The organism is Parabacteroides sp. B2-S-102, from assembly GCF_023656665.1.
Lineage (GTDB): Bacteria > Bacteroidota > Bacteroidia > Bacteroidales > Tannerellaceae > Parabacteroides > Parabacteroides distasonis.
On sequence record NZ_JAMOKM010000001.1, the window covers coordinates 576,484 to 677,963 of the forward strand.

The window sequence follows — 101,480 nt, forward strand, 5'->3', positions numbered from 1 at the left end:
TCGTGATGGGTATCTCGGTGACGGCTGTCGTGGCTTTCGCTAACGTGATCATTTCATTGATGCGTAATACGATTCCGAACCGTATCCGTATTATCGTGCAATTGGTGGTAGTTGCCGCTTTGGTGACAATCGTTAGTGAGGTGTTGAAAGCTTTTGCTTATGACGTAAACAAACAGCTTTCCGTATTTGTCGGTTTGATCATTACGAACTGTATCTTGATGGGACGTCTGGAAGCGTTCGCCTTGGGTAACGGCCCATGGGAATCGTTCTTGGATGGCATTGGTAACGGTCTGGGATATGCGATTATTCTTATTATCGTAGGTTTCTTCCGTGAATTGCTAGGATCTGGTACCTTATTGGGTTTCCAAGTGATTCCGCAGGCATTCTATGATCTGGGTTACGTGAACAATGGTTTGATGATCTTGCCTCCGATGGCGTTGATCGTGATCGCTGTTATTATTTGGGTTCATCGTGCTAAGAACAAGGAACTTCAAGAAAATTAATGTTAACGATTAAACGAATAATAGAATGGAACAATTATTAAGCACATTCGTCCGCTCGATCTTCGTTGACAACATGATCTTCGCATACTATTTGGGTATGTGCTCTTTCGTGGCTGTCTCAAAGAACGTGAAGACCGCTTTAGGATTAGGTATAGCAGTGACATTCGTACTTTTCTGTACGTTGCCGATTAACTATATGCTTGAGAATTATGTATTGAAAGAAGGTGCGTTAAGTTGGTTAGGCCCGGAATATGCGGAGGTGAACCTTAGCTTCTTGGCGTTTATTATCTTTATCGCCGTTATCGCTTCTTTCGTGCAGTTGGTCGAGATGGTAGTCGAGAAATTCTCTCCGTCTTTGTATGCTTCCCTTGGTATCTTTTTGCCGCTGATCGCTGTAAACTGCGCTATCTTGGGTGGTTCTCTGTTTATGCAACAAAAAGCGTTCCCTAATGTAGGTGTCGCCACTGTTTATGGTTTAGGATCTGGTATCGGTTGGTTGCTGGCTATCGTAGGTATGGCGGCTATCCGTGAGAAATTGTCATATTCAAATGTCCCCAATGCTTTGAAAGGTTTGGGTATTACTTTCATCATCACGGGTTTGATGGGTATGGCATTCATGTGTTTCTCTGGTCTGAAGATTTAAGTATTAACGCATTAAACAAAATATAAAGATGACTTTATTAATGTCGGGCGGACTTACGATTGGTGTCAGCGCAATAGTATTCTTATTGATCACGCTGATCTTGGTCGGTTTGCTTTTGTTCGCCAAAGCAAAATTGGTGCCTTCAGGGAATGTAAGCTTGAAGGTTAACGGAGAGAAAGATATAGAGACCCCGATTGGTGGAACTTTGCTAGGTGCGCTACAGAGCGGTGGCATCTTCTTGTCTTCCGCTTGTGGTGGTGGTGGTAAATGCGGTCAGTGCCGTGCTCAAGTTATTGATGGCGGTGGCGAGATCCTACCTACTGAGAAAGGTTTCTTCTCTCGTAAACAAGTGAAAGATCATTGGCGTTTGGCTTGTCAATGCAAGGTGAAAGAGGATATGGTCGTTCAGGTACCAGACGAGGTATTTGGCGTTAAGGAATGGGAATGCGAGGTTATCAGTAACAAGAACGTCGCTACATTTATCAAGGAGTTTATCGTTGCGTTGCCTAAAGGTGAGCACATGGACTTTATTCCGGGTTCTTACGCTCAGATCAAGATCCCTACATACTCAATGGATTATAACAAGGATATCGATAAGAGCTTGATCGGCCCCGAGTATCTGCCGGCTTGGGAGAAATTCGGTTTATTCGGTTTGAAGTGTAAGAACGACTCACCGTCTATCCGTGCCTATTCTATGGCTAACTATCCTGCTGAGGGTGACCGTATCATGTTGACCGTGCGTATCGCTACGCCGCCGTTCAAACCGAAACCACAAGTTGGTTTCATGGATGTGATGCCGGGTATCGCTTCTTCTTATATCTTTACGTTGAAACCGGGTGATAAGGTGACTATGAGTGGTCCTTATGGTGATTTCCACCCAATTTTCGATTCTAAGAGAGAGATGATGTGGATTGGTGGTGGTGCTGGTATGGCTCCGTTGCGTGCCCAAATCATGCACATGACGAAGACGTTGAAGACTACGGATCGTAAGATGTCTTACTTCTATGGCGCGCGTGCCTTGAACGAAGTGTTCTATTTGGAAGATTTCTTGGAAATAGAGAAAGAATTCCCAAACTTTACGTTCCACTTGGCGCTTGACCGTCCTGATCCTGCCGCTGATGCTGCGGGTGTTAAATATACGGCTGGATTCGTTCATCAAGTAATCCATGATACTTACTTGAAGGATCACGAGGCTCCGGAAGATATCGAATACTACATGTGTGGTCCGGGCCCGATGTCAAAGGCCGTGGAAAATATGCTGGATAACTTGGGTGTACCTCGTGAGATGTTGCACTTCGATGATTTCGGTGGATAAAATAGGATTTCTATATCTACAGATAGAAGGCGGGGGTTAAGATCCTCGCCTTTTTTATTTTGGCCCTGAAACTCCTCTTTACGAAGATATACTTCAAATGCTATAGGATATATACTGCATGTGTCATAGGATATATACTTCATTAACGAAATAAGTCGTACTTCTATGTCGGCACATTAAAAATGTAATTATTTTGAAATAATATGCAGCGTTTATCGTTTTATAAGCATCTAAGCTTATATAGTCATAAAAACAAGTTAGACATGAAGCCATTGATTTTATCTTTTTTTGCGGTTTTATTAGGATACTCATTCTTTTTCGATAAAGATGATGAAATAAAATTGCGTAATGTTGACCAGATATCGTTGGAATCTAATTCTACGATGCCTGAGAGGAGTGATTCTGTCACTTTGTATGCGAAAAGGCTCCCTAATACTCCGGAATATATTTTACGAATCGCAAAACCGGAGGATTATCTCTTTACGAAATAAAATTTTCGTGTTAAAATATTTGTTTATTTGACGAATATTGCTATGTTTGTGCCCATGTAACTTTTAATGCGTGGGATATGGATTTGAAATCTACTCAATATATAGAAAAAACAGGAAGTGTCGCAAAGGCATTCCTGTTTCTTTTTCTTCTCTTTCTATCAAGCATATATAATCTGTTTAAGTTTGCCAGCCTTGAAAATGAGGAGGTAGAAGTATCAGATATGGTGCTACCTTCTAAGACTTCCGGTGATGTCGAGTATATAGAACAAGATGACTTATCTGCAAGCTGTAAATTCCTGATCGATAGAACTACTCACTGGTTGGGCTGAGTAAGCCCTTATCTGATCCGTGCGAGTGCATAGAAGGATAAGGGGGACTTATTTTAGATAATTAAACGATTTTCTCCAATAGATTGTATTCCGGTATATCTTCGAGGAAAGCATACGTCTGTTTCTCATAGTCAATTTTGCAACAAAAATGACGGATGCCGTTGCTTACGGTTAAGTATTTTACGTGTAAGACCATGTTATAACGTACGATTTGATCGAATACAGCGCTTGTTATCTCGATATGTGGAGCTTTATATTCAATAATCATTAGAGGTGCTAGAAACCGATTGTATGCAACGGTATCGCATCGTTTGGATGTTCCGTTTAGTTTCACCGCTACTTCATTCGCTAAAAGTTCTTGAGGATAGTTTTTTTCCGTGACCAAATAGTTCACGAAATGTTGTCGTACCCATTCCTCTGGCGTTAATGCGACAAATTTTCGGCGTACAGGATCCCAAATAGAAGGCTTTCCTGCTTTCTCCGTAACTTTGACTGAGAATTTTGGTAGATTTAATGGGAGCATTTGCTATATTTGCTATTTATATTCTAACTAAAATGCACCTCAAAGGTAGTTATTTATGAGAACAAAACAAGAAATCGTAGAAAATTGGCTGCCTCGTTATACCGAGCGAAAGCTAGAAGACTTCACTAAGCACATATTACTCACTAACTTTACTAAATATGTCGAGATATTTGCGGATCATTTTAATGTCCCGATTTTGGGATTGAAAAGTTCGATGCCCAATGCCTCGGCAGAAGGGATTACCATTATCAATTTTGGGATGGGAAGTGCGAACGCTGCTACAATCATGGATTTATTATCAGCAGTCATGCCCAAAGCGGTGCTTTTCCTCGGTAAATGTGGAGGATTAAAAAGAGCGAATGTATTAGGGGATTATGTATTGCCAATAGCGGCGATCCGAGGTGAGGGAACGTCGAATGAGTATTTACCACCTGAGGTACCTTCATTGCCCGCTTTTTCAATGCTTCGTGCCATTTCTTCCGCCATACGTGATCATGGAAAAGATTATTGGACAGGTACGATTTACACGACAAATCGCAGGGTTTGGGAATACGATAATGCTTTCAAGGAATATCTTCGTAGTACGCATGCCACTGGTATCGATATGGAAACCGCAACCTTGCTTACTGCCGGTTTCGCTAACCAAATACCTACGGGTGCATTGTTGATGATATCGGATAAACCGATGGAAGAAGATGGTGTAAAAACAGAAGCGAGTGACCGGAAGGTAACTCAACAATTTGTAGGAGAACAGGTAATGTTGGGAGTTGAAGCTCTTCAACAGATTTTGGATGGTAAGAAAACCATCCGTCATATCCGTTTTAGTTGGTAATAGCGAAACCTCATAATTTATGGCAAAAAAAGAAATTACTTTCGAGGAGATTTGTAGGGATATAACAGCAAGGAAGTTTCAGCCTGTTTATGTGTTAATGGGCGAAGAGCCTTTCTTCATCGATCAAATAACAGATTTGTTATTAAAAAGCGTATTAGAGGAATCTGAGAGAGATTTCAATCAGATTATTCTATACGGCGCAGATACAGATGCTATTTCTATTATCAATGCGGCACGTCGTTTTCCGATGATGTCCGAATATCAATTGATCGTTGTTCGAGAGGCTCAATTAGTGAGAGATATAGAGTTGCTGAGCAGTTATGTGAAGAATCCTTTGTCATCAACTATTTTGGTCATAAATTACAAATATAAGACTTTAGATCGCCGTCGTGCGTTAGCGGCCGCAACCGATAAAAACGGTATTTTATATGAGTCAAAAAAGATCCCGGATTATAAAATGCCGAGTTTTATCACCTCTTTGATGCAACAGCGTTCTATCGGTATCGATCCAAAAGCCGCTCAAATGCTCTCAGATTTCCTTGGAAACGATTTAAACCGTCTCAATAAGGAATTAGATAAGCTGGCAATTATCTTGGCTGAAAAGGCCTCAAAACGCATCACACCGGAATTGATCGAGCAAAATATAGGGATTAGTAAAGAATACAATAACTTTGAGCTGATAAAGGCACTTGCCATGAAGGATATATTAAAGGCTAACCGGATCGCTCAGTATTTTGAGAAAAACCCTAAAAGTAATCCGATACAGATGACACTTCCTGTATTATTTAACTATTTTTCAAACTTGCTGATTTGTTATTATTCAAAGGATCGATCGGAATCAGGATTGATGACCGCACTTGGTTTACGGGGAACTTATCAAGTAAAGGACTATCTTTTGGGGATGAAAAATTATCCAGCGATGAAAGTTTTTAATTTGATCAGCGATATCCGAACGACTGACGCAAGATCTAAGGGAGTGGAAAACTCTTCAGCGACAGATGCAGATTTACTAAAAGAATTACTTTACAAAATTTTACATTAAACAGAAATCATAGACTTAGTGCAGGCAAAAGGGCCTTTTTTCCTAGAATGATGAAAAAGTCAAACTGGAAAAAGAGGCCTTTTTGTTTATTTATCAATTAATTACGCATATTTTATCTCTCTGAGATTTTAAAATTTATTCAATCACGTACTTCTTCCTCAAAAATTCCAAGAAATCCATACTTAAAGCTATAATCGGTATAGCCATAGATTGCCTTCATTATCCGTTAAAGGAAAAATAGACAAGTTGGCAGTAAAATAAATAGAGTAAAATTATATTGTATACAAATATAACCGAGGAATGGATGTTTACAATCATATATACAATAAAAGTATTTGAGTAGATTACAAATGTTGGTGGTTTTTGTAATCATTATATAGACGTTACAAATGTATCATGTTTACATTACTAATATAAATCATGGATTACTATATATTTCTTTATCCACGTAAGATTTGCTATAAATTATAAATAACCAGTTTTTTATATAGAAATATTGATTGTTTACATTAACTAAACATGTTTTTTCGTCTACAAACGTATAAAAACCCCCTAACTATACATTATATGTATTATTATATTTACATATAGATCAGATATATATGCTATTTTTCTAAAGTTTTTCTAAATACTCTATACCTCCTTCTTGAACACGGTTTACAGTTCTACCCATCACATATGTATCGGTGTGACACATATGTATCAATTTAGTTTTATAAAAATAAATTGCACAAATGGAAATATTGATTTATCTTTGTATCCAGTTTGCTTTATGGACATTTATCTTAGTAAACGGTCATAATGGCAGTATTCTAGTAAGAATTTAAGATATATATGAATATGAGAGATCGTATTTTAAAAATAATGGAACGTGAAGGACTTACCCCTTCTAAATTTGCCGAATCGATCGGTATACAGCGTTCGGCAATGTCACATATTATATCTGGGAGAAATAATCCGAGTTTGGATGTTCTGCTAAAAATACTGGAACGGTTCACTTATGTTGATTCTGACTGGCTATTGTTTGGCAAAGGCGAAATGATCCGAGAACATGTGTTAACTGAACCTAATTTGTTTACAAATATGCTTGAAAATCGTCCCAATGTACAAGTTGTTGCCGAAAATCGCAAGGAAATTGGGGTTGAGACACCTGTAAACATCCAGAAACAACCTGTTGTAGAGCAAGTTATATGCCAAGAAAAGCCTTCTAAAAATGTTAGTAAAATAATGATATTTTACTCCGACAATACGTTTGATACTTTCGTCCCTGAAAAAAACAAGAAAGACTAAGGTAAACTGTTCGGTATATACGTTATATTCATGTATCTTTGCGGATAAATTGAGTAATCGTGTATATGAAGAAGTACATCTTAGACATGAAGGTGACTGAAAACTGTCACCTTCATAAAAATTATTGCCTGCTAAAGTTAACCTCGGATGGGAATCTTCCAGAGATGCTTCCCGGACAATTTGTAGAGGTTCATGTAGAAAACTCTCCTACAACATTCTTACGTCGTCCGATTTCTGTCAACTATGTAGATAAGTCTAAAAATGAGTTGTGGTTATTGATTCAACTTGTTGGTGATGGCACGAGAAAAATGGCAGAATTCCGTCCCGGTGATATTGTAAACATAATGCTACCACTGGGTAATAGTTTTACAATTCCTTCCAAGGAACAGGAGAACAAAAGACTTTTGCTGATTGGTGGTGGTGTTGGAACCGCTCCGATGTTATATCTAGGAGCTTGTTTAAAAGAAGCCGGTTTTGAGCCTACTTTTCTACTTGGAGCTCGTTCTAAGGATGATGTATTGCAATTAGATGAATTCCAGAGATTTGGTAAGGTTTATATCACAACCGAAGATGGTTCGCTAGGCGAGAAAGGGTATGTGACTAACCATACGATCCTTAAAGAGGTCCGATTTGACCAGATTTATACTTGTGGTCCTAAACCAATGATGGTGGCGGTAGCGAAATACGCAGGTGCGGAAGCTATTTCTTGCGAGGTTTCTCTTGAGAACACGATGGCTTGTGGCATAGGTGCTTGTTTGTGCTGCGTAGAGAAAAACAAGGAAGGTCATAATGTGTGTGTATGTACAGAAGGTCCCGTATTTAATATTGAGAAATTGTCATGGCTGAATTAAATGTAAACATTGGGAATTTACCGTTGAAAAATCCGGTAATGACAGCATCCGGCACGTTCGGATATGGTATAGAATATGCTGATTTCATGGATATTTCACGTTTGGGGGGTATTTTCGTGAAAGGTACCACTATCCAACCTCGTGAAGGTAATGATTATCCAAGAATGGCGGAGAGTCCTTCCGGAATGTTGAATGCCGTGGGGCTTCAGAATAAAGGCGCCGATTATTTCGCTGAGCATATTTATCCGGAGATCAAGGACATCAATACGAATATGATCGTAAACGTGAGTGGGTCTTCGGTTGAAACGTATGTCGAGTGTGCGGAAAAGATCGCAGAGTTAGATAGGATTCCCGCTATCGAACTGAACATTTCTTGTCCGAACGTAAAGCAAGGTGGTATGGCTTTCGGCGTTACTACGTGTGGTGCAGGAGAGGTTGTTAAGGCTGTTCGTAGGGTTTATCCAAAGACACTTATTGTAAAACTTTCTCCTAATGTAACTGATATTACGGAGATCGCTAAAGCTGTTGAAGCGGAGGGTGCGGATTCTGTTTCGTTAATTAATACGATGCTTGGAATGGCCATCGACGCAGAGAAACGTAAACCTATATTATCTACAATAACTGGAGGTCTTTCCGGGCCTTGCGTAAAACCTGTAGCTCTACGTATGGTATGGCAAACGTATCATGCGGTAAAGATTCCAATTATAGGTTTGGGAGGTATTTCAAATTGGAAAGATGCCGTGGAGTTCATGTTAGCTGGGGCTAGTGCTATCCAGATCGGAACTTATAACTTTGTAGATCCAACTGTTTCTATCAAGGTTATTGATGGATTGAATGACTATTGTGACCGACATGGTTTTAAATCAGTAAAAGAGTTGATCGGAGCATTGGATATTCAGAGATAATCTAAGTTCATTTATAGACTTTATTTCCATTTTTTCAATAATAAAAAAGGATGTGTTCGCTTACGCAAAAAGAACACATCCTTTCTTTTTATTATGAAAAATTATTCGATCTCTAATACGGCCGGACAATGATCAGAATGTACGGCATCGTTTAATATATAAGCGGCTTTAACTTTCGGCTTCATATTGTCGCTAACCATACAATAATCAATACGCCATCCTTTATTTTTAGATCTGGAATTGAAGCGATAACTCCACCATGTATATTCTTGCTTATCCGGGTTCAAGAAGCGAAATGTATCCGTAAAACCTGCGGATAAGAAGCGAGTCATCCATTCCCGTTCTTCCGGAAGGAAACCACTGTTCTTTGCGTTCCTGATCGGATCATGAATATCTATCGGCTCGTGGCAAATGTTGTAATCGCCACAGAGAATTAAGTTCGGACGGGATTTCTGTAACTCAACGACATATTTCTGGAAATCTTCCAGCCATATCATCTTAAAATCCTGCCGTTCATCCCCACTAGTCCCGGAAGGATGATAGACACTTACGATCGATACATCCCCGAAATCAGCACGGAGGAAACGTCCCTCATTATCATACTTCTCGATTCCCATTCCATACTCGATATGATCCGGTTCCTGTTTCGTAAGAATGGCCACGCCACTATATCCCTTCTTTTGGGCACTAAACAAATAAGACTTATATCCTAAAGTCTCGAATGTTTCTGACGGGAACTGGTCTGGTTGCAACTTTGTCTCTTGGATACATAACACGTCCGGCTGTTCTTGAGCCAACCATTCGGGCAAGCCTTTACCTACGGCAGCCCTTAATCCATTTGTATTGTACGTTATTATTTTCAATTTTTCTAAGTTTAGAGGTGAATGACTTTTATTCTGTCTCAAAGATACAACTTTTGACGATTTTACATTGTTTTCATTCCATAATCGGTACATAGAAATTTTCTATATTTGTATAACTTAGAATGAATGACAGACTATGCTGGAACATTTGAACGATATTTTAGAGAATACTCAGATAACGGCCTCGACCGCCGCCGTACGATTAGCTATCAGCTTCGTGCTTGGCGCTATTATCGGTGTAGAAAGACAATTTCGCCGTAGGGACGCTGGTATGCGGACCTTTACCTTGATCTGTATGGGATCTGCCGCCGCCATGTTGATATCTATCTGGATACCACAAACCTATCCGAATTTCTTGAATGGAGATCCGGGGCGTATCGCCGCCCAAGTCCTTACAGGTATTGGTTTCTTGGGAGCAGGAGCTATTATTCAAAGTCATGGAAGCGTGCATGGACTCACTACGGCGGCTTGTATTTGGGTAATGGCTGTAGTCGGTTTGGCCGCTGGTGCCGGCATGTTCTTGGCCGCTTCTATCACTACGGCATTTACCTTGTTCGTATTGGTTTCTTTAGAAAGGCTGGAGCGACGTATGTATTTGGATGGTGTTAATAAAATACTTACGATAAATTGCTCAACCTCGACTCCCGATCTTAAAGGTATCCGGAAAATCTTGGAAAATAGGAGCATATTTATCGTAAGTCTTTCTTATGAGCATAATTACGACAAGAATACGTCGACAATTACCTATAAAGTCAATGTGAAATCCAAGTCCTCTTACAGTGAGTTATTCACTGAGATTCGAAAACTTGGTTATATTTCACAAATACGTCTTCTAGCTTGACAATGCCGTTTATTCAAGTTCACCCTTTAGCATATGCCCGGCGATACGAGCCGCTTCCTTAACGTATTTACCGCAAGGACGTTTGGCATAATACTGTTGCGTGCGTGCGGAAGGAGAGGGATTCGTCGATGTCTCTTCCGGAGGAAGAAGGCTACGGCAAATGATCGTCCCATGCTTCTCCTTGAATAAAGCCGCCATTTTTTGTACCATGCCATAGTTGCGGGCACGCGCCTCTTGATCTAGCGGATCAAATACCGGATACTTAAATCCGGCTAACATCGCCATTGCGTTTACGGTACCACAAACCTCACGCATGCGTCCGACACCTCCTCCAAAAGATACAGACATCTTTTTCGCCAGCTCTAAATCCAACTCGAAGACATCCGAATAAGCGAGGAATACAGATTGAGCGCAATTATATCCGGACTCGAAGTTGTGGACCGCTTGGTTCACACGCTCCTCTATATCAAAGGATTTCATAGTCAACACAAGCTCTGTCCGCCTTTACCGGGCCAATAATTCCTTTAGCGACCGCTACATGTTCCGGATGATTAGCGTACGTATTTACATCTTCCAAGGTAGGCAATTCAGTAGTTAAAATAATATCCCAAGTCTCCGCCGGATTACAATTAAAATCTACACGGATCATTTTCAATACGTCTATCTTATTGATTAAGGCTTCCAGTTTATCCTTAATTTCTTGCATTTTGGCTTGCTTCTCAGCCGGAGTTTGAAACTCCTTCAACTTAAACATTACAATATGTCTGATCATAATCGCTATACATTAATTATATATATTACATCTGTTCATCCAAATACGAATCCTTGTATCCAAGGAAATATAAGATACCATCGAGGCCAATCGTAGAGATAGATTGCTTGGCGGTCGCCTTTACCTTCGGTTTGGCATGGAAGGCGATACCTAGACCGGCGATACTAATCATCGGCAAGTCGTTCGCCCCGTCGCCAACCGCTACGGTCTGGCGAATATCCACGTTCTCCACTTGCGCGATCAGGCGTAATAATTCCGCTTTCCGCTTCCCATCTACGATATCGCCCACATGATTACCCGTTAGCTTGCCATTCTCGATCTCAAGCTCGTTGGCGTATACATAGTCGATATTATATTTTTGTTTAAGGAAATTACCGAAATAAGTGAAACCTCCGGAAAGGATAGCGATCTTGAAGCCCACCTTTTTCAAGATACGCATCAAACGGTCTACACCTTCTGTGATCGGTAGATTCTCGGCGATCTCCTGCATCACGGATACGTCCAACCCCTTTAATAAGGCACAACGCTGGCGGAAGCTCTCGCAGAAATCGATCTCTCCACGCATGGCTGCCTCTGTAATCGCTTTTACTTGATCGCCAACTCCGGCACGTATCGCCAACTCGTCGATAACCTCCGTCTCTATCAAGGTAGAGTCCATATCGAAACAAATCAGACGGCGCATACGGCGATACATGCTATCCTCTTGGAAAGAGATATCCATCTCAAGCTCCGTGGAAAGTTTCATGAACTCCGCTTTCATGCACTCCTTGTTTTTCGGGGTACCACGTACGGAAAACTCCACGCTCGCCTTGGGGGTACGGGCATTCTCGTCCAACGGGATACGTCCCGTGAGCCGCTTGATATCATCAATATTCATATCTTGCTCCGCTACGATCCGGGAAACACCCGCGATTTGCTTGGCTGTAAGCTTTCGGCTTAATATCGTGATGATATATCGGTTCTTGCCCTGCATACCTACCCATTTACTATATTCTTGCTCTGTAATGGGATTGAAACGGATATTGACGTCTAATTCGTAACTCTTGAACAGTAGTTCTTTCAATATATCGCCGGAATTTCCTTCCGTGCTTTGAAACAAGATACCCAATGATAAATGGTTATGGATATCCGCTTGACCGATATCGAGGATAACAGCGTTGTTCTTGGCTAGAATCTCCGTAAGAGCCGCCGTTACACCCGGACGATCCGCTCCATTGATATTTATCAGTATTATTTCGTCGTTTTGTGCCATATTTGTCATTCTATTAGGCAAAAGTACGTAAGAATTATCGAAAAAGAGTATAATATATTAAACATTTTTGCTTATATTTGTTTTATCGTATTAACGACAAAATGTTTAATGAGAACCTGGCAACCTTAAAAAGTCCTGACCGGCAGGCGAAATGTATGAGAATCCAATTTGAAATCAAGGAAAAGTTGCCCGACATTATTTCTGAAATACTTCATTCAGATAAGTGGCTGACTTTAGTGAGAGATGAGAATCATGGATTACGACGTGTGACGATTAAAGATCCCTACTTTGATTCAGAGGCATCCGTCGATATCTGGGAGCATGAGATTCATGTAACGACAGCTTGGTCTAACTACACCTATCGGATCTATCAAAAAGGTAATTCTGTTTGGTGCGAATACATTGGCGCTTATAGAGGATTGCTGGAGCAAAACCTTTTGCCTACAATGACTCCGAAAGAAAACATTCTGGATTCGGAGGTATTGAACAGCTCTTTGTTTGGTGACAGGAAAGAGACCTTGAGAAATTACAGCGTGGAAAACCTTAAGCTGAAGAATTTTAGGCGGGATAATTTCACCGCGGAATATCAACTGGCTTCTCCGCAAGACCATCCTAAGATCGTATATGATGAGTTTATTAAAGAAGGGGTTCCAATTCCCCCTCCTGAAGATTGAAAAGAAAAGTCTGGTAATTAATACCGGACTTTTCTTTTTGAGGATCATCGCATGATACCCGAATCCTCGTCGCTATTCCAAAGTTTCTTCTTGCCTTCCTTAAACTTGCGGCCGAAATCGAAGTTCCAAGAGAAGGTTAGCATCAACATCCGGGAGAAGTCGTTCGCATACATGTTCGTATGGCTGGGAGCGTAAGCGTTCCAGTTTTCCTCTACCCGTTTGTACTGGCTGGAGAAAGGCATCATCAGTCCGGCTCCAACGGCGAATTTACCTTGATTGTACCGGAACATAAACATGTGGATATTCTCGCCACCTTTTAATAACTCTCCGATAAACCGGTTGTAGCTGCTTTGTATCTGGAACATAGCCATGAACTTCTTGTACATAGCCATGACGGAAGCCCGGTAATACCAATTGGTATAGGTATGCGAATAACTATTTCCTTCGCTAATATAACGATTAACGCCACCTGTCACGGATAGGCTTACGATCCGCTTGATGATAGGGCCGACACGTAATGTCAAGTCACCGCTTAGTTTCTGCCATCCTTTTTGGTTATCGGTAATGCGAATGAACTTATTATTTTCTCGTATCACTTCCTCCATGATCCGGTCCGGGCTATTACTGTAATAAAAGTTTAAGTCTCCGGTGAATATTCCTTTTTTATATAGATAATTGGCTTGCATGTCATAACTCTTATAGGGTTTCAGATAAGGATTTCCCCGGCGTATCTGGAGCGTATCGATGTATTGCTCGATGGCGCTTAGCTCCGATAGGCTAGGTGAGACATTATTTACGCTACCGTTCACCCGGAAATACATATTATCCGTAAAGTTATATTGTAAGGATACCTTTGGGCGGAACGTATAATATTGATAATCTTCCTCACCTTCTTGCTTGAGCCATGAGCGGGAGACACCTATTCCGGCGGTATAATTCAACTTCTTGACACGTCCGCTGAATTCCGTATAGAGATACGTCTCCGACTGTTTCATCTTGGTTCGTCCTCCAACCGTTCCGCTGTAGGTGTTATCCGTCCACGATTGGGTGTGTTTCAATCCTCCTCCCAATCGACCGGCCTCGAATTGCCGTTCGTAGATTCCCTCGCCGATGATGGAATATTTGTCTCCGTCCACGTTCGACAAGATATCCGATAAGAGGATATCGTTTTTCCATTCTTGATACATTTGGTTTGCGTTCGTATGTATGTACGTACCTACCATATTAAGTATCAATGTCTGCTTATGTGGTAAGGAGCGTTGGTAATAAAGGTCGAGGGAAGGACGTTTGGTAGAGTTGCTATTTGGATTCCAAGCGTATGTCTTATCCTCGGGATTATTGTTGGTATACAGGTTCTTGCCGCCACCTTTATCCTCGTCTGATAAGAAATAGCGTAGCGTGGCATTGAAATAATAATGGTCGTTATCTACCAGATTATAATTAAGAGAGAGGTTATGAGCGGTCTCGGACATTCCTCTTGGCAGACCTTCCGAGGTACGTTCCATCGTCTCGCCACTCTCAAAGCGGAAGGTCTCGACTCCTTCCGTCCAGATATGATACGGATTCCGGTAACGGACGGCGTATTGCAATCCGAACTCTGATTTCTTATGATTGAACTTCGTCGATACCTGATCGTCTCCAAAAGAGGTGGTCGGTGAATTACTAAGATCCAGATTGACAGAACCGCCGCTAGTTTCCCTCCGGACAATGTAGTCGAGTACGACAGAGGCGTTACCGTAACGTAAGCCCGGATTATCATGATATTCTACCCGGATTACCTCCTGTGGCGATAAGCCCCGGATATCGGATAGCTCCACCTTGATACCGTTGATGCAGAATTGAATCGTCCCTTCATTCGGTAGCGATACGCTATTCCGGATCGGGTCTACTTCCAAACGAGGAAGCATCAAGGCGTTCAATAGATTGATGCCATTGCTGGAGGCCGCTTTTTGCTCGGAGGTAGGGAACGCGATCTTACGGTCCGCCGTATTACGGATAGCGGAAGCGTTGACCGTGACTTCATCTAAGGATATAGAGGAGGATGCCAATGAGATCGTACCGAGATCTATATTCTGGGAAAGTCCCAGCACGGAGACTACCGAGGTCTTGTAACCTATGGAGGAAACAGATACTTGATAATCTCCGGCCTTGACTTTCTCGATCCGGAAAAGTCCTTTACTATCCGTCGTCGTCCCTGTGATGAATGCGGAATCGGCTGTTTGAAGCGTGATATTCGCAAACTCAAGAGGAGACTTGTCGGATAGATCAATGACTTTCCCCCGGATCTGTAATTGTTGTGCCCGAATACCCCAAGAAAAGGATATAAGAAGGGCTGCCATAATGATTTGTTTCATTATAGTACGATTTAATGATTAAGAAATAATGTGTGTATGTGCTTGTTACTTAGTCCAAATCTCTTCTCCGTTCAGACGGATCTTCTGGATATTGTTGATACGGATATGCAACGTGAGATTTTTATCTTGCCCGGCGTCCCTCGCCCCGCTAACCAATAATAGAGAATCGTGGCGGCTGACTTCCGGCAAATACCGTTTCATTCCCTCGTAATAGAGTAACGACCGATCCTTTGCTTCCAGTATTTGCCCCCGGGGAAATTCGGAGGCGGTTCTCGTATCGACTTTTATGTTTTCCGCTTTCAACTCCGGATTATCTATCTGGATAATCTGAAACTTTTGCGTGAAACCTGTAAGGCATTTTTCCGACGTAAACTGGGCAACGCCGAAAGTGAGGGCTGGAACGATATATAATGTCGCTATCAAGGCGATAAACACGCGATTACTTTTTTTCATGATTGTCTTTATTTAATGGTAGATATATATAATGTATAGGCTTTCGTAAGCTCGTCGATACCTACATCTAGCAGGTGCATCTCCTTGAAGACGGCGGGAAGTACCTCTTCCACGAACTGGTTATGGCGCATCTCACGGATTTTTTGCTCGGCGTCGGAAGCGACGAAGTAGCCGATCCCACGCTTGTTGTAAATAATATCGTTGGCTTGCAGGCGCTCGAAGGAACGCATGACCGTATTTGGATTTACCTCCATCTCTACCGCCAGTTCCCGTACGGACGGGATACGGCTATCGGCTTTGTAATTACCACTCAATACCCGGTCGCAAATCCGCTCGGCTATCTGGATAAATATGGATTGATTCGTATTGTAGTTCATCTTAGTTCCTTTTCTTTAAGTTTTAGATAAGCGACGTATAAGACCACGAGGGTAGCGATGAGAAATGTGGGTGTAAAGGCAAAGCTTAGCCAATACATGGCGGTATAAAGCGGGGAAGACTCATAACAAAACCTATTCATACCCGGCTGGATATTCAAGATGTTTATGTATAGATAGACAATCCCTATGATAGAAGCGATTATCAATATATATCCACCACAAGCGATTCCTAAAGCATACTTCCGGAACGTGACATAAGAGAGGAACATCAAGGAACCGACAAACGCCAGCATGGTGAAATCTTGCAAGGTCATGATAATGTCCTTGAATGCTACAGGCTGTATATGAATGAGCATTGAGGCTATTCCCGTCCCAGTCCAGAACGTGACTTGGTATGTTAAGAATACCACGATGCCTTCGATCAAGATAGCGGCAAATTTCTCTTGGTTGCTCGCGGGAAGCGTTAAGAACAATCCTCTAGGGCGGTGTATCATTAAGTTTACGTAGCTACAGAAAGCGATAAAAGTTCCTAATGATCCCAATACATATAATGTAAAGGTACGGAATCTCGTAGCCCATAAAATGGAGGATAACAGGAAAAAGAAGAGGACTCCGAGGATGACCAACACCCCATAAGCTAATTTCTTCTTATTCTCTATCCAATCTTTGCGAAGTAAAAGATTGATGCGTTGTATACTGAAATCTGTTTTCATAACTATGTGCATTTTAGGAGTTCATGATTCTTTGGATCTCTTTGGGATAAGTTATCGCCGCGTTAAAGAGCAACTCTAAGGATACGGCCGTCTCTTCCTTGCCATCCCTTGCGGTGACGCCTATTGTCCCTTGCGGGGTAGGCTCGGAATAAAGAGCTTTCTCTTCCGGCAGGAGTGGTCCGAAATAAAGTTTCTCGCCGATCTCGTTCAATGTCTTATTCAATAGGATTTGCCTTTGGTCTAAGATCAATACCGTGTCGATCAAGCTTTCCAGATCCCTTACCTGATGCGTGGAGATAATAACCGTCTGATTGTCATCTATCAAAGAGGCTACCAGTCTGCGGAATGTCGCTTTCGAGGGAATGTCCAGCCCATTTGTAGGCTCATCCATTAGAAGCAGGGGCGTATGAGCGGCCAGCGCCAAGGTTATCGCCACCTTTTTCCGTTGCCCTTGAGACATTTTCGACAGGCGATCGGATAGATTGATCTCAAACGATTCTACGCAAGCCTTGCAGATATCGTCTCTAAATGTCGGATAAAAAGGCGCGTACATCTTTATATATTCTATGGCGGTGACCTCCGGCATGGAGATTTCCTCCGGCAATAAGAAGATCTGCTGCAAGAAACGAGCGTTTCTCTCGGAAGGAATTTCCTCCAATACGAGGCAAGAACCTTGATCCGGAAAGATCTGTCCGCTTAGAAGGTTTAGAAGCGTAGTCTTTCCTTCACCGTTCTTTCCCAATAAGCCACAGATGTGTCCCGATCCAACCTCAAGATTGATACGATCAAGTACCTCTTTTTTGCGGCTATAGCTGAATGAGAGTTCTTTTAATGTAATCATATGTTTTGCTGCTTTAGTGTATTAGTTTAATAGTACACTGCAAATGTAGTGGAAGTTTTTGAATAAACAAGAGGGAAGGGTATTTTTTTCCTTTTATTTTTCAAGATGGCAGTACAAGGTGATTAAAGGGAATCTCTTAATGCTATTAGCCTCTTTTCCAAGAAGGATTAGCGGTTTGTTCTTGAAGCATTACTAATTTTTCAATTGGTGCATGATCATCTAACAGCTGTTGGAAGATCATGCACCAGCTGTTAGATGATTATGCAACAGCCGTTGGATAATCTATACTTAAAGATGAAATCGCTAAGGATTCCCTGTTATCGGTCTAAAGGTAGGGGAGCGGGAAGCTAATGATTCTTGATGATTTTGCGGTTCTCTCGGGGAAAAAAAGGTACTCTACTTCTAAATTTATGTTGCAAAACAGTTAATTTTTTATTAATGTGTGCGCTAAAACATATAAAAAAGCTTGCTAATTTGCAGAAAATCGCTATATAATTTGGTAGAAAGAAGTATTTGGCTTTATATTTGCACCCGTTAAAGACAAGTAAGTGTCTCTTTAGCGAAAGAAACATGCTTGTTTACGATCCTGAAAATCAGGAGTCGGGAGTTTATCCCCCGGGAGATTCCCCCGATTAAGTTTAACGTAAAATTGAAAATATGAAGGTAAGAGCTTATGTTCTCATCGCATCGGTAGCGTTATTAGGAATGTCTGCCGGTTCGAAAAAGGCGAAACTTACCGAGGGTGTGAACCCCGGTGATCTAGCTCCGAGAATAGAGTTTTTGGGAAACGACGCTAAAGCCAGTTTCCACAACCAATTAGGACGTTATACATTGCTCAACTTTTGGGCGGCTTACGATGCGGAATCGCGGGCTCGTAACGTGCAATTGGCGAATGAGGTTAACAAGTTTGGTCCGGACAAAATCGCGATGTGTTCGATCTCTATGGATGAGAAAGAATCTATTTTTACCGAGACGGTAAAGATTGACAAGTTGGATCTGTCAACGCAATTTCACGAAGGACTGGGTAAAGAGTCAGAGTTGTACAAGAAGTATGATTTAAGAAAAGGTTTCAAGAACTTCTTGATTAACGACGAAGGAGTGATAATCGCCGCCAACGTCACCCCGGAAAAACTGACCGAGATTCTGAAAGCAATTTAATCAGTATTATTTAGCAAAGAGGGCTGTTCCACTTCAAGATGGGACAGCCTTTTTTTTATCGATTCACGAGTTTTCGTTTCGAGAAGATGAAATATCATGTATAGTCTGAGAAGGAAATGTACGCTTTCTTTTTAAGTCCGTGTTTATTATTAACTCTTTTTGATTTATTAACCCTAATGGATAGGGTGATTGAGAAGGTCCTCTGTCTTTACTGTAAATGAACAACTAACATCCTATAAATAATGAGATCTATACTTTTCTTTATTTGTTTGATCTTTACCTTTGGGGGACAGGCGCAAGAGGAAGAAAAATCCCATATGTGGAAAGTAGAACTCTCCGGTGCCTTGAATAATAATTCAGCATGGGAGGTAGAGCCATCTGTTACTTATCTACCGATTCCTTATGTGGGAATTACTATGGGGTTGCTTTTCTGTAATACGATTGAGAAAGATAGTTATACGGGGTTTTCAAGAGATAATCAGTGGTTCTGGGATTCAGATGAGAGTAATCCGGGCTGTCATTTCTTTGCGTTACGTCCGGCCATCCAGTTAGTAACTCCCGCTTTTAAATTCGGGAAAGACAAGGATACGGGACTCTCTTTGGTCGTTTCACCCGGATTAACCATTCCTTTGCCTGTCAATCAAGAGTTTAATATAAGCTATGTTCCAAACACTCCCGGGGTATGGATACCTCAAAAATTCGATCATATAAAGAACAAGGGAGGTAAATCGTTATTTTATCATATTAAAAGTATGTTGAGCCTCGATATAGACCAGCAGTATATATTCTCTTTGGGGTATATATTCTCGAATTTTGATTTATATAGTGGAGGGCGAAACTTCGTTGTAGAGGGGAAAAGGCTTAGTATGCCTCGGATTCGTTTTATGCATTCGTTCTTTCTAAGTATCGGATACCGCTTTTAAATCGTTTCATACATTGTCTTTCTCGTTTAGCCCAAAAAGGGAGAGCTGTTTTAAGGCTCTCCCTTTTGCATAAGCTTATATATAATAATGTATAGGATTTATCGAATGGCTTCCACTTCTTCCGTACGCAAAGGGATCTTCTTTCCTAATAGACGAGCGCCGTTCTCGGTAATCAGATAGTCTTCCTCGTTACGTATGCCACTGAAATCCTTATATGTAAACAACTTCTCGTAATTGATGAATTCGGTGAACTTGTTCTGGCCTCTCCATAAATCCATTAATTCAGGGATGAAGTATACACCCGGCTCGATGGTCAAGACAAAACCCGGTTCCAGCTTACGTCCCAAGCGCAATGACTTACGTCCGAATTCCGTACTCTTCGGCTGTCCGTCATAACCAACGTATACCTCTCCCAGATTCTCCATATCATGTACATCCAATCCCATCATATGGCCTAAGCCACAAGGCATAAACATGGCGTGAGCACCGGCTTTTACGGCCTCCATCGGATCTCCTTTCACGAAACCAAGGTCCTTTAAACCCTCCATGATCACTTTACAAGACAACTCATATACATCCACGAAAGGAATACCCGGGCGTAAAGCTGCTACGGCAGCTTCATGGGCGGCTACTTGAATATCATAGATGTCTTTTTGACGGGTCGTGAATTTTGAGTCGGCCGGGATGGTGGACGACATATCTCCGGCATATCCCATTTCAGTCTCGGCACCGGCGTCCAATAATAGCATATCACCGCTCTTAATCATATGACTATGATCATGGTTGTGCAAGGTCTGCCCATTGATCGTGGCGATGATAGGGAAGGAGAGCTGGTAATTGTTGGCGAAAGCTACTTCCGCAACGGCAGCCGCTACATCCGACTCCCGGATTCCCGGACGTACGGTACGCATGGCAGTCAGGTGCATATCGGCGGTTACGATACAGGCTTTCTCGATCTCGGCGATTTCTTCCTCGCTCTTATAATTCCGTTGGTTTACGACACCCATGATGAAAGGTACGGAAGGTTTCTCCGCGCCGGGTACGATACCCAACCATTGGAATAACTTGATCTGGTGTTCCGCACGATACGTCGGCAGATAATGGATTGGCTGGCCTTTTTGCTGGGCATTCTTCAAGTAAGTCTCGATCTCCTTGAAAGGACGGACTTCCTTGATACCTGCGGCCTCGCTCTTCTCTTTTAGGGTGGGCTGCGTACCCATCCATACAATCGCGTCTATAGTCAACTCATCGCCAAAGATGATCTCCTTATCGTTATCGATATCGATGATAGCGGATAACCCGGCGTATGGCAATCCGAAGAAATACAAGAAGGTAGAGTCTTGACGGAAGTGATACGTATTATCGGCGTAGTTCATCCCACTCTCGTCGTTTCCAAGGAATAGCAACAAACCGGAACCTATGGTTTGTTTCAGCTTAGCCCGGCGGGCCATATAAGTTTCTTTACTGAACATAAGGATTATTTTTTGTTAGTGTACCAAAGATAGTAATTAATGTAATATACTAGGCCGACATTCGAAATTATTTCTTACATTAGCCCATGTAAAATGTAACCTCTGGTACCTTATGAAGATTCAAAGAATTCAAGAGCTTACCGATGCCTCCATCGTCTGTGGCTCAGAGAAACGGGAGAACGATGTGCAGTGCGCTTTTGCCAGCGATCTGATGAGTGACGTGCTTACGCTGGATTGTGGCGATGTGCTGTTGGTGACAGGACTTTGTAATTTGCAAACGATCCGTACCGCGGAGATGGCGGAAGTTTCTTATATACTTTTCGTGCGGGGGAAGAAAGTAACCCCGGATATGCTGGAGCTGGCTCGTGAGAACAATATGGTTCTTCTGGAGACAGATCATTCTATGTATCATACGGTCGGAGAGCTTTATAGCGCGGGGCTCCTTCCTATATATTAAGAAAGGAGGTCGTGAGATATGCTATTTAAGTTTGAGTTGGAGGGCGGTAATTTCTCGAAGGCGGGTTATGCGTCTAGCCAGATAAAGAAGGTCTTGAAGCAATTGGCTATCGATCCCCGGATCATTAAGCGGGTGGTCGTGGCGCTTTATGAGGCGGAGGTGAATATCGTGGCTCACGCTTGGAGAGGAACGGTTGTCGCTGAATTGGACGCTGATAAAATATCTTTGGAACTGAAGGATGAAGGGCCCGGAATCCCGGATATATCGCTAGCTATGCGTGAAGGGTATTCGACGGCATCCGAGGCCGTGCGTGAGATGGGATTTGGTGCCGGAATGGGACTTCCAAATATGAAGAAGAACGTAGATGAATTAACGATCGAGAGCCAAGTAGACGTAGGTACCACGGTACGTATGGTCACATGGTTTAATAAAGAAGGAGCGTAGACCATGGAGGAAGCTAATTTTTATCATGCCTTGAAGATTGACAATGACCGCTGTATAGGCTGTACGCATTGCATGAAAGAGTGCCCTACGGGAGCGATCCGTATCCGGGATGGTAAGGCTTTGATCCATAAGGATTGGTGCGTGGATTGCGGCGAGTGCTTGAAATCGTGCCCGACAGAGGCTATCTATGTGGAGCAGGATGACTTCCAGCGTATATTTGATTATAAATGCAGGGTAGCGTTGATGCCCACGGTATTTATCGGGCAGTTCTCAAAGTACACGACCGAGAAGGAAATTATCAGCGCCGTTATGGAACTGGGCTTTACCCATGTTTTCCAAGTAGAGTTTACCGCCGATATGATCCATAAGGAAATGGTACGGCAGATGGAAAACGCCGAGGAAAAACCGGTGATCAGTTCTTTTTGCCCCGCCATTGTCCGGTTGATACAAGTCCGTTTCCCTGCGCTGGTGGAGAATATTTTATTGGTGAAAGCGCCGGTAAACGCCTCGGCCACTTACTATCATAAGATATTGGAAGGGCAAGGTATTCCCTCGGAAGAGATCGGTATCTTTTATGTTACGCCTTGCGCGGCGAAAATCGCGGCGTTGAAGGGAGCGGAAGGTTATTCATCTACGATCAAAGGCGTGATAAATATGGATACCCTATATAATAAGGTATACCATATTCTTAAGAATCGCCCGAGAGGATATGAGCCGGAATGTGAGCTTCCTCCGCCATTAACGAAAAAAGAGATGCGATGGAGCCAGACAGGAGGGGAGGCCAAACATTTCTCCGGTCGTTGCCTCGCGATCGATGAGATCCATAATGTGATCGATTTCTTGGAACGAATGGAAACGACCAGCGAGGTACGTAACGTAGACTTTCTGGAACTGAGGGCTTGCGACCGTAGCTGTGCCGGAGGTGTATTAGCCGTAGCGAACCGTTTCCTCACGGCCGAGCGTATCATGAAGCGATCCATGAACCGGGATAAAGTACCGATGATATACGCCGCCGATAATTTCGAGGCTTTATCCTATTTGAGGCAGCATATTACGATCCGTCCGGTGCAACCGAATCCCAAACGGTTGTACGATGGAACGATCGATGAGATGCTGAAGAAAATGGAGCAAGTGCGGAAATTGATGTGCTACCTACCGGGAATCGATTGTGGCGCTTGCGGCAGCCCGAACTGTCAAAGCTTGGCCGAGGATATCGTACGCCACGAGGCTCAATTCAGTGATTGCGTATTTATGCAACGTAATATGGAGAAGCACGGTAAACTAGATCAAGAGCATGCCTTCCGTATCGTTGAGAAGACATGGGGGAAAGATCGTTTAAATAAGGATTGTTATAAGAAAGGAGCTAAATATGAAGGTTTGTGATTTAGTGAAGATGTTGAATCTTACTGTATTTTGTGGAGAAGAGGGCCTTGATACAGAGATAACCGGGGGCTATACGAGCGATTTACTAAGTGATGTCATGGGACATATCGAGGAGGGTATGCTATGGATTACCATGCAAACGCATCAGAATATACTGGCCGTGGCTACTTTAAAAGACGCCTCCGCGGTATTGATCGTGAACGGAACCTCTCCAGATGATGAGACCTTACAAAAAGGTAGGGAAGAGGCTGTCCCTCTTTTAGGAACTACACGCTCCGCGTTCGAGGCTTCCGGTATGATTTACCGCTTATTACAGAATGAGAATGGATGAAACAGTATTTAGCTGATTTACATATCCATACTTGCCTGTCGCCATGCGGCAGTCTGGAAATGAGTCCATCGGAGATCGTGCGTCGTTCCTTAGCGAAAGGTTTGGATGCTATTGCCATTACGGACCATAATACGACCTTACAATGCCCGGAGATTCAATCCCTTGGCGAGAGATTCGGACTAAGGGTCTTTGCGGGCGTAGAAGTTACGACCCGTGAGGAAGCGCATTGTCTGGTTTATTTCCCGACCGATGAATCCCGTAAGCGATTCCAACGATATTTAGAAGAGCATCTCCCTCCAATTCCAAATGATCCGGAACGTTTTGGCGATCAAGTTTGGGTAAATGCGGAGAATGAGATTCTAGGAGAAGTACCCTATCTTTTGCTCTCCGCCTTGGATCAAAGCGTAAACCAAATAGCCGCTCAAGCACGTAAGGTGGATGCTCTATTTGTAGCCGCCCATGTAGAACGTCCGTCATTCAGCTTGATCAGTCAATTAGGTTTTATAGACCCCTGCTTATCTTTAGATGCTATTGAATATAATAATCAGCAAAGATACAGTAAGTTATTGTCTATTCACGGGTATTTGAAAGAGCAGACTCAATACTCAGCCTCGGATGCTCATTACCCCGAACAAATAGGTACTCAGCCCTCCATTTGGCAAACGGAGGAATTAACCTTCGATGGCTTACGAAAGGCTTTTGATCAAAAAGACAATCACTTAATTTTCGCCTCTCATGGATAATCTCTCGTTTCATATCACGGATATAACCGCTAATAGTATCAGAGCAAAAGCTTCTGATATAGAGATAGATATACAGATAAAGGACACATCCATATGTATTCGTATCGCGGATAATGGCTGTGGTATGGATCCGGAAACAGTCTCTCTGATCCGTAATCCGTTTTATACGACTCGCACGACACGAAAAGTGGGTCTAGGCTTACCTTTCTTGATACAAAATGCGGAGCAAACAGGCGGGAATGTGGAAATATCTTCCATACAGGGAAAAGGTACGGTAGTTGTTGCTTGTTTTGTCTCATCTCATATTGATTGTCCGCCTTGGGGAGATTTGGCGGGTACAATGGCTATGCTTATAGGCAGTAATCCAGACATAAACATTCATTTCTCATATCATTCAGATCTGGTTTCATTTGATATCAGTACGCGAGAGCTTAAAGAAATCCTAGAGGACATGCCATTAAGTCATCCGAAAGTCATGCTTTATTTGAAGGAGTTAATAGCGAATCAAATAGTCGCGTCAAGCTGAATTAATCTTTTCATATAGGTGATCTGATCTTTTCACAGCTGTGATACGATCTTTTCACATCCATGAAACAAACGTTTCACAGCCGTGAAAAGATCTGTGTCTTTACTCAAAGCAGCTACAAGCTTTGCTTGAATGCACTAATTTATCCTTATCTTGCTATTAATTTTATAATTCCCATTATGTTTAATAGTATTATGAACGATCAAAAAATGACTACTCCGCGATACATGATACACAAATAAAAAACCGCCTAGTAACCTTATATTACTAGACGGTTCCATTTATTCTGAAAGAAGAAATTACTTATTCATCTCTGCTTCAATAGCATCGAATTTATCACCCATATTCAAGTTGTAGTAAATACCTCTTAAAGCGGTCATATATTCTCTTTCTTCTGGTTTCATTTGGTGAGCTTTCTCAAAGTAAGGAAGAGCTAGCTTAAAGAATTCCTTAGCTTTGCCTAATTCCTCTTGATATTGTTTTGCGTCGTTGATCATATTAGCCTCACCTTGCTTGTTTACACCTTGGTTGTAATATACACGACCTAAGTTAGAGAGAGATTCGATATAGTCAGGATTGATCGCCAATGCTTTCTTGAAATACTCTTCAGCTTTAGCGTAATCTTTCAAACCAGTCTCATAAACACGGCCCATTACATCGTAAAGCTGTGGATTGTTGGAATCCTTAGCGATAGCTGTGTTCAAATATTCAATAGCTTTCTCATTTCTATTAGAATAGATGTAATTGTTTATAAGGCTCATTAAGAAATACTGTTCCTCAGGGAATTTATTCAAACCTTCTTCCAAAGTCTTCTCTAAATTCACGGTATCTTTAGCTTGCTCATACTCATAGCATAAGTATTGATATACCTCGCTTGCTCTATAATCCGTATTTTTAGCACGCTCTAACGCTGCGATAGCTTTTTGAGAATCGCCAAGTTGGGTCGCTGCTACAGCGGCATAGAACTGAACTGTCATGAAGTTTGAATCTCTTTCAGCGACAGCCTCACCTTTAAACATCGGCATATCAGATATTTTCAGGTATTGCTCGAAGAAATCGTAAGCTTTGTTATAATCTTTCTGATCGAAATAGTAAGCACCACCATTGATGTAATATACGTGGTTTGCTCCTAGGATACCTTTGATATCTTTCGTGAACTTAGGTTTAACTTTTCCTTTTTCATTAGGAAGTTGATCTAACTCATATGCTTTCTCAAAGTATGGCAAAATACTACCCAATGCCTCGTACATAACAGGCTCGTCCGGTTGTTGGCCCAAGACTTGTTTAGTTCTTTCGTTGCTGAACTGTTGATCCTCGATAAAACCGGCAACATACCAAGTTTTAGCGTCATCCTTTGTTTCTGGATTTTCCAAAGCTCCTTTAATAAGAGTTCTAGCTTCCGAGAAATCAGGAGTCGAACCCTTAGCTATACTTTGAGCCTCATTTACAGCTTTTTTCTGTGCAAAAGAGACCGATGCTGCGACACATAGTGCCACTGTTAATAATACTCGTTTCATTGTGATAGTAATTTTGAGATTAATATTTCTATTTGTTTAAAATTATTCAGTTATTTCTTCGTTATCATTTTGTTCGTTATCCTCCTCTGATTCCGGTAGATCAACATCAGTACCTAGACTAGCTTGATTCTCACTGAACTCTCTTCCCTCATTCTCTTGTCTGGCTTCTTGTTCCGCTTTTTGCTCGGCTATCTCCTCTTCACTCTCAGACAATACTTTACATACAGAAGCGATTTCGTCGTTGCGCTTTTCTAGATTAATCAAACGAACACCTTGAGTAGCACGTCCTATTACGTTTAAATCGGCCACTTTCATACGGATAGCGATACCCGACTTATTGATAATCATTAAATCGTTCTCGTCCGTAACATTCTTGATGGCAACTAATTTACCGGTCTTCTCCGTGATATTAATGGTTTTTACGCCTTTACCGCCACGATTCGTTATACGATAATCCTCGATAGAGGAACGTTTTCCATATCCCTGCTCTGATACGACGAGTACGGTCTCTTTTTCCTTGTCCTTGATACAGATCATACCAACGACTTCATCGGTATTATCCTCGTCCAAAGTCATACCTTTCACTCCGGAAGCCGTACGGCCCATTACACGTACCGCGCTTTCATGGAAACGGATCGCCCGGCCGTTACGGTTCGCTATGATCACCTCGTTGTTACCATTCGTCATACATACTTGGATCAAGCCATCGTCTTCACGCAATGTAATAGCGTTCACACCGTTTTGACGAGGACGGGAATAGGCCTCCAACAAGGTCTTTTTGATCACACCTTTTTTCGTACAGAATAATAGGTAATGAGAATTAATGAATTCCGTATCGGTGGTTAATTTCTTAACACGTATAAAGGCTTGTACCTTATCATCCGGCTCGATATTCAGAAGATTCTGGATCGCACGCCCTTTAGCGTTCTTAGCTCCTTCCGGAATCTCGAATACCTTCAACCAATAACATTTACCTTTTGCCGTGAAGAATAATAAGGTCGCGTGCATGGATGCCGGATAGATATACTCAACGAAATCCTCGTCTCTAGTCTCGGAACCCTTCGCTCCTACACCACCACGGCCTTGGGCACGGAACTCGCTTAACGGGGTACGTTTGATATATCCCATATGAGATACGGTAATGATCATCTCATCATCCGCGTAGAAATCCTCCGGATTTAATTCCTCAGAGGCGTAAACGATATCCGTCTTACGTTCGTCGCCAAATTTATCCTTGATTTCTAATAATTCATCTTTGATAACCTTCATGCAAAGGTCCTCATTCTCCAGAATCTCATTCAAATAAGCGATCAACTTCTCGATCTCCTCATATTCCGCACGCAATTTATCTTGTTCCAGACCTGTCAACTGACGAAGTCTCATCTCGACAATCGCACGTGCTTGAAGCTCAGATAAAGAGAAACGTTCGATCAAACGCTCGATAGCCTCTTGCGGGCTCTTGGAAGACTTGATAATTGCGATTACCTCGTCTATATTATCGGAAGCGATGATCAAGCCTTCCAATATATGGGCTCTCTCTTCCGCTTTCCTCAATTCATATTTTGTACGCCGGATAACGACCTCATGACGGTGCTCAACAAACGCCTTGATTAAGTCTTTTAAGTTAAGCAACCTCGGACGGCCGTTCACCAAAGCGATATTATTAACGCTGAATGAGGATTGCAGAGCCGTAAGCTTATACAATTTATTTAGTACGACACTCGAGTTCGCGTCACGTTTCACGTCAACTACGATACGCATACCGCTACGGTCGGACTCGTCATTGACATTGGAAATGCCATCGATACGCTTCTCGTTTACCAGGTCAGCGATATACTTGATCAACTCAGCCTTATTTACCAAATAAGGAATCTCGGTAATAATAATCTTCTCATGATTATTCTCCACCTCAATCTCGGCTTTACCGCGAAGGATGATACGTCCCCTACCCGTCTCGAAAGCGTCTTTCACGCCTGCGTAGCCATAAATTGTAGCGCCTGTAGGGAAGTCCGGAGCCTTGATATATTGCATTAAGCCCTCTACCTCGATATCTCCCTTGGCATCGATATAAGCGATACAACCATCTAATACCTCGCTCAAGTTATGAGTTGGCATATTCGTAGCCATACCAACGGCGATACCCGATCCACCATTTACAAGTAAGTTAGGAACACGAGTCGGTAATACGGTCGGCTCCTTCAACGTATCATCGAAGTTAAGCTGGAAATCTACCGTGTCCTTATCGATATCCCGGAGCATTTCTTCGGCGAGTTTACTCAGTCGTGCCTCTGTATAACGCATAGCGGCAGGACTATCACCGTCCACTGAACCGAAGTTACCTTGTCCGTCTACTAACGGATAACGCATAGACCATGTCTGGGCCATACGAACCATGGCGAAATATACAGACGAGTCGCCATGTGGATGATATTTACCTAAAACTTCACCAACTATTCTCGCAGATTTTTTATAAGGTTTGTCGGATGTGTTACCCAGTTCATTCATTCCAAATAAAATACGGCGGTGAACCGGCTTAAAGCCATCCCTAACATCAGGAAGAGCACGTGAAACAATGACAGACATTGAATAATCAATGTATGCCGATTTCATTTCCTCTTCGATGTTAATCTTAATAATTCTGTCTTGATCAACCATTTAGTTTTATATTAATTACACTCAATATCTCACCTCTGAAAAATTGCACTAAGGTAAGGTTTTTCCGTATACTACGAAAGAATTTGTCTTGAAATTTTGAGCCTTCGGGCTTTTCAAGGCTTATTAAGGAATAATGGCACGAAATTTGATGATAGTTGGAATAGATTATGTAACTTTGCGTAATCAGTACATATATAATATAGTATGAAAAATTATTCGAAAAGATTGATTGACGTGATTGAGTATAGCCGTGAAGAAGCGGCTAGGCTCCAGAATAGCTATATCGGGCCGGAACATTTGATGCTAGGCATCATCCGGGAAGGCGAAGGCGAGGCAATGCGTGTCTTGCGAGAGCTACATACCGATCCGATGGATATTAAACGCAAGATTGAGCAAGAAATAAAGAACACATTCGATTCTGAGGATTCTGTCCAGCATGAGATCGCTATAAGTAAGACTACAGAACGTGTCTTGCGTATGAGTATGCTGGAATCTCGTTTATTCAAGGAAGATGAGACCGATACGGAACATCTTCTATTAGCGATATTGAAAGAGGAGTTTAATGTTGCTGCCAAGGTGTTGAACGATGCGGGTATTACTTATCGTTCCGCATATAATATATTAGTAAGCGGAACCGGTTTGAACAATATGGAGGAATTCGACGAGATCAGCGACGGATATACGGATGATGACGAAGATGACGAGGACGAAGGTTTCTCTTCTCGTCGTGAGGCATCTCGCCCCTCTTCCGGTACTGGAGCGGGAGCCGCTCAACCGAAATCCCCTAATGATACACCTGTTCTGGATAACTTCGGAACGGATATGACACGTGCCGCCGCAGAAAACCGTCTAGATCCGATTGTGGGACGTGAGAAGGAAATCGAGCGTTTGGCCCAGATATTAAGCCGTAGGAAGAAAAATAATCCGGTATTGATTGGTGAGCCGGGTGTGGGTAAGTCGGCTATCGTAGAGGGATTAGCTTTACGCATTATTCAGCGTAAGGTTTCCCGGGTGTTATTCGATAAGCGTGTGATTAGCTTGGATATGGCTTCTATTGTCGCCGGTACAAAATACCGCGGACAATTCGAGGAACGTATTAAGGCTATCTTGAATGAGTTATCGAAGAACCCGAATATCATCCTCTTTATCGATGAGATTCATACGATTGTTGGCGCTGGTTCCGCTTCCGGATCTATGGATGCGGCGAATATGCTGAAACCTGCGTTGGCTCGTGGTGAGATTCAATGCATTGGCGCTACTACTTTGGATGAATATCGTAAGAATATCGAGAAAGACGGTGCGTTGGAACGTCGTTTCCAGAAAGTGATCGTTGATCCGACTACGGCGGAAGAAACTTTGCAGATCTTGCGTAATATCAAACCTCGTTATGAGGAGCACCATAACGTGATCTATACTGAAGATGCTTTACAAGCGTGTGTAAAATTGACAGAAAGATATATCAGTGACCGTAATTTCCCAGATAAGGCGATCGATGCTTTAGACGAGGCCGGTTCCCGTGTACATATATCTAATATCATTGTTCCGAAAAGTATCGAAGAGCTTGAGGCAAAGATCGAGGATACGAAGAATGAGAAATTAGCGGCCGTGAAATCTCAGAACTTTGAGTTAGCCGCAAGTTTCCGCGATAAGGAGCGTCAGTATTTATTGCAACTGGAGGCTGCGAAAGCTAAATGGGAACAAGAGCTTCAAGAACATCGGGAGACCGTTGATGAAGAGAAGGTCGCTGAAGTTGTTGCCATGATGTCCGGTGTACCTGTTCAACGTATCGCTAAGGCAGAGAATGTCAAGCTTCTGGAAATGGCGGACGTATTGAAAAGTAAGGTGGTTGGGCAGGATGATGCTGTTCAAAAGATCGTAAAGGCAATTCAACGTAACCGTGTCGGCTTGAAAGATCCGAATAAGCCGATCGGAACTTTTATGTTCCTAGGACCGACGGGTGTAGGTAAGACTCACTTGGCCAAGAAGCTTGCTGAATATCTATTTGATTCGGCGGATTCTTTGGTACGTATCGATATGAGTGAATACTTGGAGAAATTCGCTGTTTCCCGTTTGATCGGAGCGCCTCCCGGATACGTTGGTTACGAGGAAGGTGGTCAGTTAACGGAGAAAGTACGTCGCAAGCCCTATTCGGTGGTCTTATTGGACGAAATCGAGAAAGCGCATCCGGATGTATTTAACTTGCTGTTGCAAGTCTTGGATGAAGGCCGTTTGACGGATAGTCTGGGTAGACGTATTGACTTCAAGAATACGATCTTGATCATGACTTCCAATATCGGTACCCGGCAATTGAAAGATTTTGGTCGTGGCGTTGGTTTCAATACCCAGATGGCCGGTGAGCCGGATAAGGATTTCTCCCGTAGCGTGATCCAGAAAGCGTTGAATAAAGCGTTTGCTCCAGAGTTCTTGAACCGTGTGGATGATATCATTATGTTCGATCAGCTTGATAAAGCCGCTATTCATAAGATTATCGATATTGAGTTACAGGGTCTGTATCAGCGTGTATCAAATCTGGGCTATGAGTTGTCGATCACAGACGAGGCAAAAGATTTCATTGCCACAAAAGGCTACGATGTCCAATTCGGTGCCCGTCCGTTGAAGCGTGCGATCCAGAAGTATCTGGAAGATGAGATGGCGGAGATGATTATCCGTGCTTCAGTAGGTGAAGGCGATACGATTATCGTAGACTTTGATAAGGAAGAGCAGAAAATCACGACTTCGATAAAAAAGAAAGATGCTGAATAAGTTTGTCTATGAATATAGAAGCCGGGCGTGAGTCCGGCTTTTTTTATGTTCGTCCATCTTATTCGTCTGTCATTTTGACACACAAAAAAAGCATGACCTAATTGAACAGATCATGCTCTTATTTCTTTTTTTACTTAAGTACGCAGGATGAGACTTGAACTCACACGCCGTAACCGGCACTACCCCCTCAAAGTAGCGTGTCTACCAATTCCACCACCTGCGCATTTTAGAAAGGGTGCCCAGAACAGGACTCGAACCTGCACGATCGCAAAACCACTCGCACCTGAAACGAACGCGTCTACCAATTCCGCCACCTGGGCAATCAATACGAGAAAGAGCGGAAGACGGGACTCGAACCCGCGACCCTAACCTTGGCAAGGTTATGCTCTACCAACTGAGCTACTTCCGCATATGCAACCGCTTTGTTCTCGATTGCGAGTGCAAAGGTAGTGATTTCATTGAAACCACCAAGCCTTTGCGCTACTTTTTTATTAGATTTTTTTGACCAATTCCCTAAATAGTTGTGTCATAACAGATGCTGCTTTATTAGCCGCTACGATAACATCGGCACCATCATTTACAAAGTCGTCAGCGAAGTGATAACCTTCGTTCGTGATGACAGACATACCGAATACACGCAAGCCCGCATGACGTGCCACGATTACTTCCGGTACCGTACTCATGCCGATCGCATCTCCCCCGACTTTTCCATAGAAAGCGTACTCGGAAGGAGTCTCGAAGGAAGGGCCTGTCAAACCTACATATACACCTTTCTTTAACGGGATAGATCGGGAGGCGGCTATTTCTTCCACATAGCGGATAAATTCACGATCATAAGCACGTGTCATATCCGGGAAACGAGTGCCGAAATCCTCATTGTTCGGACCGATCAATGGGTTCGGCATCATATTGATATGATCCCGGATGATCATCAAATCACCTACCTTGAACGTATTATTGATACCTCCGGCGGCGTTCGAGACCAAAAGGTTCTTGATCCCTAAGAGTTTCATCACACGTACGGGGAAAGTCACCTGTTGCATCGTGTAACCCTCATAGTAATGAAAACGGCCTTGCATAGCCAAGACTTGCTTATCCCCTAGTTTGCCACAAATAAAATTCCCCTTATGCCCGGTAGCGGTAGATTTCATAAAATGTGGGATCTCCGCATAAGGTATCACTATAGGATCTGTTATTTGATCGGCTAAAGAGCCTAAGCCACTACCAAGGATAATGGCGGTCTCCGGGTTACCTTCGATCCGGCTAGCTAAATAGGCGGCCGCTTCCCGATATTGTTCGGTTTTAATCATTTCCATATTTAATCAATTTAACGTTTCATCAAGTTATAAGCTATCTCTGTCGCTTTCTCCATAATCTCGTCCTCTCCCGGTACCTTCTTATTCTCCATCAATATTTTACCATCACAGATAACGGTATCCACGCAACTGCCGTTGGCGGCGTATACAAGATTTGAGACGAAATTGAAGTTCGGGGTAAAAGCGGGGGTGTTGAGATCTATCAAACATAGATCGGCTAAATACCCTTCCTTGATCTGCCCGGCTTTTAAACCGAACATAGCGGCTCCTTCCGCAGTAGCGGCTTGCAGCATCTCATTTGCGGTCAAGGCTTCGGGATCCTTTCGCCAAGCTTTTCCTAACAGGGAAGCCAGCTTCATCGCCTCGATCATATCCAAGTTATTGGAAGAGGAACAACCGTCCGTTCCCAATCCCACGGTAATACCCAATTGGCGCATTTCCTTAAACTTAAAATGAATACCGGAAGCCAGTTTCATGTTTGAGGCCGGGTTATGTACGACTTTCACCTCGTGATCGGCCAACATGCGAAGCTCGTCATCATCGATGTAAATTCCGTGAGCGATAATCAAACGTGGAGAAAGCACACCTAACTTATATAAATAACGTACAGGAGTGAGTCCGAATCTATCGAGAGAGTCTTTCACTTCCCCCTCTGTCTCTGCTAGATGCAGATGGATCGGGATTTGATGTTCCATAGCGAACCGATGCGCCCATTTCAGAAGCTCACCGGAAACGGTATAGATGGCGTGCGGCCCGATCGAGAAGCGAACCCGTTTGCTGTAGTTATCCACATCTTGGATCAGTCGTTCGTTATGGCGTTTGCATTTCTCCGCCTCTTCTTTATCAAAACCATCGAAGCAAACGCCAGCTATGATACCTCGCAATCCCATCTCCTCCGTCACATCGGCCGTGACACGAGGGCGTTGATACATGTCGAAGAAAGTGGTCGTGCCACTTTTTATCATTTCCAAGCACGCTAATTTCGCTCCCCAATATACATCCTCACGGGTCATTTTCGCCTCATTCGGCCAGATCTTTTGCTCAAGCCATGGCATAAGCGGCATATCATCGCCGAAGCCGCGGAACAAAGTCATGGCAGCATGTGTATGAGCGTTCACGAAACCGGGAATGACGGCTTTACGGCTACCATCCAGTATCTTATCGGCAGGAAAAGACAAGCCCTCTCCTATTTGCTTGATCTCTTTTCCTTCGATATAGATATCAATCGTCCTATCGTTAAACAGAACATTCTTTATTAATATACTCATCTTCTTCCTTCTTATTTATATAAACGGTAGAATTCCGCTACCGACTCGATTCCCTTGAAGAAGATATCCAACTCCTGACTCTCGTTGGGCGAATGGATCGCGTTTTGCTCCAAGCCGAATCCCATCAGTACGGTCTTGATACCTAATACCTGCTCGAATGTAGAGATAATAGGAATGCTACCTCCGCGACGAACCGCCAACGGTTTCTTCCCGAATGCGATGCCAACAGCCTTTTCTGCCGCTTGATAAGCTGGCAAGTCTATCGGACAAACATATCCTTGCCCGCCATGGCTGGGCGTAACTTTCACTTTAACATAAGGTGGGGTCACACGAGCTATATACTCCTCAAACATTTGGGAGATCTTGGCATGATCTTGGTGTGGAACCAAACGAGTGGAAACCTTGGCATAAGCCTTTGAAGGCAATACAGTTTTGCTTCCTTCCCCCGTATATCCGCCCCAAATACCACAGATATCGAAAGAAGGCCGACAACTATTACGTTCTAGCGTAGAATAGCCTTTCTCTCCGAAAAGAGCGTCTACCCCGATCGCTTTCTTATATTTTTCCTCGTCGAATGGGATTTGGGCGATCATCTCCCGTTCTGCGGGAGATACATCCTCCACGTCGTCATAAAAACCCGGGATCGTGATGCGTCCATCCACGTCGGTGATATCTGCCATCAATTTGCAAAGTACATTGATCGGATTCGCTACGGCTCCGCCAAAATGACCGGAATGCAAATCGCGGTTCGGTCCGGTTACTTCTATTTCCCAGTAAGCCAAACCACGTAAGCCTGTCGTGAGCGACGGTGTTTCAGCGCTGACCATGCTTGTATCGGAAACGAGGATTACATCCGCTTTCAATAATTCTTTATGTTCCCGGCAAAAATCTTCCAAGCTAGGAGAACCTATCTCCTCCTCTCCTTCGAAAATAAACTTCACGTTACACTGTAACAAACCTTCTTTAATCGCTGTCTCAAAACCTTTTACTTGAATCATACCCTGTCCCTTATCATCGTCTGCTCCACGGGCCCAAATGCGTCCGTCCCGGATCACCGGCTCGAAAGGTTCACTCTTCCACAGTTCTAGTGGTTCGGCAGGCATCACGTCGTAATGAGCGTAAACCAATACGGTCGGAGCATTGGGAGATACCATTTTCTCGGCGTATACGACAGGATTGCCTTTCGTAGGCATTACCTCGGCCTTATCCGCACCGGAAGACAACAGCACCTCAGTCCAACGCTGGGCACATGTCAACATGTCCGGCTTATTCTCATGCTTGGCGCTGATTGACGGAATGCGGATTAAAGAGAACAATTCTTCAAGAAAACGATCCTTATTGGATTCGATATAAGATTTTACTGACATAGCGTTTTATTTTATGTTTATAAATTGTAGCAAATATAACGAAACAGATGGGGATTGCAAGGAGTTTTATGGTATTTTAGCCGTGTTACTACAATAGGCGTGCAGTAACACGGCAAGGCGGGTTGCAGTATACGAAAGAGTTTCATCCCATGATCCATTTAGCTCGTTCACCTAATATACGGTACATGAACCAAGTAAACGCCCATGAGATTATGAAAATCAAAAGTGCCATTATGGGTACTTGCAAAGGTATCGGTAAATCAAACTTCCCGATCAAGATAAAGATCGGACCTACGACAAAATAATGTACGATATAGATTCCGAAACCATATTTGGATATTTTCGATAGTTTTTTAGCTATGAGAGTATTATGAATACGTACCTTTTGAAGAAGAATAAATACAGCTGCCGTCATTAAGACTACATTCGGACTACAGAAGGTGAAAAATAACTCCATATCCAATTCTGTTGCCTCGGGATTCGCTGCGGCCGAACTGAATCCACAATAGGTTATGGCATAACCAACCACAAACATGGCTGCGCAAATAGCGAAGGTTTTCCAAATATTCCAATTATTACCTTGTTTTAAGTAATGTCCTAATAGGAGATATCCGTTGAATCCTGCGAAATAATAAAACATGCCGAATTGATTCCACGTCGCTTCCCCGTATAAATATTTGCTGATATAGGCAGACATATAAGGCAAGAAAAGAGATACGAACCATATCCCTAAATAGACCCTCTCTTTGGAACGATCCGCCTTCTCGATCCATGCGGAGAAGAATGGCATATACAGATACAATCCGATGAGTAAATAAATGTACCACATATGGTTTTCCTTAAAACTGAAATTGAACGGGATCATGGCGATGTCTTTCAATGCGTCGGATAAGGATTGTGACTCATTTCCTTGCACATAGCAGAAAAACTCACCGATTATCTCTTTCGGCAAACCTAATAGCCCTGTAACCCAAGGGAATATATTGTATAATACAGACCATATCAAAAAAGGAAATAATACCCTATATATTCTCTTTTTATAGAAAACACCTAAAGATTGTTCCCGTATAGGCAATAGTAAAAGTCCCGTCATCATAACGAAAAGAGGAACAGAGGGCCGTAAAAGAGAGCCGTAAACAGCGGCCCAATGTTTATATTCCGGTAAACTTCCGAGTGTAGGTGAGATATAAAAAGGATCTATACAATGTACTCCAATAACCATCAGCATAGCTACGGTTCGTATTACATCGAGCCACACGATATGTGACTGTGTTGTTGCGTTGTTCATGGATTTATGTGTTAAATTTAAAAGATGGGTGACAAAGATAGAGCTTAGTATGAGAATTTTGTTTATCTTTATTGTTAATTTATTGTATCAAGTATTATGGTCAAACGAATTATCATTATTGGCGCTACCTCCGGTATCGGCTATGAGGTTGCTAAGATTTATTGGAAACGAGGATATCAACTGGGATTGGCTGGCCGTCGGGTTGATCGGTTGGAGGAGTTTCGTAAGCAAGATCCGGAGCATATCCGGATAAAGCAGTTGGACGTGACTGCCGAGGATGCCGCTGATCGTTTAGACGAATTAATCCGTGATTTGGGAGGAATGGACATCTTCCTGCTGAGTTCAGGGATCGGCAACCAGAATAAATACTTAGACACTTCCATTGAACAAGCTACGATACAGACGAATGTGACGGGTTTTACACGTATGGTACTAGCTGCTTATCGTTATTTTTCCAGTCAAGGTGGTGGGCATATATCTGTAATCAGCTCTATTGCCGGAACCAAAGGATTAGGGGTCGCTCCCTCCTACTCGGCTACCAAACGATACCAAAATATTTATATAGACGCTTTAGCCCAACTTTCCCGTATGGAGAAATGGCCTATTACATTTACGGATATCCGTCCGGGATTTGTCCGTACGGATTTATTGAAAGACGGCAGGAATTATCCTATGCTGATGTCTCCCCAATACGCCGCCCTGCGTATCGCCAACGCTATCGACCGGAAAAAGAGAAGGGCGATCATCGATTGGAGATACGCTATCCTTGTCTTTTTCTGGAGACTGATCCCAGAATGGCTTTGGGAACGGTTGCCGATACGGAATTAGGATCGGATATGTCAGAGGTTCATCTTTTATTGCTTCTACACTAGATTTTCTCTTGCGCCGGGAGCATGCTGAAGGACCGCGCCGACTATCTGGCAACTATCCAATTCATCACAATCGCCACATGTATTAAAGCCTTTTCCGGATACACATTTGCGTATTTCACAATAATCACTGCAATACGCAAATTTCACTCCGTCCGCACGACAACCCATACAGTTTATAGTTGCGGCTGTAATTTCGGGCGCATTGTTCATGGCGCTCCACTTCTGGGCGGTTTTTTCTCTTAGCACATCATCATTCTTAACTGTGGCTATGCGGGCATCGCAACTTTCGCAATCTAATCCGCAGCAGGCTGTCAATTGTTTCATTATTTAGTTGTCTGTTTATTTTCTTGTTTGTTTCTGTCCTTGCTTTTACTTTTCGGCAAACATAATAAAAATTCCTACCTTTACGCCCAATTACTAATTTTTTAATCTATACAGATGGGTTTATTTATTAAGAAGCCTTTAGCGGATTTGATGACCGAGGCGAATGATTCGGGCAGTAAATCGCTGAAGCGTATCCTTGGCCCGTGGAGTTTGATCGCCTTAGGTGTCGGTGTTATCATCGGCGCCGGACTGTTCTCCATTACGGGCGCGGTAGCCGCCGGGTATACGGGGCCTGCCATTACTTTATCTTTCGCTATCGCCGCCTTGGGCTGTTGTTTCGCCGGGTTATGTTATGCCGAGTTCGCATCCATGATCCCGGTGGCAGGTAGCGCATACACCTACTCGTACGCCACGATGGGTGAGTTGGTCGCTTGGATTATCGGTTGGGATTTGGTGCTCGAGTACTGCGTGGCCGCTACGACCGTTAGCATAAGTTGGAGTCGGTATTTGGTCGTTTTTCTGGAAGGATTCGGAGTACATTTACCGCAAGCCTTGACGGCTTGCCCTTGGGATGGCGGTATCGTGAATATCCCGGCTTTTTTGATCGTGGTGTTAATGAGTATTTTGTTGATACGAGGAACGGAAGGCAGTTCTATCTTCAATGGGATCATCGTATTCTTGAAAGTCTCCGTAGTCTTGGTGTTCGTAGTCTTGGGATGGAAATATATCCGTATGGAGAATTATACGCCTTATATCCCCACTAATACAGGGACTCTAGGCGAGTTCGGATTTTCCGGTATCCTACGAGGGGCGGCTATCGTATTCTTTGCTTTCCTCGGTTTCGACGCTGTAAGTACGGCAGCGCAGGAAACCAAGAACCCGAAACGGGATATGCCGATCGGGATCTTGATGTCATTAGTGGTTTGTACTATATTATATATGTTGTTCGCCCACGTGATGACCGGAGTCGTACATTACTCAGCGTTTGCCGGCCAGAATGGGATCGCTCCCGTGGCGATCGCTATCGATCATATGGGACAAATAGACGCTTCCGGTGTGATCCGTCCGGATTACCCTTGGATGAACCGTGCGATCGTAGTAGCTATTTTACTGGGATATTGCTCGGTTATCATGGTAACGTTATTAGGACAGAGCCGTGTATTCTTGAGTATGAGCCGGGATGGACTGCTTCCTCCCCTCTTTTCCCATATCCATGAGAAATTCCGCACGCCGGCACGAAGTAATTTCCTGTTTATGTTATTGGTCGGTACATTGGCCGCTTTCGTTCCGGCGAGCGTAGCGGGCGAGATGTGTAGTATCGGGACTTTGTTCGCTTTTACGCTAGTTTGCGCCGGGGTATTGATTGTCCGTAAGACAATGCCGGACGCTCCCCGGTCTTTCAAGACCCCGTTGGTTCCGTTCGTGCCTATCGCCGGTATCATAACTTGTCTGGTGATGATGCTTTTTCTCCCGGCTGATACATGGATTCGTTTGGTATTATGGATGTTAATCGGTCTGGATATATATGTCTGCTATGGAATCAAACATAGCAAACTGGAACATATGCAGAAACATCGCTCGGGACAGACCACATTGGATATGATCGGTATTACCCTATCCGTGCTTTGCGTGATTACGGGGCTTTGGCACCAGCAAACCGTGGGATGGGGCGAGAGCAAAGTCTTATTGATTATCTCATTCGTATTCGCTTTTACGCATCTAGCTTTCTATCTTTACAGACTCGGGAAGCAGTTTACGAGCCTTACCCGTTAGCGATTCAGCACGATTATGTCTCGATGGCTCATGCGACTAGTCCCGATGGTCAACGCCATTAGTGGTGAAGGCTTATGCGAGTAGTCGCGTTGACCTTCACCACTAATGGCGTACTATACCACTTCCTTTGATACGATTTATCGGATTCTAGCTCTTAAAAGTAAGCCTTTTATTCATCATAAAATTAACGGCTCCGTAAACGAAAAGTCCAAGGAACTGACCCAAATATTCATTTAGATCGATCACCTCCACCATTAAAAGCAAGAATATGAATTGAGTAGCGTAAGCGCAACCAAAAGCGATTAGGAATAAAGGAATCTCCTTCCAGAAATTACCTTTCCCGGAAGAAAATACCCAGTATTTACTCCAAAAGAAGTTATTCACCAAGGCAGCCACATATCCAGCCATGTTCGACCACAAATAATTACAATCCAGAATATCCATTAATATCCAGATTACCAATGCGGTGATCAAAGCGTTAGAAGAACCTACAATGGCGAAACGAAGAATACGAACAGATTCCTTCATGCTGTTAATTATACGTTTCGAATGACAAATATACGGGTTTATTTCTATATTTGTGCTGTACTTTTGATCAAGTATGTAACATTCTTAAAACAATTATGAGTATGATTAGACTAAATGTATTTATTCAAGTAAGTGAGGAGAATCGTCCCGCCGCATTGGAGACAGCGAAAGAATTGGTTGAAAAGTCTTTGAAAGACAATGGCTGTATTGCTTATGATATTTTCGAGAGCGCTACCCGTAGTGATGTATTGATGATTTGTGAGACGTGGAAAGACGCTGAATCCTTATCAGGTCACGAAAAAGCGGAGCATTTCGTAACGTTGGTTCCTAAATTGCAAGGATTAGGTGCGATGAAACTTGAGAAATTTACATTTTAAGGGTTTTATGTAGGATCTTATTATAAGCCTGAGCATGCTAAAAAATCATAGTTATGAATCCTTCAACTTATAACTATGAATGAAAGAAAACATAACTATGATTTTTTTAGTGTTATCGCTCGTTGATGGAGATATATTCCCGATCGTCCAAAACGTTCTTGTAAGCCGGACGGATGATGCGTTTTCCGTCAAAGTTCAACTCCTCGATACGGTGAGCGGTCCAACCCACGATTCGGGCCATGGCGAATAAAGGCGTATAGATTTCCTGTGGCAAACCGATCATCTCATAAACGAATCCGGAATAGAAGTCCACGTTCGAGGAAACCCGTTTCTTAGTTCCTTTATGCTTGGCGAAACATTCGATCGCTCTTTCCTCTAATAACTCAAGGAAGGCGAATTCCTCAGAGCGACCTTTCTCTTTTGCCAGATCACGAGCTAGTTCCTTTAATACAACCGCACGGGGATCGGAAATCGTATAGACCGCATGGCCGATACCATAAATCAAGCCTGTCTTGTTATAAGCCTCTTTGTTAAGCATCCGCATGAAATAAGTATCGATCTCGTCCACGTTCTTCCAATCCGCGATATTCTCTTTCAAATGATGGAACATATCTACTACCTGAATATTGGCACCTCCGTGCAACGGGCCTTTCAATGAGCCGATACCAGCTGCGATAGATGAGTACGTATCCGTTCCCGTAGAACTAGTGACGCGTACCGTGAACGTAGAGTTATTACCACCGCCATGTTCCGCTTGCAATACCAAGAGCAAATCCAACGTACGTGCGTCCAGATCCGTGAAATCACGTTTCAGCATGTGAAGGAAGTTTTCCGCGATCGATAAGTTCTCGTGCGGATGACGGATATGTAAAGAACGCCCCTGTGTGCTATGACGATAAATATTGTACGCATAAGCGATAATCGTCGGGAACTTAGAGATCAATTCAATAGATTGGCGCATTAAGTTATCTCGGGAAGTGTCGTCCGGGTTTGCGTCGAAGGTATACATCTCCAATACGCTACGAGCCAATATATTCATGATGTTCTGTCCTTCCAGATCCAGAATATTCATCTTGGTCTTTTGCTCCAAGGGCATATTATCGTTCAACAGTTCTTTAAAGGCTGATAATTCCTCTTTATCGGGGAGTTTACCAGAAAGTAATAAATAAGCCACTTCCTCAAAACCGAACCGTTTTTCCTTGATGAAATCACGCGCTAAATCCTCTACGTCGTAACCTCTATAGAATAACTTACCGGGGATCGCTTTAAGACCGCCCTCTGGCAAGCGTTCGTATCCTACTACATTACCGACTTGGGTCAATCCTACTAACACGCCGCTACCATCCTCGTTACGAAGGCCACGTTTCACATTATACATTGGGAAAAGTTCGTTGTCAATCTTGCAAGCCTCTCTGGCAGCCTCGGACAATTTGTAAATTAAATATTCTTTCTTCAACATGACTATACTAATTTAATTGTTTCGATAATAGAGATGATACGATCACCAAATTCTTTGGTGCCGAGAGATTTGCCGTTCGGCATAAAACGAGCCAAGTCATGAGTGGCCTCTCCAGCGGAGAAAGCTTGCTCCATAGCGGATGTAATCAGGTTAGCCGCATCACTCCATCCCATATATTCCAGCATCATCACGGATGATAATAATAAGGAAGAGGGGTTTACGAGATTCTTTCCTGCGATATTCGGAGCAGTTCCATGTGTTGCCTCGAAGATCGCATGACCACTGTTATAGTTGATATTAGCGCCGGGAGCAATGCCAATGCCACCTACCATCGCTGCTAATTGATCGGAGATATAATCGCCGTTCAGGTTCAAGGTAGCGATCACGGAATATTCTTCCGGAATTAATAGAGTGTTTTGCAAGAAAGCATCGGCTATGACATCCTTGATAATGATCTTACCGGCCTTTGAAGCTTCCACTAAGGCGGTATTGGCCGCTTCCTCGCCTTGCTCTTTCTTGATCTTCTCATATTGAGGCCATGTGAAAGTGAGATCCGCAAACTCCCGTTCCGCTAAAGCGTATCCCCATAGTTTGAAACCACCTTCCGTGAATTTCATGATGTTGCCTTTGTGTACCAAAGTCACGCTCGGTAACTGATGCAATATCGCGTATTCGATAGCGGCACGCACCAGACGCTCCGTGCCTTCCACGGAAACCGGCTTGATACCGAAAGAGGAAGTTTTCGGGAAACGTATTTTCTTCACTCCCATTTCCTCGGTGAGGAACTTCAATAACTTTTGTGCCTCCGGAGTCCCTTGTTGCCATTCGATTCCGGCATAGATATCTTCCGTATTCTCACGGAAGATATACATATTCACTTTCTGCGGCTCCTTTACCGGAGATACGACTCCTTTGAACCAACGTACCGGACGGAGACAAACATATAAATCCAACGTCTGACGGAGGGCCACATTTAATGAACGGATACCTCCACCAATTGGAGTCGTCAACGGTCCCTTAATACCGACGATGTATTCACGGAACGCTTCCATAGTCTCATCGGGAAGCCAGCTTCTGGTTTGCTTAAATGCCTTTTCGCCGGCCAAGACCTCTTTCCATTCGATGGTACGTGTTCCGTTGTAAGCTTGCTTAATGGCTGCGTTTACGATCTTCTGGCTAACGGGAGTGATTTCAGAACCCACGCCATCTCCTTCAATATAAGGGATCGTCACGTGATCCGGAACGAAAATATGATTACCTTTCTTTGTTATCTTACTCATGATATCAAGATTTTTTTGTTTGTCTTAGTGAGCTGTATTTAAAGCGGAACCCGCCTTGAACCATTTAATTTGTAAATCATTATACGTATGGTTCACCGGGAACGACTCTTGCGTGCCATCCGCATGAAGAAGAACGGCCGTCAACGGTTTGCCCGGCTGGAAATCTTTCAATCCGATGATCGAGATATGGTCATTCTCACGGATCTTGCTGTAATCCTCCTTATCGGCGAAAGTCAATGCTAACATTCCTTGTTTCTTCAAGTTTGTCTCGTGGATACGGGCAAAACTCTTGGCTAGGATCACTTTTACATTTAGGAAGCGAGGCTCCATGGCCGCATGTTCCCGGGAAGAGCCTTCACCGTAGTTTTCTTCCGCTACAACGATCGAGGAAATACCATTTGCCTTGTATTGTTTCGCTACAGCGGAGACCGCCTCGTATTCATTGTTCAGTTGGTTCAATACAGAGTTTGTCTTCCCGTTGAAAGCGTTAACGGCTCCCATCAACATATTATCCGATATATTTTCTAAATGCCCACGGAAACGTAACCATGGACCGGCCATCGAGATATGATCCGTCGTACATTTGCCTTCAGCCTTGATAAGAAGGGGCATATCCGTGAAATCCTCCCCGTTCCAAGGAGCGAAAGGCTTTAATGCCTGTAGGCGGTTGGATTCCGGATCGATGTTCACCACTAAGTTCTTACCCGTAGGTGCCAGATAGCCGTTATCCTTTACCTCGAAACCTTTCGGTGGGAAATCCGTGCCTTTCGGTTCTTTCAGTTTCACAACCTTACCATCCTCTGTCTTCAAGGTATCGGTCAAAGGATTGAAACATAGATCACCTGCGATGGTCAAGGCCAGTGTCAGTTCCGGAGAAGCGACAAAAGCATGTGTATTCGGATTACCGTCCGCACGTTTAGCGAAGTTACGATTGAATGATGTAACGATCGAATTCTTACGGGTATTATCATCCGTATGACGTTTCCATTGTCCGATACAAGGACCACAGGCATTCGCCATAATGGTTGCGCCAATCCGTTCAAAATCACCGATAATACCATCTCTTTCCGCCGTATAACGGATTTGCTCGGAACCCGGGTTGATGATCAAGGGTGCCGCTACCGGTATTTTATACTCATAAGCTTGGCGAGCAATGGATGCCGCACGGCTTAGATCTTGATAAGAAGAGTTGGTACAGGAACCGATTAATCCGACCTCCATCTTTCGGGGATAGCCATTCGCTTTTACTTTTGCGGCAAACTCCGAGATAGGCGTAGCTGCATCCGGCGTGAACGGACCGTTGATATGCGGCTCCAATTCGGAAAGGTTAATAACGATTACACGATCGTAAAACTTATCTGGCTCGGCACGAACGTCCATATCCGCTTCCAGATATTCACCAATAGCTTCGGCCCAGCTCGCTACCTCGTCACGTCCCGTGGCACGAAGATATTGAGCCATTGTATTATCGAATGGGAATAAAGAAGTAGTCGCTCCTACCTCGGCACCCATATTACAGATCGTAGCTTTTCCGGTCGCCGAGATGGAGGCGGTGCCCGGACCGAAATATTCGATGATAGCGTTCGTTCCACCTTTTACGGTTAAGATGCCCGCTAGCTTAAGAATCACGTCCTTCGGCGAGGCCCAACCATTCAAACTACCAGTTAACTTAACACCAATTAGTTTCGGCATCTTCAGTTCCCATTCCATTCCGGTCATGACATCCACGGCATCGGCTCCTCCTACTCCGATAGCGACCATTCCAAGTCCTCCGGCATTCGGGGTATGTGAATCAGTTCCTACCATCATACCGCCGGGAAACGCATAATTTTCCAATACCACTTGATGGATAATGCCTGCTCCGGGTTTCCAAAAACCGATTCCATATTTATCGGAGACCGATTTCAAGAAATCATAGACCTCGCTATTGCTTTTGGTAGCCGTATCGATATCCGTTTTGGCTCCCATATTCGCTTGGATCAAATGGTCGCAATGCACGGTAGCCGGTACTGCGGATTTTTCTTTTCCGGCGTTCATGAATTGTAAAAGCGCCATCTGAGCGGTGGCATCTTGCATAGCCACACGGTCGGGACGGAAATTCACATAATCCTCACCTCTTTTGAAAAGGCGAGTCGAGCTTTCATCGTATAGATGCGCATATAAGATTTTCTCGGCCAAGGTCATTGGGCGACCACCGATACGTTCGCGGGCTGTGTCCACTCTTCTGGGGAAATTCGCATAGAAATTTCTAAGCATGTCAATGTCGTACACCATATTCATATTCGTTTTTTATTGTAAGCCTTTTCGCAAATATATTTATCTATAACCAGCTAAAATGTAATAAATAAGACATCTGCCAATGAGTCTTTGTTTTTATTATCAACAAATATATAATATAATGAAATACAATTTGTTCGATAATTTCTATGAGGTTATAGAGGTTATTTATAATCTCCCGGATAACTTAGAAAAACGGGCTAATCGCACGTTTATTAATAAAACGTACCATTAGCCCGTTTTGTTCAAGCCTTGGAGCTGTTTTTTCTACTTATCGAGACTTTCTTTCCATCTTTGGGCATAACTATGCAAAATAGATGCGATACCCTTTCCGATCCGGACATAATCTTCCCGTTTAAGGTTGGCTAAAGATGCGCGGATAGACCACTCGGGAGCATCAAAACCTCCTCCGTTCAGTAAAACCAAGGAAGTTTCCTGTGCCAGACGGAAAACGACATCCAGAGGTTCGTAATTCTTTTTTAGATATTCCACGAAATCATCCCCATAGAATTTCTTAGCCCAGACAAGCATATCGATCTCGCTATAATATCCCGCACGCAAAGGGTCATCTAATAAGGTGAATCCGGTGCTTTCCCACAATGTGTGTAAACGCTCGTGGATCATATCCTGCATCCTTTTCTTATAGGTATTTTCCGCATCTAATAGAGCGAAAGACGCAAACAGAGACATTTGTGTTTGTTGTGGCAGGGAAAGACCGGCCGTATGATTCAAGGCTACTTGACGGCTATCGGCTACCATACGATCAATAAAGCGGATATCCTCGGGATGTAAGGATAGACTGCTATATCGTTTTTTTAGAAGCTCCTGTTTATCTCTTGGCAATTCACGGATCATCCGGTCGTAAATATTATCTTGATGTAAAGCGATTATCGCCAATCTCCATCCGGTTGCCCCGAAATATTTGGAGAAAGAATAGACACATAACGTATTCTTTGGTAATTCGGCCATCATCGAGCGAAAATGCGGAATAAATGTCGCATACACGTCATCCGTAATAATCATAAGGTTGGGATTGTCGTTCCGTACGATCTCAACGATCCTATTCATCAATGCTTTTGTCAATCCGTATGAAGGCGGGTTGCTCGGGTTTGTTATGAAAGCGGCTTTCACGCTAGGATCTTTTAGGACATCTAAATCCTTTTCTTGATATTGCCACGTGTGATAGCCGTCTTTTGTCATCTTCAAAGCTTTTATCTCTATGACATTAAAAAGATAACGGGCCTGTTCCGGAATCTCTATATAAGGAGTGAATACCGGAGCGAAAAGGACGATCTTGTCTCCCTTATTCAACAAGAAATTCTGCTGCAAGGAATCGAAGATGTAACACATGGCGGCAGTTCCGCCTTCGGCAGCGAAAAGGTCGAATACTCCCTCGGGGGGCCGGTTGTCACATAATTCTTGGTCTAAATAATCCCGCACGAGCATTTCCGTATATTTCAAGATACGATCGGGAACCGGATATTGATCACCAATGACACCTTCCGCCCATTCATATACAAGCTCATTCTCATCTACACCTTTTTCCGTGACCAGATATTCATAGGTACCCTTCAATAAAGTAGCGCCGGGAGATTGCGCATGTTTCTTTAGAAACTGTACGAAGCGAGACGCGATCCTTTTGCGGTTGGGAACCCCTGCGGCTCCGGCCATCTCATCTGCCAATTCGGTTTCCCGCTGGCATTCCTCCAAGGCGAACTGCCCTAATAGGAAGAATGCCTCCCGTGGAACCGTACTGATCCAGTTTGGATTTCCCCTTCCTGCGTTCAGCATGATGTGCGTACTTTTACGAGCGCTCTCATCCGCTAACTCTATCAAGATGTTCTTTAGCTCGAAAGGGCTAATCTCCGACATCTTTTTCTCATATTCTCTCGTGACATGTATTTTCTTCTTGTCCATACATTATATATATTACATGATTAGCACAATAACGACACCCCAGATGATTAATAAAGTATTACCCACCGCATAGGTAACGGTATAGCCTAAGGCTGGAGTCTCACTTCCTACGGCATCTTCCACCGCTCCTAATGCGGCGGTTGTCGTACGTGAACCTGCCGTGCAACCTAAAGTGATAGCCGGGTGGAACTTAAAAACGTAACGTCCCATCAGAATACCGATGATAAGCGGGATAGATGTCGCTAAAGCACCGATAATAAATAAACTTATACCGACTTCCTTCAATCCGGTCACGAAACTGGGACCCGCCGTGATACCGACTACGGCGATAAACATATTCAGTCCCAAATTATTTAATATCCAGACGGAAGGCTCTGGAATACGCCCGAAGGTCGGATGCTTGGAACGAAGCCATCCAAAGACGAGTCCGGCTATCAAAGCGCCGCCACTCGTACTCAGGCTGATCGGGACACCTCCGAAATGAATCGCGAGCGAACCTAAAATTCCCCCTAAGAAAATACCGATACCCACGAAAATCAAATCGGTCTGATTGGTTGGGCGATCGGGATATCCTAAAGTCGTAGCCGCTTTATTTACCTCTGATTTCATACCCACCAATTCCAACATATCACCGGAATCTATCACCGTAGCGGCCAAGACCGGGATATTGATACCCGCACGCCTTATGGACTTGACGCTAACACCGTGCATGAACGATTGATTGCGTAAATAGCAGATCTTTTTCCCCACGTATTCCTTATGGATCACTAGTACGGGTAACGTCTCTGCCGGAAAATCGAGCAATTCAATGTCATTGACCTCATCGCCAATCCAGTTCTCCTCTCCGATCACGAATTCCCGGCGACCGCTTAGGACAACCTCATTTCCGGTATGTAAAACCAAATCCGGTTTAACATCGGTTAGTACATTATTAATACGGACACGCTCCACGAACAAATGCCGTCCTAATTGGTCCAGATATTCCTCCAACTGCTTTACGCTTTTACCCTCCTTGAACCATTCATTACTAATCTTATAGGCCCGGAAAGTTACCGGACGGGCGGCAGGCATAAAGCCCGGTTGCTCGCTCTCGTCGTTATTTCCCATTTTAGCCTCTAGCTCTTTACAGGCTTTTTTCACGTAGTCGAGTCCTCCTAAAAGACGTGGCCCGATATCACTCACCAACCATGCGGATCCTGCCGTACCGAAAATATAAGTTACCGCATAGGCCACGGGCATTACATTTACCATAGCGCTTTTATCCGTATCGCTAATATTCATCTGTCCGATCGTATCTTCGGCAACTCCTAATACTGCCGACATCGTCTGGGAGCCCGCCAATAATCCTGCGGCCTCGCCTGCGTTATATCCCATAAGTTTCGCTAACAAAAAAGGAGCGATCAAACAAAATATACACATGACGGCGGCGAAAAGCATTTGAGGAAGACCTTCCTTTTTCAATCCCCGGAAGAACTGTGGCCCAACACTATATCCTACAGCGAAGAGGAACATCAAGAAAAAGACGGACTTTAACGGTCCGCTTATATCGATTTTTAATTGCCCGATCAATACACCGACCAATAATACGCTGGTAACCGTTCCCAGCGTGAACTTCTTTATCTTAAACTTGCCAATCCAGAAACCGAGAGCTAAGGTTATGAAAATAGCTAGCTCCGGATAATGTTGAAGTAAATTAGTTATCCATTCCATATCTATTTATTTGATGTTAAACAAAAAAGATGCTATTGAAACAGGGATTCTTTGAAAGATGTTGTTACTTTTCGGGATTATTTATATAAATTTGCGACCGCTTAGGTGATAGAGTTTGTCTACCGACAATTCTATAAAAGGGAATCCGGTTAGAATCCGGAACAGTGCCCGCTACTGTGAAGCTCTTGAAAAGGAAAGCGTTCTGCTATGCCACTGTCTTAAGAAAGATGGGAAGGTTGCTTTCCGAGCCAGTCAGGAAACCTGCCAAGCGAAGTAATGATTAATTCCTCCCGGGGTTAGGAGTAATTAAGAGGATAGAAATATCACCTATATCTAAAAGATGTTGGAGACGGAATAATACGTTGTCTCCGTGGGATTGATATGTAATCTAATTATTAATATATTCATATGATGAGGAAACACTTACTATCTTTCTTCCTGCTGGTCATCAGCCTAGTTTGTCGTGCGCACGATGGCGAGAATTTTGTAGCATCCGATTTATTCGCCTCTTTACAACCGGGCGATAAGGCCGCTTTATTGATGGTACATTTTGGAACAACCCATGATGATACCCGTGCCTTGACAATCGACGCGATCAATCAAAAAGCGAAAGAAGCTTTCAAAGATGTTGAGTTGCGTGAGGCATGGACTTCTCGCATTGTAATGCGCCGCTTAAAAGCTCGTGGCGTAGAGAAACTGAACCCGATCGAGGCCTTGGAAAAATTAAAGACTGATGGTTATACACATGTCTTAATCCAATCCACGAATATAATCGAAGGTATCGAGATGGAATCCTTACGTAAGGATGTTGCCACCATGAAATCTTCTTTCAAGGAGATTCGTATCGGTAATCCTTTATTGTATACACCGGAGGATTATGAGGCGGTAATCGCCGCTATCATAAAAAATGGGGCGAAAGAAGGCGCTACTTTATTGGTAGGCCATGGCACTTATACACCGGCGACGGCCCAATATGCTATGTTGGATTATATGTTGAAGGAGAAGGGATTCAAGGATTATTCCGTAGGAACCATCGAGGGCTATCCTACTTTTGATACGATGGTAGCCCAAGTAAAGGCCAATGGAACGAAGAAAGTCTTGTTGATACCATTTATGTTTGTTGCCGGAGACCATGCGAAAAACGATATCGCCGGTGATTGGAAAGAGGAATTGGAAAAGAAAGGCTACGAGGTAAGCGTATTTATGGAAGGTCTGGGACAGAATCCGGATATCCAGAAGATCTTCATCGAACATGCCCGTTTCATGGCTAAACATAAGATGATCGATATCGTTGATAAGAAGAAAGCTTATGCGGTAGAGAAGGACTAAAAAAGTTCACTACACAATGTTTTTTATTCCTTTCGGAAGAAAAAGTAATTCCTTCCGAAAGAAACTAAATTTTCATTCGAAGGAAAATGGAATTTCTTTCGAAAGGGATTTCACATGCATACAATAAACAGTTATAATGCTAAATATATGAAAAGAGTTTTGACAATCTTACCGTTGACAGCCTTATGTCTCAGTACGATGCAGGCACAACACAAGAATGAGTACACGAATTTCGCCGATACGACATTCAATATTCAAGAAGTTGTAGCGACCGCCGCACGCAAGCCACGTCCACAAATCACGAAGTTGGACGTACCTATGAAATATCTTCCTATTTCAATTAATAGCATTACGGCGAGTAGTTTGGAGTTGCGAGGTATCCGTAATATCCAAGATGCGGTACGCTTTATGCCGGGCGTGCGATTCCAGACATCTTATGGCGCATTTCAACAATTGTCGATCCGTGGTTTCGATCATTCTATCATGATGATAGACGGTATCCGCGATGAACGTTCGGCAATAAACAACTCTTATCCCGTACCCGATCTATCCTGTATCGAGTCTATTGAATTATTAAAGGGACCGGCTTCTGTACTTTACGGACATTCAGCCGTAGGTGGAACCTTGAATATCGTTCGTAAATCCCCGTCAGAGAAACAGAGCGTTAACGCCCGATTGGCCTATGGTAGTTACGAGAATAAAGAGGCGACGCTTGGCATGGGCGGTAAATTGGTCGGTCCGGTCAATTATTACGCCAATGTCAACTTTTCCGATCAAGAGGGCTGGCGTGATAATGGCAACCGTCGCTTTTCCGGTTATCTGGCATTGCAAGCTAAAATGACGGAACGTGACCTATTAGATGTTCGTGGAGGTTTTAACCGCGACTTCTATGGAACGGAGATTGGTCTTCCCGATTTAATGGCAAATGATGTATATAATGTGCAAACAGGACAGTTATATCTCCATAAAAATGATATGCTACCGGGACTTGACCGTGAGGCTCGCTACAATAACGAGTCCGACTTTATGAAGAATCACGCTTGGAACATATCAACGCAGTACACACATACTTTTTGGAACGGTGCGAAACTAACAGATCGCCTTTCTTACAATAACGACGATATCAACTATTTTGGGACGGAAGCCCTCGACTATCTCGAAAGTGATGATCCGATCTATGATCATTATTATATGAAAAATGGCCAGAAAAAATATATCTGTTTGGACAGTGTATATCTTTCTTTCCCGCTTCGCTTCTCCCATATAGCCAAGACGGTAGCCAATACGCTCGAGCTAAGCGGTAAATTCAGGACGGGTGAGATAAAGCATACGTATATGGGAGGTTACTCTTTCGTCGCCTTGAATCGTACCAGCTATTCGGGCTATAATTTAGGAGATGATGTTCAGGGTCCCGGCCTTTATTCGCATGTATCCGTTTATGATCCGCATAGCATGGGATATATGACCAGTAAATTCTCGAAAGCAACGGTTACGCATCATTATTCCAACAGCCTTTATCTTCAAGATATGGTTGAGTTCAACGAGCAATGGAAGGTATTAGCCGCTCTACGTTACGACTTTTTCCGTTATATGTCCGCCAGCGCTACAACTCCTACCGGACGACGTGAGTATGAGGAGCATTCAAGCTTCAATATGATAAAGAATAAGGCGTTGACCTATCGTTTCGGAGCGGTCTATCTGCCCCATCCGAATACATCCATTTATGCGTCTTTCGCCTCTTTCTTCAAGCCGATCCGTACGTTCTATCAAGATAACGTCATTTATGTAGGAGGTGATGGAAATCGTTTCGAGCCTGCTCGCAATGAGGAAGTATTTAAGCCGGAGAAAGGATACCAAGCCGAGGTGGGTCTTAAATATCAATTGAACAATATATTAAGCGCCAATGCCAGCTTGTTCTATATCCGGAAGATGAACAGTACGGCTACGTTGACCAACAACTATCAAGTGGAGGTAAACGGCGAGACTACCACGAAGAGCGTAATCGGACAGGTGGGTGTACAAGATTCCAAGGGTTTTGATTTTGATGTCACTCTTTCTCCGGTAAGCACCTTAGCGCTGACGATCGGTTATGGATTGAACGACTCCAAGATCCGGGAGATGAAAGAAATAAAGGATCCGGAATTGATCGAGGCTATCTATGGCAATAACCCGGATGAGACAAAGCAACAATTGAATAGCCAAGAAGGAAACTGGCAGAGCAACGTACCGAACCAGACTTTCTACGCATACGGCAGTTATACCATCCCTCGGGGTGTCTTGAAGAATCTGGAATTTCACTTGAGTAGCAGTTATACCGGTAAAGTATACCGTAATACATCTAACAACTCTTGGTTCGATCCGTATTGGGTAACCGATTTCGGTATGTCTTATTTGTTGAACAACAATATTCACCTTACATTCAACTTGAATAACTTGTTTGACAACAATTATTATAACCAAGCGCTCGGACAACAGATGGTGCCAAGCATGCCTCGTAATTTCCAAGTGGCTATCTCCTATACATTATAATATATAGAACATACGCTCATGAATCTATTGACAAAGATCATGCAATTTATACACAGGATACTGGGCACGGCGCTCAGTATCCTGTTCCTCGTTTGGTTCCTATCGGGATTGGTAATGATCTACCATACGTTCCCGCGAGCGGACCGGGCCGATAAACGGGCGAAGATGGATATTCTCTCTCCGGAGAATCTTCCTTCGTTAGACCAGATAGAGAAACGTTTACCGCAGAACGAGCGGATAAGCCATGTTACCTTAAACAGCTATTTGGGACAAACTGTTTTTCATCTCCGGACGGAGAAAGGGAGCTATGATATTCCTGCCGACTCGACGGAAAGATTACCCGTAATCGACTGGAATCATATCCAACGTGTGGCATCACTATGGAATACCTCTTCCATAGCGAAGGTAGATTCCTTGTACACCTTGGACCAATGGATTCCATTCGGTCGTTTAAAAGAGGAATTTCCGATCTATAAATTCCATTTCGCCGATCCGGAACGACATGAATTATACATATCCTCTAAATCCGGGGAGGTTTTGCAATATACGGATAAAAACAGTCGTTTCTGGGCTTGGCTCGGGGCGATCCCTCATTGGGTCTATTTCACTTCCTTGCGGCAAGACGCTGAATTATGGATAAAGGTAGTTGTCTGGTTATCCGGAATCGGGTGCGTTATGTGTATCGCCGGGATCTATTTAGGAATACGGGATTTCCGGTTAGCGAGGAGACGTCATTTGATTTCCCCTTATAAGAAGTTCTGGTATAAATGGCATCATATTCTTGGGGTGTTATTCGGTTTATTCGTCCTCACCTTCTGCTTTAGTGGTATGATGTCTTTGGCTCGTGTACAGGATTGGGGGTTGAAAGCCAAGCTCGATATAAACCCGGTTCAAGAACTGCGGAAGATGGCTCCTTCCCCACTCGATTATCCGTTGGATTACAGGGCGGTCATACAAGCCTATCCCGGCCAGATCCGTCAATTGGAATGGAGTAGTTTTGGTGATATACCCTTTTACATCGTACAAACAGACACGAAGGATATTGTCGTGAACGCAAATAAGAGTGACGGGATATCTTTATTGAACCTGCGACCGGAAGAAATCCGTTCCGTATTGTCTCAGATACATGGTATCGGGACCACGGCTGATATCAAACTGTTGGATGCTTATGATACGTATTATATCTCACGAAAAAGGAATTTAGAACTCCCGGTCTGGAAAGTATCTATTCAAGACGTGGATAATAGTTGTTATTACATTAATCCCCGTAATGGACAATACCGTTATGTAAATACGCCGTCTCGTTGGAACCATTGGATGTATCCGGCATTGCATAGCTTGAATCTGAAATTCTTGGTAGATCATCCGGTCTTATGGAATATCGTGATGTGGGGAACCATGTTGGGAGGCACGTTCGTTTCCTTATCCGGTGTATGGCTTGCGATAAAATATATCAGGCGAAAAGCGAGAAGAAAGAAGTAAAGCCTGTATATTTGTATTATATTTATTGAGAACATTGTATTATAAAATAGATTTGAATGAATAAAGGCAAGATTATAGTCGCCGGAATCGGCCCCGGTAGCGAGGCCGATATAACGCCTGCGGTTTTGGCCGCTATCCAAAGCTCGGATGTCATCATAGGATATAAATATTATTTCCGTTTTATCACCCACTTGCTTCGTGAGGGAACGGAATGTATAGATACAGGTATGAAACGTGAGCAAGCTCGTGCCGAGCAAGCTTTCGCTTATGCGAACGAGGGAAAGACGGTTTGTGTGATCAGTTCCGGTGACGCCGGCATTTATGGTATGACTCCTCTGATTTATGAGATGAAGAAAGAATCCGGAAGCGAGATCGAGATCGAGTCGTATCCGGGCATCAGCGCTTTCCAGAAAGCTGCGTCCTTGCTTGGCGCTCCTATCGGACATGATTTCTGTGTGATTTCCCTCTCTGACTTGATGACTCCTTGGGAACGGATCGAGAAACGGATTCGTGCGGCGGCCATGGCCGATTTTGTTACGGCGATCTATAATCCGAAAAGCGAGGGACGTTATTGGCAACTCTATCGCTTAAAAGAATTGTTTCTGCAAGAACGCAAGCCGGAGACTCCGGTCGGTTATGTACGTCAGGCCGGACGGGAGGAGCAAGAAGTATTCGTCACTACGCTCGCAGATCTGGACCCCGAGCAGATCGATATGTTTACGGTAGTCTTGATCGGAAACTCACAAACATATCTTTCCGGGAATCATATGATCACTCCCCGGGGATATTATGGCGAGATCAAACAAAAGAAAATGGATACGGGTATCGGACAGGACATCATGATCCGTAGTTTCCGTACGATCGAGAAGGAATTGAAAAACCAAAAGATCCCGTTGGATAAGAAATGGGCGTTACTCCATGCCATTCATACGACGGCCGATTTCGATATGGAAAATATCCTTTATGCCGACCCGGATGCAGTCTCTACATTATATAATAAGATCAGCGGCGGGGAAGTTCCTACGATCATCACCGATGTCACGATGGCTGCTTCCGGCATTCGTAAGGGAGCTCTGCAACGTCTGGGTGTCGAAGTGAAATGCTACCTTCAAGACGAGCGGGTCGCTGAGATGGCTTCGAGCAAAGGAATTACCCGTACCCAAGCCGGTATTCGTCGGGCCGTGGAAGAGCATCCGACCGCTCTGTTTGTCTTCGGGAACGCCCCGACCGCCCTTATGGAATTATGCGATTTAATACGTAAAGGTAAAGCCACTCCAGCTGGCATTATCGCGGCTCCGGTAGGTTTCGTACATGTGCAGGAATCCAAACATATGGTGAAACCTTTTATCGGTATACCGAAACTAATCGTGGAAGGTCGTAAAGGAGGTAGTAATTTAGCGGCTACGCTAGTGAATGCCATCCTTTGTTTTAATGACGCAGAACAATTAAAGCCGGGAAGAGACGTATGAACCGATTTTATGTCATAGGGCTGGATGATAATATGCGGCAATACTTTCCGCCGGAGATATTGGAGATAATCTCGTCCCACCGGGTGTTCTCCGGAGGCGTGCGGCATCATGAGATCGTACGTTCGCTCTTGCCCGAGAAAGCGGACTGGATCGATATAAAAGTCCCGTTGGACGAGGTCTTCGATCGCTATCGTTCGTACGACGGTCGGGAAAGTATCGTTGTATTCGCTTCCGGAGATCCTTTGTTTTTCGGATTCGCCGTTACGATTCAAAACCGATTGCCGGATACGCAAATCCGCCTGTACCCGTCATTTAATTCCTTGCAACTCTTGGCACAAAATCTATTGATGCCTTACCACGATATGCGGATCGTCTCCCTTACCGGACGGCCTTGGCACGAGTTCGATCGTGCCTTGATCGAAAGTGCGTCTAAGATAGGCGTGCTCACGGATCGGGAACATACGCCTACGACTATCGCTCGCCGGATGCTGGAATACGGCTATGATAATTATACCATGTTCGTGGGAGAACGGTTAGGAAATACCGAACGGCAGAGCATCCGCCAATTCAGTATACAAGCCGCGGCAATGAATAATTTCGTTCATCCGAATTGCTTGATCCTAAAGAAAGAGCGTGACGGGCATTCCCGTAAATTCGGCCTGCCGGATTCCGCGTTCGAGCATTTGAACGGACGGGAGAAGATGATAACCAAAATGCCGATCCGTTTGTTATCTTTAAGCATGCTGGATCTGAGAAACCGGGAACGTTTTTGGGATATCGGCTTTTGCACGGGTTCTGTCTCGATAGAGGCTAAATTGCTGTTCCCGCATTTGCATATCACGAGTTTTGAGATCCGGGAAGAGGGACGAAAGTTAATGACTGAGAATTGCTGTCGTTTTGGGACTCCGGGTATCGAGGCTATAATCGGAGATTTCTTATCGGTGGATTTATCAGCGTTGGAGGCTCCGGATGCAATCTTTATCGGCGGACATGGCGGGAAATTAGTGGAGATCCTTATGGTAGTTTCCAAAAAGATGAAAGAGAACGGTGTCATCGTCTTCAACTCCGTATCCGACGAAAGCAAAGCGCTTTTAGAGGAAGCGGTCCGCCAAACCGGTCTTCGGATATCCGCCCAAACCCGTATCACGATTGATGATTTTAATACGATTACCGTGAATGTTATTTATAAATTATGAATACAATATCAATTATTCCAATATCCGATAGCAGCCGGGTGCTTGCTGAGCGAATTCTTGCTTCTTATCCCGAGGCGAAGATCTTACCATTCGGCTCTTTCTCAAAAGAGGTTTTTCACGAATCCAGTAGTTTGGTATTTATTGGAGCGATGGGAATTTGCGTACGCAGTATCGCTCCCTTCGCGGAAGATAAACATACCGATCCGGCCGTGGTTTGTATAGATAGTACCGGCAAATACGTGATTCCTGTTTTATCCGGACATATCGGTGGAGCGAACGATCTTTCCAAAGAGTTAGCGAACCTATTAGGAGCCGAAGCGATTATTACGACACAAAGCGACAACGCAAACCTATGGGCGCTCGATACATTAGGGAAGAAATACGATTGGACCTTGATCGCCAAAGATAGCAATGCCGCCATCTCCACTTTTGTCAATGGAAAACCGACAGCGCTACTCCTTGATATACGAGATAAAGGAACGGATTATTTGGAGCGTACGGTCCCGTCTCATGTCTCTATCTTTTATTCCTTCGAGGCGATACCGCAGCAAGACTATGAGTTATTGATGATCGTCAGTCCCCAACAATACGATACATCCATCCCTACGATCACCTATATACCGAAAGTCCTCCACCTAGGAATGGGTTGCCGCAAGGATATGCAAGGCGATCCTACGGTCGTTTACGAACATATTAAAGATGTATTGTGTAATAAACGCCTATATCCGGAAGCTTTGGCGGATGTAAATACAATCGATTTGAAGAAATGCGAACCGGTGCTGACATTACTGGCTTATGGAGTTATGGAATGCCCTTTCCACACCTATACATCAGAGGATCTGAAAGATATCCCGGTACCCAATCCCTCGGAGAAGGTACTGGAGGTAACCGAATCCCCAAGTGTATCGGAAGCTTCCGCCATTTATGCGGCTCATGGCGGTCCGCTTTTGGTCGAGAAGCAAAAAGCGGATTTAGGGAAAGGAAATGAATATACCTTTGCCGTAGCGTTAGATCGGACGGCCTGCCGTGAGGGACATATCGAGATCGTAGGAGCCGGTCCCGGCGATCCGGACTTGATCTCTATCCGCGGGCGGCAAATGTTGGAGAAAGCTGATTTGATCCTGTATGCTGGAAGCCTCGTCCCGAAAGAACTTACCTTATGCGCAAAGGCAGGCGCTACGGTGCGAAGCTCGGCGGATATGAATCTGGAAGAACAGTTTGCGTTGATGAAAGAGTTTTATGATAAAGGATTGTTTGTCGTTCGTTTGCACACGGGCGATCCTTGCATTTATGGAGCTATTCAAGAGCAAATGAATTACTTTGATCAATACGGGATGGATTATCATATCACTCCGGGTATCTCCTCTTTCCAAGCCGCCGCCGCCGCTCTTTATTCTCAGTTCACGATTCCGGAGAAAGTACAAACGATCATCCTCACTCGTGGCGAAGGACGTACGCCCATGCCTGAGAAAGAGCAACTGCACAAACTGGCTCAAAGCCAAAGTACGATGTGTATTTTCTTAAGCGCCGGTGTCGTAGAGAAGGTCCAAGAGGAATTATCGCGACATTACGCTCCAACCACTCCGGTAGCCGCTTGCTATAAATTGACATGGAAAGACGAGCGGATCTACCGTGGGCAACTGAAAGATCTCGCGAAAATCGTAAAAGAGAATCATCTTACACTGACAACATTACTTGTCGTCGGGGATGCCATCGATAATCGCAAGGGTCTATCCCGCTTATATGCGGATGAATTCAAACATCTTTTCCGTAAGTAATGATACTGATCCTTGGAGGAACGACAGAAGGTCGTGTGGCTGTGCGGGTAGCGGACGAGGCAGCCGCTACCTATTACTATTCTACGAAAGGAACTTTGCAATCCATTGAATGCGCGCATGGAATCCGTTTGACCGGAGCCATGAATGCGGAGGAAATGGAGTGTTTTTGTCGTGACCACGCGATTAAGCTATTGATTGATGCGGCACACCCTTTCGCTCAAGTGTTACACCAAACGATCGAAAAAGTATCGAAATGTTTACAGATTCCGGTGATCCGTTACGAACGTCGGTATCCACCTCGTGATGAGGACTTGATTTGGTGCGATAGTTATGCAGACGCAATTCACCAAATGGAAAACAAAGGTATCCAACGGCTACTTGCCCTCAGTGGCGTGAACACCCTTGCCCCGCTCCGCCCTTATTGGCGATCGCATACCACTTGGTTCCGTATATTGGAGCGGGAGGAATCTTTGTCGTTGGCCGAAAAGCAGGGCTTCCCCCAAGAACGTCTGGTTTTCTATCGAGAAGGTGAGGATGAGTTAAAGTTGTTGGAGCAACTCCATCCGGATGCGATCTTGACAAAGGAAAGTGGTTTCTCCGGCTATTTTACGGATAAAGTGAACGCTGCCCGCCAATTCGGAATACCAGTATTTGTCGTGAAGCGTCCCGCATTACCGGAAACTTTCTACCGAGTGTATGGTGAAGACGGATTGCGTAAACAAATTGAACGCCTATTACCAGAATTCTTTCCCTTGAAAAGCGGATATACGACCGGAGCTTGTGCTACCGCCGCCGCAAAAGCTGCTTTATTGGCCTTATTATCACGGAAGGAACAAACAGAAAGCCAGATAACATTACCCTCGGGAGAACAGATAACGTTGCCGGTAGCCTATACCGAATGGGCCGGGTGTTCCTCCGCCACCTGTACCGTGATCAAGGAGTCTGGGGATGATCCGGACGTGACGAATCATAGCCGGATCCGGGTTACTGTTCAATTATCTCCCGATGCATCCGGTTGTGCCACGGTAATGGCACAAGAAGAACATTGTCAAGAAACAGAAAGCGACGATACGGGAAGAGTCATCTTCCAAGCAGGTGAAGGAGTCGGAACCGTGACCCTTCCGGGACTCGGCTTGAAAGTCGGTGGCCCGGCTATAAACGCCACGCCCCGTAAGATGATCCGGCAAGAGCTGATTCCACTCCTGCCCTCACCCGATTCCGTCGCTATTGTCACGGTCTCGGTTCCCGGTGGCGAGGAGTTGGCGAAACGTACCTTCAATCCGAAACTTGGAATTATCGGGGGAATCTCTATTATCGGGACATCCGGAATCGTGCGTCCTTTCTCATCGGACGCTTTTATCGCCTCGATACGGAAAGAAGCCAGTGTCGCCAAAGCGATAGGTTGCGAGACGTTGGTTATTAATTCCGGGGCGAAGAGTGAACGCTACCTTCGGAGCTTATACGCTTCTTTGCCTCCACAATCATTCGTCCATTACGGGAATTTTATCGGAGAGACGCTAAAGATCGCTGCCGATTTAGGTTTCAAGCAGGTTATCTTAGGCATCATGATCGGCAAGGCGGTGAAACTTGCGGAAGGTTTCCTGGATACACACAGCAAAAAAGTCGTCATGAACAAAGGCTTCCTTCAAGATGTAGCGAAAGAAGCGAAATGCGAGGAGGCGACCGTAGATGCAATCAATCGGATTACGTTGGCCCGTGAATTATGGGAGCTTCTTACGGAAAAAGATCAAAATCGTTTCTTCCCATTACTTTTACAAAAATGTAAATCGTATTGCGCTCCTATCCTTCCCGACGGCGAACTAACCTTGCTGTTAATATCCGAAGAGGGCAAGGTCTTATACCAATCTTAGCTTTAGAGACGCAGCACGCACGCTACGTCTCTACACCCCCCAGACTGTAATAGCATTTCTTTTTAGCTGTTTATTCTTTTTTATTAGGGATTCTTTAAGAATACATATTAGGAGGATTTCGTACTTTTGCCCTCTAAATATTGATTAAAATAATGTTTAGATATCTTTTAATTTATATGGCCTGCCTTCTATTCGCCTTTTCCGTAAAGGCGCAAGGTATTTCCAATGACACGATTCCGAAAGAAGTGCTGATGCTGGACGGTAAGCCTATGACCGAAAAGCAAATACAACGTTATCATAAACAATTACATAAAGACTCCATACGGGCCAACAAAAGGATCTGGTGGTCTATCCTTGGCGGACCGTCTTACACGCCGGAAGCCTCCTTTGGCGTAGGTGGCGCGGTTTTGGCTAGCTTTCGCTTAAACAAGAATGATACGATATCCCAACGATCGTTTATCCCTGCGGGATTTAACATCACCTTAAACGGGACGTTCGTTTTTGCCGGTGCTGGTACCTTATTCTTCAACGAGAATCGCTTCCGTATTTATATCAGTTACGGTTATCGGAACGAACCTTCGCATTATTTCGGGAAAGGCTATGAGACGATCGAGCAAATCGAGAAGAGCGACTCGACAACGAAATTCCATAAGAGTTCTTTCCAACTATATCCCCGTTTCGTATGGGAAGTTAGGCCTCATTTATATACGGGTCCTCTTTTTGATATTAATTTCAGCAAATCAGATGATATCAACCCGGTGATGGCCGAAGATCCTTATTTCAATAAGTTCAAACGAGATTATGTCAATATCGGTGTCGGCGGCTTGATTCAATACGATACACGAAATGATGTGGCGACCCCAAGTTCCGGTATGTTACTAAGCGCGATCGCCAAGGTGTACGGAAAGTATTTAGGCGGTGCATATAATTATGAGATGTTCGAACTGGAATACCGCCAATTCCAGCAAGTATTTCGTCCTCGTAGCACCTTGGCATGGATCGCCAAGACACAAATCGGTGTGGGGAACGTTCCTTTTACGGAGCTTCCTTCATTTGGTTCCCCTTTCGATCTTCGCGGATATTATTGGGGGAAGTACCGTGACAAGACCATGGCGTATGGGATTCTGGAGTATCGTCATATGTTCGGCAGCGTGGAGAAATATAAGAGCGGTAATTTCTGGGCGAAGTGTGGTTTTGTAGGTTGGGTTGGCACGGGTACGATCGGAAACGCTCCTATCGTAGACTGGAATAAGTGGAAATTCAACTACGGCGTAGGCCTACGTATCCAAATGCAACCCGGCAAGAACTTCCGCCTAGACGTAGGCAAAGACCCGAACCAAAAAGGAATGGCGGTTTATATGAATATGACGGAAGCCTTCTAAAACCAGAAGGCTCCCGTCTACGATCTATGGAAGTATAACCTTGCGTTAAAATTATCGTTTAAAAGCCGGAAATATCTTAATATCGATTTTTTTCACTAAGTTTGCGTCATCGAAGGGGTGCCATACTATATGGGCTGAGATCATACCCTTACTACTTGATGCGGGTAATGCCGCCGTAAGAAAAACGAATGTTAAATGGATAAAAATGAAACGTACCGTTATCCGGTAGCTTTAACGATCGCTGGCTCTGATAGTGGCGGTGGTGCCGGAATACAAGCGGATATTAAGACTTTTTCCTCGCTGGGTGTTTTTGGAGCCTCGGCGATAACGGCTATAACCGCTCAAAACACACAGGGGGTGCGAGGGATCCAAGCGATCTCTCCCGAGATTTTGAGAGGACAAATCGAAGCTATTCTTGAGGACTTCATCGTAGATGCCATAAAAATAGGGATGCTACATAACAAGGATGCCGTAAAGGTTGTATCTGAGACTTTACCTTCCTTCCGACGAACTTCTATCATTTTAGATCCGGTGATGATATCCACGAGCGGAAGTAAATTATTGGAGGATGACGCCATCCGAACCATCATGGATGAGTTGTTCCCTAAAGCGACACTGCTTACTCCGAATATTCCCGAGACGGAATATCTTTCCGGTATAAAAATCAATAACGAGGCGGATATCTTATGTGCCGCCCGGAAATTGCAGGAAAAAGGATGTAACGCTATATTGATCAAAGGGGGGCATATTCCCGGAGTAGAAACGGTGGATCGGTTATTTATCAATGAGAATAATCCGATTTGTCTGGCCTCGCCAACAGTGGAGACCTTCAATACCCATGGAACGGGCTGTACGCTATCGTCCGCCATCGCCGCTTATATGGCACTCGGCCATTCATTGGTGGAAGCCGTACGATTAGCCAAGGAATATATGAATAACGCGCTCGTTCACGGGGCAAATGTATGCATGGGAAAAGGGCACGGACCTGTAAACCACTTCTTCTCACCCTCTGCCCTTCATAAAATCCGATGGAATCATGAATAAGCTGGTCGTAATTACTACACCTTATTTTTTCGCGGATGAAGCTTCTTTGATCGAACTTCTATTCGCGGAAGGAATGTCTCGTTTACATCTACGTAAACCGGATTGTAAACGTGATGAATTGGAGGGCTTATTGGATAAGATCTCTCCGGCTTATTACGACAGGATCGTTCTTCATGATTGGTTTACCTTGGCAGAAGAAAGGGCTTTAGGAGGAATCCATTTGAACAAGAGGAACCCGGAAGCTCCACCTTTATATAAAGGTAGTATAAGTCGTTCTTGCCATAGTCTGGAAGAGATTATCGAGTATAAACCGGTATGCGACTATGTGTTCCTTAGCCCGATCTTTCAGAGTATATCCAAAGAAAGATATGGTAGCGGATTCTCCTTAGATGGATTGCGAAACGCAAAGGGCATCATCGATGATAAGGTGATCGCCTTGGGAGGAATCTGCTCACAAACAATAACGAAATTAAGAGATATCCCCTTCGGCGGTGTCGCCGTTCTCGGGGCCCTTTGGGGAAACGATCCCTCCCTTCTTGTTGCGGATCAACTCATAAAACAATTCAAACGATTACAAGTATGGCCTTAAATTATTATTTCGGATATGATGAGAATGGAAGAGTCGGTCGGAGAACAACCGGATTACGCCCTCCTTTTGGTGGGAGTAACCGCTTGATGTTTATAACGCATCGTACACCTAAATATACGGAATGCGACGAGGTACGCATGGCAATCCAAGGAGGATGTTCGTGGATACAATTGCGTATGAAAGACGGGATCTATGAGGATACCGTACGTAAATGTGCCACTATCTGCGCGGACGAATGTGAGCGAATCGTGGATTTCTGCGTAAACGATGATCTGGAGGCTGCCGTGACATGTGGCGCTACGGCTTGTCATCTGGGTAAGAATGATATGCCCTTGGATATCGCTTGGGAAGTACTGAGAGACAAGTTAGATTCCAATGCCATCTTCTATATCGGGGCTACGGCTAACACGTTCGAGGATATCCGGCTGGCCGTAGAACGAGGCGCCTCGTATATCGGACTAGGGCCGTATCGCTTTACGGGTACCAAGAAGAATTTGAGTCCCATCTTAGGTCTGGAAGGTTATCGTAAAATTATCGCTCAATGCAAGGAGGCTGGCATTGATATTCCTATCTTTGCGATAGGTGGTATTACGTTGGAAGACGTAGGCCCTTTGATGGAGACGGGTATAACCGGAATCGCTGTTTCGGGCGCGATTATCAATGCCCCCGATCCCGTGGAGGAAACCCGCCGGTTTATAGAGGAAATCAATAAGTACTAAACTAAATACATATGGCTACTAAAAAGAATATGCGTATTTCCTATCCGTCCTCGGAAAAGATTTATGTCCCGGGCGAGATCAATAAGATCAAGGTAGGTATGCGTAAGATTAAGTTGTTGGACACGGTAACCTTGGATGAGCATGGAGAGCGAACCTTCAAGAAGAACAATCCGGTAATCGTTTACGATACGAGCGGCCCGTATTCCGACCCCAAGATATCGATTGATATCGCTAAAGGACTTCCTCGTATACGTGAGGAGTGGTACGGTAAGCGTAAGGATATGGTTCAATTGCCGGAATTGACTTCCGCTTATGGTCGTGAGCGATTGGCGAACGCGAGTCTGGATTCTCTCCGTTTTCCCAAGCGACACTTGCCTTTCCGGGCTAAAGAGGGTAAGAATATCACCCAGATGTATTATGCGAAGAAGCGTATTATCACTCCGGAAATGGAGTACGTGGCGATTCGTGAGAACCAGCAAATCGAGGCTTTGGGACTGAAGTCTTATATCACGCCGGAGTTCGTCCGCAAGGAAATCGCCGCCGGTCGCGCGATCATCCCGGCGAATATCAATCACCCGGAAGCCGAGCCGATGATTATCGGTAAGAAGTTCTTGGTAAAGATCAATACCAATATCGGTAACTCCGCTCTTTCCTCCGGTATCGACGAGGAGATCGAGAAGGCGATATGGAGTTGTAAATGGGGCGGAGACACGTTGATGGATCTCTCTACCGGCGATAATATCCATGAGACGCGCGAGTGGATTATTCGTAACTGCCCGGTTCCGATGGGTACGGTTCCTATTTATCAAGCCTTGGAGAAGGTGAATGGTAAGGTAGAGGACCTTTCTTGGGAGATCTATCGGGATACGTTGATCGAGCAGGCGGAACAGGGCGTGGATTATTTCACGATCCACGCGGGTTTGTTGCGTAAACATGTGGAGCTGACGGCGACTCGCCTGACGGGGATTGTCTCCAGAGGCGGATCGATCATGGCCAAATGGATGCAGCTTCATGACGAGGAAAACTTCCTGTACACACATTTCGCCGAAATCTGCGAGATACTAAAGGCATATGACGTGGCGGTCTCTATCGGAGACGGGCTTCGTCCCGGTTCTATCTATGACGCGAACGACGCGGCACAATTCGCCGAGCTTCACACGATGGGAGAACTGACGAAAATAGCTTGGGAGCAGTTCGTACAAGTGATTATCGAAGGCCCGGGCCATGTTCCCATGAATAAGATTCATGAGAATATGAAGGAACAACAGTATGCCTGCCATGGAGCGCCGTTCTATACGCTGGGTCCGTTGACGACCGATATCGCTCCCGGATACGATCATATCACGTCGGCTATCGGTGGCGCGCAAATCGCTTGGCATGGGACGGCTATGATCTGCTATGTTACGCCGAAGGAACATTTGGGATTGCCGAATAAGGAAGACGTGCGTAATGGGGTGGTCGCTTATAAGATAGCGGCGCATGCCGCTGACTTGGCGAAAGGGCATCCCGGCGCTCAAGTACGTGATAACGCGTTGAGCAAGGCCCGTTTTGATTTCCGCTGGAAAGACCAGTTCAATTTGTCCTTGGACCCGGAAAGGGCTTTACAGTATTATAAGGAGAGTGCTGTTACGGATGGAGAGTACTGTACGATGTGCGGTCCTAATTTCTGCGCTATGCGGTTAAGTAAGGATTTGCAAGGTTGTAAATAAAATACTGTTTTGAGGGGATGAGACGGGGCATGCCCCGTCTCTACAATTGAGTGATTTGTTTTCCGCATTCGTAGCCTTCCTCATATAGTTCTTCCAGTTTCTTTGTGTCGCTTCCGGTACGGCCGACTTTAATCGGGCTTTGCGGACGGATGACGAAGGCTTTTCCTTCGGCCTCCAGTTGGTCTATGTAATCCAAGACCTCGTTGTACCGCCGGTATCGTAGTCGCAACTGTTCCCGGATCGCCGGGTATTTGTTATAAATAAAGCCGGGAAGGTAAAAATCTTTCTCTTCTTTCCGATAGCCTTTGTTACGGGTAAGGATGATGACGTTCTTGGAGAAGCCGTCGGCGATAGCCCGTCGGATAGGGATGGCATCGCATACGCCTCCGTCGACCATCGGTATCCCGTCTACATACGTAATTGGACAGAGGATCGGTAAGGTGCAAGATGCTTTACAGATATCCACCAAACGTTTCTTATCTTTCTTCTCCTCGAAATATTCCGCTTTACCCGTCAAGCAATTGCTCGTGACCATAACGAACCGATCCTTGGACTTGAAATAGGTATCGTAATCCAACGGATAATACAAATCCGGATAGACATAAAACAAGAAATTCAGATCGATATATCCCCTTCCCCGTAAGAAATGACGAAGACCTATGTAATTATATTTCTTCAATAGGTCGATATTGCTAAAACGAGAGCGTCCCCGCTGGCGGGAAGCATACGAGATTCCGTTACTCGCGCCCGCCGATACTCCGATCGTATAAGGAAACCAAATATCATGATCCATAAAATAATCCAATACTCCCACCGTAAATATGGCACGCATTCCGCCACCTTCCAACACCAAACCTGTCTGACTATCTATTTCCATATATATACCTCTGAATTAAAAAAGCCATTGCTGGGTTCCCACCAAGCAATGGCCACAAAAATATAATAAATCAGCGATAAATAATAGTTCCTTTTTAGAATTTACTTGGTCACTTCGTTCACTAAGGGACAGCCTTCCTCGAAATCCTTGATGTTCCGCAAGGTAGTATCGGCGATATTATGCAGAGCCTCTTTCGTGAAAAACGCCTGATGGGAAGTAACGATCACATTGTTGAACGAGAGCAGACGGGCCAAGACATCATCATCGATAATCTTATCCGATTTATCCTCGTAGAAATAGTCTCCCTCCTCCTCGTAGACATCCAATCCAGCGGCAGATACTTTCTTGGTCTTCAATCCCTCGATCAAGGCGTTGGTATGGATCAGTAACCCGCGTCCCGTATTGATAATCATTACGCCGTCTTTCATCTTGGCGATCGAATCGTCGTTGATCAGATAACGGGTCTGGTCGGTCAACGGGCAATGCAAGGAAATGATATCGGACTCTTTGTATAACTCGTCTAAAGAGACATAGGTGATCCCTTCCTCCTTGGCGAATTTCTCATCTGGATACAGGTCGTTTGCCAATACACGCATCCCCAATCCTTTTAAGATATGAATCAATATCTTGGCGATCTTTCCGGTACCGATAATACCGGCGGTCTTGCCATGCATATCAAATCCCATCAAGCCATTCAAGGAGAAGTTGCCATCTCTCGTACGCCAGTATGCCCGGTGTATCTTACGGTTTAACGATAACATCAAGGCCAACGTATATTCAGCGACCGCATAGGGTGAGTAGGCCGGTACGCGTACGACCGGTAATTTCCCTCTGGCGGCATTCAAATCCACATTATTAAAACCGGCGCAACGAAGCGCCAACAGTTTCACGCCATTGGCAACCAAAGCGTCTATTACGGCGGCATCAGCCGTGTCGTTCACGAAAATACATACAGCGTCTACCCCTTGGGTTAAGACGACATTATTGATATTCAAATGTCCTTTATAGTAACGAATATCGAACTCATACCGCTCATTGATCTTATCGAAAGAAGCGATGTCGTAGGGTTTAGCACCAAAAAGCGCGATCTTATATGCCATATAACTTTAGTTTTTTAATATAACTAAATTAAGCCCTTGATTGTTTATCGAAAAAGAAATCCATTCGTTTAATTATAGTACTTTTGTCCGCTGGGTAACAATATAGATGAGCATGAATCAATCCCATAAAAGATCTTTTATAGCAGTTCTTATTTTTATTGGCTTTCTCTTGTTTATGGCATTTTGGGGCATCGACCTGATCTTAGGGGCGTATGCGGGACATAAATTGAGTAAACTTGCCGAAAGGCATCATCTTGACATACGCTATGATAAGATCCGGTTGGTGGGGCTGAGTACCGTACGTATGGAGGGATTGACCGTTATCCCGATTGATGCTGATACGTTGATACATGCGGACAGGCTTCAAGCGAAACTGGAGCTTGGCAGATTATTGCTACTTACCCCTTCCATAGAGAGTGTACAAGCGGATAATTTGCATATTCATTTTATTAAGAAGGGAGAGAGAGCTAATTTTGATTTCCTTTATAAACCATCGAATCACCCAGGTGAGCTGGAGGAAACAGCTGTAGATGATAAGGAACGGGATTACGCACGCAAGGCTGAACGCTCCCTTAGTCTCCTTTTCAATTTATTGCCCGGAAATGCCTTGGTACATGATTTATGTGTTTCTTATAGTAATAAAGGAGATGAACTAATACTAGAGATACCCGAACTCAATCTTACTAACAATCAATTCTCTACGCATATAAATAGCACGGAGAACGGAGTTCGTAGCGAATGGATTTGCGAAGGCTCTCTCTCTGATAAGGAGCGACTCGTGAAAGCCCGTCTCTACGCCGACGAGCATACGAAGATTCCTCTTCCTTTTCTGGAATATCGTTGGGGGGCATCGGTACGTTTCGACACCTTGGCCTTCGAGCTTAAGGGACCTAAAATAGAAGAAGACATACAATCCTTACTCGGAAGCGCCTATGTGAGCGGGCTTACCATCCACCAAGAGCGTATATCTCCGGACACGGTCTTACTGGATAAAGGCTCTATACACTTCCGGACAAACATCGGTAAGAACTATATCGAATTAGATAGCGTCAGTGATATCCGGTTTAATCATCTGGATTTCCATCCTTATCTGAAGATCGTTAAAGATACCAGTTGGCAAATCACGGCCTCTGTGAATAAAAGGGATTTCCCTGCGGATCAACTGTTCTCCTCCCTGCCTAAAGGCTTATTCTACAATCTGGAAGGCCTGAGAACAGAAGGTACCCTCTCCTATCATTTCCGATTGGATTTGGATTTCGGACAGGTAGACAGCTTGATCTTGGAATCTACTTTGAAAGCGAAGGACTTCCAGATCCTTGCCTATGGGAATACGGATTTGCGGAAGATGAATGAGCCATTTGAATATACCGTCTATGAGCAAGGCGAGCCGGTACGCTCTTTCGAGATCGGTCCGGCGAATCCCTCTTTCCGCCCGTTCAACGCCGTATCCCGTTATCTTCCTTTAGTGATCATGCAGAGTGAGGATGCCGGCTTCTTTTATCACAACGGTTTTATTCCAAGCGCTATCCGGGAATCGTTGATACAGGATATCAAGGAACGACGTTTCGCCCGTGGCGGCAGTACGCTTAGCATGCAATTGGTGAAGAATGTATTCTTGAGCCGTAACAAGACGATCGCCCGCAAGCTGGAGGAAATGTTAATCGTATGGCTGATCGAGAGCGATCATCTGACCTCTAAAGAGCGGATGTTTGAGGTTTATCTGAACATCGCCGAATGGGGCCCCATGATTTATGGAGCCGCCGAGGCCTCACGTTATTATTTCGCGAAGGAACCTTCCCAGTTAAACCTTGCCGAGTGCATTTTTATGGCCAGCATTATCCCCAAGCCCAAACAGGTCCGCTATTGCTTCGACGGGTTGCGGTTGAAGCCGTATTATGAGGATTTTTACAGGGTAATACTGGATCGCTTGGTAGATCGCGGACTTATATCTTCGGAAGAGGCGGTAGGGGTAACGCCGGAGTCTGTCGAAATAACAGGTCCGGCTAAGGAATACCTGACGGCTACCCAAAGTCGATCTCCACGCTCGTCCCAACCCCTAGATCAGAAATAATATTCACCTTCGCCCCATAGGTGCTCAATATGCGTAGCGAGAGGCTTAGCCCGACACCATGCCCGGCGTATTCCCGGGTATTGCTCGCCCTGTAAAAGGGTTGGAAGATTCGTTTCAATTCCTCGGGAGGAATGCCGATACCTCGGTCGGATATGGTCAAGACACTGCCTCGAAGCCGCATCTCTACCGATTTATCGTCCGAATACTTACAGGCGTTGCTCAAGATATTCTTGATCGCTATCTTCAATAAATAGGGATTGGCACTGATCATATAAGAGAAATTATCCGGGGAGAACGAGATCCGGGCCGAGGAGAACTGCATCAAGAAGTCCGCTAGGAAGATCGTCTCCATCGCGCTTTTCTGGATCTCCTTATCCCCGTGCGACAGGAACAGCAGGTGTTTGATCAATTGTATGATACGGCTCGTCTCCGTGGCGATACGTCTTAATGCCGCTTGGTATTCCTCCGGGGAGCGCTCTTTCAGCAGGCTGATCTCGCATTCGCCTTGAATGGCTGTCAGTGGATTGTTCAACTCATGCGAGGCGTTGCTGATAAACGCTTTCTCACTTTGGTAAGCAGCGTCGATCCGGTCTACCATCCGGGTCGCGTATAGTCTGCCGACAAAATAGATCAATACCGAGCTAACCAATATCAATCCCAGCAACAGCCAGCCGATCCGATGCTGGATATCCATCCCATACTGATTCCCGGAAAGGACAATCACGATGAAATTCCCCTCGTTGTCGGGATAATACAAAGCCGCTCCCATTTGCGTATCGTGCTTGAAGTGAACGATATCCTCTTGGTATAGAGATCTCACCTGCGTGGCGTCCAGATAACGGGACAGCACTTGGCGGGTCTCCAAGCTATCGGCGTTCAGCAATATCTCGGTAGCGACGGGAAGGGTTTCCTCGTAACGCTGTTGGATACGGGCATAGCTCTCGTCGTCGGTCTCGTCCTTCTCCCAATGCTTCTGTGCCGTGGCATAGGCTTTTTCCGTCAGGTAAGAATAGTACAGGCGAGAGATATAGCTCGTGGAAACCCAATAGAAGACAAGCGTCACGACGGCTATCACGCCTATGGTAATGGCCGAGTAAAAGAGAGCGATCTTGTTTCCTGTCTTCATGCTTCCATCATATAGCCCACACCCACCACGGTATGGATTAGCTTAGGTTCGAAGTCCTTGTCTATCTTCGTGCGCAAATAATTCACGTAAACATCGACCACGTTCGTATTGGTATCGAAATCCTTGTCCCAGACATTCTTTAGCAAGTTCATCCGGCTCAAGGCCGTTCCTTGGTTCTGTATGAAATATTCCAAGAGCCTATATTCCTTTACGGTCAAATCGATGACCTGCCCATTCCGTATAGCCCGATGGCTTGGAGGATCTAAGACCAGATCCCCGCACCGAAGAGCCATATGGACGGATTCGTTTCCCGATCGACGTAATAACGCCTTTATGCGGGCCTCGAGCTCTTGGAAGCTGAAAGGTTTTACCAGATAATCATCCGCCCCGGCATCCAGCCCGCTAACGATATCCTCGGTGGTTCCCAAGGCGGTCAGCATGATCACGGGGGCATGGTAACCGAACCGTTGCCGGTACTGTTTGCAAAGTTGCAGGCCATTCATCTTCGGCATTATAATATCCAGAATCAGCAATTGGAAATCGTTCTTCTGTGTCAGTTCCCAACCAGCGGCACCGTCATAAGCGACATATACCTCATGTCCGAACTCCCGCAAGCCTCTTTCTATAAAAGAGGCGATGTTTACCTCGTCTTCTACTAATAATATCTTCGCCATTGTATCGTATGTATTAATAAGAATGTCCATCATTAATAATGCGTACTTAGGGTGATGCTAATCGTATCACAGAGGTGAAACGTTCTTTTCACGGTTGTGATACGATCGTTTCACCTCTGTGATATGATCTTTTCACAGCCGTGAAAAGATCAGTAAGTATAATCCTTTCGCATAATAACTCCAGTCGCCCTCCCTAATAGTTCCGGACTTTCTTGCTACAAATATAGCAATTACAACCTACGTTGCACTAATTTACCGTTCTTATCGTAAAGCATTCGTCGATAAAAAGCCTCCACCATCAGCGGAAAGACAAAGAGGGTGAAGAACGTGGCCCCTATTAATCCGCCAATGATCACGATCGCCAAGGGACGCTGGCTTTCCGATCCGATACCGTGGCTCAAGGCGGCCGGAAGCAGGCCGATAGCGGCCATGGAGGCGGTCATTAATACGGAACGTACCCTTGATTTCACGCTCATCTTGATCGAATCTTCCAGAGGATGCCTCTCCCGCAGGTTATTCTTGATGTCCGATATCATGATCACGCCATTCTGTATACAGATACCGAAGAGGGCGATAAAGCCGATACCCGCTGAGATCGAGAAGTTGAAATTCGTGATTAATAGGGCCAAGATACCTCCGACAGCGGCGTAAGGCACGTTCAATAAGACCAGTCCGGCATCCCGGGCGTTGCCGAAAAGGACGAATAGGATCACGAAGATGATCGCTATACTTACGGGGACGACTTGGGCCAAGCGTTTGGTAGCCCGTTGTTGGTTCTCGAAATCTCCGGTCCATTTCAAGGTATAGCCTTCGGGGAGCTTTACCTGCCTCTCCACTTTCCGCTGGGCTTCAGCCACGGCGCTACCCATGTCGCGGCCCCGGACCGAGAATTTCACGGCGCAGAAACGAGCGTGGTTATCCCGGTAGATAATCAACGGGCCGGTAATCGTATGGATATCCGCCAGCTCGCGGATAGGAATCATGGAACCATCCTTTGCCGGAACCAGTATCTTGCCTATCTCATTCTCGCTACGGCGGAAAGCAGATTCGTAGCGGACCATGATATTGAACTTACGCTCGTCCTCATAAAGCAGGGAGGCGCTCTTACCTCCTATCGCCATCTCGATAATGGATTGTACATCCTCCTTGGCCACGCCGTAGCGGGCTAAACGAGACTCGTTCAACTCGATCCGTAGCTCCGGCTGGCCGATATTCCGGATAACGCCCAGATCCTCGATACCGTCTACGGTCTCCAAGACCTTGAAAACCTCTACCGCCTTTTTCTCCGACTCGTATAGATCCTTACCGAAGACTTTCACGGCGATGGAACCTTTCACGCCGCTGGCCGCTTCCTCTACATTGTCCGAGATAGGCTGCGAGAAGTTAAAATCCACGCCCGGATAGATCGCCAGATCCTCTTGCATCTTCTCGATCAGGCCCGCTTTCGAGCGTTCGCTTTCCCACTCTTTCTCTGGATATATATCCACATGGAACTCGATGTTGTAGAAACCTGTCGCGTCCGTGCCATCGTTCGGTCGGCCGGTTTGCGATAAGACTTGACGAACCTCCGGATAAGCCGCCAACTTCCGGCGCATCTGGTTGGCCAACGTAACGGATTCATCCAAAGATATACTTTGCGGTAAGGTCGCACGGATATAAATAGAGCCCTCGTTCAGTTGCGGGAGAAACTCGCTGCCCAACAAGGTGAAGCACCAGATACCTACGGCGGCTACCAGCGTGGCGAACGTGATCGTCCGCTTCTTACGGGCGTGACACCAGTCGAAAATACCGATCGACTTCCGATTGATCCACGCAAGGAACGGATTATGTTTCTCACGCACCTCTTTCTTTAATAGCATGGAAGAGAGGACGGGTACCAATGTCAACGTAAAGATCAACGCTCCCAACAAGGCGAACCCCAAGGTATAAGCGAGCGGGCTGAACATCTTTCCTTCCACCTTCTGGAAAGAGAAGATCGGGACCAAGGCTGTGATGATAATCAGCTTAGAGAAGAAAACCGCTTTCGCACGGTCCTTCGCCGTATGACGGATAATACCCATCTTACTCATCAAATTGAAAGCGGGCATACCTACTTCACGGGCTTTCCGGTCCAATGCCACGAAAAGCCCCTCCACCATCACGACGGCGCCATCGATAATAATACCGAAGTCGATCGCTCCCATAGATAAGAGGTTGGCGCTCATCCCCATCGCCCGGAGACAAATAAAGGCGAAGAGGAGTGCCAACGGGATAATGATCGACACGATTACCGTCGTACGCCAGTCCGCCATGAAGATTAATACGATGAAAGTTACCAGCAGAATACCTTCCGCCAGATTATGTGTTACGGTCTTGACCGCCAGATCTACCAGATTCTCACGATCGTAGAACGATACGATTCGCACGTCTTCCGGCAAGGCGTTTTGTTGGATATCCTTGATCTTATCCTTCAAGGCGGCGATTACCTCGCCGGGGTTCTCCCCTTTTCGCATGACAACGATGCCTTGTACGACATCATCTTCCTCCATGCGGCCCACTTGCCCTAGGCGGGGAAGACTGGATTCGTGTACGGTAGCCAAGTGCTTGACAAGGATTGGCGTGCCATTGATATTTTTTACGACGATGTTCTCGATCTCTTTTACATCGTTAATCAAGCCGATACCCCGCACGACATAGGCTTGCGAGCTTTTCGTGATCACGTCGCCGCCTACGTTGATATTACTTTTTGCGATAGCGTCATAAAGTTCCAAGGTCGTTACCCCGTAACTGATCAGTTGATTCGGGTTGACGCTAACCTCGAAAGTCTTTACTTCTCCTCCGAAGCTGACGATATCCGCTACACCGGGTACGGCCCGCAACTTCCGCTCGATCACCCAATCCTGCAAGGTCTTCAATTCCCGGACGGAACGCTTATCGCTACGTAATGTATAGCGGAAGATCTCGCCGGTCGGACCATATAAGGGCTGCACTTCCGGCGTGACCCCTTCCGGCAGGTCGGCGTCGTTCAAGAGATTATAAACTTGCTGACGGGCGAAGAAATCATCCACCTTATCTTCGAACATCACGTTGATGACGGAAAGACCGAAAAGGGTCGTGCTCCGGATATCCGTCTTTTTCTGTACCGGGTTCATGGCGATCTCGATCGGGATCGTGATAAACTTCTCGATCTCCTCGGCGCTCCTGCCCGGCCATTGGGTGATAATCGTCACCTTCGTATTCGTCACATCCGGAAACGCATCGATCGGCGTATGGATAAAGCTGGTGATACCGGCGATTACGGCGATCGTGGTACAGAAGAAGATAAAGAATTTGTTCCGGAGGGAGAACGTTATGATATTATCTATGAATGTATGCATATCGTCCGGTTACTTTAATTCGTTATACACCAAGAGAGCGTTCCGATCTACGATCCGATCCCCATCCTTCAAGCCGGATCGCAGGTAACAGAACTTCTCGGTTTGCTTATACACCGAGATCTCACGCATTTGCAAATATCCCTCCTTCGAGACATAGACAACGTATTCTTTGCCATCCTCGAAAATAACGGCATGGGCGTTTACGCAAGGCATACTTTCTCCTTTTACCGCGCTCTGTACATATACGTTCGTAAACATTCCGGGTTTAAGCATATACTTCTCGTTCCTTAATTTGACTCTTACGCTCATGGTCTTACTTTCTCGGTCTAGCATATGATAGACCTTATCGATCGTTCCCGTAAACTCCATATCCTTATAGGCCAAAGTGGTGATACGAACGGTAGCCCCCTCTTTTACCTTGCTGATATCTCCCTCATAGACATCGGCCATCACCCAGACATCGTCGAGACCGGAAATGGTAAACATCTCCTCCCCTTGATCGGAACGGATCTGCATATCCCGGTTTATATTCTTATCGATGATAAAGCCGGAGACCGGCGCTTTCACCACATAGGTAGATGGGTCTGTTATGTTATAAATGGAATACATTTCTTGAATACGTTTGGTCTCGGCATCGGCATCGGCTTGCTCTTGCTGGGCTTGCAGGAAGTCCCGGTCGGAAGCCATACCGCTCCGGGCCATATCTTGGGTAGCCTCCAAGTTACGGTTAGCGATAGCCAGTTGATGCTCGGCCTCCTTTCGCTGCTTGTCGATATCAGCGATCTCGCCGCTCCGGATCACTGCTAGGACATCTCCTTTCCCTACGTAATCGCCAACTTCCGCATGAACGGAGGTGACATTTCCACCAAACATCGGATACACATGGGCCACTCGCTCCGGATTGAAACTGACACGGCCATTGAGCAACAACTCGTTGGTTAATGGTGTGTCACGAACCGTATCCAGTGTTATAATCTCCTGTAAACTGTCATTTAATAGTAAAGGTTCCCGGGTATCGACCGAGGTGGTCGCCTGTTTCCCGCAGGAACATACCAAGGGTACTAAAAGGATGCATGTGATTAGATGCTTATTCATATCGTTTGATTTGCTTTTAATAGTTGAATACATGGCTACCCGTTACGGTATTTACCTCCTCCAAGGCCAGTAACACTTCTTTTTGAGTTTGGTAAAGTCGCAAGCAGGTTGTTTTGTAGGTCTCATAATAATCGATAAACTCAAGGAGACTGATATTCCGTTTTTGGAAATTCAAGTTCACGCCTTCGATAATCAAGGCGAAATCCTTCTCCAATCCATAGTTTGAGGAACGATAAAGCTGAATCGCCTTTTCCAATCGGGCATAGCTGGTGAATAACTCATTCTCGGCTTGTCGACGGGCGTATTCTTCCTTATGGGCCTTTTGAGCGACGGATATTTTCGCCGCCCTGATATTCCCTTGATTCCGGTTAAATATAGGGAGAGAGACGCTCAAGCCGATCGCCCAATAATCATTGATAAAGTTACCCGCCTTATCATACGTACCCTTTACGCTCACTTCCGGGAAAGCGAGGGAACGTTGTAATCTCACGTCCGCCTCCGAAGCCTTGACGCTTGCTTGCGCCAACTTAAGATCCGGACGTTCGTATAATAAAGAGGTCAATTCAGAGAAAGGAACGGAGTCCATATCGATCTGGTTCAACACAGACTCATCGAATATCGGCTCGAAGGTATCATTGCCGGATATTCCTAGTAAAAGCCGCATGTCTCCTTGAAGGGAGATAACTTGGTTGGCGATATCATTCCGCTCTTGCCGTAAAGAGAGTAATAGGGCCTCGATACGGGACTTCTCTAATAAAGAAACATTCCCTTTCTCATTCTGCTCCTTGAGAACCACCAACAGATGAGCCAATGAATCAATCTCACGATCGTAAATAGATTGGGATTTCCGGGTGAAATAAAGCGCTATGAATTTCTCCTTCAACTCGCTCCGGAGGGTTCTCAATACCTCTTCGAATTGGTAAAGGGCCATTTCCTTATTGATTTTCTCCAAACGGACACGTTTGTTTCGCTGACCGGCAATATAGATCAACTGTTCCACCTCTACGATCGTTTCCCCTTGTTTCCCGAAATCAAAGTAACGTCCGTTCAACCGGTTATAAACATTTTGCTCCAAAGAGACCACGGGATTCTCGAAAAGTTTGGCCTGTACTACTTGGGCCTCGGCTATATCGATATTATACCGTTCGGCTATCACTTCCAGATTGTGTTCAGAGAAACGTTGCTCGGACTCTTTCAAGGAGAGGGAGACAACAGAGGCTTTCGCCCCAGAGAAAAGAAGAGATAAAAAAAGTAAAAGAGTGACTCGTCTGTCCATTTGCGTTAAATTTTACGCAAAGGTAGAAGTCACTCTTTTATCGCTTATGAATATTTAGTTAGAATACTCTTAGGCCAAATTAGAAATTTATTAGAGAGATTTAAAGTATAATATTGTTTTCTTTAATCCTTCCTCCAAACAAACCGTAGGTTCCCACCCATCTAATTTCTCTTTGGCCAATGTAATATCGGGCTTACGTTGCTTGGGATCGTCTCCCGGCAACGGGCGGTATACGATCTTAGAGGAGGAGTTTGTCAAACGGATCACGATCTTGGCCAACTCGTTCATCGAGAACTCTCCCGGATTTCCGATATTTACCGGGCCGGTAAAATCATCCGAGGTATTCATCATGCGAATCATCCCCTCGATCAAATCGTCTACATATTGGAAACTACGAGTTTGGTTTCCATCCCCATAAATCGTAATGTCCTTATTTTGTAATGCCTGTATAATGAAATTAGAGACGACACGGCCATCGTTCGTACTCATATTAGGCCCATACGTATTAAAGATGCGGATGATTTTAATGCGAACCTTGTTTTGGCGATGATAATCCATAAATAAGGTCTCAGCGCAACGCTTGCCCTCGTCATAACAAGAGCGAGGCCCTATCGGGTTGACATTTCCCCAATAGCTTTCCGGCTGCGGGTGTATCATGGGATCTCCATACACCTCACTGGTAGATGCTTGTAATATCTTAGCGTTCACCCGTTTTGCCAGACCTAACATATTGACCGCTCCTAACACGGATGTCTTGATCGTCTGTATCGGATCTATTTGATAATAAACTGGGGATGCGGGACATGCCAAATTATAAATCTCATCGACCTCGGCTTGGAACGGTATAGAAACATCATGCCTGATCAACTCGAAATGTGGATTTTTCAGCAGAGGAATCACATTCTCCTTACTTCCCGTAAAATAGTTATCCAGACAAATTACTTCATTTCCTTCTTCTAAAAGACGGGCACATAAATGAGAACCGATAAAGCCGGCGCCCCCGGTGATAAGTATTTGCTTCATTATATTAAATTTATTTCGTGAATTTCACCCTATAAGGTGGATCCGGACGTAAATAATCTATATCCAGATAAGGAATCTTAGGATAGATCAAGTCCAGATAGCGGAGGTCTAAGGGGCCGGGAACGACTTCTATCCGTACCTTAGCGACACCTTTATCGATAAAATCCAATATCTCGGCGGCGCTCGCTGATACATCAATGATTCGTTTTCTATAACGAGGTCCACGATCCGTCACGCATACAATGGTACTTTTCATATTCTCCAAGTTCGTGACTCTTAAAAAAGTACCAAAAGGATACGTACGATGCGCGGCGACTAATTCTTCTTTATCATGAACCCTTCCACTGGATGATTTCCTGCCGTGGAAACGATGATGGTAATACGAAGCAAGTCCTTCCTCCTGTGCCCATATTCCTTCTCCACACTTAACTGCGGCAAATATAAGTAATATGTAGAACAAGCGGAAGGACATGTACCTTTTTTAATCAATTATTGAAGCATTTTTCCATTATATTCTCCGTTCAAAGTCCTTAGAAAAACAACGATTTTTTCAACTTCTACATCATTGATCTCCTTTCCGATCTGGAACTCATGCATGATACGGATCGCATCCTCTACAGAGGCTACCGTTCCGTCGTGCATGTACGGATAAGTCAGCATCACGTTACGAAGTGTCGGGGTTTTGAACTTATGACGATCGGATTCTTTCTTAGTCACGGCATAGCGTCCGTTATCACCGTCCGTCAACCCTGTATTCCGGTAATCGAAATAGCTGTTCTTGATACCCATGAACTCGTAAGATTGACCACCGACATTTACACCAACGTGGCAAGTAGCGCATTTATTGTCCTTGAATAGTTGATAGCCCTCTAATTCTTCCGCTGTAAGCGCGTTTTTATCTCCCATCAAGTATTTGTCGAAACGACTCGGCGTAAGCAAGGTCTTCTCAAATTCAGCGATAGCGTCCGTGATCGTAGATTGAGAATAACCTTCCGGATACACTTCCGTGAATTTCTTCGTGAAATCCTTATCTTGCGCTAAAGCCTCGCAAATCTGGTCGAATGAGGTACAACCCATTTCCACTGGGTTCAATGGAGGACCAGCCGCTTGCTCTTTTAGGTCTGCCGCACGTCCGTCCCAAAATTGAACGAAATTAAGCGCCGCATTATATACGGTCGGAGCGTTAACACCACCGAACTGTCCATTAATACCTTCCGAATATTGCTTACGGTCTACACCACCTGTGTTCAATCCGTGGCAAGTAGCGCAAGAGATCGTATTGTCCGCAGACAAACGAGTATCATGATACAGGGCAAAACCCAACTCTACCTTCGCCGGATCTGTAGGCAAGCTCTTCATTAGAGGCTGAAGAGGCTCATTCTTAAATTCTTCCGCTACGGTTTCGGTCGTGAAACGATCTTTACGGACATTCTTCGCCCATGAAATGATCACCGCTTTCTCATTGTCGTCAAGGCTGGTTCCCCAGTGCATCGGCATATGGGAATACTTAGCCGGGGGCATAGAGCCGCTTAGGGCCGTATTCTCCACCTTCGCCAAATCAACCTCTGAAACGGGCTGCCCGTTCTCCAAGGCTTCCACCATAGCAGTCAAGTCCACATAGTGAACGGCCTCCTTCATGTCTGCCTGTACTACGGGACCGATCAACGGTAAATTACCGTAAAATGGCAGAGGCGCATTTTCAGAGTGGCAGGCCAAACAGTCGTTTTCCCGCAGGATAGAGGCCACTTGCTTACCTTCATTGTCGGCAAATTTCTTGTATTCGGAAGAACCGCACGAGGTAACCGCAAAGGCTAAAGCGCAGAGTCCTACCGGTAATGCCGTCATTTTAGCATAAATTGTTTTACGCATAACTATATTTATTTAGATTTATTAAGTGCAAATATAGAACAATTCACTTACATGTACCCTAAAAGCCTTGGATTTCATTGATCAGTTTTATCTATGGGAAGATAAATAGAATCTATGCGGTAGGCTTCCATCCGCAGCATCACGGCAAGCTCTTTCCTATAATGCCCAGTATGAGGTCCTAACAATGGGCAATATAAGGATGTTACAATGCCCATTATAAGCAGCTAACAATCGCAGTTATAAGCAGCCGCCAATCGCTATGTGGATAATCCGATTTTTTTATATAGCTTTGCCTCATTATGTATAATCAATAAATTATAAGGCAAAGATGTTTAAGAACAAAGTTGTATGGATTATCATCGCTATCGTAGCGATATTATTCTTTTGGGTGAAAGGCGTGTATAATAATATGGTAACTCAAGACGAAGGCGTGAAAACCGCATGGAGTCAAGTTGAGAACCAATATCAACGCCGTATGGATTTGATCCCGAATCTGGTAAATACGGTAAAAGGATACGCCGCACATGAGAAAGAGACTTTAGAAGGTGTGGTCAACGCTCGTGCCGAGGCGACGAAGACTACGATTGATCCTTCTAACCTTACTGAGGAATCCTTGAAGAAATTCCAGTCCGCACAGGGTGAGTTAGGAAATGCCCTCTCCCGTTTGATGCTTGTTTTAGAGCGTTATCCAGACTTAAAAGCGAATCAAAACTTTATGGAGCTTCAAGCGCAATTGGAAGGGACCGAAAATCGTATTTCGGTAGAGCGTAAACGTTTTAACGAGGTAGCTCAGTCTTATAATACCTATATTCGCCAATTCCCGAACAATATTTTGTCCGGAATGTTCGGCTTCCAATCGAAAGCTTATTTCGCCGCTGAATCCGGTGCGGAAAAGGCTCCTAAGGTAGAATTCTAATAGCCATTCGCTGAATGAGTGAGATAAAGAATATAAGATCTAGGCGCAAGTGTCCGGTAAGCCTTTTATGGATCAGTTTATTGCTGGTTGGTTTTGCCTCCTCTATTTTCGCGGCAAAGGATTATTCGATCGAGACCATTCCGAACGTACGTCTTTCCAACTGGTTGAACCATGTCAGTAATCCGGATGGTATCATTACCCCGGATGACGCGGCACGTATCAATCAATTATTAAATGTAGTGGAAGATAGTCTCGGTATCGAGGTAGCTGTCGTTGCCGTGAATAGCATCGGGGATCAGGATGCCCGGATGTTCGCCACGGATCTATTCAAACATTGGGGATTGGGACAAAAGAGCAAGGATAATGGTTTATTGATCCAGTTGGTGACGGAACCTTCCCAACGTTCGGTCGTTTTCGAGACGGGATATGGTATCGAGGGTGTCCTCCCCGATGCGATTTGCTACCGGCTTCAGCAACGGTATATGATGCCCGATCTAAAGGCCGGGGATTATAGTGCCGGCATGTTGAAAGGAGTCATGGCGGTGACCAAGTATTTAATGTCCAGCGACTATGAACGGGCAGGCATGACTGGCAACCGCACTTCTTCCTCGTCCGATGATGATTTTATGTGGATATTCGTGGTGGGGATTATCGGGATGATCGGCTTCTCTGCGTTTATCGCATACTTGAAGTATCGTCCGAAGGTATGCCCCCGTTGTGGAAAGAAAACCTTTGTGTATATGGGGCAGCAAGTGATCCGGGAAGCGACTCGTTTCTCGGAAGGTCTGGCCGAAGATGTATACCGCTGTAAGAGTTGCGGGTATACAGAGAAGAAAAATCGTACCATCGACCGCATACACCGAGGTGGTAGCGGCCCTATTATTATGGGTGGCGGTGGTGGCTTCGGAGGTTTTAGCGGCGGCGGTGGCGGCTCTTGGGGAGGTGGAAGCTCCGGGGGAGGTGGTTCGATCAGTCGTTTCTGAAAATACGATTACTTGCGTTATTTTATACAAGCGGTCACGTAAAACCTACGTGACCGCTTGTGTTTTTATATCCTATTGTTCTTTCAGATAGTAGTCGGAAAGTATATCCCGTACCTTCTCGGGAGTAACCCTTCCATAGACCTTCCCGCCGATCATGACCACCGGAGCCAATCCGCAAGCACCGACACAGCGTAAGCAATCCAAGGAGAACAAACCGTCCGGTGTAGTCTCTCCTACCTTTATTTCCAATTGACGTTGCATTTCTTCCAGAACATTTTCTGCGCCACGCACGTAACAGGCCGTTCCCAGACAAACCGAGATGGGGTATTTCCCCTTGGGGGTCATCGTAAAGAATGAGTAAAAAGTAACTACGCCATATACCCTTGAGACCGGGATATTCAATTCGGCGGCGATAACCTGTTGGACTTCCGGTGGTAAATATCCGAACAAGCCTTGGGCGGCGTGCAAGATATTGATCAACTCCCCGGGATCGTTGTTGCGTTCAGCGCATATCGCATGTAGCTCCGCTACTTTTGTTTTAGGCAAATGTATCTCATTCATGGCTTATTTACTTTTTTCGGTTTCTATATACATACCGATTACTTCCTTACGGTCTATGTAATGGGTATGCAGTAATTTATGGGCTTTCGGTCCGCAAGGCTCTCCCAAATACTCGCTGTATAATTGCTGGATGTACGGATTCTCATGGCTCTTGCGAAGCGGTTTGTTGGCGTCTTCCCGGTAAAGGGCGGCGGCACGCCGGCGAAGTACCTCCATACGGCCTCGGTGGAACGGTTGTCCGCCACCGCCGATACATCCTCCCGGACAAGCCATCACCTCGATCGCATGATAAGGAGAGGTACCGTTCTTCACCTCCTCGATCAATTTGCGGGCATTCCCCAGACCATGAGCGATACCGATCTTTACCGGAGTCCCATTAAAATCGATCGTAGCGCTACGAATACCTTCCAGCCCGCGTAACTCCTCGAAGTCCACTTTATCCAGATTTTTCTTCGTATATAATTCATAAGCTGTACGGCAAGCGGCCTCGATAACACCGCCGGTAGTACCGAAGATCACGCTCGCTCCGGTAGATTCACCCAACGGGCGATCGAACTCACCATCCGGCAGTTCATTGAAATCTATATTCGCATAACGGATTAAACGGGCTAACTCACGGGTATATATCGAATAATCTACATCGGGATTACCTTCCACGCTAAACTCCGGGCGGCTAGCCTCATACTTCTTCGCCAAACAAGGCATGATAGATACGACTACCAAATCCTTACGGTCCACTCCCAACTTCTCGGCGAAATAACTCTTGGCGATCGCTCCGAACATTTGCTGCGGGCTCTTGGCTGTAGATAAATGATCCCGTAACTCGGGGAAATGTTGTTCCACAAAGCTAACCCAACCCGGACAACAGCTCGTCATTAACGGTATTTTCACCTCTTTGTCTCCATTCAGGTAACTACCTAGGCGATGTAATAATTCCGTTCCCTCTTCCATAATGGTCAAGTCGGCGGCAAAGTCCGTATCGAATACATAATCAAAACCCAATTGACGCAAAGCTGAAACCATCTTGCCTGTAACCAATGTACCCGGCTCATACCCGAAATCACGTCCCAACGCTGTGCGAACCGCCGGCGCTGTCTGGGCGATAACAATTTTAGTAGGATCGGCCAAAGCGTCCAAGACCGGCTGTTGCGTATTACGTCCGCTAAGCGCATTTACAGGACAGACGGATACGCATTGTCCACAATAAGAACAGGTACTTCCGGCCATATCCCGTTCGAAAGCTGTCGATACGGCCGCGTTAAATCCACGGTTCACGGCAGTCAAGGCGCCAACTGTCTGTATCGTATTACACATGGTCTCACAGCGGCGGCACATGATACATTTGTTCATGTTCCGCACAATGGAAGGGGAACGGTCTATCGTAAATGTGGACATCTCTCCCTTATACCGGATCTCACGGATTCCTAAGTCATGTGCGATCTTTTGTAACTCGCAATGTCCGTTGCTGCTACATGTCAGACATTCCGCCGGATGATTCGAGAGGATCAGCTCCATCACCGTCCTACGGGCATTCATCACCCGGGGGGTATGTGTCCGTACGACCATACCTTCCGTACATTCCATCTTACAGGATGGGGCTAGATTTCTACGTCCCTCGATCTCTACGACACAAATACGGCAAGCTCCCGGATTATTCTCGTAGTGCAAGTCCTCCAGTTTCATATAACAGAGTGTCGGGATGTGGATACCTACACTTTTTGCCGCATCTAAAATGGTGGTTCCTTTCGGCACTTCCACCTCTTTATTATCTATGATTAATTGAATTGTTTCCATGCTTATAAATAAATTTAGTGGACATAAATCGCTCCGAACTTACACTTCTCCATACAGGTACCGCAACGGATACAAGCTTGCGGATCGATAATATGAGGAATTTTCCGTCCACCTGTAATCGCGTGCACCGGACAAACACGGGCACAGAGCGTACATCCTTTACATTTCTCCGGATTGATGAAATATTGAGTAAGTTCCCGGCATTGATGAGACGGACAACGATGCTCCCGGACATGCGCCAGATATTCATCGTAGAAATTATCCATCGTAGATAAAACCGGATTCGGAGAAGTCTGTCCCAAGCCGCATAAAGCGGTATCCTTAATCACCATCGCCAGATTCCTTAGACGGGTCAAATCCTCTTCGGCTCCGTTTCCACTCGTAATTTTCTGCAATATCTCATGTAAGCGTTTATTACCGATACGGCACGGTGCGCATTTACCGCAAGATTCCTCGACCGTAAAGTCCAGATAGAACTTAGCCATGGCTACCATACAATCATCCTCGTCCATGACGATCATACCTCCGGAACCCATCATGGAACCAGCGGCAAGCAAATTATCATAATCGATAGGAAGATCAAGATGCTTTTCTGTCAAGCAACCTCCTGACGGGCCACCGGTTTGCACAGCCTTAAACTTCTTTCCATCCTTGATACCTCCCCCAATTCCAAAGATAACCTCACGCAAAGTCGTACCCATAGGAACCTCGATCAGCCCCACATTGTTTACCTTTCCAGCCAAGGCGAACACCTTTGTTCCTTTGCTTTTCTCCGTTCCGATACTACTGAACCATTTAGCGCCTCTTAACAAGATCACCGGGATATTCGCGTAAGTCTCTACGTTATTTACATTGGTCGGACAACCTTTATACCCGTGTTCACTAGGGAACGGCGGCTTTACGGTAGCCTCGCCTCGCAAACCTTCCATACTGTGGATCAAAGCAGTCTCCTCTCCACAAACAAAAGCTCCGGCACCGTACCGGATCTCGATATCGAATGAGAAATCAGTCCCAAATATATTCTTGCCCAGCAATCCATATTCTTTCGCTTGCCGTATGGCGATTTTCAAACGTTCCACGGCTAGCGGATATTCGGCACGGATATATACCAAACCTTTGCTAGCTCCCGTACAATATCCATTAATCGCCATAGCCTCCACAATCGAATGCGGGTCGCCCTCCAATATGGAGCGATCCATAAAAGCGCCCGGGTCGCCCTCGTCCGCATTGCAAACCACGTATTTTTGAGGTGCTTGTACCTTACGGGTAATCTGCCATTTCAAACCTGTGGGGAAACCACCGCCCCCACGACCCCGTAAACCGCTATCCATGATTTCCTTGATTACTTCCTCGGGAGTCATTTCCACAAGGGCTTTTCCTAACGCTACATAGCCGTCACGAGCGATATACTCATCGATATTCTCAGGGTTGATAAAGCCACAATTTCGAAGGGCGATTCGTAGCTGTTTCTTATAGAATCCGATATGCTTGGAGTCCGGAACCAGCTCACGGGTCTCCGGATTCATATAAAGTAACCGTTCCACTTTACGGCCTTTTACCAAATGCTCCCGTACGATCTCGTCCGCATCCGATGGTTGAACTTGTACGTAAAAAGTGTTATCGGGGATCATCTTAACCACCGGACCCTTCTCGCAGAAACCGAAGCATCCGGTACGGATCACTTGTGTGTCCTCTAATCCGTATTGCTCGACGGCGGCTCTCAGATTCTCGATGATCTGCTCGCTTTGTGATGCACGGCAACCTGTGCCACCGCACACCAATATATAATTCGTGTATTGTGCCATTTATGTAAGATATTAAATTTCTTATTCGGGTTTTACGGTGGTGTAAGTTACAGGAATGATACCGTCTACCAAGATACCCTTACGGATATACTTATCTATGATCTCTTCTACTTTTGCCTTATCAACATAACCGAATACCAACGGCTCCTGACCCGGAAGCTTGATTTCGATAGTCGGTTCCGCATAACAATAGCCCATGCATCCGGTTTGAGTTACCAACGCATCGATTTTCTGCCGGTCTAAAACCTCGATAAAATAACTCATTATCTCCTTGGCTCCGGCAGCTATACCGCAAGTGGCCATAGAAACCTTAATTTGCACGAGCTGATCAGGGGTATTGCTTTTTTCACGCAGATCCAAAGACGCACGAAGAGATTCACGCATTTTCTTGAGATCATCTAATGTCTTTACTTTGTTCATGGTCATATTCTATTATTTAAGGAAAACACCGTAATGTCATTTGCACAAACATACGGAATCTCTTTCAAATAATATCATATTTCCGTGAATTTTTCTTCGACACGTGATTGAGATATCTTGGAATTGGGAGGTACACTATGGGTGAGCCAGATGTTACCCCCGATAATAGATCCTCGGCCAATAGTGATCCGTCCTAATATGGATGCGTTGGAATAAATGGTCACATAATCCTCGATGATCGGATGACGGGGTAAATCTATCGGAAGTCCTTCCTCGTCCAGCGTAAAACTCTTGGCTCCTAACGTCACACCTTGATAAAGGCGGACATGGTTTCCGATAATGGCGGTTTGTCCCACGACAATACCCGTTCCATGATCGATACTGAAATATTCTCCGATCTGCGCCCCGGGATGAATGTCGATCCCGGTTTGCGAGTGTGCCATTTCCGTAATGATACGCGGGAGTACCGGTACGCCTAGCTCGAATAATTCATGAGCGACCCGTTGATGTAAAAGCGCGTAGACCGCCGGATAACAGAATATAATCTCACTCACGCTCTTGGCTGCCGGATCACCATCCAAGATGGCCTTTACATCGGTGGACAGTAAATATTTGATATGAGGAATCCGGTTAATAAAAGCGATCGAGATCTCGGAAGCCCGGTCCTTGGAATCACAACAACGCTCTACCTCAAAACAAAGTCCATTATATATTTGCTCTTGCAAGAGATCATAGATCTTTTCCAAATAGACTCCCGTATAATATTGGATAGAGCCTAATTGAGCCTCTTGTTCCGTACCAAAGAATCCGGGGAAGATAACCGTACGTAATAGGCGCATGATCTCATGCAACGTAGCGACTGAAGGCGATGGCTTCTGATGCAACGGGATATATTTGTATTCCGGTAGATCAGGAGCCGACAGCCGTTCTACGTTCTTCTGTATCTGTTCTAAAATCGCTGTTCTATTCATCTTTAATTATCCCAAGTAGGATCGTAACTGATTAATGAGTTAGAGGCATTGCCCAAACCGATATAGATATAATTATCCAAGACATACATGCAATGTACAGACCTGTTAGCCGCTGGTAACTGGGATTTCTGGCTCCAGTTCTGAGAGTCCGGATCATAGCGCCAAATATAACCGTCCCCGTCTACGCCATATACGTAATTACCATAAGCGATAGCACATAAAAGCATCCTTCCGGGGAACGAAGCCTCCTTTTCCCAAGCTACAGCGTTCTTGTCTGTAGACCAAAACTGTGTCGTATATTCCAAAGAAGGATCCGCTTTATTAATAATCCCCAGTCCGGCATATATACGGTCACCAATTACAACGGATATTCCGCCGTATTGTTTAATCGGGAAATTAGATTTCTTGCTCCAAACGAAAGCGCTCGGTTCATAAGTCCAGACTTCATCGATTAGTTCGTTACCTCTACGTCCACCTATGAGGAACGCCTGATCTTCCATTCTGCAACATGCCGCCCGATACATACCTTTAGGCCGTTGCTGGTCTGTTTGTACGGCACTCCAAGAATTATCGGACGTGGAGTATACATATAAACTGTCACATATCTTTCCCGTGTTATCTAAACCACCAAAAGTCCATAGGCCAAATCCGATACTGAAACATGCTTGGCCCGATAATTTCTCAGGCTGAGACCTTAAGGGCAACCATTCTTTCTTAGAGGTCATATATCCCCAAAACTCATCGGTGTATTCCCTACCCGTGTCACCGCCTAATAAGAATCCCGTGCTATTAGCCAAGGTACAGAAAGAGGTAGATCCCGGTATCCGGAAAGCTCCCTCAAACCTTGCCCCTGCTCCAAATATATCCGGAGTTTGGAAGCGAACTTCCTCTCCGTAAGCGATACCATTCTTATTTTTAGCGTAAGCCCTTAAATAATAGCTCGTGCCTCCTCTCAATTCCTTTATCGTACCCGTAAACGCTTGTGTACCGGAAGAAAGAGCTACCGCTCCTTCACAATTACCAAAGGCCGGACTAGGACTAGTTCCCCAACATACACCGGCCTCTGTAACCGGTGAGGCACCTTCGGCTAAGACCTCTCCTCCTACCCATGCGGTACCGTTTTTAATAGTAGACACCTCCTTCGTATTGACTGTAGGCAACTCACTTTCCAGAATCGTATGGATACCTTCGCCTGCGCTATAGGTAGTACCTAAAGCGTTTGTCGCATAAGCACGTACGTAATACCCTTTCTGCTGTTGCATATCATAGATTTTCCCGGCAAATTCTCCGATACCCGCTCCGCAAATAATCGTATCCCCATTTTCTATTGTCGGCGATTTATCAGCACTAAAGCAGAAACCACATGCCGTGATCGGAGAATCTCCCTCGCTTATTATTTCCATGGAGAACTCCGCATAGGTAAACTCTGTCGCTATTTTCTTGAATTTGTTATCATCTAATACAGGACGACCATTCGTGGTCTTAAAGGTCTCGACTTTCGCCCCGTTATACTCACCATATTTACTTTTTGCGTAAGCTCTAACGTAATAGGTAGTTTCCGGTTTTAAATCGGAGATCGTACAATAGAACGAATCGGCTTCCATGTCTATACGAATCGTAGAGTCGGATGCTGAAGGCTCCGGATTCAGCATTAAGTAAATACCCCTTTCCTCGATTTCGGCTTCCCCTTGTTTGGTTATCATACCTCCACATTGAACGGAGGTAGACATCACGTTGACTGGCAATAAGGTCTTAACGCTTCCTAATCCATCTTTCGTCTTAAAAGGTAAAATCTCTCCATAAGCGGTATCTACCGCATTGATCGCATAGGCCCGGATATAGTAATCCAGATCATTGGTTAAGCCCTCGATCGTAGCCTCATATTTTACCTTACGCTTGGATACGGCTTTTTTATTTTTCTCTATCACAGTAAAGGTAGATTCCGTGCTCCAACAAAAACCGGCCTCTGTCACGGGAGCGCCGTTTTCTTGCAAGACCTCCCCCGATACTGTCACGGAACTAGCCGTGGACTTCAATATCTCGTCTGTCTTAACAGACGGTTTTTTAGCGTTTCGAATGCCACCATCTATATCCGGATCATTCACGCATCCGGCCATTAATAAAGCCGCAAATAGAATAGAGAAGAGTGAGTATATATGTTTCATAAATAATCAATATTAAAAGAATACACCTAAGCCAGCGTTTAGATCCAAGTACTTAAAATTAACCGTATTGCATCCAACGCTAATAAATACAGAGTTCGTTATTTTCATCATCACGTCAACCTCGGCAGCGACCCCTTTGTATGAGGAATCAATATTCCGGCACCATACCTCTCGTGTACTATCGTAGTTTTCATAGGAATGGGTCGTGAACGAATGTAGTAAAGCTCTTTCACCATATCCCAAACCAACGGAGGCATATAACCACGGAAAGCATTTTACGATTAAACCGGCCGTTCCGGCTATGCTATTTGTCTTCGAGGATTTACCTGTATTAAGCTCATAAGATTCCCCTTCCGAATTAGAGAACTTAATAATCTGCCCTTGGTTATTACATTCGTCCGTATAATTCATAAAAGACATATTCGTCTTGAAACGGACATACCAACCGAAGCGTTGCCCCATACCTCCTACCGTGATTCCATAAGGAGATTCGATCGAATACGAGTATCCCGCGAAAAACTCCATTCGTTTCTTAGGGGATACCGCCGCGGAATCTATCGGTTGGGCCTCCGGTTCCGCCGGCTTTAACAACATCTCTTGGTATTCTTTCCAATAGGTTGCTAGCTCCTCACTTTTAGGGGTTCCGATACCTTCCGAATAATAAATGATTAATTTAGAGATGGCATCCGGATCATCTTCCGTAGCTTTGACCGTCAGGCAGTTTAAACATTTATTCATCAAGCTACGCATGGAAGGCCGCATTCGCTCGTTGGAAAGCCAAATCGTAGTCAGCTGATCAATACTGTATGCGTCGCATTGCGATACGCCTTCCTCGTACCACATTTTAGCGTCACTATAATCAAGACGTTTCATCGCTTCATCTCCCTTACGGTTGTATTCCGTACGCTGTTGCGCCAGCAGTCCGAGGGGAAATACCGCACATATCATCAATATCCAAAGTCTTTTCATATAATAGGTAAATACATGTTTAGTTGTTCATAATATTACAATCAATAATAAGTAAGGCCTTCGCTAATCAATGATCCGTCAGAATTATAAATATCAAACAAATTGTCTTCCCGTTCGAATGCCCGGCCGTTATCCGCGATACCGACACTTAGGTATTTGCAAGGAATACGTTCCTCGGCTTTCGAATCGATCGCCCCGTATCTGTTATTTGACTTCTTACGTACGATCTTATATCGTCCGAAAGCCATTTTCTCCTCATACAGGGCCTTTTTGTCCGCTATACGTTTCTCCTCGGTTTTCTCATCGCAAGCGATGATCAACCGGACTACCTCTTCCGTAAGTTTCGTATCCTTTGCTTCCGACAAATCTTTCTTAGCTCCCGAATAATCAGCTTTGGCCATTTTTTCCTTACCGGAGGCGATTAACGAGTTATATTTCTCATTCATCTCATTTTCCGATGGCTGATCCGGGAGAACATTCTCTTCTATCGTATGCTCTGTTTCCATAGGTCGTTTCTCTTCCACTTGAGGCTCTTGTTTCTCCGCTTCCTTTATCTCAGAGATAGGAGGTTCCGTATGTAGAACTGGGTGATCTGGCATTTCTACTTCTTTTGAGACATTACTATCCGGCTCCACAGCTGAAGGTAAATCAATACTCTCGACAACCTCTTTTGTGGGCCTATTGCTATGCACTAAAAGAGCCGTAGCGGATCCTACAACGACAAATATAGCGATTCCGATAGGAATTATTCTCTTTTTGGAATTATTCTTTTCTGTTATTGGCTCCACGGCAGGTGGATTAGCCACATTGACAACAGTCTCTTCATCATCCGATCCTACTAATTTAGAATCTACAGGTGATGAATAAACCACCGTTGTTTCCTCATTCACAATCTCGGGAGATGGACTTGGGACAACCTGAACTTCCTTTTCCGCTTGAGAAAAATCCAAAGACGCCAACATCTCGCCCACCGTCTCAAAGCGATCCGCAGGAATGATTTGCATCGCTTTTATGATAACAGCCTCTGTTTTCGGGCTGATCGCCGCATTGATTTCAGAGGGGGTTCGCAAAGGACGTGCGGCACGTAGTATAGATTCCGTAGGGATTGTTCCCGTTAACAGATTATACATCGTGGCTCCCAAAGAATAAATATCCGGACGGGGCGAGAACACTTGTGTTCCTTCGTTATCGTATTGCTCTATGGATGCGAATCCTTTAGAAAGGGTTAACATCGTAGTGCTGGTCTCTTCCTGCTCGATATCGTAACGTTTGCTGACTCCGAAATCGATCAAGCGGGCGTTCCCGTTCTTATCGATCAAGATATTGCTAGGCTTGATATCCAGATGCAAGATACTCTTATCATGAACGAATTGTAACGCCTCGCCAATTTGCCGTACATATTTAAGGACCGTAGCTTCGGGCAATATCCCGTTTTTCTCAAGCATATATTTTAGCGAGAAGCCGGAAATATACTCCATGGCAATATAAGCCGTATTGTTTTCCTCGAAAACCTCCAACACGTTTACGATATAGGGATGGTGAACTTCCGATAGGATCTTTGCCTCTTTGATCAGTTTTTCCTTGAACTTGTTAAATAAGACCTTTCCCGTCTCCGAATGTACTTTTACGGCTTGGGAACCGGGTTCTCTATAACAATAATCCTTGAAGAAATATTCCTTGACACAGATAGGGACCTCCGTCTTTACGGTACCTAAAGATCCTTTAACCTCTGTGTACCAAACTCCTCTGTAGGTTATGCCAAAACCACCTTGACCAACCACATGAGTAAGTCTGTATTTTCCGTTTTGAAGAAGATGTCCGTCTGGCAGATTCATAACCTTGAATAATTCCATTTAATCTGCCAAAAGTACGTTATTTATATAAAAGAATAAAGAAAAGAGAGAATATTTTGCTTAAAACCCATGCTATCTTCCACTTTTTGAATAGGTATGATATAAAAAGAAAAATTATCCCGAGTCTTGCCGTCACAGGCTTCCATGAGAGCGTCCTTTATTTCCGGAACAGATAAACGACCATTAAATATCTCTGCAATCTTTTCATTCTTCAGTCTTTCAAGAACCCCGTCCGTACAAAGAAAGAGGAAATCGTCGGGTTGAATATCGTTCAAGGTAATAATGTCCGCTTCTGTTGGAGTATGAGTGCCTTGTATAGCCCGGATAATCACATTCCGCTGGGGGTGGGTTAACGCTTCTTCCGGAGTGATCTTACCTAATTTAACCAACGAATTTACCAATGAATGATCTTCTGTTTGATATAAAATCTCCCCCTTCCTCAGATGATAGATCCGGCTATCTCCGATATGAGCCAATACGATTCCGGAAGAAGCGATATAGGCCATGGTGAGCGTAGTAGCCATACCCATCGCTTCCGGATGCTCTTGAACATAGGAGTCGAAACAGACTTCCGCATAATGTACGGCTTTATGGATAAACTCTGGCGTGGGATCATCCTTTAGGAACGTAGAAAAGAAAGTTTGTATGGACTCGCAAGCTAATGAGCTGGCTACCTCCCCTTTCTCGGCTCCACCCACACCATCGCAAACCATAAACAATTTTTGGTCAAGGGTCACTTGTTCGGGAAGCGGGTAAATGGAATCCTCGTTATTCGATCTGCCTCCTTTTTCCGTAATAGCACATGGCTTACCGATCGTTATAATCATAACAAATGAGTTTTATTCATTAAAACGTAAGACGGTGCGACCAATAATAATCTCGTCATTATCATTGAGCACGACCACCTCGCCATTCTCTAGGTAACTGTTATTATATAACGTATGGTTTTTACTATTATTGTCGGTAAGGAAATGTTTATATCCACCTTTTGAATCTTTTTTCACCTCAATGCAAATATGCTCGCGACTCATCGTGCGATCAGCCGTGATAATTGGCATCGTAGCTTGTGAGGCGTTCGACTTCCGGCCAATGACAACCTTCCCTTCGTGAAGAGGAAACGCTTGTTCAGGTGTATCGGCGTCTGGAAGAACCGTCAGTCTGCCGATTCCAGTCTTGACAGGTGTCACTAAAATCGTATCGGAATCGACTTCCTGATGATTACTTTTCTCGGATAATAAGGACAAAGGAATAGGCTCTTTGCATTTCGGACACTTAAAGGAGGTAATGCCGAGGGGAATCTTCCCCTCGGCTACCTTTAATCCTACATGGCAATGTGGACATTTAACTGCGATCATACGATAAACGAAATATCTGCGCCATCCATATCCGTAGAGTACAGATCCATCATATCTGTATCGGAAAGCATAACCGTATCGTCCGCCAATGTTATAAAGTCTGAATGATCGAAAGACTCGATGCTACTATCGTCTATAACTATGGCGTCGCCTAGGTCGACACCTCCTCCTTCCACGTCTATTATGACAGCATCCGCTGGCATGACGTCATTGCCGTCTAAAGTTACGAATGTATATTCCTCTTCTTGCATAACCTTTGTTCCTAATATATTAATATTCCGAAAACAAAAGTACAAAAAGCAATGGATTAATAAACTTGTTATTCTCTCTTATAATCAAACATTTGGGTTTCATGTACAAAAGAGGCTGTTTTACTATACGAAAAGAAAAGGCTCATTCTCTCACCCATTTGGCCTTACAGGAAGAAACTGGGCATTGCTTTCGGTTTTTCAATGATTCCCAAGGGATCTCACCCAAGAATGTCCCACATTTCGGGCAAACATAGTCTATCTTAAATTGATTGGCGATATCCTGCAATTGCTGGGGAATCTTGGCCGACTGCTTGGCTCCTAGATAGATTCCTACCGTAGGGGCACAAATCGTTATCAGGAGGCTGATGCCGAATAGCTCCGGGCTACCTTTCCCTAAGAAGCCTATCACGACCCCCACTATTCCGGGCAAAGCAAATGGTAAGGATTGAAATAATCTGGTCTTAAACTGATTAGAGGATTGAATCTTAACTTTTGCTTGAATATAATCATCGTAGACTTTTTTCAATGCGGCAAATTCATCGCTATAATCATTATTGTATTTAAGCACCTCGGAAAGATTTAATACATAGCTATCCCCCAAGCGAATATGATCCGTAGGAGTAACACGTTTCTTTACGATCTGGGCACCATTCACGAACGTACCGTTAGTAGATCCCGTATCCTCCAATAATAAGTTGCCACCATCCTCACGTATCAGACGGGCATGATGGCGGCTTACATGAGGATCGTTTGCAATAAAATCGTTGTCTTTTGCTTTTCCTATCTTTATAATCATCGTCTTATTCCTTTTCCTCTTCCTCTTGAGGCTTTCCCATCTCCTTCTCAAGATTATCTTTCAGCACTTTCAACGGATCCTTGGATATTACCAACTCTTTAGGCTTACCCTCTTCCGTCAATAATAATAAACGCTGCTTAGGGAGATTTATTTGTAAGATATGATTTTTATTTATGATATGACTTTTTCCGACACGCATTAATATCTTGTTACAACCAGCGACCTGCTTCTCTAAGATCTCTTCTATTTTTCCGATATTTATAGCGAAGGTAAATTGGATGCCATTTGACAACAATAGTTTCGTATAGTTCCTGTCTGCTTCAAAATAAAGGATCTGACCAATCTTAATGCGCAACAACTCATCCCTTGTTTTTATAATTAAATACCGCTCCATACGTAGAAATTGTTTTTTCGTTTCTCTTTCAAAAACAAATATACGGTATTTTCTTTATTTAATAGGTATCTTTTGGGGGAAAGATTGGTAAAGTGCACCAAAAACAAGAGCCTTTTCCCTGCTCAGAAGAGACACCGATACGCCCTCCCAGCCTTTCAATTATATTTTGGCAGATAGAAAGTCCAAGCCCTATGCCTTGCTTTTGGTTTCGTCCTTTATAAAAACGATCGAACACATGAAGTTTTATTTCCTCCGACATTCCTTCCCCCGTATCGGTCACGGATAACAGAACCTCGTTCTCCATGGCTTGATATGACAAGATGATGCTACCTATAGAGGTGTACTTAATTGCGTTTGTTATAAAATTGCCAAGAACTTGTTTCAAACGGATACGGTCGGAGCGTAATAAAAAGGAATCCAAAGATGCCGGATAGGTCAAAGCTACTCCTCTCGGTACTTTGATCTGGAAAGAAGCTACCGTTTCTACAATAAGTTGTCTTAGATCAAATTCCATGAAATCAAAGGTCATGGTACCAGACTCGAGCTTAGCCAGATCCAATACATCATTAACGATACCCAATAATAACTCATTATTGGTCTGAATAAGATTAATATACTCTTGTCTTAGCTCACCATCCTCTTCATCCCCTAAAAGAGAAGAGAATCCGACAATAGCGTTTAATGGCATGCGGATCTCATGGCTGATGTTTGCCAAAAAGGAGGATTTCAAACGCTCTGATTTCTCGGCCTTCAGCATTCGTTCTTCCATCGCTTTCAGTTCAGATATATCATAATTCATCAGTAATAGGATGGGGCTTGATTTCTCCAGACCCGCCTCCATTATATCCAGACGAATCCATTTCCATCCCTCGCCATCCTTGACCCGGGCTTCCCGTTGATCATGATCAGTTTCTCCGTGGACAAGTCGGCTCAAGGAAGTTTTCAAGCATTCACGGTCTTCTGGCTTGACATTGGAATATATGCCTACTATCTGGCTCAATGGAGTTCCCGGAACTTCACCCATATTCAGATACCATTGTTCCATCGCCACTCCTTCCCCAGTGGACAAATCATACTTTGCGCAGCCGATCTTGGCACGATGACTTATCTGAGGAAAAAAAAGCTCGAACTCTATGCCTAATGTCGTTTTCATATATATCCGTTCTCATTATATTTATGCAAAAAGAGGGTTTAGCCATAAAAAACGAATGAATTAATCGTTCGTTTTAATTAGTCGTTTATATCGATTATTTTATAGGGAACATATAGGTTTAGTAAAATACCCAAAAAACCGCATCAAAATTATATTCTAAAGTCTTTTTGACTTTCATAAGTAAATGTTTTTTGCGATATTTGCAAACGACTAATTAAAACGAACGATTAAACTAGTCGTTTTGTTGCCTTCCCCACCACTTCAATATCCTGATATATAAGATTATACCATATGACTATAAAAAAATAGAGGGTAGATTGATCACTCAATCCACCCTCCTGCCTATCGTGTGCTTAAACTATTAAAAATCAACCCCTTGATTAGTCTTCTAGAGCCGCTTGCGCCGCCGCGATACGAGCGATGGGCACTCTAAAAGGTGAACATGATACGTAATTCAAGCCAACTTTATGGCAGAACTTAACGGAAGAAGGCTCACCACCATGCTCGCCGCAAATACCACATTTCAAATCCGGACGGATGGCACGACCTTTCTCAGTTGCCATACGAACCAGCTGTCCTACACCATTTTGGTCTAGTACTTGGAACGGATCGACCTTCAAAATCTTCTTCTCTAAGTAAACCGGTAAGAAGGAAGCGATATCGTCACGAGAGTAACCAAATGTCATCTGAGTCAAATCATTCGTTCCGAATGAGAAGAATTCGGCGCTGGAAGCGATACGATCCGCTGTCAATGCCGCACGAGGAATCTCGATCATCGTACCTACCTTGAATTCGATACGATCGCCAACTTCCTTGAATAGCTCTTCGGCCGCGGTACGGATCACCTTCTCTTGTTCCTTGAATTCATATAAGATTCCTGTTAATGGTACCATGATTTCCGGTTTAGCCTCAATACCTTCTTTCTTCAAATCCAAAGCGGCACCTAAAATGGCCCGAGTCTGCATTTCCGTAATTTCCGGATATGTATTACCTAGACGGCAACCACGGTGACCCAACATCGGGTTATGCTCGCAAAGAGATTCCACACGTTTTTGGATCTCCTTAACGGACACGCCCATTGTCTCAGCCATTTCCTCTTGACCTTTCAAATCGTGAGGAACGAACTCATGCAAAGGAGGATCGAGCAAACGAACGGTAACAGGACATCCGGCCATAGCCTTGAAGATACCCTTAAAGTCCTCTTTCTGATAAGGAAGGATCTTCGCCAACGCTTTCTTACGACCTTCAGCGTCCTCGGCCAAGATCATCTCACGCATAGCTTTGATCTTCTCACCTTCGAAGAACATATGCTCCGTACGGCAAAGGCCAATACCAACGGCACCGAAGCTACGAGCGATCGAAGCGTCGTGAGGCGTATCAGCGTTTGTACGAACTTGTAATTTTGTATATTTATCGGCTAAAGCCATTAGCTCCGCGAAGTCACCTGACAACTCTGCCGCTTTCGTCTCGACCTGTCCTACATAGACTTCCCCGGTCGTACCATTGATAGAGATATAATCACCTTCTTTCAAGGTTACGCCATCGACGTCTACAGTCTTGTTCTTATAATCGATATTCAAGGCACCAGCGCCGGATACACAGCACTTACCCATGCCACGAGCCACGACAGCGGCGTGAGAAGTCATACCTCCACGAGCGGTAAGGATACCTTCGGCGACAGCCATACCGGCCAAGTCTTCCGGAGAAGTCTCAATACGGACCATGACAACCTTTTTGCCATCGGCATGCCATTTAGCGGCATCATCAGCGAAGAATACGATCTGTCCGGTAGCGGCACCCGGTGAAGCCGGCAAACCTTTTACCCATACTTTCGCCTGTTTCTCGGCTTTTTTATCGAATACTGGGTGAAGCAACTCATCCAGTTTATTCGGCTCGATACGGTTCAACGCTGTTTTCTCGTCGATCATGCCTTGATGCAATAAGTCGATAGCGATTTTCACCATAGCGGCACCGGTACGTTTGCCGTTACGGGTTTGCAAGAACCAAAGTTTACCCTCTTGTACGGTAAACTCCATATCTTGCATATCCCGATAATGATCTTCCAATTTCTCTTGGATAGCGTCTAATTGCTTATAGATTTCCGGCATGGCTTCTTCCATAGACGGATATTTAGCGATACGTTCTTCTTCTGAGATTCCGGCACGTTCAGCCCAACGTTGTGAACCGATCTTCGTAATCTGTTGCGGGGTACGGATACCTGCTACAACATCCTCACCTTGAGCGTTAATCAAGTACTCGCCATTGAACAAGTCCTCACCATTACCCGCGTCACGAGAGAAACAAACGCCTGTAGCGGAAGTATCGCCCATATTACCGAATACCATGGCTTGTACGCTAACCGCCGTTCCCCACTCGTCTGGAATACCTTCCATCTTACGATACAGGATAGCACGCTCATTCATCCAGCTATTGAACACGGCACAGATAGCGCCCCACAATTGTTCATAAGCGCAAGTCGGGAAATCCTGTCCGGTCTGGGCCTTAACGGCTGCCTTAAATTTAGAGACCAATGTTTTCAAATCTTCAACGTCAAGCTCGTTATCTAACTTAACGCCTTTCGCTTTCTTTACTTCCTCGATGATCGCCTCAAACGGATCGATATCCTCTTTGCTTGTCGGTTTCATGCCTAATACGACATCTCCGTACATTTGAACGAAACGACGATAAGAGTCCCAAGCGAAACGAGCGTTGCCCGTCTTACGAGACAATCCTTCCACTACCTCGTCGTTCAAGCCAAGGTTCAATATCGTATCCATCATACCTGGCATGGACGCACGGGCACCGGAGCGAACTGAAACTAACAGAGGATTGGCAACATCACCGAACTTAGAGTTCATTAACGTTTCGATATTAGCGATCGCCTTCTCAACATCCGCTTTCAGCAACTCTACGACTTTATCTTTGCCTAACTCGTAATACTCTATACAAACTTCTGTTGTAATCGTGAATCCCGGAGGAACCGGTACACCAATCAGATTCATCTCGGCAAGGTTAGCGCCTTTACCACCCAGCAGATTTCTCATATCTGCCTTACCTTCGGCTTTTCCATTTCCGAACGTGTAAACTCTTTTTCTTTCCATATTCGACAGTATTGAATTTAGATTCTAGTTTTGTTGATTTCAACTGTTATATTGCTATCTCAACTTTGCAATGCTGCAAATATATGCTATTTCTACTTTGCAAGCACGAATAGCGTTAAAGATTTTTACATGTTTTACAACTATTCTTTACCATTTATATCCAGCAAATGCTTACATTTGCGTGCGGAAGTTTGTTGACGCTTCCATTTCCCATCGGATTTCCCGCCTATCTCTTTGCCCCTTACATATAATTATATGATCTTTTTCTTTTATTTGTGTCTATTTATTTCCAATAGGAAGACTCAGGAGTTTTTTGTCTTATGCTGATATAGGTAGACACATTCAATAACAATAAAATGTGTAATTATTATGCGCAAAAAACATGAGCATTACAGCGAAGAAGAGAAATTGCATCTTCTTCATTCTTATTATCAATC

87 protein-coding genes, 3 tRNA genes and 2 riboswitches (1 of these 92 running past the window's edge) are annotated in these 101,480 nt (G+C 44.6%); of the genes, 38 read left to right on the forward strand and 52 right to left on the reverse strand.

The window, feature by feature from the left end; genetic code table 11:
- The 4 genes from NBH07_RS02430 to NBH07_RS02445 all read left to right on the forward strand — a co-directional run.
- A protein-coding gene (locus NBH07_RS02430; protein WP_005856891.1) for an NADH:ubiquinone reductase (Na(+)-transporting) subunit D crosses the window boundary here: on the forward strand, positions 1 to 503 show its 3' portion. It extends 127 nt beyond the left edge of the window; 503 of the gene's 630 nt are visible here — the last part of the coding sequence; its start codon lies beyond the left edge, outside the window; its stop codon occupies positions 501 to 503.
- 25 nt (positions 504 to 528) lie between these two features.
- A complete protein-coding gene (nqrE, locus tag NBH07_RS02435) occupies positions 529 to 1,146 on the forward strand; it encodes an NADH:ubiquinone reductase (Na(+)-transporting) subunit E (RefSeq protein WP_005856893.1) in 618 nt (205 codons plus the stop codon).
- 40 nt (positions 1,147 to 1,186) lie between these two features.
- A complete protein-coding gene (nqrF, locus tag NBH07_RS02440; protein ID WP_010182986.1) occupies positions 1,187 to 2,461 on the forward strand; it encodes an NADH:ubiquinone reductase (Na(+)-transporting) subunit F in 1,275 nt (424 codons plus the stop codon).
- 568 nt (positions 2,462 to 3,029) lie between these two features.
- On the forward strand, positions 3,030 to 3,281 hold the full coding sequence (locus NBH07_RS02445) for a hypothetical protein (protein WP_009017466.1): 252 nt from the start codon (positions 3,030 to 3,032) through the stop codon (positions 3,279 to 3,281).
- Positions 3,282 to 3,342: 61 nt separating this feature from the next.
- On the opposite strand, the gene NBH07_RS02450 is transcribed toward NBH07_RS02445, so the two are convergent.
- The gene (locus NBH07_RS02450) at positions 3,343 to 3,804 is read right to left on the reverse strand and encodes a type I restriction enzyme HsdR N-terminal domain-containing protein (protein ID WP_005856901.1); all 462 of its coding nucleotides are present in this window, start codon (positions 3,802 to 3,804) and stop codon (positions 3,343 to 3,345) included.
- A 55-nt stretch (positions 3,805 to 3,859) separates the two neighbouring features.
- Between NBH07_RS02450 and NBH07_RS02455 the strand changes: the two genes are divergently transcribed.
- The 5 genes from NBH07_RS02455 to NBH07_RS02475 all read left to right on the forward strand — a co-directional run bounded on the left by NBH07_RS02455 (position 3,860) and on the right by NBH07_RS02475 (position 8,724).
- A complete protein-coding gene (locus NBH07_RS02455) occupies positions 3,860 to 4,636 on the forward strand; it encodes an AMP nucleosidase (RefSeq protein ID WP_005856904.1) in 777 nt (258 codons plus the stop codon).
- Between the two features lie 19 nt (positions 4,637 to 4,655).
- A complete protein-coding gene (gene holA, locus NBH07_RS02460; protein ID WP_005856906.1) occupies positions 4,656 to 5,678 on the forward strand; it encodes a DNA polymerase III subunit delta in 1,023 nt (340 codons plus the stop codon).
- A gap of 840 nt (positions 5,679 to 6,518) precedes the next feature.
- A complete protein-coding gene (locus tag NBH07_RS02465; RefSeq protein WP_005856911.1) occupies positions 6,519 to 6,968 on the forward strand; it encodes a helix-turn-helix domain-containing protein in 450 nt (149 codons plus the stop codon).
- Positions 6,969 to 7,033: 65 nt separating this feature from the next.
- The gene (locus NBH07_RS02470; protein ID WP_005856914.1) at positions 7,034 to 7,819 is read left to right on the forward strand and encodes a dihydroorotate dehydrogenase electron transfer subunit; all 786 of its coding nucleotides are present in this window, start codon (positions 7,034 to 7,036) and stop codon (positions 7,817 to 7,819) included.
- A complete protein-coding gene (locus NBH07_RS02475; protein WP_005856916.1) occupies positions 7,807 to 8,724 on the forward strand; it encodes a dihydroorotate dehydrogenase in 918 nt (305 codons plus the stop codon). Before NBH07_RS02470 ends, NBH07_RS02475 begins: the two co-directional genes overlap by 13 nt.
- Positions 8,725 to 8,825: 101 nt before the next feature.
- Here the strand turns inward: NBH07_RS02475 and NBH07_RS02480 are convergent, their stop codons facing one another.
- Positions 8,826 to 9,587 (reverse strand): exodeoxyribonuclease III, encoded by a 762-nt coding sequence (locus NBH07_RS02480; protein ID WP_036628709.1) that lies wholly within the window; start codon positions 9,585 to 9,587, stop codon positions 8,826 to 8,828.
- Between the two features lie 136 nt (positions 9,588 to 9,723).
- Here NBH07_RS02480 and NBH07_RS02485 point away from each other — a divergent pair, with 136 nt between their 5' ends.
- Positions 9,724 to 10,428 (forward strand): MgtC/SapB family protein, encoded by a 705-nt coding sequence (locus NBH07_RS02485; protein ID WP_005856919.1) that lies wholly within the window; start codon positions 9,724 to 9,726, stop codon positions 10,426 to 10,428.
- Between the two features lie 9 nt (positions 10,429 to 10,437).
- Here NBH07_RS02485 and NBH07_RS02490 read toward each other — a convergent pair whose 3' ends face one another.
- Genes NBH07_RS02490 through serB form a run of 3 tightly spaced genes read right to left on the reverse strand, consistent with a single transcriptional unit; the run spans position 10,438 to position 12,452 of the window.
- Positions 10,438 to 10,908, reverse strand: a complete 471-nt coding sequence (locus tag NBH07_RS02490; RefSeq protein WP_011966318.1) for a C-GCAxxG-C-C family protein — start codon at positions 10,906 to 10,908, stop codon at positions 10,438 to 10,440.
- A complete protein-coding gene (locus NBH07_RS02495) occupies positions 10,895 to 11,200 on the reverse strand; it encodes a Dabb family protein (RefSeq protein ID WP_005856923.1) in 306 nt (101 codons plus the stop codon). The genes NBH07_RS02490 and NBH07_RS02495 overlap by 14 nt, the downstream gene beginning before the upstream one ends.
- A 25-nt stretch (positions 11,201 to 11,225) precedes the next feature.
- Entirely contained in the window at positions 11,226 to 12,452 is a 1,227-nt protein-coding gene (serB, locus tag NBH07_RS02500) for a phosphoserine phosphatase SerB (protein WP_005856925.1), read from the reverse strand.
- A gap of 101 nt (positions 12,453 to 12,553) precedes the next feature.
- On the opposite strand from serB, the gene NBH07_RS02505 reads away from it, so the two are divergent.
- Positions 12,554 to 13,126 (forward strand): hypothetical protein, encoded by a 573-nt coding sequence (locus NBH07_RS02505; RefSeq protein ID WP_008772150.1) that lies wholly within the window; start codon positions 12,554 to 12,556, stop codon positions 13,124 to 13,126.
- Positions 13,127 to 13,170: 44 nt separating this feature from the next.
- On the opposite strand, the gene NBH07_RS02510 is transcribed toward NBH07_RS02505, so the two are convergent.
- The 5 genes from NBH07_RS02510 to NBH07_RS02530 are packed head-to-tail and all read right to left on the reverse strand — an operon-like array spanning position 13,171 to position 17,864.
- Complete coding sequence (locus tag NBH07_RS02510) at positions 13,171 to 15,480, reverse strand: outer membrane beta-barrel protein (RefSeq protein ID WP_009017463.1); 2,310 nt, start codon at positions 15,478 to 15,480, stop codon at positions 13,171 to 13,173.
- Between the two features lie 45 nt (positions 15,481 to 15,525).
- Positions 15,526 to 15,933, reverse strand: a complete 408-nt coding sequence (locus NBH07_RS02515) for a hypothetical protein (RefSeq protein ID WP_005862287.1) — start codon at positions 15,931 to 15,933, stop codon at positions 15,526 to 15,528.
- Between the two features lie 8 nt (positions 15,934 to 15,941).
- The gene (locus tag NBH07_RS02520; protein WP_005856933.1) at positions 15,942 to 16,310 is read right to left on the reverse strand and encodes a GntR family transcriptional regulator; all 369 of its coding nucleotides are present in this window, start codon (positions 16,308 to 16,310) and stop codon (positions 15,942 to 15,944) included.
- Positions 16,307 to 17,023: a hypothetical protein gene (locus NBH07_RS02525; RefSeq protein WP_009017462.1), complete on the reverse strand. Its 717-nt coding sequence runs from the start codon at positions 17,021 to 17,023 to the stop codon at positions 16,307 to 16,309. The genes NBH07_RS02520 and NBH07_RS02525 overlap by 4 nt, the downstream gene beginning before the upstream one ends.
- Before the next feature lie 13 nt (positions 17,024 to 17,036).
- Positions 17,037 to 17,864 (reverse strand): ABC transporter ATP-binding protein, encoded by an 828-nt coding sequence (locus NBH07_RS02530; protein ID WP_009017461.1) that lies wholly within the window; start codon positions 17,862 to 17,864, stop codon positions 17,037 to 17,039.
- Between the two features lie 657 nt (positions 17,865 to 18,521).
- Here NBH07_RS02530 and NBH07_RS02535 point away from each other — a divergent pair.
- Positions 18,522 to 19,022: a thioredoxin family protein gene (locus NBH07_RS02535; RefSeq protein WP_005856939.1), complete on the forward strand. Its 501-nt coding sequence runs from the start codon at positions 18,522 to 18,524 to the stop codon at positions 19,020 to 19,022.
- Between the two features lie 242 nt (positions 19,023 to 19,264).
- Entirely contained in the window at positions 19,265 to 19,945 is a 681-nt protein-coding gene (locus tag NBH07_RS02540; protein ID WP_009017460.1) for a hypothetical protein, read from the forward strand.
- A gap of 98 nt (positions 19,946 to 20,043) precedes the next feature.
- Here NBH07_RS02540 and NBH07_RS02545 read toward each other — a convergent pair whose 3' ends face one another.
- Positions 20,044 to 21,417, reverse strand: coding sequence for an aminopeptidase P family protein (locus NBH07_RS02545; RefSeq protein WP_005856943.1), 1,374 nt, complete (start codon positions 21,415 to 21,417; stop codon positions 20,044 to 20,046).
- 112 nt (positions 21,418 to 21,529) lie between these two features.
- Here NBH07_RS02545 and NBH07_RS02550 point away from each other — a divergent pair, with 112 nt between their 5' ends.
- The 6 genes from NBH07_RS02550 to NBH07_RS02575 are packed head-to-tail and all read left to right on the forward strand — an operon-like array spanning position 21,530 to position 25,301.
- Positions 21,530 to 21,874: a hypothetical protein gene (locus tag NBH07_RS02550; protein WP_005856945.1), complete on the forward strand. Its 345-nt coding sequence runs from the start codon at positions 21,530 to 21,532 to the stop codon at positions 21,872 to 21,874.
- Positions 21,875 to 21,892: 18 nt separating this feature from the next.
- Positions 21,893 to 22,318, forward strand: a complete 426-nt coding sequence (locus NBH07_RS02555) for an ATP-binding protein (RefSeq protein WP_005856948.1) — start codon at positions 21,893 to 21,895, stop codon at positions 22,316 to 22,318.
- A gap of 3 nt (positions 22,319 to 22,321) precedes the next feature.
- Positions 22,322 to 23,701, forward strand: a complete 1,380-nt coding sequence (locus NBH07_RS02560; protein ID WP_009017459.1) for a [Fe-Fe] hydrogenase large subunit C-terminal domain-containing protein — start codon at positions 22,322 to 22,324, stop codon at positions 23,699 to 23,701.
- Positions 23,688 to 24,032 carry a DRTGG domain-containing protein gene (locus tag NBH07_RS02565; RefSeq protein WP_005856952.1) on the forward strand — a complete coding sequence of 115 codons (345 nt, stop codon included), beginning with the start codon at positions 23,688 to 23,690 and terminating at the stop codon, positions 24,030 to 24,032. Before NBH07_RS02560 ends, NBH07_RS02565 begins: the two co-directional genes overlap by 14 nt.
- On the forward strand, positions 24,029 to 24,775 hold the full coding sequence (locus tag NBH07_RS02570) for a PHP domain-containing protein (protein WP_008779888.1): 747 nt from the start codon (positions 24,029 to 24,031) through the stop codon (positions 24,773 to 24,775). The genes NBH07_RS02565 and NBH07_RS02570 overlap by 4 nt, the downstream gene beginning before the upstream one ends.
- The gene (locus NBH07_RS02575; RefSeq protein ID WP_005862300.1) at positions 24,768 to 25,301 is read left to right on the forward strand and encodes an ATP-binding protein; all 534 of its coding nucleotides are present in this window, start codon (positions 24,768 to 24,770) and stop codon (positions 25,299 to 25,301) included. Before NBH07_RS02570 ends, NBH07_RS02575 begins: the two co-directional genes overlap by 8 nt.
- Positions 25,302 to 25,600: 299 nt before the next feature.
- Here the strand turns inward: NBH07_RS02575 and NBH07_RS02580 are convergent, their stop codons facing one another.
- Together NBH07_RS02580 and gyrA are read right to left on the reverse strand one after the other, a co-directional pair.
- A complete protein-coding gene (locus NBH07_RS02580; protein ID WP_009017452.1) occupies positions 25,601 to 26,818 on the reverse strand; it encodes a tetratricopeptide repeat protein in 1,218 nt (405 codons plus the stop codon).
- Positions 26,819 to 26,860: 42 nt separating this feature from the next.
- Entirely contained in the window at positions 26,861 to 29,473 is a 2,613-nt protein-coding gene (gyrA, locus tag NBH07_RS02585) for a DNA gyrase subunit A (protein ID WP_005856960.1), read from the reverse strand.
- A 204-nt stretch (positions 29,474 to 29,677) separates the two neighbouring features.
- On the opposite strand from gyrA, the gene NBH07_RS02590 reads away from it, so the two are divergent.
- Positions 29,678 to 32,236 carry an ATP-dependent Clp protease ATP-binding subunit gene (locus tag NBH07_RS02590; protein WP_005856963.1) on the forward strand — a complete coding sequence of 853 codons (2,559 nt, stop codon included), beginning with the start codon at positions 29,678 to 29,680 and terminating at the stop codon, positions 32,234 to 32,236.
- 139 nt (positions 32,237 to 32,375) lie between these two features.
- Here NBH07_RS02590 and NBH07_RS02595 read toward each other — a convergent pair.
- The 7 genes from NBH07_RS02595 to NBH07_RS02625 all read right to left on the reverse strand — a co-directional run bounded on the left by NBH07_RS02595 (position 32,376) and on the right by NBH07_RS02625 (position 37,475).
- Positions 32,376 to 32,459, reverse strand: a tRNA-Leu gene (locus tag NBH07_RS02595).
- Positions 32,460 to 32,472: 13 nt separating this feature from the next.
- Positions 32,473 to 32,556, reverse strand: a tRNA-Leu gene (locus NBH07_RS02600).
- A 16-nt stretch (positions 32,557 to 32,572) separates the two neighbouring features.
- Positions 32,573 to 32,645: transfer RNA gene (locus NBH07_RS02605), tRNA-Gly, on the reverse strand.
- An 82-nt stretch (positions 32,646 to 32,727) separates the two neighbouring features.
- Entirely contained in the window at positions 32,728 to 33,552 is an 825-nt protein-coding gene (locus NBH07_RS02610; RefSeq protein ID WP_009017451.1) for a purine nucleoside phosphorylase I, inosine and guanosine-specific, read from the reverse strand.
- Positions 33,553 to 33,563: 11 nt separating this feature from the next.
- Positions 33,564 to 34,820 carry an amidohydrolase gene (locus NBH07_RS02615; protein WP_008772160.1) on the reverse strand — a complete coding sequence of 419 codons (1,257 nt, stop codon included), beginning with the start codon at positions 34,818 to 34,820 and terminating at the stop codon, positions 33,564 to 33,566.
- An 11-nt stretch (positions 34,821 to 34,831) separates the two neighbouring features.
- Entirely contained in the window at positions 34,832 to 36,187 is a 1,356-nt protein-coding gene (locus NBH07_RS02620; RefSeq protein WP_009017450.1) for a dipeptidase, read from the reverse strand.
- A gap of 142 nt (positions 36,188 to 36,329) precedes the next feature.
- The gene (locus NBH07_RS02625; RefSeq protein WP_008772162.1) at positions 36,330 to 37,475 is read right to left on the reverse strand and encodes an acyltransferase; all 1,146 of its coding nucleotides are present in this window, start codon (positions 37,473 to 37,475) and stop codon (positions 36,330 to 36,332) included.
- Between the two features lie 96 nt (positions 37,476 to 37,571).
- Between NBH07_RS02625 and NBH07_RS02630 the strand changes: the two genes are divergently transcribed.
- Positions 37,572 to 38,303, forward strand: a complete 732-nt coding sequence (locus tag NBH07_RS02630) for an SDR family NAD(P)-dependent oxidoreductase (protein WP_009017449.1) — start codon at positions 37,572 to 37,574, stop codon at positions 38,301 to 38,303.
- Between the two features lie 35 nt (positions 38,304 to 38,338).
- Here the strand turns inward: NBH07_RS02630 and NBH07_RS02635 are convergent, their stop codons facing one another.
- Entirely contained in the window at positions 38,339 to 38,671 is a 333-nt protein-coding gene (locus NBH07_RS02635; protein ID WP_009017448.1) for a DUF3795 domain-containing protein, read from the reverse strand.
- A 114-nt stretch (positions 38,672 to 38,785) separates the two neighbouring features.
- On the opposite strand from NBH07_RS02635, the gene NBH07_RS02640 reads away from it, so the two are divergent.
- Positions 38,786 to 40,444, forward strand: a complete 1,659-nt coding sequence (locus NBH07_RS02640; protein ID WP_009017447.1) for an amino acid permease — start codon at positions 38,786 to 38,788, stop codon at positions 40,442 to 40,444.
- Between the two features lie 147 nt (positions 40,445 to 40,591).
- Here the strand turns inward: NBH07_RS02640 and NBH07_RS02645 are convergent, their stop codons facing one another.
- On the reverse strand, positions 40,592 to 40,972 hold the full coding sequence (locus NBH07_RS02645) for a GtrA family protein (RefSeq protein ID WP_005856979.1): 381 nt from the start codon (positions 40,970 to 40,972) through the stop codon (positions 40,592 to 40,594).
- A gap of 101 nt (positions 40,973 to 41,073) precedes the next feature.
- Between NBH07_RS02645 and NBH07_RS02650 the strand changes: the two genes are divergently transcribed.
- Complete coding sequence (locus NBH07_RS02650; RefSeq protein ID WP_008779876.1) at positions 41,074 to 41,349, forward strand: putative quinol monooxygenase; 276 nt, start codon at positions 41,074 to 41,076, stop codon at positions 41,347 to 41,349.
- Positions 41,350 to 41,461: 112 nt separating this feature from the next.
- On the opposite strand, the gene NBH07_RS02655 is transcribed toward NBH07_RS02650, so the two are convergent.
- The 5 genes from NBH07_RS02655 to aspT all read right to left on the reverse strand — a co-directional run bounded on the left by NBH07_RS02655 (position 41,462) and on the right by aspT (position 49,992).
- Entirely contained in the window at positions 41,462 to 42,805 is a 1,344-nt protein-coding gene (locus tag NBH07_RS02655) for a citrate/2-methylcitrate synthase (protein WP_008772165.1), read from the reverse strand.
- 5 nt (positions 42,806 to 42,810) lie between these two features.
- Positions 42,811 to 44,088: an NADP-dependent isocitrate dehydrogenase gene (icd, locus tag NBH07_RS02660; protein ID WP_009017446.1), complete on the reverse strand. Its 1,278-nt coding sequence runs from the start codon at positions 44,086 to 44,088 to the stop codon at positions 42,811 to 42,813.
- Positions 44,089 to 44,112: 24 nt separating this feature from the next.
- A complete protein-coding gene (locus tag NBH07_RS02665) occupies positions 44,113 to 46,362 on the reverse strand; it encodes an aconitate hydratase (RefSeq protein WP_009017445.1) in 2,250 nt (749 codons plus the stop codon).
- A gap of 270 nt (positions 46,363 to 46,632) precedes the next feature.
- A complete protein-coding gene (locus NBH07_RS02670; protein WP_009017444.1) occupies positions 46,633 to 48,282 on the reverse strand; it encodes a bifunctional aspartate transaminase/aspartate 4-decarboxylase in 1,650 nt (549 codons plus the stop codon).
- Between the two features lie 12 nt (positions 48,283 to 48,294).
- Positions 48,295 to 49,992: an aspartate-alanine antiporter gene (gene aspT, locus NBH07_RS02675; protein ID WP_009017443.1), complete on the reverse strand. Its 1,698-nt coding sequence runs from the start codon at positions 49,990 to 49,992 to the stop codon at positions 48,295 to 48,297.
- A gap of 85 nt (positions 49,993 to 50,077) precedes the next feature.
- Positions 50,078 to 50,275: riboswitch (cobalamin riboswitch) on the forward strand.
- 128 nt (positions 50,276 to 50,403) lie between these two features.
- Between aspT and NBH07_RS02680 the strand changes: the two genes are divergently transcribed.
- The 12 genes from NBH07_RS02680 to thiC all read left to right on the forward strand — a co-directional run bounded on the left by NBH07_RS02680 (position 50,404) and on the right by thiC (position 67,089).
- Positions 50,404 to 51,321: a sirohydrochlorin cobaltochelatase gene (locus NBH07_RS02680; RefSeq protein ID WP_039848656.1), complete on the forward strand. Its 918-nt coding sequence runs from the start codon at positions 50,404 to 50,406 to the stop codon at positions 51,319 to 51,321.
- A 147-nt stretch (positions 51,322 to 51,468) separates the two neighbouring features.
- Positions 51,469 to 53,850 carry a TonB-dependent receptor gene (locus NBH07_RS02685; protein ID WP_156682664.1) on the forward strand — a complete coding sequence of 794 codons (2,382 nt, stop codon included), beginning with the start codon at positions 51,469 to 51,471 and terminating at the stop codon, positions 53,848 to 53,850.
- 18 nt (positions 53,851 to 53,868) lie between these two features.
- Complete coding sequence (locus tag NBH07_RS02690) at positions 53,869 to 55,332, forward strand: PepSY domain-containing protein (RefSeq protein ID WP_005862323.1); 1,464 nt, start codon at positions 53,869 to 53,871, stop codon at positions 55,330 to 55,332.
- Between the two features lie 56 nt (positions 55,333 to 55,388).
- Positions 55,389 to 56,801 (forward strand): precorrin-3B C(17)-methyltransferase, encoded by a 1,413-nt coding sequence (gene cobJ / locus NBH07_RS02695; RefSeq protein ID WP_156682663.1) that lies wholly within the window; start codon positions 55,389 to 55,391, stop codon positions 56,799 to 56,801.
- Entirely contained in the window at positions 56,798 to 57,997 is a 1,200-nt protein-coding gene (gene cbiE, locus NBH07_RS02700; protein WP_156682662.1) for a precorrin-6y C5,15-methyltransferase (decarboxylating) subunit CbiE, read from the forward strand. The genes cobJ and cbiE overlap by 4 nt, the downstream gene beginning before the upstream one ends.
- Complete coding sequence (cobM, locus tag NBH07_RS02705; protein WP_154394865.1) at positions 57,994 to 59,775, forward strand: precorrin-4 C(11)-methyltransferase; 1,782 nt, start codon at positions 57,994 to 57,996, stop codon at positions 59,773 to 59,775. Before cbiE ends, cobM begins: the two co-directional genes overlap by 4 nt.
- The gene (cbiD, locus tag NBH07_RS02710) at positions 59,775 to 61,646 is read left to right on the forward strand and encodes a cobalt-precorrin-5B (C(1))-methyltransferase CbiD (protein WP_009017437.1); all 1,872 of its coding nucleotides are present in this window, start codon (positions 59,775 to 59,777) and stop codon (positions 61,644 to 61,646) included. The genes cobM and cbiD overlap by 1 nt, the downstream gene beginning before the upstream one ends.
- A gap of 152 nt (positions 61,647 to 61,798) precedes the next feature.
- A complete protein-coding gene (locus NBH07_RS02715; RefSeq protein ID WP_005862328.1) occupies positions 61,799 to 63,028 on the forward strand; it encodes a BamA/TamA family outer membrane protein in 1,230 nt (409 codons plus the stop codon).
- Positions 63,029 to 63,131: 103 nt separating this feature from the next.
- Positions 63,132 to 63,229: riboswitch (TPP riboswitch) on the forward strand.
- Positions 63,224 to 64,072 carry a bifunctional hydroxymethylpyrimidine kinase/phosphomethylpyrimidine kinase gene (thiD, locus tag NBH07_RS02720; RefSeq protein ID WP_009017435.1) on the forward strand — a complete coding sequence of 283 codons (849 nt, stop codon included), beginning with the start codon at positions 63,224 to 63,226 and terminating at the stop codon, positions 64,070 to 64,072. Its footprint overlaps the riboswitch before it by 6 nt.
- Positions 64,065 to 64,661: a thiamine phosphate synthase gene (locus tag NBH07_RS02725; protein WP_156682661.1), complete on the forward strand. Its 597-nt coding sequence runs from the start codon at positions 64,065 to 64,067 to the stop codon at positions 64,659 to 64,661. Before thiD ends, NBH07_RS02725 begins: the two co-directional genes overlap by 8 nt.
- Positions 64,652 to 65,380: a thiamine phosphate synthase gene (locus NBH07_RS02730; RefSeq protein ID WP_130882171.1), complete on the forward strand. Its 729-nt coding sequence runs from the start codon at positions 64,652 to 64,654 to the stop codon at positions 65,378 to 65,380. Before NBH07_RS02725 ends, NBH07_RS02730 begins: the two co-directional genes overlap by 10 nt.
- Before the next feature lie 11 nt (positions 65,381 to 65,391).
- The gene (thiC, locus tag NBH07_RS02735; protein ID WP_156682660.1) at positions 65,392 to 67,089 is read left to right on the forward strand and encodes a phosphomethylpyrimidine synthase ThiC; all 1,698 of its coding nucleotides are present in this window, start codon (positions 65,392 to 65,394) and stop codon (positions 67,087 to 67,089) included.
- A 40-nt stretch (positions 67,090 to 67,129) separates the two neighbouring features.
- Here the strand turns inward: thiC and NBH07_RS02740 are convergent, their stop codons facing one another.
- On the reverse strand, positions 67,130 to 67,966 hold the full coding sequence (locus NBH07_RS02740; RefSeq protein ID WP_005857012.1) for a patatin-like phospholipase family protein: 837 nt from the start codon (positions 67,964 to 67,966) through the stop codon (positions 67,130 to 67,132).
- Positions 67,967 to 68,067: 101 nt separating this feature from the next.
- The gene (locus NBH07_RS02745) at positions 68,068 to 69,066 is read right to left on the reverse strand and encodes a 2-hydroxyacid dehydrogenase (RefSeq protein WP_156682659.1); all 999 of its coding nucleotides are present in this window, start codon (positions 69,064 to 69,066) and stop codon (positions 68,068 to 68,070) included.
- Between the two features lie 112 nt (positions 69,067 to 69,178).
- Between NBH07_RS02745 and NBH07_RS02750 the strand changes: the two genes are divergently transcribed.
- A complete protein-coding gene (locus NBH07_RS02750) occupies positions 69,179 to 71,137 on the forward strand; it encodes a biosynthetic peptidoglycan transglycosylase (RefSeq protein WP_156682658.1) in 1,959 nt (652 codons plus the stop codon).
- Here the strand turns inward: NBH07_RS02750 and NBH07_RS02755 are convergent.
- The 8 genes from NBH07_RS02755 to NBH07_RS02790 all read right to left on the reverse strand — a co-directional run bounded on the left by NBH07_RS02755 (position 71,088) and on the right by NBH07_RS02790 (position 81,556).
- Entirely contained in the window at positions 71,088 to 72,263 is a 1,176-nt protein-coding gene (locus NBH07_RS02755) for a sensor histidine kinase (protein ID WP_009017429.1), read from the reverse strand. The two genes, NBH07_RS02750 and NBH07_RS02755, sit on opposite strands and share 50 nt — an antisense overlap.
- The gene (locus NBH07_RS02760; protein WP_005857016.1) at positions 72,260 to 72,937 is read right to left on the reverse strand and encodes a response regulator transcription factor; all 678 of its coding nucleotides are present in this window, start codon (positions 72,935 to 72,937) and stop codon (positions 72,260 to 72,262) included. The genes NBH07_RS02755 and NBH07_RS02760 overlap by 4 nt, the downstream gene beginning before the upstream one ends.
- A gap of 230 nt (positions 72,938 to 73,167) precedes the next feature.
- The gene (locus tag NBH07_RS02765) at positions 73,168 to 76,293 is read right to left on the reverse strand and encodes an efflux RND transporter permease subunit (protein WP_009017428.1); all 3,126 of its coding nucleotides are present in this window, start codon (positions 76,291 to 76,293) and stop codon (positions 73,168 to 73,170) included.
- Between the two features lie 9 nt (positions 76,294 to 76,302).
- The gene (locus NBH07_RS02770; RefSeq protein WP_034526997.1) at positions 76,303 to 77,388 is read right to left on the reverse strand and encodes an efflux RND transporter periplasmic adaptor subunit; all 1,086 of its coding nucleotides are present in this window, start codon (positions 77,386 to 77,388) and stop codon (positions 76,303 to 76,305) included.
- A 16-nt stretch (positions 77,389 to 77,404) separates the two neighbouring features.
- A complete protein-coding gene (locus NBH07_RS02775) occupies positions 77,405 to 78,664 on the reverse strand; it encodes a TolC family protein (RefSeq protein ID WP_008772185.1) in 1,260 nt (419 codons plus the stop codon).
- A 90-nt stretch (positions 78,665 to 78,754) separates the two neighbouring features.
- On the reverse strand, positions 78,755 to 79,687 hold the full coding sequence (locus NBH07_RS02780) for a UDP-glucuronic acid decarboxylase family protein (RefSeq protein WP_009017427.1): 933 nt from the start codon (positions 79,685 to 79,687) through the stop codon (positions 78,755 to 78,757).
- Between the two features lie 10 nt (positions 79,688 to 79,697).
- Positions 79,698 to 80,159, reverse strand: coding sequence for a septal ring lytic transglycosylase RlpA family protein (locus NBH07_RS02785; protein WP_005857026.1), 462 nt, complete (start codon positions 80,157 to 80,159; stop codon positions 79,698 to 79,700).
- A 17-nt stretch (positions 80,160 to 80,176) separates the two neighbouring features.
- Entirely contained in the window at positions 80,177 to 81,556 is a 1,380-nt protein-coding gene (locus tag NBH07_RS02790) for a cytochrome c peroxidase (protein WP_009017426.1), read from the reverse strand.
- A 328-nt stretch (positions 81,557 to 81,884) separates the two neighbouring features.
- Between NBH07_RS02790 and NBH07_RS02795 the strand changes: the two genes are divergently transcribed.
- Positions 81,885 to 82,472 carry a LemA family protein gene (locus NBH07_RS02795; RefSeq protein WP_005857030.1) on the forward strand — a complete coding sequence of 196 codons (588 nt, stop codon included), beginning with the start codon at positions 81,885 to 81,887 and terminating at the stop codon, positions 82,470 to 82,472.
- 14 nt (positions 82,473 to 82,486) lie between these two features.
- Entirely contained in the window at positions 82,487 to 83,455 is a 969-nt protein-coding gene (locus NBH07_RS02800; protein ID WP_009017425.1) for a TPM domain-containing protein, read from the forward strand.
- 72 nt (positions 83,456 to 83,527) lie between these two features.
- Here NBH07_RS02800 and NBH07_RS02805 read toward each other — a convergent pair whose 3' ends face one another.
- The 15 genes from NBH07_RS02805 to ppdK form a co-directional block, all read right to left on the reverse strand.
- On the reverse strand, positions 83,528 to 84,016 hold the full coding sequence (locus tag NBH07_RS02805) for an NADH-quinone oxidoreductase subunit NuoE family protein (protein ID WP_005857033.1): 489 nt from the start codon (positions 84,014 to 84,016) through the stop codon (positions 83,528 to 83,530).
- A gap of 3 nt (positions 84,017 to 84,019) precedes the next feature.
- The gene (locus tag NBH07_RS02810; RefSeq protein ID WP_009017424.1) at positions 84,020 to 85,810 is read right to left on the reverse strand and encodes an NADH-dependent [FeFe] hydrogenase, group A6; all 1,791 of its coding nucleotides are present in this window, start codon (positions 85,808 to 85,810) and stop codon (positions 84,020 to 84,022) included.
- A gap of 14 nt (positions 85,811 to 85,824) precedes the next feature.
- Positions 85,825 to 87,615 (reverse strand): NADH-ubiquinone oxidoreductase-F iron-sulfur binding region domain-containing protein, encoded by a 1,791-nt coding sequence (locus NBH07_RS02815; protein ID WP_009017423.1) that lies wholly within the window; start codon positions 87,613 to 87,615, stop codon positions 85,825 to 85,827.
- A 21-nt stretch (positions 87,616 to 87,636) separates the two neighbouring features.
- Positions 87,637 to 88,035 carry a (2Fe-2S) ferredoxin domain-containing protein gene (locus NBH07_RS02820; protein ID WP_005857039.1) on the reverse strand — a complete coding sequence of 133 codons (399 nt, stop codon included), beginning with the start codon at positions 88,033 to 88,035 and terminating at the stop codon, positions 87,637 to 87,639.
- A 74-nt stretch (positions 88,036 to 88,109) separates the two neighbouring features.
- Positions 88,110 to 89,006 carry a serine O-acetyltransferase gene (locus NBH07_RS02825; protein ID WP_005857041.1) on the reverse strand — a complete coding sequence of 299 codons (897 nt, stop codon included), beginning with the start codon at positions 89,004 to 89,006 and terminating at the stop codon, positions 88,110 to 88,112.
- A 2-nt stretch (positions 89,007 to 89,008) separates the two neighbouring features.
- Entirely contained in the window at positions 89,009 to 91,171 is a 2,163-nt protein-coding gene (locus NBH07_RS02830) for a Kelch repeat-containing protein (protein WP_009017422.1), read from the reverse strand.
- Positions 91,172 to 91,183: 12 nt separating this feature from the next.
- Positions 91,184 to 92,140 carry a hypothetical protein gene (locus NBH07_RS02835; RefSeq protein WP_009017421.1) on the reverse strand — a complete coding sequence of 319 codons (957 nt, stop codon included), beginning with the start codon at positions 92,138 to 92,140 and terminating at the stop codon, positions 91,184 to 91,186.
- Positions 92,141 to 92,181: 41 nt separating this feature from the next.
- The gene (locus tag NBH07_RS02840) at positions 92,182 to 93,975 is read right to left on the reverse strand and encodes a serine/threonine-protein kinase (protein ID WP_250833456.1); all 1,794 of its coding nucleotides are present in this window, start codon (positions 93,973 to 93,975) and stop codon (positions 92,182 to 92,184) included.
- Between the two features lie 41 nt (positions 93,976 to 94,016).
- Positions 94,017 to 94,820: a PP2C family protein-serine/threonine phosphatase gene (locus NBH07_RS02845; protein WP_005862361.1), complete on the reverse strand. Its 804-nt coding sequence runs from the start codon at positions 94,818 to 94,820 to the stop codon at positions 94,017 to 94,019.
- Positions 94,821 to 94,832: 12 nt separating this feature from the next.
- On the reverse strand, positions 94,833 to 95,348 hold the full coding sequence (locus NBH07_RS02850; protein ID WP_005857052.1) for an FHA domain-containing protein: 516 nt from the start codon (positions 95,346 to 95,348) through the stop codon (positions 94,833 to 94,835).
- Positions 95,345 to 95,599 carry a hypothetical protein gene (locus tag NBH07_RS02855; protein ID WP_005857054.1) on the reverse strand — a complete coding sequence of 85 codons (255 nt, stop codon included), beginning with the start codon at positions 95,597 to 95,599 and terminating at the stop codon, positions 95,345 to 95,347. Before NBH07_RS02855 ends, NBH07_RS02850 begins: the two co-directional genes overlap by 4 nt.
- 142 nt (positions 95,600 to 95,741) lie before the next feature.
- Complete coding sequence (locus NBH07_RS02860) at positions 95,742 to 96,395, reverse strand: FHA domain-containing protein (protein ID WP_005857056.1); 654 nt, start codon at positions 96,393 to 96,395, stop codon at positions 95,742 to 95,744.
- Between the two features lie 4 nt (positions 96,396 to 96,399).
- A complete protein-coding gene (locus NBH07_RS02865; protein WP_005857058.1) occupies positions 96,400 to 96,789 on the reverse strand; it encodes a LytTR family DNA-binding domain-containing protein in 390 nt (129 codons plus the stop codon).
- A gap of 58 nt (positions 96,790 to 96,847) precedes the next feature.
- The gene (locus NBH07_RS02870) at positions 96,848 to 97,942 is read right to left on the reverse strand and encodes a PAS domain-containing sensor histidine kinase (protein WP_009017419.1); all 1,095 of its coding nucleotides are present in this window, start codon (positions 97,940 to 97,942) and stop codon (positions 96,848 to 96,850) included.
- A 380-nt stretch (positions 97,943 to 98,322) separates the two neighbouring features.
- Positions 98,323 to 101,043, reverse strand: coding sequence for a pyruvate, phosphate dikinase (gene ppdK, locus NBH07_RS02875; protein WP_005857062.1), 2,721 nt, complete (start codon positions 101,041 to 101,043; stop codon positions 98,323 to 98,325).
- Positions 101,044 to 101,480 lie beyond the last annotated feature (437 nt).

Coding starts and splice junctions, on each gene's coding strand:
- NBH07_RS02565 (WP_005856952.1), top strand. CDS start 23,688: ATGAAGGTTTGTGATTTAGTGAAGATGTTGAATCTTACTGTATTTTGT.
- NBH07_RS02535 (WP_005856939.1), top strand. CDS start 18,522: ATGAAGGTAAGAGCTTATGTTCTCATCGCATCGGTAGCGTTATTAGGA.
- NBH07_RS02800 (WP_009017425.1), top strand. CDS start 82,487: ATGAGTGAGATAAAGAATATAAGATCTAGGCGCAAGTGTCCGGTAAGC.
- thiD (WP_009017435.1), top strand. CDS start 63,224: ATGGATAAAAATGAAACGTACCGTTATCCGGTAGCTTTAACGATCGCT.
- NBH07_RS02795 (WP_005857030.1), top strand. CDS start 81,885: ATGTTTAAGAACAAAGTTGTATGGATTATCATCGCTATCGTAGCGATA.
- NBH07_RS02445 (WP_009017466.1), top strand. CDS start 3,030: ATGGATTTGAAATCTACTCAATATATAGAAAAAACAGGAAGTGTCGCA.
- NBH07_RS02615 (WP_008772160.1), bottom strand. CDS start 34,820: ATGAGTATATTAATAAAGAATGTTCTGTTTAACGATAGGACGATTGAT.
- NBH07_RS02630 (WP_009017449.1), top strand. CDS start 37,572: ATGGTCAAACGAATTATCATTATTGGCGCTACCTCCGGTATCGGCTAT.
- NBH07_RS02730 (WP_130882171.1), top strand. CDS start 64,652: ATGGCCTTAAATTATTATTTCGGATATGATGAGAATGGAAGAGTCGGT.
- NBH07_RS02770 (WP_034526997.1), bottom strand. CDS start 77,388: ATGAATAAGCATCTAATCACATGCATCCTTTTAGTACCCTTGGTATGT.
- NBH07_RS02765 (WP_009017428.1), bottom strand. CDS start 76,293: ATGCATACATTCATAGATAATATCATAACGTTCTCCCTCCGGAACAAA.
- icd (WP_009017446.1), bottom strand. CDS start 44,088: ATGAGTAAGATAACAAAGAAAGGTAATCATATTTTCGTTCCGGATCAC.
- NBH07_RS02505 (WP_008772150.1), top strand. CDS start 12,554: ATGTTTAATGAGAACCTGGCAACCTTAAAAAGTCCTGACCGGCAGGCG.
- NBH07_RS02580 (WP_009017452.1), bottom strand. CDS start 26,818: ATGAAACGAGTATTATTAACAGTGGCACTATGTGTCGCAGCATCGGTC.
- NBH07_RS02670 (WP_009017444.1), bottom strand. CDS start 48,282: ATGGACAAGAAGAAAATACATGTCACGAGAGAATATGAGAAAAAGATG.
- NBH07_RS02865 (WP_005857058.1), bottom strand. CDS start 96,789: ATGGAGCGGTATTTAATTATAAAAACAAGGGATGAGTTGTTGCGCATT.
- NBH07_RS02755 (WP_009017429.1), bottom strand. CDS start 72,263: ATGAAGACAGGAAACAAGATCGCTCTCTTTTACTCGGCCATTACCATA.
- NBH07_RS02785 (WP_005857026.1), bottom strand. CDS start 80,159: ATGTCCTTCCGCTTGTTCTACATATTACTTATATTTGCCGCAGTTAAG.
- NBH07_RS02620 (WP_009017450.1), bottom strand. CDS start 36,187: ATGTCAGTAAAATCTTATATCGAATCCAATAAGGATCGTTTTCTTGAA.
- NBH07_RS02790 (WP_009017426.1), bottom strand. CDS start 81,556: ATGCGTAAAACAATTTATGCTAAAATGACGGCATTACCGGTAGGACTC.
- NBH07_RS02665 (WP_009017445.1), bottom strand. CDS start 46,362: ATGGTGTACGACATTGACATGCTTAGAAATTTCTATGCGAATTTCCCC.
- NBH07_RS02815 (WP_009017423.1), bottom strand. CDS start 87,615: ATGGCACAATACACGAATTATATATTGGTGTGCGGTGGCACAGGTTGC.
- NBH07_RS02775 (WP_008772185.1), bottom strand. CDS start 78,664: ATGGACAGACGAGTCACTCTTTTACTTTTTTTATCTCTTCTTTTCTCT.
- gyrA (WP_005856960.1), bottom strand. CDS start 29,473: ATGGTTGATCAAGACAGAATTATTAAGATTAACATCGAAGAGGAAATG.
- ppdK (WP_005857062.1), bottom strand. CDS start 101,043: ATGGAAAGAAAAAGAGTTTACACGTTCGGAAATGGAAAAGCCGAAGGT.
- NBH07_RS02680 (WP_039848656.1), top strand. CDS start 50,404: ATGAGGAAACACTTACTATCTTTCTTCCTGCTGGTCATCAGCCTAGTT.
- holA (WP_005856906.1), top strand. CDS start 4,656: ATGGCAAAAAAAGAAATTACTTTCGAGGAGATTTGTAGGGATATAACA.
- NBH07_RS02745 (WP_156682659.1), bottom strand. CDS start 69,066: ATGGCATATAAGATCGCGCTTTTTGGTGCTAAACCCTACGACATCGCT.
- NBH07_RS02490 (WP_011966318.1), bottom strand. CDS start 10,908: ATGAAATCCTTTGATATAGAGGAGCGTGTGAACCAAGCGGTCCACAAC.
- NBH07_RS02450 (WP_005856901.1), bottom strand. CDS start 3,804: ATGCTCCCATTAAATCTACCAAAATTCTCAGTCAAAGTTACGGAGAAA.
- NBH07_RS02830 (WP_009017422.1), bottom strand. CDS start 91,171: ATGAAACATATATACTCACTCTTCTCTATTCTATTTGCGGCTTTATTA.
- NBH07_RS02650 (WP_008779876.1), top strand. CDS start 41,074: ATGATTAGACTAAATGTATTTATTCAAGTAAGTGAGGAGAATCGTCCC.
- NBH07_RS02470 (WP_005856914.1), top strand. CDS start 7,034: ATGAAGAAGTACATCTTAGACATGAAGGTGACTGAAAACTGTCACCTT.
- NBH07_RS02540 (WP_009017460.1), top strand. CDS start 19,265: ATGAGATCTATACTTTTCTTTATTTGTTTGATCTTTACCTTTGGGGGA.
- cbiE (WP_156682662.1), top strand. CDS start 56,798: ATGAACCGATTTTATGTCATAGGGCTGGATGATAATATGCGGCAATAC.
- NBH07_RS02780 (WP_009017427.1), bottom strand. CDS start 79,687: ATGAAGCAAATACTTATCACCGGGGGCGCCGGCTTTATCGGTTCTCAT.
- NBH07_RS02555 (WP_005856948.1), top strand. CDS start 21,893: ATGCTATTTAAGTTTGAGTTGGAGGGCGGTAATTTCTCGAAGGCGGGT.
- NBH07_RS02475 (WP_005856916.1), top strand. CDS start 7,807: ATGGCTGAATTAAATGTAAACATTGGGAATTTACCGTTGAAAAATCCG.
- NBH07_RS02625 (WP_008772162.1), bottom strand. CDS start 37,475: ATGAACAACGCAACAACACAGTCACATATCGTGTGGCTCGATGTAATA.
- nqrE (WP_005856893.1), top strand. CDS start 529: ATGGAACAATTATTAAGCACATTCGTCCGCTCGATCTTCGTTGACAAC.
- NBH07_RS02455 (WP_005856904.1), top strand. CDS start 3,860: ATGAGAACAAAACAAGAAATCGTAGAAAATTGGCTGCCTCGTTATACC.
- NBH07_RS02635 (WP_009017448.1), bottom strand. CDS start 38,671: ATGAAACAATTGACAGCCTGCTGCGGATTAGATTGCGAAAGTTGCGAT.
- NBH07_RS02810 (WP_009017424.1), bottom strand. CDS start 85,810: ATGGAAACAATTCAATTAATCATAGATAATAAAGAGGTGGAAGTGCCG.
- NBH07_RS02725 (WP_156682661.1), top strand. CDS start 64,065: ATGAATAAGCTGGTCGTAATTACTACACCTTATTTTTTCGCGGATGAA.
- NBH07_RS02740 (WP_005857012.1), bottom strand. CDS start 67,966: ATGGAAATAGATAGTCAGACAGGTTTGGTGTTGGAAGGTGGCGGAATG.
- NBH07_RS02820 (WP_005857039.1), bottom strand. CDS start 88,035: ATGAACAAAGTAAAGACATTAGATGATCTCAAGAAAATGCGTGAATCT.
- cobM (WP_154394865.1), top strand. CDS start 57,994: ATGAATACAATATCAATTATTCCAATATCCGATAGCAGCCGGGTGCTT.
- NBH07_RS02870 (WP_009017419.1), bottom strand. CDS start 97,942: ATGAAAACGACATTAGGCATAGAGTTCGAGCTTTTTTTTCCTCAGATA.
- NBH07_RS02485 (WP_005856919.1), top strand. CDS start 9,724: ATGCTGGAACATTTGAACGATATTTTAGAGAATACTCAGATAACGGCC.
- NBH07_RS02690 (WP_005862323.1), top strand. CDS start 53,869: ATGAATCTATTGACAAAGATCATGCAATTTATACACAGGATACTGGGC.
- NBH07_RS02850 (WP_005857052.1), bottom strand. CDS start 95,348: ATGATCGCAGTTAAATGTCCACATTGCCATGTAGGATTAAAGGTAGCC.
- NBH07_RS02685 (WP_156682664.1), top strand. CDS start 51,469: ATGAAAAGAGTTTTGACAATCTTACCGTTGACAGCCTTATGTCTCAGT.
- NBH07_RS02545 (WP_005856943.1), bottom strand. CDS start 21,417: ATGTTCAGTAAAGAAACTTATATGGCCCGCCGGGCTAAGCTGAAACAA.
- NBH07_RS02805 (WP_005857033.1), bottom strand. CDS start 84,016: ATGAATGAGATACATTTGCCTAAAACAAAAGTAGCGGAGCTACATGCG.
- nqrF (WP_010182986.1), top strand. CDS start 1,187: ATGTCGGGCGGACTTACGATTGGTGTCAGCGCAATAGTATTCTTATTG.
- NBH07_RS02515 (WP_005862287.1), bottom strand. CDS start 15,933: ATGAAAAAAAGTAATCGCGTGTTTATCGCCTTGATAGCGACATTATAT.
- aspT (WP_009017443.1), bottom strand. CDS start 49,992: ATGGAATGGATAACTAATTTACTTCAACATTATCCGGAGCTAGCTATT.
- NBH07_RS02855 (WP_005857054.1), bottom strand. CDS start 95,599: ATGCAAGAAGAGGAATATACATTCGTAACTTTAGACGGCAATGACGTC.
- serB (WP_005856925.1), bottom strand. CDS start 12,452: ATGGCACAAAACGACGAAATAATACTGATAAATATCAATGGAGCGGAT.
- NBH07_RS02760 (WP_005857016.1), bottom strand. CDS start 72,937: ATGGCGAAGATATTATTAGTAGAAGACGAGGTAAACATCGCCTCTTTT.
- NBH07_RS02575 (WP_005862300.1), top strand. CDS start 24,768: ATGGATAATCTCTCGTTTCATATCACGGATATAACCGCTAATAGTATC.
- NBH07_RS02645 (WP_005856979.1), bottom strand. CDS start 40,972: ATGAAGGAATCTGTTCGTATTCTTCGTTTCGCCATTGTAGGTTCTTCT.
- thiC (WP_156682660.1), top strand. CDS start 65,392: ATGGCTACTAAAAAGAATATGCGTATTTCCTATCCGTCCTCGGAAAAG.
- NBH07_RS02550 (WP_005856945.1), top strand. CDS start 21,530: ATGAAGATTCAAAGAATTCAAGAGCTTACCGATGCCTCCATCGTCTGT.
- cobJ (WP_156682663.1), top strand. CDS start 55,389: ATGAATAAAGGCAAGATTATAGTCGCCGGAATCGGCCCCGGTAGCGAG.
- NBH07_RS02590 (WP_005856963.1), top strand. CDS start 29,678: ATGAAAAATTATTCGAAAAGATTGATTGACGTGATTGAGTATAGCCGT.
- cbiD (WP_009017437.1), top strand. CDS start 59,775: ATGATACTGATCCTTGGAGGAACGACAGAAGGTCGTGTGGCTGTGCGG.
- NBH07_RS02570 (WP_008779888.1), top strand. CDS start 24,029: ATGAAACAGTATTTAGCTGATTTACATATCCATACTTGCCTGTCGCCA.
- NBH07_RS02715 (WP_005862328.1), top strand. CDS start 61,799: ATGTTTAGATATCTTTTAATTTATATGGCCTGCCTTCTATTCGCCTTT.
- NBH07_RS02525 (WP_009017462.1), bottom strand. CDS start 17,023: ATGAAAACAGATTTCAGTATACAACGCATCAATCTTTTACTTCGCAAA.
- NBH07_RS02640 (WP_009017447.1), top strand. CDS start 38,786: ATGGGTTTATTTATTAAGAAGCCTTTAGCGGATTTGATGACCGAGGCG.
- NBH07_RS02840 (WP_250833456.1), bottom strand. CDS start 93,975: ATGAATCTGCCAGACGGACATCTTCTTCAAAACGGAAAATACAGACTT.
- NBH07_RS02825 (WP_005857041.1), bottom strand. CDS start 89,006: ATGAATAGAACAGCGATTTTAGAACAGATACAGAAGAACGTAGAACGG.
- NBH07_RS02845 (WP_005862361.1), bottom strand. CDS start 94,820: ATGATTATAACGATCGGTAAGCCATGTGCTATTACGGAAAAAGGAGGC.
- NBH07_RS02560 (WP_009017459.1), top strand. CDS start 22,322: ATGGAGGAAGCTAATTTTTATCATGCCTTGAAGATTGACAATGACCGC.
- NBH07_RS02835 (WP_009017421.1), bottom strand. CDS start 92,140: ATGAAAAGACTTTGGATATTGATGATATGTGCGGTATTTCCCCTCGGA.
- NBH07_RS02465 (WP_005856911.1), top strand. CDS start 6,519: ATGAGAGATCGTATTTTAAAAATAATGGAACGTGAAGGACTTACCCCT.
- NBH07_RS02530 (WP_009017461.1), bottom strand. CDS start 17,864: ATGATTACATTAAAAGAACTCTCATTCAGCTATAGCCGCAAAAAAGAG.
- NBH07_RS02860 (WP_005857056.1), bottom strand. CDS start 96,395: ATGATTATAAAGATAGGAAAAGCAAAAGACAACGATTTTATTGCAAAC.
- NBH07_RS02495 (WP_005856923.1), bottom strand. CDS start 11,200: ATGATCAGACATATTGTAATGTTTAAGTTGAAGGAGTTTCAAACTCCG.
- NBH07_RS02520 (WP_005856933.1), bottom strand. CDS start 16,310: ATGAACTACAATACGAATCAATCCATATTTATCCAGATAGCCGAGCGG.
- NBH07_RS02750 (WP_156682658.1), top strand. CDS start 69,179: ATGAATCAATCCCATAAAAGATCTTTTATAGCAGTTCTTATTTTTATT.
- NBH07_RS02610 (WP_009017451.1), bottom strand. CDS start 33,552: ATGGAAATGATTAAAACCGAACAATATCGGGAAGCGGCCGCCTATTTA.
- NBH07_RS02510 (WP_009017463.1), bottom strand. CDS start 15,480: ATGAAACAAATCATTATGGCAGCCCTTCTTATATCCTTTTCTTGGGGT.